Origin of the sequence: Mycolicibacterium vinylchloridicum (assembly GCF_013404075.1) — a bacterium.
GTDB classification, from domain to species: Bacteria; Actinomycetota; Actinomycetes; order Mycobacteriales; family Mycobacteriaceae; genus Mycobacterium; species Mycobacterium vinylchloridicum.
This window is the reverse complement of sequence record NZ_JACBJQ010000025.1, coordinates 1-91,404: the sequence shown is the minus strand read 5'-3', so window position 1 is coordinate 91,404 and position 91,404 is coordinate 1. Positions and strand designations below refer to the sequence as shown.

Below are 91,404 nucleotides of genomic sequence, written 5' to 3'. Positions count from 1 at the left end.
GGGGCCTCCCACCACTGTCGGATAGACCGGGCAGGCGACTCCCTACTCGGTAACCCACGAACATGGGTGAGTGGGGCCCCGGCCCGCAACCCCCAACTCAAAACCGAGGGTCACCCATACCGTCTAGCCGATGTCACCCAGCTTTGCGAGCAGCAACGCCTCGGTGGTGGCAGCGCGCTCCAGCACGCCGAGGTGCAGGCTCTCGTTGACGCTGTGCGCCTGAGTGCTCGGATCCTCCACCCCGGTGACCAGGATGGTGGCCTCGGGGAACGCGGCGGCGAACTCGGCGATGAATGGGATCGAGCCGCCCATCCCCATGTCCACGACGTCGGTTCCCCAGGCCTGCCGGAACGCCGCCCGGGCCGCCTCGTAAACCGGCCCGCTGGCGTCGATCGCATAGGGCTGACCGATATCGCCCGGGATGATCTTGACGTGCGCACCCCAGGGGGCGTGCTGTTCGAGGTGACGACGCAGCGCGTGCAGATGCGCTGCGGCGTCGCCGCCCGGGGCCACCCGCATGCTGACCTTGGCGCTGGCGCGCGGGATGAGCGTGTTCGAGGCTTTGGCGATCGGTGTGGTGTCGATGCCGATGACAGTGATCGCGGGCTTGGCCCACATCCGTTGGGCCACAGGGCCAGAACCGATTTCGTGCACCCCGTCGAGCAATCCCGACTCGGCCCGTACCCACTGTGGCCCGCGGTCCACGTCGGCCGCCGTCGTCTCGTACAGTCCCTGCACCGCAACGTTGCCGTCGTCGTCGTGCAGGCTGGCCAGCAATCGCACCAGGACGCTGAGAGCGTCGGGCACCACACCACCCCACAGCCCCGAGTGCAGACCGTGATCCAGGGTCGCGACCTCGACCACACAGTCGGCCAGCCCGCGCAGCGACACTGTCAGCGCGGGGATCTCAGTGGTCCAGTTGTCCGAGTCGGCGATCACGATGACGTCGGCGGCCAGCTTGTCCTTGTGGGCGGCCAGCAGCCGGCCCAGCGACGGCGAACCGGACTCCTCCTCCCCCTCCACGAACACCGTCACCCCGACCGGCGGCTTACCGCCGTGCGCCCGAAACGCCGCCACATGCGTGGCGATACCGGCCTTGTCGTCCGCGCTGCCGCGGCCGTACAGCCGACCGTCTCGCTCAGTGGGCTCGAAGGGGTCCGAATTCCATTGCGACGGTTCACCTTCGGGCTGGACATCGTGGTGGGCGTACAGCAGCACCGTCGGCGCACCGGGCGGGGCGGGGTGATGCGCGATCACCGCAGGCGCACCGCCCTCCGCCACGATCTCGACCTGTTCGAAACCGGCCCTGCTCAGCAGATCCGCGACGGCACGGGCGCTGCGGTGCACCTCGTCGCGACGGGCCGGGTCGGCCCACACCGATGGGATCCGCACCAGGTCTTCGAGATCGGCGCGCACCGAGGGAAGCACTGCCTGTACGCGCGCAATGAGATCGCTCATGCCGACGACCCTACCGAGCAGGGCGCCAACCTTGACATGCAAGCATTTGCTTGCCTATTGTGCAGAAGTGGGTGACGTCTTCAAGGCCTTGGCAGACCCCACTCGCCGGACGATCCTCGATGAGCTGACCGACCGAGATGGTCAGACCCTCTTCGAAATCTGTGCCCGACTGGCGACGAAACACGGACTTGGCTCATCGCGACAAGCGATCTCGCAACACCTCGACCTCCTCGTGGCCGCCGGCTTGGTCGAAACCCGGCGCGAGGGCCGATACAAATTCCACTACATCAACACCGCACCGCTCGAGCCGATCGTCGAGCGGTGGCTGAAGAAAGCTGAGGGCTGACCGTGCGCATCAACCTGACTAGCGTGCTCGTCAACGATCAGGACGCCGCGCTCCAGTTCTACACCGACGTCCTGGGTTTCACGACCAAGCACGACATCCCGATGGGCGAGCATCGCTGGATCACCGTGGTCTCCCCGGAGAATCCGGACGGCACCGAACTCGTCCTCGAACCGGACGGCCACCCCGCGGCCAAACCGTTCAAGGAGGCACTCGTCGCCGACGGAATCCCCTTCACCTCGTTCGCCGTCGACGACGTTCACGCCGAGTTCGACCGGCTGCGCGGGCTCGGGGTGCGCTTCACTCAGGAGCCCGTCGACATGGGGCCGGTGACCACTGCCGTCTTCGACGACACGTGCGGCAACCTGATCCAGATCGCCCACCAGGCCGGCTGAAGCTCGCGGTTAGAGAGTCTCGAGGATGGCGACCGCGGCGGCGGTGTCGCCCTCATGCGTCAGCGACACGTGAATGGTCACCTCGGCCAGATGCTTGGCGATGTCACCGGTGAGGCGGACCTTCGGCCGGCCCCACATGTCGGTGATCACCTCGATGTCACGGTGGATGCCCTCCGGCAGAACCGGACGCTGCGCGAAGCGCGAGCCCGACCAGGCCTTGATGACGGCTTCCTTGGCGGCCCACCGTGCGGCCAAGTGCCGCGCCGCCACCGAGCTCTTGTCGGCGGCGTCGCGGCGCTCACCCGGGGTGAACGTCTCGGCGAATACCGTGCCCGGCTGGTCCACCTGCTCGGCGAAGTCGGGAATGGAGACCACATCGATCCCCACACCCACTATCGCCACGCCGGAGACCCTATCACCGGGTCCGTTGACTGTTTCTCGCCGCTCATCACGCGTAGATGTCGTCCTCACCCAGCCGTGAGGCAGGGTTGAGCAGCATCGCCGCTTCCTGACGCTTCTCGGGCACATCGTGGTCGAACCGGCGATCGGCCGGCTTTTCGTACAGCGGCCGTCCACCGGCGATGGCCGAAGCCAATCGCCGCTGCCCCGCCAGCACCCGGTCGTTGGCCCGCTTGGTGTAGTCCGCCCGCTCCTGCGCACTCAGCGAGGCGAGGAAGGCCTGCGGGTGCACCAGCGCGATCAGACCCGACACGTGACCGAAGCCGAGGCTGGTGACCAGACCCGCCTTGAGCGGGAACTTGTCACCAAGGCGCAGCGTCTCCCGCGGCCACACGAAGTGCCCGGAGGTGGCCAGCTCGTCGTCGACGCAATCCAGGCTGCGGTTCGGCGGGATGACGCCGTCGCGCAGGATCTGGCAGAGCCCCATCATCTGGAAGACCGCCGCGCCGCCCTTGGCGTGGCCCGTCAGGCTCTTCTGGCTGACGACGAACAGCGGTGCGCCGGGGGCGCGACCCATCGAATCGGCCAGCCGCTCGTGCAGCTCGGTCTCGTTGGGATCGTTGGCCAGCGTAGAGGTGTCGTGCTTGGAGATCACCGCGATGTCGTCGGCGCCGACCCCCAGCTTGGCCAGCGAGCGGGCCAGCTGCGAATCCTTGCCGCCGCGACCGGCGCCCAGCGCGCCGAGTCCCGGAGCGGGGATCGAGGTGTGCACGCCGTCGCCGAAGCTCTGCGCGTAGCCCACCACCGCCAGCACCGGCAGACCCATCTTCAGCGCCAGGTCACCACGAGCCAGCAGGATGGTGCCGCCACCCTGTGCCTCCAGGAAGCCCAGCCGGCGACGGTCGTTGGCGCGGGAGAACTTCGAGTCGCTGATGCCCTTGGCCCGCATCGTCGCGGTCTCGGCGGTCGCCGCCATGTCACCGAAGCCGATGACGGCCTCCAGTGTCATGTCGTCGAAGCCGCCGGTGACCACCAGTTCGGCCTTGCCGAGGCGGATCTTGTCCATGCCCTCCTCGACCGACACCGCCGCAGTGGCGCACGCGCCCACCGGATGGATCATCGAGCCGTAGCTGCCGACGTAGGACTGGATGACATGCGCGGCAACGACGTTCGGCAGAACCTCCTGCAGGATGTCGTTCGGCTTGGCCTTGCCCATCAGGTTGCCGTGGTACATCGTCTGCATCGACGTCATACCGCCCATGCCGGTGCCCTGCGTGGAGGCCACCAGGCTCGGGTGCACCCAGCGCATCAGTTCGGTCGGGGTGAACCCCGAGGACAGGAACGCGTCGACGGTCGCGACGATGTTCCACAGCGCCACCCGGTCGATCGAGCTGGCCATATCGGGACTGATGCCCCAGACCGTCGGGTCGAAGCCGGTCGGGATCTGCGCCCCGACCTTCCGCGACAGCTTGGTCTTACGCGGCACGCGAACCTCGGTGCCCGCCTTGCGGATCACCTCCCAGTCCGACGAGTCCAGCACCGGCCGAATCACGGTGTGCTCGGGGTCGTACTCCGCGAACGCGCGGGCGTCGGCCTCCGAGGACACGACGAACCGGAAGTCCTTGTCCAGGAAGACACTGACCATCAGTGGTGACGCGTGGTCGGGATCGATGGCCCCGTCGTCGACGAATTCACGGATGCCGCAACGCTCCACGACCGCGTCGTGGTAGCGCTCGACCAGATCGGCTTCGTCGACCAGCTCACCGCTTGCGGTGTCGTACCAGCCCGGCTTGGGGTCGTCCTCCCACTTGATCAGGCCTGTGGTCCAGGCCAATTCGAGGACACCGGCGGCCGACAGTTCGTTGTCGACCTCCATCTCGAAGCGGGTGCGCGACGACCCGTACGGGCCCAGTTCGGCGCCGCCGACGATGACCACCAGGTCGGCCGGGTCGACGTCGAGATCGGCCCACGCCGGCGGCGTGTTCGCGACGTAGCCGCGCGGCGGCGACGGCAGGGCGGCAATGGTGCCCGCCGCCTCACCGGACGCAGCCGCATCCGGTTCAGCGGTCATCTCCTCGCGTGCCTTGGCGGCCAGCTCGGCCATGTCGAGTTGCACGTCGCCGAGCCCACCGGTCAGGTCGACCTTCAGCGGGGAGTGCGCGGACGCGACCTTGGCCTCCACGGTGCACAGGTCCAGCAGCATGGCTGCCATCTCTTCGGTGCTGTAGGTGGTGACGCCGGCCTCCTCGACCGCACCGACGATGGCGTCGTTGTGACCCATCAGCCCGGTGCCCTTGGTCCAGCCGATCAGCGCGTGCGCGAAGCTGACCCGCTGCGCCCACGAGGTTTCCGCGTTCCAGCGGTTGACCACCGCGTCCAGCGCAGACTTCGACTCGCCGTATGCGCCGTCACCGCCGAACATGCCGCGGTTGGGTGAGCCCGGCAGGACCACGTGCAGACGCGAGGCGATGTCGCGCTCGGCGCCGATGGAAGAAAGCCCGGCAACCAGCCGCTCGACGGCCCACAGCAGGACCTTCATCTCCATCTCCGAGCGCGAGCCGGCCTCCGACAGGTCACCGGCCACCCGCGGTGCGGCGAACGGGAACAGCAGCGTCGGGGTCAGCGCATCCTTGAGGTGAATCGATTGCGGCCCGAGGCTTTCGGTCTGTTCGCTACCGACCCACGACACCAGCGCGTCGATGTCGGCGTAGGACGCCATGTTGGCCGGAACCACCCACAACGACGCACCGTACCGGGCGTTGTCGCGGTAGAGCGCCTTGTAGAAGGCCAACCGATCGTCGTCCAGCTTGGAGGTCGTCGCCACCACCGTGGCGCCACCGTCGAGCAGGGCGGCCACCACCGAAGCGGCAATCGAGCCCTTGGACGCACCGGTGACCACCGCGACCTCGTCGCTGTAGTGACCCTTGTTCGGATTCTCGGCACCAGCGGCGATCCGGCCGAACAGCGAGGCGTGGATGTTGCGGCCGGCCGCCAGGGCCTTGCCCTGCCACCAACTGGCCTGAGTGGCAACAACATTGCCGGCACCTTCGAAACGTTCACCGAGGCGCATCCAGTCGGCGTCGATATCGCCTTCGTCGGCCAGCCAGAGCTTGACCAGGTCCTCACGGGCGCTGGCCCAGCGGTCGTCGAGCACGACCGCCTTCTTGGCGTCGAACGCGGGCGCGACCAGCCGTGGCCAATCCGAACCCAGCTCGGCCGTCACCAGGTCGATGAGCTCCGCGTCGGTGGCCGACGGCGCGGCCGACACCGGGTTGTCCAGACCCAGCTGCCCGAGCACCATGCGTGCGGCCGAGGCCAGCACACCGTCGCGGCCGGTGACCTTCTCGGCGAACTCGGTCAGCGCGGCCGAGTCGACCACGCCGCCACCGCCACCGCCGGCCGACGGCAGCGACACCGCAATCCCCTTGCGGGCAGCAACCGCAGCGACCGCGGCATCGATGGCCTTGTCCACAGATGCGGCGTCGGTCAGTGCACCGTCATGCAGGCCGCCGAGCGCACCACCGCGCACGCTGCTTCCCTCGCGGGTGCCCAGCGCCAGTTCGGCGGTGACGTGCTTGGCCCAACCGTCGCCCAGCTCCCAGGTCTTCTTGACCCGCTCGGCGATCGCGGCCGGACGCTTGCCCGACGGGCCGAGCACCGTGCGCAGCTGATCGTTGATCGAGTCGGAGAGCACCGGTCCGAACGGCTTGTAGGTCCGGGCCAGTTTCGAGACCTGGCCCTTCAGCGATGCCAGGTCCGCCTCGGCGGCACCGTCGATGGCGCCCAGGTTCAGCTCGGAGCCGAGATCGACCAGCAGCTGGTTACGCCGCGAGGACGCACCGTCGGTGATCGACTCGATCGAATCCAGCGGCTCGATCTGATCGATACGCATCTTGGCGCTCAACGCGATCAGCGCCAAAGTGGCGTCGCCCGCATCGAATCCGATGTCGTCGGGACGCGGAGCGCCGGCAGGCGCGGCCGCCGGAGCCGGCGCGGCCGACGCGGCCTCCGCCGCTGCGGCTTCGGCAGGCGCCTCGGCGGCAGGGGCTTCGTCGACATCGTCGTCGGTGGCCGGATCCTCGTCGCTGGCGAACAGCACCGCGGCATCGCGCTCGGAGTTGAGCACTTCGACTGTGCTGTGGGCATACTCGGGCAACTTCAGGGTGTTGCTCGCCAGCCCGGCCACCGTCGGCGCCGACTTCACGCCGATCTCGACGAAGCGCTCGACACCCAGTCCGCCCGCGGCCTCCTCGATGAACAGCAGGTCCTGCGTCTCGATCCAGCGCACCGGGCTGGCGAACTGCCAGGCCAGCAGCTCGATAACCACCTTGCGGCACAACGCATGCGGCTTCTCGTTACGCCAGGTGTCGTAGTCGGCCAGCACCTCGTCGAGGGGCTCGGCGGGCACCAGATCGCGGATCTCCTGGATGAAATCGCGGTCCAGGGTGAACGGCCGCGGGACCAGGTTCGGGATGTAGCGTCCGACGATCAGGGCCGGATCGGCATCCTCGGGCATGACGCGCTCCAGTGCCCGGCGGAAGTCGTCGACGCCGACACGCAGGACGTCGGAGTGGAACGGCACGTCGATGCCCGGGACCAGGATGAACGACCGCTTGCCCCCACTGATCTCGCGGCGCCGCTCGACCTCTTCCTCCAGCGCCTCCAGACCGCGCACCGTGCCGGCGATCGCGTACTGCGAGCCGCGCAGGTTGAAGTTCACGATCTGCAGGAATTCGTTTGTGCGCTCCGCGATTTCGGCGACGAAGCCCTTGACGTCGGCGTCGGGTAGGTCGATCTGCGACGGCCGGATCGCGGCCAGCCGGTAGTTGGACCGGCCCATCTCGTCACGCGGGACGATGTCGTGCATCTTGCTGCCGCGGTGGAACACCACCTCCAGCAGCGCCTCCAGCTTGTACACGCCCGAGACACACGCCAGCGCGGTGTACTCGCCGACGGAGTGACCGCAGGCGATCGCGCCCTCGACGAACGCGCCCTGCTCCCGCATCTCGGCGACCTGAGCCGCCGCGACGGTTGCCATGGCGACCTGAGTGAACTGCGTCAGGTAGAGCACGCCTTCGGGGTGCTGGTAGTGCACGCCGGAGGCGATCAGGCTGGTCGGGTTGTCGCGCACCACATGCAACACCGAGAAGCCAAGGGTGTCGCGGGTGAACTTGTCGGCGGTGTCCCACACCTTGCGGGCGGCCTTGGAGCGAGCCCGCACCTCCATGCCCATGCCCTTGTGCTGGATGCCCTGACCGGGAAAGGCGTACACCGTCTTCGGTGCCGCCAGCCGCGCGGTGGCGCTCATCACCAGATCGGTGCCGACCTTGGCGGTGACCTCCAAAACCTCTGCACCCAAGTCGATTCCGACCCGGTCGACGCGGAAGTCGATCTCGTCGCCCGGCTTGACCATGCCCAGGAAGCGGGCGGTCCAGCCGATCAGCTTGGCCGGCGGGACCGGCTTGCCGTCGGTCGCGGTGACCACGTGCTGGGCGGCGGCCGACAGCCACATGCCATGCACGATCGGCGAATCCAGACCCGCCAGCAGTGCGGCGGCACGATCGGTGTGAATCGGGTTGTGGTCACCGGACACCACGGCGAACGGTCGCATGTCGACCGGTGCGCCGATGGTGACGTCGCGGCGACGGCGGCGCGGGGTGTCGGTGGCGTTCAACGACACCGCTCCCCCGGCGCGCACCGGGTCGGCGAGTTCCTCGGCACCGTTGCGGCCCAGGATCGCAAAGCGCTCCTCGAGGACCGCCAGGATCATTCCCCTGGCGTCGGTCACGTTGACCGTGACCGGCACGACACGGCCGACCTCGGTGTCGGTTGCCACCGAAGCCGTTGCGGTGACGGTCAATTGGGTCGGTTCCTTGGGCAGCGGCTTGAGCAGCTGGGCCGCGTGGTCCAGGTGTACCAGGCTCAGCAGGCCCTCCACCACCGGGAAACCGGAATCGGTGACAGCGCCGCCGATCGCGGCGAACACCGCAGGCCAGCAACGGCCGACCAACGCGTCGGGAACCGTTGTCAGCGTCGGCGCCAGGGGCGAACCGAACGTCGCCGTCACACCGGTATGGTCGGCCACCCGCTCGGGATCCCACCCGACAGTGACAGTGGTGGAACCGCCCGCCACCGGCGGCAGCGCGTCGGGGCCGTCGACCCCGGCGGCGATGGCCAGCACGGCACGCATCGCGGCGGCGGCATCTTCGGTCCGCACCACGGGGGTGCCACCGTCGATCACCGCGGCCGGCAGCGTATAGGCGATATCGATCCAGGTACCCGACAGCGGCACGCTCAGCACCACCCGGTCCGGCGCGGTGACCTCCAGCCGCGCCCCGGTGGAATGGTTTGTCGCGGAACGGTTGTCGTGCACCAGCCACTCCGCGGGAGCGGCGATGCGATGCACCGGGTTGGTCGCGGTGCGGCCGGCCCACAGCACGTCGGGCGAATCCAGCACGATGGCCAGCGGTCCGGTCACATCAGTGCGCACCCGCAATCGCGCGGCAACCGGCTCAGGCTGTGCGCCCGAGGCCAGCAGCTCGTCGACGGCGGCCTTCTCGAAGCGGTCGAGCAATTCGCCCACCGGCTCGTCGACCCGGGTGATGCCCTCCACGGCCTGCGTGCCGGGGATGACGCAGACCTGGTCGGCGCTGTAGCGGGCATCGTGGGCCTGCCACAGGGAGTCGCTGCGCCACCAACGGCGCACGTCCTTGTCGATGACCGGGACGAAGTTGACCGGCTTGCCCAGCGTCTTGCACAGCTGGATGAAGAACGGGACGTCAGCCGGATGCAGCAGCACCGATTCGGCATCGGGGTAGCGGGACAGCAGGGCCGCGACGGCCTGGTCCGGGTTCTCCAGCAGCCACTCACCATCGGCCGACGACGCGTCGAACAGTGTCTCGATCGGGCCGGCATCTTTCGCGTTGAGGCGGGCCTCGGCGCGCTGCAGCATCTCGGCGAAGCGGTCGCGCCAGGTGATGTCGAGCCACGGCGAGTCAGCGGACTTGGTGTCGGCGGTGGAGTCGTCGTCGCCGATCGCGAGCTCGATGTAGCGCTGCAACCACTGCAGGTAGCTCATCTCGGCGACGTCGCCGAAGTACGGCTTGGCGGTGACCGCCATCGCGGCGATGATCTCCTCGCGGCGCGCCGCGACGGCCTCGGCGTCACCGGCGACCTCGTCGAGCAACCGGCCGCAGCGGGAGGCCGCGTTGTCGATCTCGTGGATGTCGGCGCCGAGCTGGCTACGCCCGGAAGCCATGCCATTGACGGCTTTTCCGGCACCGACCCAGGTGTCGGTGCCCACCGTGTCGACCAGCAGCTGCTTGACCGCGGGCGATGTGGTCGCCTCCAGACAGGCCATCGCGGCGGTGCCGACGAGGATGCCGTCCACCGGCATCAGTGGGTAGCCGTAGACCGCCGACCACCGGCCGGACAGGTACTCGGCGGCGCGTTCGGGCGTGCCGATGCCACCGCCGACGCAGACCGTGATGTTGGCCCGGCCGCGCAGTTCCGAGTAGGTGGTCAGCAGCAGATCGTCGAGGTCTTCCCAGGAGTGGTGGCCACCGGCGCGACCGCCTTCGATGTGGACGATGACCGGCTTGGTGGGCACCTCGGCGGCGATCCGGATGACCGAGCGGATCTGCTCGACGGTGCCCGGCTTGAACACGACGTGGGCGATGCCGACGTCGTTCAGCTCGTCGATCAGGTCGACGGCCTCTTCCAGCTCGGGGATGCCGGCACTGACCACGACGCCGTCGATCGGTGCACCGGACTGGCGCGCCTTCTGCACCAGACGCTTGCCGCCCAGCTGCAGCTTCCACAGGTAGGGATCAAGGAACAGCGAGTTGAACTGGATCGTGCGGCCCGGTTGCAGGAGCTCGACTAATTCTTCTACGCGCTTGTCGAAGATGGCCTCGGTGACCTGGCCGCCACCGGCCAGCTCGGCCCAGTGGCCGGCGTTGGCCGCCGCCGCCACGATCTTGGCGTCGACGGTTGTCGGCGTCATGCCGGCCAGCAGGATCGGCGACCGGCCGGTGAGCCGGGTGAACTTCGTCGACAGCTTCACCGAGCCGTCGGGCAGGCGGATCGCGGACGGCGCGTAGCTCGACCACGGCTTGGCCACCTCGGGCACGGCGCCGACGGTGAACAGATTGCGCTGTCCGCCGCGGGTGGCGGCCGGCACGATGCCGATGCCCAGCCCGCGGATCACCGGCGCGGTGAGTCGGGTCAGGATGTCGCCGGGGCCGAGGTCGAGAATCCAGCGAGCGCCGGCCTCGTTCAACGCGGTGACCTCTTCGACCCAGTCCACCTGCTGGACGAGGATCGAGTCGGTCAGGGCGCGCGCGAGCTCGACGTCAAGGCCGACGGCGGCCGCCCACCGGCCCACGATGTCGATGCCGTCGGAGAGGCGCGGCGTGTGGAAGCCGACCTCGACCTGGACCGGGTCGAAGATCGGATTGAACACGGCGCCGCCGCGCAGTTTGTTCTTCCGGTCGGCCGCTTCGGCCTCGGCGATCTGCTCGCAATACAGCTCGAAACGGGACAGCTGCTCGGGGGTCCCGGTGATGACAACCGAGCGCCGGCCGTTGCGGATCGACAGCACCGGAGGCAGCACCGTACGGACATCCTGAGCAAACTCTTGAAGCAGCTCGTAGATGCGCTCGGGCTCGGCGTTGGTCACCGAGACCATCGGCGGACGGTCACCGAGGACCGAAATGCCGCGGCGACGGGCCACCAAGGTGCCCGCGGCGCCGATCAGCTGGGCCAGGGCCAGCAGCTGGACGTCCTTGGCGCCGGCGGCGCGCAGCGCCTCGACGGCCAGCACGCCCTGGGAGTGGCCTGTGACCGCCACCGGCGGCGCCGCGGCCAGATCCATGCCCTGGCGGGCCAGCGCCCGGGTAGCGGCGATCTGGGTCAGCAGCACGCCGGGAACCGACACCGCTGCCGAGGTCAGCTGCTTGGCCGACGGCACGGTCTCGTCGGCGGCCAGCGCGCGCACCCAGCGCAGCGGCTCGAAGCCGATCGGACGGACCACCACCAGTTCATCGGCGACCGGCTCCAGCAGCAGCTCAGCCTCACCGGCGAGGGTTGCGAGCTCGGATTCGATGCCGGCCGAGGTGACCAGCTCCTCGAGGGTCTCCAGCCAGGCACTGCCCTGGCCGCCGAAGGCGACGGCGTAGGGCTCGCCGGCGTTGAGCCGGTCGACGAGGGCATGAGTAGAAGCCTGCTTGGCGCCGCCGCGCCATGATCCGTCGCCCGTGGACAGCCTGTCGTGCTCGTGGATCGTCACCTTGTGTATCTCCCTGTCGTGCTCATCGTCGCGTCGTCGCGTATCGGCTTCGTATGTGTCGGCGTGTCAGACCTGCGCTGCCTTGCGGAGGTGTCGTCGGCGATTCCCCGTCGAATCACGGCATCCGCGCGATCCCCTCGTCTCGGGGCGGGCGAACATCCCGGCTGTACTAAGAGTGGCATAAGAACCAGCACCATTTTCCGTCCGATATTGGTTACTGGCGAGTTCTACGCACGGGTAACAGCACAACCGGTAACACAGCGCCAAACGGCCGCCCAGACCATCCGGGACAAACGTCCTGCATGGAGGTGGTTACGGTCGAGTAGGTGCAATAGCGCAGATCAAAGCACGATTGTTATCGAATCGTTACTTACGAATCTTTCGTCAGCGGCGGTGCGTGACGACGTCCGGCCAAGCACTTGCTCGGTTTTTCAGTCCACATTTGTTCACCAGAATGGCGTTGGGAAGTTTGCTGGCAATTCCTTACCAGCCAGTAAGTTTTGCCCTTTGAGTCAGTCCCACTGGCCGAATTGCGGCTTCAGGATGTGGTTCAGGTCCACCCCGACGCCGCCGACCTTGCGCTTGTCGATCTCGACCTGGTGCAGGTGCGCGGCGGGGTGCGTGTAGCCCTTCGGCGAACCCCAGTTGTGCTGCCAGAACCACGACCCGATGCCGTCCTGCAGCGCCCAGTCGATGGTCTTCGAGTTTCCGTACACGCCCACCCGCTGGTGCCCGATCACCGCTTCCCACGCCCTCAGATAGGGCGCGACCTGCGTCTTGTACTGATCGAGGGTCGGGTCGTCGTCGATCGACACATAGATCGGGGCAGCGACCGGGCCGCCGGCGGCGGTGTGCAGCGCCCAGCCGCGCTTGGCGTGCGTCAGCCCGGCCTGATGCCCGCCGAGCCAGTCGGCGGTGTCCTGCTTGCCGAACTGGTAGTTGGACACGATCTTCAAGCCGGCCTGATAGAGATCCCGGGCCTCGGTCAGTTGAATCGGCTTGCCCAGCATCCACTCTCCGCCGGGCCGTCGATCCGAGACGTAGCGGATTGCGCCGAGAGCGCCGCAGGCCTTGATGTCAGCGGCGCTGATGACGCCTGCGGCGTAGTCCAACAGCACGCCGAGCGGGGTGGTCGTCGCGGTGGCCGGGGCTGCGGTCGCGGCGGGCGCCGTCCCCAGGCCCAGCGCGGCGGGGGTGACGGCGGCCAATTTCAGCACGTCGCGGCGCGACACCAACACGCGCCTCAGAATACGACAATTGCCTCAACATCCTCATCAACGTCACCGGTCACATCTGCATCACCTTTTCGTCAATGACAGCTGATCGCGAATCGAGTGGCGAGGACGTGCCACAACCCGCGAAGTCCGCTATGGCGCTGCGGTTTGACAACGTGATCCGTAGGATCCACCCATGCCGCCCGGTACTTCTCGGTCACCACAGATCGAGTTGCGCGGGGTCCGAAAGGTGTTCGGCGACGTGACCGCCGTCGAAGGCGCGGACCTGACCGTCGCCGACGGCGAACTGTTCGCGATCCTGGGCCCGTCGGGTTCGGGCAAGACCACCGTGCTGCGCATGATCGCGGGCTTCGAGCAGCCGACGGCGGGCACGGTTCACCTCGGCGGCGCCGACGTCACCGCTTTGCCCCCGGCCAAGCGGGACACCAACACCGTCTTCCAGGACTACGCACTGTTCCCGCACATGACAGTCGCCCAGAACGTCGAATACGGGCTGAAGGTCAAAGGCGTTGGCAAGGCCGAACGCAGGCAACGCACCGGGGCCGCCCTCGACATGGTGCGGCTGGCCGGGCACGCCGCCCGCAAACCCGCCCAGTTGTCAGGCGGTCAGCAGCAGCGCGTCGCGCTGGCCCGTGCACTGGTGGGCCGGCCCAAGGTGCTGCTGCTCGACGAGCCGCTGGGCGCTTTGGATCTCAAGCTGCGCGAGCAGATGCAGGTGGAGCTCAAGGCAATTCAGCGCGAAGTCGGCATCACTTTCGTGATCGTGACCCACGACCAGGACGAGGCGCTCACGCTGTGCGACCGGCTCGCAGTGTTCAACAACGGCCGCATCGAGCAGGTCGGCGCGGCGCGTGAGGTCTACGAGAACCCGGCCAACCGGTTCGTCGCGGATTTCGTCGGAACCTCCAACGTCGTCGACGGCGCCAGAGCCGAAGCCCTTGTCGGGCGAGACGGAACGTTCGCGATCCGACCCGAGCGGATCCTGCTGCTGGCGCCGGGCGAGGCCGTCCCCGACGGAATGCGCAGTGTCACAGCAGAAGTCGCCGAGGTGGTGTACGCGGGTCCGATCACCCGGGTGGCCGCCGACGCCTCTGGGGTCCCGCTGACCGCGACGCTGCTGTCCGCGGAGACCTCCACCGACATCGCCCACGGCGCCACTGTCGTCCTGGCTTGGCCACCGACTGCCGTCCGATCCCTGTCCGCATAGAAAAGGAGCTCACCATGAGAACCACCACCCGTCGCCTCGGCGTTGCGCTGGTCGCGTGCGCTGCACTGGTCGCCGCCTGTTCGAGCTCCGACAACTCCGGCGGTGGCGGAAGTTCCACGGCGCCACCGAAAATGGAGCCGATGTCGGCCCTCGGCAAGGGCGAGGGCCAGCTGAACCTGATCGCCTGGCCCGGCTACGCCGAGGACGGCTCCAATGATCCCAAGGTCGACTGGGTGCATCCGTTCGAGCAGAAGACCGGCTGCAAGGTCAACGTCAAGATCGGCAACACCTCCGACGAAATGGTGCAACTGATGCGCACCGGCCAGTACGACGGTGTGTCAGCCTCCGGCGACGCGACCCTGCGGCTGATCTACGCCGGCGACGTCGCCCCGGTCAACACCAAACTCGTGCCCAACTACGAGACCATCTCGGCGTTCCTCAAAGACAAGCAGTGGAACTCGGTGAACGGCCAGATGTACGGCATCCCGCACGGCTGGGGCGCGAACCTGCTGATGTACAACACCGACGTCGTCAAGGGTGCCCCCGACACCTGGGGCGCGGTGTTCCCCGGCGCACCGGAGTACAAGGGCAAGGTCACCGCGTACGACTCCCCCATCTACATCGCCGACGCCGCGCTGTACCTGTCGAAGACGAAACCCGAACTGGGAATCAAGAATCCGTACTCGCTGACCGAGGACCAGCTCAATGCCTCGGTCGATCTGCTCAAGGCCCAGCACGGCAACATCGGCGAATACTGGTCGGACTACACCAAAGCGGTGCAGGCCTTCGAGTCCGGGACCTCGGTGATCGGCACCACCTGGCAGGTGATCGCCAACATGATCACGTCCGACAACAAGGTGAAGATCGCGACCGTGCTGCCCAAGGAGGGTTCGACGGGTTGGTCGGACACCTGGATGGTGTCGTCGAAGGCCAAGAATCCCAACTGCATGTACCAGTGGATGGACTGGATCACCTCGCCGGAGATCAACGCCCAGGTTGCCGAATACTTCGGTGAGGCACCGGCGCAGACCAAGGCCTGTGAGTTCACCGCGGACAAGACGTTCTGCGACACCTACCACGCCACCGATTCGGCCTACGCCGAGAAGATCAGTTACTGGACGACTCCGCAGAAGCAGTGCGTGGACGGCAGCGGCGACAATTGCACGGCCTACAGCGAGTGGGTCGACAAGTGGCAGCAGATCAAGGGCTGAGCCAAGGGGTGAGCCGGCGGATCCGGCTGGCCTTCCTGCTCGTTCCGCCACTGGCCTGGCTGGTAGTCGCCTACCTGGGTTCGCTTGGTGTACTGCTACTTTCGGCCTTCTGGAGCACCGACACCTTCACCGGTGCGGTGGTGCGGTCCTACACCAGTGACAACTTCGTGCGGGTGCTCACCGAAGCGGTGTTCCGCACGGCGACGCTGCGCACGGTAGGAATTGCGTTGAGCGTCACGGTGATCTGCATCGTGCTCGCGGTCCCGCTGGGGCTGTACATGGCCAAGGTCGCCTCACCGCGGGTACGGCTGGCCCTCGTGGTGGCGGTGACGACGCCGCTGTGGGCAAGCTATCTGGTGAAGGCTTACGCCTGGCGGATGCTGCTCTCCCCGGAGGGGCCGCTGAACTGGGTGGCGGGCTACACCCCGGGCTACGGCCTGGTCGCCACGGTGCTCACGCTGTCCTACCTGTGGCTGCCCTACATGGTGATCCCGGTGTTCGCCGCCTTCGAACGGGTGCCCGACCCGTTGATCGATGCCAGCGCCGACCTGTGCGCCTCGGATCTCACCACACTGCGAACCATTGTGGCGCCGTTGGTGTTTCCCGGGATCGCCGCCGGTTCGATCTTCACCTTCTCACTGTCGATGGGTGACTACATCGCGGTCACGATCGTCGGCGGTAAGACCCAGATGCTGGGCAACATCATCTATGGGCAGCTGGTGACCGCCAACAATCAGCCGCTGGCGGCGGCGCTGTCACTGATTCCGTTGGCCGCGATCGTGCTCTATCTGTTGGCGATGCGGCGCACCGGGGCGTTGGAGAACGTCTGATGCTGTCGAACGGAATGCGTCGGGTGGTCCGGGGCTGGACGGTCCTGGTGCTGGTGTTCCTGTATGCACCGCTGCTGCTCGTCGTCGTCAACGCTTTCAACTCCTCGAAGACCTTCGCGTTCCCGCCCAGCGGATTCACGTTGCGGTGGTGGTCGGACGCCTGGGCCAGCGAGGGCATGTGGCACTCGCTGGGCAACTCGGTGGTGGTGGGTCTGTGCGCGACGGCGCTCGCACTGGTGCTGGGCACCATGGCCGCGTTCGCAGTGCAGCGCTACCGCTTCTTCGGGCGGCAGACCATCAGCTTTCTGGTGGTGTTGCCGATCACGCTGCCGGGCATCGTGACCGGTATCGCGCTGAATGCGACGTTCACCTCGGCACTGGGCATGACGTTGGGGCTGGCGACGGTCATCGTCGGGCACGCGACGTTCTGCATCGTGATCGTGTTCAACAACACCCAGGCGCGACTGCGCCGGCTGGGCACCGGGCTGGAGGACGCGTCGGCCGACTTGGGCGCGTCGGGCTGGCAGACGTTCCGGTACGTGACGTTCCCGATGATGCGCGGCGCACTGCTGGCCGGTGCGATCCTGGCGTTCGCGCTGAGCTTCGACGAGATCGTCGTCACCACGTTCACCGCGGGACCGACGGTGCAGACGCTGCCGATCTGGATCTTCGGCAACCTGTTCCGGCCGAATCAAGCGCCGGTCATCAACGTCGTGGCCGCGGCACTGACCCTGCTCGCGGTCATCCCGGTGTGGCTGGCACAGCGCTTTGGTGGTGATCCGGCGTCGACCAGGGTCTGACCCGGCTCGGGAATCAATTTGCGTCGCCGGGAGATGATTGGTGAGGCGAATCGGTGAAAGGGTGATCGACAGTGCGGGCCTGGGTGGTGTGGTCGACCGGATTGTTGGCCTACATCGTCGCCGTCCTGGACCGGACCACCCTGGGCGTCTCCGGCCTGGACGCCGCCCACCGCTTCTCGGCCAGTCCGGGTGTGCTGTCGACGTTCGTCGTGCTGCAGGTCATCGTCTACGCCGCCGCCCAGATACCCGCAGGCATGCTGCTGGACCGCTACGGCTCCAAGGTGATGATCCTGGCCGGCGGCACCCTGATGGTCGCCGGGCAACTGACCCTCGCCTTCACCGTCTCGCTGCCCACCGCGATCGCCGCCCGTGCGGTGGTCGGCCTCGGTGACGCGTTCACGTTCATCTCGGTGCTGAGGCTGGTTCCGCACTGGTTCAAGCCCCGCCAGATCCCGCTGGTGACCCAGCTGACCGGCATCTGCGGGCAACTCGGTCAGGTGCTGTCCGCGGTCCCGTTCCTGTCGTTGCTGGTCGGGTTGGGATGGACGCCCGCCTACACGGCCGTCTCGGCGCTGGGCGTGCTGTCGCTGGTGCTGACGCTGCTGCTGGTGAAGAACACCCCGAGCGGGGTCACCGTCCACGACCCGCCGACCGGTGTGCGCGAGACGCTGGCCAGCGTGAAGACCGTGTGGATGCGGCCGGGCACCCGGCTGGGTTTCTTCACCCACATGGGCACACAGTTCTCCGTGACCGTTTTCGCACTGATGTGGGGTGTCCCTTATTTGACGGTGGCGCAACATCTTTCGCGTGGCGCCGCGGGCACCCTCCTGACCATCTCGGTGGTCGCGGCGATCGTGTCGGGAGTGGTGATCGGGATCGTCACCGGGCGTCACCCGCACCGGCGCTCACGTTTGGTGCTGGGCATCATCGGCAGCAATGCGCTGGTGTGGACCGTTGTACTCGCACTGCCCTCGCCCGCGCCGCATTGGCTGCTGGTGGTTCTGATCGCGGTGATCTCCGTCGGCGGGCCGGGATCCATGGTCGGCTTCGACTTCGCCCGCACGTTCAACCCGCGGTCCACGCTGGGTACCGCCCAGGGCGCGGTGAACATGGGCGGCTTCCTGGCCTCGCTGCTGGTGATGCAGGCGATGGGCATGATCATCGGCGCGACCGGCGGCTACTCGTTCGACTCGTTCCGACTGGCGTGGTGTGTGCAGTACCTGGTGTGGGCACTGGCCGCGCTCGGCATCCTGATCACCCGGAAGAAGGCCCGGCGCACGATCGGCGATATCGAGGAGAGCCGCTACCTACTCGAGTTCTTCAGCGACGGCGAACTGCACCCGGCGACCAGGCGGTAACGCGCGCCGAACGAGCATCGATATCCCAGTCAGCCCCGAGCTGCCGTGCAACCCGACTCCGCGGCAGCCCGGGCTCCAACTTTCTCAGCCCGTTCGCACGACGTTTGATCACGGCATACCGGAGGTATCACCCAGGCGTCGAAGGGACGCACGATGGGTCTGGACCTCACGCCGACGACCGCACAGCACGACCTGGCTCGCCGCACACACGAATTCGCCGAACACTGCATCCGCCCGGTGGCCGGCGAGTACGACCGACGCCAGGACTTCCCGTGGCCCGTTCTCGAAGAGGCGGCGGTCCGTGGCTTCTACAGTCCACTGTTCTACCGGGATCTGATCGGCGACCCGACCGGCCTGTCGCTGCCGATGTTCATGGAGGAACTGTTCTGGGGTTGCGCCGGAATCGGTCTGGCGGTGGTGATGCCGGCGTTGGCGCTCTCGGCGATCGGTCAGGCCGCCACCCCGGAGCAGATGCTGACATGGGCACCCGAATGTTTCGGCACGCCCGGCGATCTGAAGCTGGCCGCGTTGGCGATCTCCGAACCTGAGGGCGGCAGCGACGTCCGCAATCTGCGCACCCGCGCCCGCCGCGACGGCGACGACTGGGTCATCGACGGGCACAAGATGTGGATCGGCAACGGCGGTATCGCCAACGTCCACGTCGTCAACGCCGTCGTCGACGAGGAGCTGGGTCACCGGGGCCAGGCGCTGTTCGTGGTGCCCGGCGGCACACCGGGTTTGGAGCTGGTCCGCAAGCTCGACAAGCTCGGCTGCCGTGCCTCCCACACGGCTGAGCTGAAGTTCGCGGGCGTGCGCATTCCCGGCGAGAATCTGCTCGGCGGGCCCGACAAGCTCGAGCACAAGCTCGCCAAGACTCGTGAAGCAATGGCCACGGGCGGTCGGCGTTCGGGTTCGGCGACGCTGGGCACGTTCGAACAGACCCGTCCGATGGTGGCGGCCCAGGCTCTCGGAATCGCCCGTGCTGCTTTGGAATACATGACGACCTACGCGAATCGGCGGGAAGCGTTCGGCGCCCCGATCATCGACAATCAGGGTATCGCCTTCCCCCTGGCCGACCTGGCGACCGGTATCGACGCCGCCCGGTTGCTCACGTGGCGCGCATCGTGGATGGCCGCCAACAGCGTGCCGTTCGAGCGGGGCGAAGGTTCGATGGCCAAGCTGGCCGCCAGCGAGATCGCGGTGAAGACCACCGAGCGCGCCATCCAGACCATGGGCGGCTGGGGGTACATCACTGATCATCCCGTGGAGAAGTGGTACCGCGACGCCAAGCTTTACACGATTTTCGAGGGCACCAGTGAGATCCAGCGCGTCGTGATCTCCTCGGCTCTCGGCGCCGCCGACGGCGGGCCGCCCATGCACGTCGAGCTCGAACCGTCTGGCGGGCCGCTCAACCGTTGGTTCGGCCGCGGCACCCCTGCCCGCGGCCGGGTTGCCAGCGCGGCGTTGGCCATGCGCGACCGCGTTCCCGAACCGGCGATGCGCATGGCGATGAAGATCCTTGCCCCACCGCGCCGCTGAGGCCCGATATCCGGTGACTTCCGGCCCTGCTGCGGCCGTCGCCGAGCTGGGCACACTGAACTGCAAGGTTACGGAAGGGTCGGCGATGGCTGGGCAGCTCACAACATTGGACGCCGGATTCCTGCAGCTCGAGGACACCAACCCCCATGTCAGTCTCGCCATCGGTGGCGTAGCGGTGTTGGCCGGGCCCCCACCGGAATTCAGTGCGCTGCTGGACACCATCGGCACCCGCCTGCTGGCCAATCCGCGCGCCACTCAGGTGTTGCGCACCCACCCGCTTGATCTGACGGCACCGGAATGGGCCGACGATCCGGCGTTCGACCTGACGCATCACGTGCGCCGCAGCGCACTTCCGAACCCCGGTGACGACGCGGCACTGTACGCCGAGGTCGCCACGATCATGGAGCGCAGACTGGATCGGGGGCGCCCGCTGTGGGAATGCTGGGTCATCGAGGGGTTGACCGAGGATCGCTGGGCACTGCTGATCAAGGTGCACCACGCACTGGCCGACGGGATCTCGGCAAGCAACCTGCTCAGTGGGCTCTGCGACGATACCGACGTCGCCAGTTTCGCGACTGCCATCGGGGCCGCGAAGCACCCGCGTGCCCGTGCCGGGTTCCGACTACCCAGCCTGAATCCCCTTGATTGGATCGGTGATTCGCTGCGATTCTCGGCCGGGGCCGGCAAGGTGGCGCTGCGCGTGGCGGGTGGAGCCGCCGAGCTCACCGCCGGCCTACTGCACCCCGCCGCCCCATCCGCACTCAATGGCCCCGTGGGCGACCTGCGCCGCTACGGCTCGGCGGTGGTGAAGCTGCGCGATGTCGAAGAGACCGCCCACACCTTGGGGACGACGGTCAACGATGTCGCGCTGGCCGCGGTCACCGACAGCTACCGGGCCGCACTGTTGCGCCGCGGCCTGAAACCGCGCCCGGACTCGCTGCGCACGCTGGTCCCGGTGTCGGTGCGCGCCCCGGACGCCATGGATGTTCCCGACAACCGGGTGTCACTGATGCTGCCGCTGCTGCCCGTCGACGTCGCCGACCCGTTGCAGCGGTTGCGGGCGGTACACGAGCGGCTGACGGCGGCCAAGTCCAGCGGGCAGCGACAGGCCGGCAGCATGATGCTGTGGGCATCGAACCTCATTCCGTTCCCCGTGACCGCGTGGACCGTCCGGCTGTTGTCGAGGCTCCCACAGCGATCGGTGGTCACCGTCGTGACCAATGTGCCCGGACCCCGCCAGCCGGTGACGATGATGGGACACAAGGTCCTTCGATTGCTGCCCATCCCGCCGATCGCCGCCGGCTTTCGCACCGGCATCGCCGTCTTCAGCTATGCCGACGAGCTGACGTTCGGGCTGCTGGTCGACTTCGACGCCGCTCCGGACGTGCACGAGCTCACCACCGGTATCGAGCGGGGGGTGCAGCGCCTGCACCGGCTGGCCAAGGCCGGCGGCCGCTCCCGGCGCAAGGGCGATCTGCTGTTGCTGTCCAGCGGCTGACCACCTCAGCGCTGCCGTAGCCGGCCGCTGTGACTGAAACGTGCTGCGCGCCGTCCAATTCGGTGTTCGATACCCCGGGTCCGCAGCGGCCCGGTCAGATGCATCGGTTCGGCGTAGAACACCATTTTGGTGATCTCCACCAGCACCAGGTATGCCACGGTCAGCAGGACCAACGCGCCGTAGAACTGCCACGGCAGCGGGGTGAACCCCAGCGGGCGGGCGAGCGGAGAAATGGTCAACGCGAATCCGATGGCGATGACCGCGAAGGTCGCCACCGTCAGCACACCGCCGGGCCGGCTGCGCAGGAACGGTACCCTGCGGGTGCGGATCGCGAAGATGATGAGGGTTTGAGTGGCCAGCGACTCGACGAACCAGCCGGTACGGAATTCGGTTGGCCCGGCATGCAATACACCGAGCATCAACCCGAACGTCACAAAGTCGAACAGCGAGCTGATCGGCCCGAACGTCAGCATGAATCGCCGGATGAATGCGATGTTCCAGTGCGATGGCGCATGCAATTGCTCCTCGTCGACCCGGTCGGTCGGGATCGCCAGCTGTGAAGAGTCGTACAGCAGGTTGTTGAGCAGGATCTGGCCGGGCAGCATCGGCAGGAACGTCAGCACCGCCGATGCCGCCGCCGCCGAGAACATGTTGCCGAAGTTGCTCGACGTGCCCATCAGCACATACTTGACGGTGTTGGCGAAGATCCGCCGGCCTTCGGCCACACCGGTGGCCAGCACACCGAGGTCCTTCTCCAGCAGCACCACATCTGCGGCGTCCTTGGCGACATCGGTGGCCGTGTCGACGGAGATTCCCACATCAGCGGAGTGCAGGGCCAGCGCATCGTTGACACCGTCGCCGAGGAAGCCCACCGACCGCCCGGTGCGGCGCAGTACGGTGATCAGCCGCGCCTTCTGTTCAGGTGAGATGCGGGCGAACACGCTCGCGTTCTGGGCGGCAGCCTCGAATCCGGCATCGTCCAGCTCGGCCAGTTCACTCCCGGTGATCACGCCTTTGGACGGTAAACCCAGTTCGGCGCAGACCTTTTCGGCCACCTGCGCGTTGTCCCCGGTCGCGACTTTCACCTCGATGCCCAGTTCGGCCAGCCGGGCCAGCGAGTCACGCGCCGCCGGTTTGGGCGGGTCGGCGAACACCAGAAAGCCGTCCAGCATCAGTCCGGTCTCGTCGGCGGCGGTGATGGCCGACAATCCGGGGGCCGGTCGGCTGGCCACCGCGACCACCCGCCGCCCCTGACCGAACAGCCTGTCCAGCAAAGGCTCGACGCCGCCGGGCACCACCGCGCAACAGGTGAGCACCTGTTCGGGCGCGCCCTTGACGATCAGCACCCGGCCACCGGCGTCGTCGACGAGCGCAGAGGTGGCCCGGCGGGTGTGATCGAACGGCAGCTCGCCGATGCGGTGGGCGCCCTTGGTGACCACCTGGCGGCCCGCGTCACAGTCCCACAAGGCGGCATCGAGCTCATTGGCACTGGTCCCACCGCACTCCGGATCGACATCGGTGGCCAGCAATCCCTTGCGCAACACGGCCTCCGAGGTCACCCCGGACGGGTCGACTGCTTCGACGAGGGTGATGCGCCCTTCGGTCAGGGTGCCGGTCTTGTCGGTGATCAGGATGTCGATGTCCCCGAGGTCTTCGATGCACACCAGTCGCTTGACCAGAACCTTGAGCCGGGCCAGCCGCCGCGACCCGGTGGCCAGGCTGGTGCTGACAACGGCGGGCAGCAGCTGCGGGGTGATGCCGACCGCGATGGCGAGCGCGAACAACACCGAATCGATCACCGGACGACGCAGCAGCAAGTTGGTGACCAGAATCATCACGGTCAACGTGATCGCCACCTGAAGAAGCAGATACGAGAACCGTCGCAGCCCGGCCTGGAAGTCGGTTTCGGGCTGCCGCTCCCCCAGTCCGGCCGCAATCTTGCCGAACTGCGCGTCCAAGCCGGTGGCGTACACCACGGCCGTCGCATCGCCGGCGCTGACGACGGTTCCCATGAAGGCCAGGTCCACGCATTCCGCCAGCGACGCATCAGGATCTGTTGGCGCCGTGGATTTCTCGGTGGCGGTGGACTCGCCGGTCAGGATGCTTTCGTTGCACTCGAGCCCGTTGACGGTGACCAGCCGCACGTCGGCGGGAACCAACTCACCAAGAGTCAGTCGGATGATGTCACCTGGCACCAGTTCGTTGACGTCGAGCTTGACAAAGTGCCCGTCGCGGCGCACGACCGCGTTGTGCCGCACACTCGAGTGCAGCGCGGCGGTGGCACGTTCGGCACGGTATTCGTTGAGGAAGCCCAGCCCGATGCTGACGACCAGGATCACCCCGATGATCACCGCCTGGGTGGAATCGCCGAGGAAGAACGACAGCACCGCCGTCGCCGCCAGCAGGGCGAGCACGGCGTTGTTCAGTTGCCTGCGGAGTACCGCCCACGCGCTGACCCGGTGGGTTCGAAGTGAATTGGGACCCCAGCGCGCCTGGCGGACCGCCGCCTCGGAACCGGACAACCCCTGCGCCGAGGTCTGCAGCCGGTCGAGCACCTCGGCCAGCGGTGCGGCCGCAGCCTCTGCGGCGGTCAGCGCCGCGGTACCGGGCGCCTGTGCGCGATCATCGGGAACGGTTGCCGTCACCGGCCAGCGCCGATTCCAGGAGCAGACGGCGCTCGGCGGCCGCGACCGTGCGCCGCGCACGATCGGCCGCGTCGGGGTTCACCGAGATCGAGGTGATGCCCATCCGCACAAGATGTTCGGCGAAGGCAGGTTTGGTTGATGGCGCCTGACCACACAGCGACGACGTTATCCCCAACCGGCGCGCCGTGGAAATGATGCGGCCGATCGCGTCCAGCACCGCGGCGTCGGACTCGTCGAACAACTCGGCGCACAGATCCGAGTCACGGTCCACGCCGAGCATCAGCTGGGTCAGATCGTTACTGCCGATCGACACCCCGTCGATGCCCATGCCCACGTACTCGGGCAGCCAGTGCACCACCGAGGGCACCTCGGCCATCACCCAGCGATGCAGACCACGCTGGCGGCCCAGTGGGCTGGCATCCACCAGCGACAGGCACTCCTCGAGTTCCCATTTCGTCCGCACGAACGGAATCATCAAGTGCAGGTTGGGGTTTTCATCACGCACCCGGGCCAGCGCGCGCAACTCCAGCGCGAAGACGTCGGGCTCCTTGACGTAGCGGTAGCAACCCCGATAGCCGATCATCGGGTTGTGCTCGACGGGCTCGAAGGCCTCGCCGCCCTGCAGGCCGCGGAACTCGTTGGTGCGGAAGTCGGTTGCCCGGTAGACGACCGGCCGGGGCGCGAAGGCCGCCGCGATCCGCCCGACCGCGGCGGCCAGCGCATCGACCAGGCTTTCCTGCTCGCCCCTGGCGATCAGGTCGCGCGGATGCCGGTTGCGCAGGGCGTCGGTGAGGATGAACTCCGCCCGCAGCAACCCGACGCCGTCGACGTCTTGGGCCGCAACACGTTCGGCGCTGTCCGGCATCGCGAGGTTGACGTAGATCTTGGTGGCGGTCACTTCCGAAGACTGGGCGACGGCAACCATCGGCGCGGCGACCGGCGCGCTCTGGGCTCCACCGGTTGTGCGGCCGGTGAGCACCCGGCCGTGGGTGCCGTCGACGGTGACTACCATGCCGTCTTTCAGATCGGCCGTAGCGGTGCGGGCGCCCACGATGCAGGGCACGCCCAGCTCGCGGGCGACGATGGCGGCGTGACATGTCATCCCGCCGGTGTCGGTCACCAGCGCGCAGGCCCGGCGCATGGTCGGCAGCCAGTCCGGATTGGTCATCTGAGCCACCAGCACCTCGCCGTCCTGCAGGCGTGCACCGTCGGCGACATCGGTCAGCACACGTACGACGCCGGATGCCTCGCCGGGCACCGCGGGCAGGCCTTGGGCGACGACGTCATGAGTCTCCGGCGCGGGTTTGCCCGCCCGGTGCAGCGTGGTGATCGGACGGGTCTGCACGATCCAGGTCTTGCCACCGGCGATCGCCCACTCGGTGTCCTGCGGGCAGCCGCTGTGCCGCTCACTTCTGACAGCGATGTCGGCGATCGCGCGCACCTCGTCATCGGAGAGCACCTGCGCCTGCCGGTCCGTCTCGGACAAGTCGACGGTTTGGTCGCTGCCGTCGGCACCGCGGATGATCTTGAACGACTTGTATCCGATTCGCCGCGAGAGAATTTCACCGCTCTCCTTCGACACCACGTAGGTGTCGGGTTCCACCGAGCCGGACACCACGACTTCACCCTGGCCGAAGGCTCCCTCGATGACCACCCGGTCCTCGGCGTCGGTGGTCGGGTCGGCGGTGAACGCCACTCCGGCCCGCTCCGAGGCGATCATGGTCTGCACGACGACCGCCATCGCCGGGTCCGTAGTGAATCCGCGGCTGGCGCGATAGGCGACAACCCGGGGAGCGAACAGCGAGGCCCAGCAGTTCTGGACAGCGTCGAGCAGTTCGTCCTCACCGCTGATGTTGGTGAAGGTGGCGTTCATACCCGCGAACGATGCGTCGGCGCCGTCTTCCCCGGTGGCCGAGGAGCGCACCGCCACAATGGTGTCCGAGCCCAGCCGGCGATAGGCGGCCAGCACGCTCTCGCGGACATCGTCGGCCATCCCCGCCTTCTGCACCAGAGTCTGCATCTGCCGGCACACCTCGGTCAGCCGGTCGGTGTCACCGACGAACGTCATGGCCTCGCGGTGTGCGGCGTTGAGCTCGTCGGCCACACCGGCGGCCTGTATCGATGCCAGATAGCAGTCGCGGAGCAACACGAAGCCCGGGGGTACCGGCAGTCCCGCGGACACCATCTCACCCATGTTGGCGCCCTTGCCGCCGGCCTCCTCTGCGTCGCTCATTCTCAGCGCGGCGATGTCCTCGACGTAATGGCTCGGCATGTCAGGTCTCCTCGAACAGTGGTGGGTCAGATACCCAGGATGCAGACATCCCGGGCTTCGGCCACAGAAACGGCGTGCGGCCGGGTGGTGTCGAGGCGATGCGCGCCTGCCCACACGCCCTCGTCTCGGTCGGCCAGGGCAGTGGTGATCTCCGGGGTCACCTGGGATGCGGTTTCGGTGCGTCCGCGTACCCGGGCGACGGCAGCATCCAGCGGTGCGGCGCAGGCGAACTCGAGCGGCACCGCCACGTTGTCGGCGGCCAATTGCCGAGCTTGTTCGCGATGGCGCGGATCCTGCCACGTGCCGTCGAGGACGACGCTGCGACCTTCGCACAGCGCCAGGTGAGCCCGGCGCAGCACACCGCTGTACACCGCGTCGATGTTCTCCGGCGTGTACAGACCTCCGTCGAGCGTCCCCGGCTCGCCGGTGATTTCACCGAGCCGGACCATCTCGGCACGGACGTCGTCGGTGGAGATCACCTGTGCGCCAATCTCTTCGGCAAGCGAACGGGCCAGCGTCGTCTTACCCGTTCCCGGCCCGCCGCCGACCAGGATCAGGCGGACTGCACCAGCGCGCAGGTGATCGCGGGCGATCTCGAGATGACGCCGGGCATCCGCGGCGGCGCCGTCACGCCCCTGGCTGTGACGCACGCAGTCGACCTTCGCGCGCACGACCGCACGGTAGGCGATGTAGAAGTCCCGCAACGAGACCGGCGCGTCGTCATCGGCCAACTCGGCATATCTGCTCAGGAACAACGCGGCAAGGTCGGGACGGCCGAGGAATTCCAGGTCCATGGCCAAGAACGCGGCATCGTCGATGATATCGACGTAGCGGAGATGGTCATCGAATTCCAAGCAGTCCAGCAGCGCCGGACCCTCCTCGAGACAGAAGATGTCGTCGGCCAGCAGATCGGCATGACCGTCGACCATCTTGCGCGCACCGATTCGCCTGGCGAACAGCACCGCGCGTCCGGCGATGAAATCGTTTGCCAACCGGTCGATTTCCCCCACAAGGCCCGGGTCCAGACCCGGGACCCCGCCGCCGGCATAGCGCTGCAGCTCGGCGAGATTCTCCTGCCAGCGCGCGGTGATCGCGTCCACCCGGCCCTGCGCATCAACCTCACGGCCGCGGGAGGCCGACGCGTGGAAGCGGCAGAGCACCAGCGCCACCGCGGACAGGTGATCGGCCACCGGCTCGCCGCCACGCACCATCGTCGACAACCGCAGCTCGTCGGGATGGCGGACCATGACGATGACCGGCTCGGAATCACCGCCAGGTGCGCTGAAGTGGCCGACGCCCAGATAACTGTCGGGTGCCAGCCGGCTGTTGAGGGCGAGCTCGTGGGCGCAGGCCTGCTCACGGCGTTCGCGGGTGGAGAAGTCGAGGAAATCGGTGACGACGGGCTTCTTGATCTTGTATGCCCGATCGCCCACCAAGAACACCATTCCGGTGTGGGTTTCAGCGATCTGTGGCTGGGATCCCATGAGTCCGATCCTCGCCCCGCAGCCACCGTGGCCACAGCGGTCCTCCGGCCACAACTGAAGTGACTTCCGGCCCCTGTCGCCGCGACCTCTCACTCCTAGGCTTTATCCCAGGACAGAAAGCGGGTGATAGCCCATGGCCAAATCGGCACCCGACCCCCAGGTGATGGCGAACGCGGTGGAACTGGCCTGCCGTGCGCCGTCGGTGCACAACAGCCAGCCGTGGCACTGGGTGGCCGAAGGGTCCTCGCTGAAACTGTTTCTCGAAGCCCACCGGGTACCGCATGCCACCGACCTGTCGGGCCGGGAGGCGATCATCAGCTGCGGCGCAGTGCTCGACCATCTGAAGGTCGCCGTCGCGGCCGCCGGGTGGCAGGCGAACATCGCCCGGTTTCCCAACCCCAATGCGCCCGAACATCTGGCCACCGTCGACTTCAGCCCGCTGGAGTTCGTCACCGATGCGGAGCGTGCCCGCGCCGACGCCATCCTGACCCGGCATACCGACCGGCTGCCGTTCGCTCCCCCACCCAACTGGACCGCGTTCGAACAGGTGCTGGCCGACGTGATCGACGGTGAACAGGCCGCACTGCACGTGCTGCCCGACACGGTGCGGCCACAGCTGGCCGAGGCGTCCCGGCTGACCGAGTCGTTGCGCCGCTACGACTCCTCCTACCATGCCGAATTGCACTGGTGGACAGCACCCTACGAGGTATCCGATGGGGTGCCGTACAGCAATTTGGTGTCGGTGGCCGAGCGCGACCGTGTCGACGTTGCCCGCGCTTTTCCGGCGGGTGAGCTTCCCGACCGGCGGCCCGAGGTCGACCATGACCAGTCCAAGATCGTCGTGCTGTCGACCTACGGAGACTCCCGCCGCGACGCGCTGGGCTGCGGCCAGGCGCTCTCGACGGTGCTGCTGGAAGCAACCCTGGCCGGCCTGGCCACCTGCACGCTGACGCACATGACCGAACTGGAAGCCAGTCGCGATGTCGTGCGCGCCCTGACCGGAGCCGACGACGATCCGCAACTGCTGATCCGCATCGGACTGGCCCCGTCGATCGCCCAGTTGCCGCCGGCCACACCGCGGCGTCCACTGTCGGACGTGCTGGAATTCCGCGACTGACCTAGCGTGCGGCCTCCGCACGACGCTTGATGCCGAGCATCATCCCGCGGGTCATCAGCGACACGACCGGCCCGGACAGTTCGGAGCCGAGCACCTCACCGGGCCTGCGCAGGCCCGAACGGCTGCGCACCAGAAGCCGGCAGCGGTCCTCCCAACGTGGCATGACGTGAAACGACCACACGCCGTCCCACGGCATGCTGGCCGGATCGATCCGCAGCACGATCGACTGACCCTCGATGATCTGCGCCACCGGCAGCGCCAGCCCGTCGCGCAAACCCATCCAGCCGCGGGGCACCAGTCGGACGACGTCGCCGACGGCAAGCCGCTGCCATTCGTCATGAATGCGATCGGCGTTGCGGATCTTGAGCCCGACGAGGTTCTCCAGGGCCTCATAGCTGTACAGACCGCCGCGATCCTGGCCCATCTGGACCAACCACGGCCACACCGCATCAGGGGGCGCGTCGATCCACACGCCCTCGGTGGTCTGGACCGCCGGGCGCGCGACCAGTTCGTCGCCGGGAAGCGGTGTTTCACACTCCGCCTTGGTGGTGCCCCAATTGCGGTAGAAACGCCGGGCCCCATACAGTCCGGCCCCGGCGAGCGCCGTTGTGACCACGCTCTTCCACATGCCTCCAGTCTTGCCGACAACCGCGGCGAACCGTAGGGCCTTCTGCCCACCGCCACAGGACTTCGGTCCCTACCGACGCGCCGAGCCGGGTGGTCGGATCGAAGTGAACGAGGGGGACTGAAATGGAACACGACGAGACCAAGCATTCGACCGTGATGATCGCCGTCGATGAGGACGCCGACCGCACCCGCGCCACCGCCCATTTGCCCTGGCGGAGCACAACACTGGTAGGGATGGGCATCGCCCGCATGGACGCCGGCGACGCGCATGCAGTCGAACTCCGCGACGAAGTGGCCGTCGCGCGGGCGCTGTCGAATCTGGCCAACCAGCTCTTCGCCACGTCGATGTCGGAGATCGACGGTGCGGCCGTCTGGCGGCCGCCGTTGGCGGCATTTCAACGGAGGTAGACGATGACCAGGTCCACCGGGGTTCGCCGGCAACAACCGCGCCGGGTGTTCAAGGACAGGCGGGAGGCGGGTCAGGTACTCGCCGGCCTGCTGCAGGCGTACCGGGGGCGGCCCGACGTCGTGGTGCTGGGCCTGGCCCGCGGTGGAATTCCGGTCGCCTATGAAGTGGCCAGTTCGTTGGGTGCTCCGCTGGACGCCTTCATCGTCCGTAAGCTCGGCGCGCCGGGCCACGAGGAGTTCGCCGTCGGCGCGCTGGCCAGCGGCGGACGGGTAGTCGTCAACGACGACGTGCTGCGCGGTTTGCGCGTCACCCCGCAACAGCTGCGGGAGATCGCTGAACGCGAGGCACGCGAACTGGTCCGGCGCGAGGCGGCCTATCGGGAGGGTCGGCCGCCGGTACAGGTCACCGGCAAGACGGTGATCATCGTCGACGACGGTCTGGCGACCGGGTCCAGCATGCACGCGGCCGTCCAGGCGCTGCGCGAATCAGAACCCGCCGAGATCGTGATCGCGGTGCCCGCCGCACCGGAATCCACCTGCCGGGAGTTCGCCGGGCTGGTCGACGACGTCGTGTGTGCCTCGATGCCGACGCCGTTCCTGGCGGTGGGTGAATCTTTCTGGGATTTCACCCAGGTCACCGACGACGAGGTGCGCGAACTGCTGGCACGACCCACCGCGGGCCGCCCCGTGCCGCCGGCCGTGGAGCGCGCCGCCGACGCCGTCGCCGCCGCGGCGATCGACTCCCCCGGCGGGATGCCGCCGGGCGAGGTGCTGGACGAGCTGATCGGTGATGCGCGCGTGGTGCTGATCGGCGAGAGCTCGCACGGCACCCACGAGTTCTACGAGGCCCGCGCCGAGATCACCAAGTGGCTGATCGAGCACAAGGGCTTCAATGCCGTTGCTGCAGAGGCTGATTGGCCCGACGCCTACCGAGTCAATCGCTATGTGCGGTGGTTGAGCGACGACTCGACGCCAGAAGAGGCGCTGCGCGGTTTCGAGCGGTTCCCGGCCTGGATGTGGCGCAACACCGTGGTTCGCGATTTCGTCGGGTGGCTGCGTTGGCACAACGGGCGGTGTGCGGCCGACGGCCGCAGGCAGACCGGGTTCTACGGGCTGGACCTCTACAGTCTGCATCGCTCGATGCAGGAGGTCGTCGCCTACCTCGACACCGTCGACCCGAAGGCCGCGGCGCGCGCCAGGCACCGCTACGCGTGTTTCGACCACTCCACCGGTGAGGATGGCCAGGCCTACGGTTATGCCGCGGCCTTCGGCGCCGGCGCGTCGTGTGAACGCCAGGCCGTCGAACAACTGGTCGAGATGCAGCGCGATGCACTGGCATACCTGGCCAGCGACGGCCGGCTCGCCGAGGACGAGCTGTTCTACGCCCAGCAGAACGCGACGACGGTGCGCGATGCCGAGGCGTATTACCGCGGCATGTTCGGCGGCCGGGTCACCTCGTGGAACATGCGCGACGAACACATGGCGCAGACCCTGGGCGCGCTGCTCGCCCATCTTGACAGGCACGCCGGTGCAGAACCTGCGCGAATCGTGGTGTGGGCGCACAACTCTCACGTCGGCGATGCTCGCGCTACCGAAGTCTCCGCCGACGGGCAGCTGACCATCGGCCAACTGGCCCGCGAGCAGTACGGCGAGCAGTGCCGGCTGATCGGCTTCTCGACATTCGAGGGAACCGTGACCGCGGCCAGCGACTGGGGCGGCATCGCTGAGCGCAAGGTCGTGCGCCCGGCGCTGCCGGGAAGCATCGAGGAACTGCTGCACGAGACGGGCAAGGCGGCGTTCCTGGTGCCCATGCACGACAGCTCACCCGCCGCGAGGGCGCTGGAGGTGGTCCGGCTCGGGCGGGCGATCGGCGTGATCTACCTCCCCAGAACCGAACGGCAGAGCCACTATTTCCACGTGCGCCCATCCGATCAGTTCGACGCGATGATCCACATCGACAAGACCCGCGCCCTGGAGCCCCTGGAGCCGAACAGCGTGTGGATTGCCGGGGAGAACCCCGAAACCTACCCGAGCGGTTTGTAACCGATGAACGAACTCGCCGTCGCGGGGCATCGGATCGTCACTCTCACGATGAATCCCGCCCTGGACATCACCACGAGCACCGAGGTGGTGCATTCGACCGACAAGTTGCGTTGCGCCGCAGCGCGTTACGACCCGGGTGGCGGCGGAATCAACGTCGCGCACGTGGCCGAGGTGCTCGGAGCGGCTACCACCGCGGTGTTCCCCGCCGGCGGGCCGGCCGGTGAAATGGTGCACAACCTGCTCGTCGCCGAGGGACTCACCGTGCACCGGATCAAGATCGGCGGCTCGACGCGGGAGAGTTTCACCGTCGACGAGCGCTCCACCGGTAAGCAGTACCGGTTCGTGCTGCCCGGGCCGGAACTCACCCTCGCCGAGCAGACCGAGTGCCTGCTTCAGTTGCGCATCGCGGCTGCCTCGGCAGCCATCGTGGTGGCCAGCGGCAGCCTGCCCCCCGGCGTCCCGCCGGACTTCTACCAGCAGGTGGCCAATCTGTGCGCCGATCTCGGCGCGATCTTCCTGCTGGACACGTCCGGTGGCGGCCTGCGGCACGTCAACTCGGGGGTGTGCCTGCTCAAGCCCAGCCTGCGTGAGCTACGCGAATGCGTAGGGCGTGAGCTGGCCACCGAAAGCGAGCAGTTGGCCGCGGCCCACGAACTGATCGACCGCGGCTGCGCCGACAACGTGCTGGTCTCGCTCGGGTCGCAGGGCGCGCTGCTGGCCACCGCGCAGGGCGGGAACCGGTTCCCGCCGGTGCAAGTGCCCTCGGGCAGCGGCGTCGGAGCCGGCGACGCGATGGTGGCCGGCGTCGCGGTCGGCCTGACCCGCGGCTGGCCGCTGACCAAGGCGGTGCGGCTGGGAATCGCCACCGGTGCCGCGATGCTGCTGACCCCGGGTACCGCGCCGTGCACCCGCGAGGACGCTGAACGCTTATTCGACCTGACCGACAATCCAGGCGACCTGAGTCGCCCCAGTTAGGGACTTTCTTCCCTGATAGACGCAGTGCGGCAGCGATAACGTCGTCACAATAGAAAGCTGCCGTCCCCGGGGAGCTACCCATGCCCGAATCGTTCACACCGCCGTCGATCGTCGTCGGCATCGACGGGTCGAGGGGCGCCGTGCGAGCCGCAGTGTGGGCCATCGACGAGGCCGTCAGCCGCGATATCCCGCTGCGACTGCTGTACTCGATCGACCCGCTCGGGCCCGATCCGGTCGCCTCGCAGGAGGCCGCGAGCCAGCAGGCCAGTGCCGAACTGGCGGTGCGGTATGCGGCCGACGCGGTCGAAGCCACCCAACGGCCGGTCAAGGTCGAGATCGACATCCTGCCCGGCCGCCCGGTCGCCACACTGGTGGAAGCATCCCGCACGGCGGCGATGATCTGCGTCGGAGCGGTGGGGCTCAAGCACTTCGACCACGACCGCATCGGGTCGACGGCCACGGCGCTGGTCACCGCCGCACACTGCCCGATCGCGATCGTGCGCGGCTCGGAGCGAACCGCCGACCCGGGCCCCGGATGGGTCGTCGTCGAACTCGACGAATCACCCGACAGCGCGGCAGTACTCCAATTCGGGGTGCAGGAGGCCCGATTGCGCAACGCCCCGCTGCGGGTGCTCAGTTCGTGGCAGTCGCGCTTCACCGATGTGCACGACTCGCATGCGGTGTCCGACGGTAACCGGATGGTGCGCGCCCAGCTCGATCGCCGGCTGTCGCACTGGAAGCATCAATACCCCGATCTCGATGCGCGGCCGGTCGCGATCCACGGCAGCGTGCTGAACTATCTGGCCAAGCACGGCGAGGAGATCCAGCTGGTCGTGGTGGGTGCGCGCAACGCGGGCGGCATCGAGGAACTGTTCGGCCCGACCGGGTCAGCGGCGATGCACAACACCGACTGCTCGGTTTTGGTGGTCGACCGTCAGCGCTTGTTGTGACCCTTTGCCGCTGATGCCCGTTACTGTTGGCAGATGGTCAAGGTCTTTCTCGTCGACGACCACGAAGTCGTTCGCCGTGGACTGATCGATTTGTTGTCCACCGATCCCGAGCTCGAGGTGATCGGTGAGGCGGGGTCTGTCACCCAGGCGCTGTCGCAGATCCCCGCGCTGGCGCCCGACGTCGCGGTGCTCGACGTCCGCCTGCCCGACGGCAACGGCATCGAATTGTGCCGCGACCTGCTCTCCAAGATGCCTGACCTGCGGTGCCTGATGCTGACGTCGTTCACCTCGGACGAGGCGATGCTGGATGCCATCCTCGCCGGCGCAAGCGGTTACGTCGTCAAGGACATCAAGGGTATGGAGTTGGCCCAGGCGATCAAGGATGTCGGTGCGGGCCGTTCCCTGCTCGACAATCGGGCGGCCGCGGCACTGATGGCCAAGCTGCGCGGTGCCGCCGAGCGGGCCGACCCGCTTTCGGGTCTCACCGAACAGGAGCGGGTACTGCTGGGTCTGCTCGGCGAAGGGCTGACCAACAAGCAAATCGCCGCGCGGATGTTTCTGGCCGAGAAGACGGTGAAAAACTACGTTTCACGATTGCTGGCAAAACTCGGCATGGAGCGCCGCACGCAGGCCGCGGTCTTCATCTCCAAGCTGGACCACAACCAGCACACCGAAGACTAAGCACCGCCACCGATCTGGTGGCAGCATGGTGCTTTGTGACCGATGACAACGTCGGGTCGGGGGGGAATCGCACACCGGCGCCGCCGCTGCGCGACACACTCGGGCAGCTGCGGCTGCGTGAGCTGCTGGTGGAAGTCCAGGACCGGGTCGAACAGATCGTCAAGGGCCGGGATCGGCTCGACGGGCTGGTCGAGGCCATGTTGGTCGTGACGTCGGGCCTCGAGCTGGATGTCACGCTGAAGACCATCGTCGACACCGCCATCGACCTCGTGGACGCCCGCTACGGCGCCCTGGGCGTGCGCGGCGACGACGACGAGCTGGTCGAGTTCATCTACGAAGGCATCGACGAGGAGACCCGGGAACGCATCGGGCCGTTGCCGTCGGGCCGCGGCGTGCTCGGCCATCTGATCGACGAGCCCAAGCCGATCCGGCTGGACAACATTCTTCAGCACCCCGCCTCGGTCGGGTTCCCGCCGAATCATCCGCCGATGCGTACGTTCCTGGGTGTCCCGGTGCGCATCCGCGACGAGGTGTACGGCAACCTGTACCTCACCGAAAAGGTCAATGGGCAACCATTCAGCGAGGACGACGAGGTTCTGGTCGAAGCGCTGGCCGCCGCGGCGGGCATCGCCATCGACAACGCCCGGCTCTATGAGCAGTCCCGGACCCGGCAGTCATGGATCGAGGCCACCCGCGATATCGGCACCGAGCTACTGCGAGGCGCGGACCCGGCACAGGTGTTCCGGCTCATCGCCGATCAGGCACTCAAGCTCACAGCCGCCGACGCGGTCCTCGTCGCGGTGCCGACCGACACCGAACTGCCCACCGATCGCGTCAGCGAGCTGCTCGTCGTGGAGACCGCCGGGGTGATCGGCCACGCGCAGTCGATGGAACCGATCACAGTGGCCGGCAGTGTCATCGGCGAGGCTTTCGCGACTCGCACGCCGAGGCGCTTCGACAACATCGGCGACGACCTGGCGGCCATGCCCGGGGCGGGGCCCGCGATGGTCCTGCCGCTGCGCACCACCGAGACCGTCGTGGGCGTGGTGGTGATCCTCCGCCGCCGCGGCAGGCAGAGCTACAGCGACCAGAAGCTGGACATGATGGCGGGTTTCGCCGATCAGGCCACGCTGGCCTGGCAGCTGGCCAGCACGCAGCGTCATCTGCGGGAGCTCGACGTGCTCTCCGATCGTGACCGGATCGCCCGCGATCTGCACGACCACGTGATCCAGCGGTTGTTCGCTGTCGGGTTGACGCTGCAGGGCACGATTCCACGGGCCAAGGTGCCCGAGGTGCAGCAACGACTGGTCACCACGGTCGACGAATTGCAGGGCGTCATCCAGGAAATCCGGACGGCGATCTTCGACCTGCACGGCGGGTCGGCGGGATCCACCCGGCTGCGCCAGCGCCTCGACGACGCGGTCGGCGCGTTCGCCGATTCGGACGTGCGCATCACGGTCCAGTACGTCGGGCCGCTGTCGGTGATCGAGGCACCGCTGTCCGACCATGCCGAAGCGGTGGTCCGCGAGGGGATCAGCAATGCGGTGCGCCACGCGAACGCCGACACCGTGACCGTCACCGTCCGGGTCGAGGATGAGCTGGCGATCGACGTGGTCGACGACGGGTGCGGGATGCCCGACGATGTGACTCCCAGCGGGTTGATCAACCTGCGCCGCCGCGCCTACGAGGTCGGCGGGGATTTCACCGTGGGCAACGCGCCCGATGGTGGGACCGCTTTGCGGTGGACGGCACCGCTGCCCTGATCGCGCCTCAGCGCGCCACAATCACCGGCATCCGCGCACCGTGCACGACCGCGGTGCTGACCGAGCCGAGCATCATCCCGGCGAATCCGCCGCGGCCATGGCTTCCGACGACCACGAGCTGGCCCGACTCCGACTGCTCGACGAGCTGATGAGCCGGCCGATCGGCGACGACCACGCGGCGCACGGGCACGTCGGGGTAGCGCTCCTGCCATCCCGCCAGCCGTTCGGCGAGCGTCTCCTCGCCGATGGATTGCATGCTCGACCAATCGATGCCCGGAAATTCGAAGACGCCGGTATCGCTCCAGGCATGCACCGCGACGAGATCGACCCCTCGGTACGAGGCCTGCTCGAACGCGATCCCCAGCGCCCGCTCCGATGCCGGTGATCCGTCGACTCCCACGATCACCGGCGCTTCCGAGGGTTGCGACGTGAGCGGATCCTCGTCGTGGATGATCGCCACCGGGCAATGCGCATGATGAACCAGCCCGGTGCTGACCGAACCGAGCAGACTCCGCGCGAGCGCACCGCGCCCACGGCAGCCGACCACGATCAGCTGTGCGTCCTTGGACAGATTCACCAGCGTCGACACCGCGGGACCGGAGACCATCTCGGTCGTGACCTCGACCGGGTGGTCCCCGGTGGCGTCCTCGACGAGCTTCGATGCGCTGTCGAGGATTTCGCGACCCGAATCCTCCTGCCATTGCAGGTAACCCGACGGTATCGGCACTTCGGGGAAGGTCATCACCGCGGGGGGAATGAGGACATGTACCAGCGTGACCGACAATCCGCGCCGCGCGGCGTCGCGCGCGGCCCAGTCGACGGCCACCTTCGAGGCCGCGGATCCATCGACCGCTACCAGGATTTCGTATTTCGTTGCAGAAGTTGACATCTGATGCTCCTTCCGACTCGTCGCGCGACCCATCGCCGGTGCCGGTGCCGCAGCAGTGTCGCCACCCACCACGCTAGGCCCATCAATCCTGGTGATCATGGGGCGTTGGTCCCCTCCGTGATGGCCACAAGACCCTGATCGTGGGCAAGCGGATGTGGCAGCGTCGGTGCCATGGCGAGCGAACGCCCGTTCGGTGGACCGGCCGGCAACATCGACAGGGGCGGAACGGCCATCAGCTTGCCCGTCGCGATCGACCCGCGCTACCACGACGCCGTGCTCTTCGACCTTGACGGTGTTGTCGCCGACACCGCGTCGCTGCACGAGGCGGCGTGGGCGGAGTTGTTCGCCGACTACGGCTTCACCGGTGCCGACTATCGGCACTTCGTCGACGGCAAGCCCCGCTACGACGGTGTGCGCGACTTCCTGGCAGCCCGGGGGGTGTCGTTGCCGTGGGGCTCACCGTCCGACGTGGGCGACGACACCGTCTGCGGGCTGGGAAACCGCAAGCAGGAGTTGTACCTGACCAGGATCGCCCACGGAGTGCACGCCTTCGAGTCCACCGTGGCGCTGGTTCGTCGGCTCGATGAGCTCGGGGTGGGCACAGCGGTGTATTCGGCCAGCCGCAACTGCGGCACCGTCCTGGAATCGGCCGGCATCGGCGACTATTTCGCCGTGCGGGTCGACGGGGTGCTGGCCGAGGAACTGGGCCTGCCCGGCAAGCCCGACCCCGCGACGCTGCTGGAGACCGCGAACCGTCTCGGTGCACGGCCCGGCCGGTGCGTCGTCGTCGACGACGCCGAAACCGGGGCGGCGGCCGGACGCGCCGGCGGATTCGGACTGGTGATCGGCGTGGATCGGTCCGGAAACGCCGCCAAGGACTTGTTGCGGTGCGGCGCCGACGTCGTGATCGGTGACCTCGCCGATGTCACCGTACGCGCCATCGACCGGCGGATGTCCGCGCTGCCCGATGCGCTACGGTCCTTCAGCCAGGTGGCCGGGGTGGTCTCGGCGCGCCGGCCGGCGCTGTTCTTCGACTTCGACGGCACGGTCTCCGAGATCGTCGGCGATCCGGCGGCCGCGATCCTGGTGCCCGGGGTGGACAAGGCGCTGCAGACGCTGGCCACTCTGTGCCCGGTTGCGGTGCTATCCGGCCGAGACCTTGCCGATGTCCGGTCGCGCATCAACATCCCCGGCCTGTGGTACGCGGGCAGCCACGGGTTCGAGGTGATCGCTCCCGACGGTGCACACCACCAGAACGAGATCGCCGCGTCGGCTGTGCCCGCCCTGGCCGATGCCGCGGGAGAACTGGCCGCCGAGCTCGCCGATCTCACCGGAGTTGTTGTGGAGCACAAGCGATTCGCCGTCGCCGTGCACTATCGCAACGCGGCACCGGATGCCGGCGCTACCGTCGCGGCCGCTGTTCATCGGGCCGGCAGCCGGCACGGCCTCAAAGTCACCGGCGGTCGCATGCTCGTCGAACTTCGCCCGAACCTGGACTGGGACAAGGGGAAAACCCTGGAGTGGATCGCCGATCGTATCGTCGGTCCGGAGCCGTTGCTTCCGATCTACATCGGCGACGATCTCACCGATGAAGACGCGTTCGACGCCGTCCTCCACGACGGCATCGGCATCGTGGTATGCCACGAAGAGGATGGCGACCGCTCGACTGCCGCGCGGTACTCCCTACCCGATCCGACCCACGTCGGTGAGTTCATCGAGCGGCTGGTCGACCAGTGTGACGTGGACCGTCAGACTCATTCCAGCCCTTGGTCGTTCACCTTCGGCGGTTACCTGCCCGAACAGGAACAGCTGCGGGAGGCGCTGTGCACGGTCGGAAACGGTTATCGCGCCACCCGTGGTTGCGCCCCGGAGGCCGATGCCGCGCGGTGCCACTATCCGGGAACCTATGCGGCAGGGCTCTACAACCGTCTCACCGACGAGATCAAGGGCGTCACGATCGAGAACGAGAGCCTGGTGAACCTGCCGAACTGGCTGTCGCTGAAGTTCCGGATCGACGGCGGCGACTGGTTCGACATCGACCGCGCCGACGTCCTGACCTACCGGCAGTGCCTGGATCTGCGTCAGGCCGAACTCACTCGAGAGTTCCGCTTCCGGGATCCCGCGGGGCGTACCAGCAGGGTCGTCCAGCGTCGCATCGCCGCGATGCACCTCCCGCATGCGTGCGCGCTGGAGACCACCGTCTGGGCCGAGGACTGGTCGGGGACAATCGAATTCCTCTCAACGATCGATGGCGATGTTCGCAACAGCGGCGTCGAGCGCTACCGCGACCTGGCCAGCGACCATCTTGTCGGCACCACCACCCGGGAGTTGTCGCCGAACGCGGCACTGCTGGTCTGCCAGACCAGCCAGTCCCGCATCCCGATCGCCGTCGCCGCCCGCACCTCGCTCTGGCGCGGGCAGGACCGGTTGGCGGGCGACGGCACGTTCGTCGATCAAAACCGCCGCACCGGACATAGATACGTGGTGGCCGTCGCCGCAGGCGACTCGGTCACCGTCGAGAAGATGGCGACCATCTTCACCGGGCGAGACCACGCGATCTCCGATCCCGGTGACGCCGCCGCACGGCTGCTGAGCCGGCTCGGCCGCTACGCCGACCTGCACACCGGGCATGCCCGCGAATGGGCGCACCTGTGGGAGCGATTCGACATCGCCTTCGACGACAACCCCGACGCGATGCGGGTGGTGCGCCTGCATCTACTCCAGCTGCTGCAGACGGTGCCGAACCGTGCGGTCGACCTCGACGCCGGGGTGCCCGCGCGCGGATTGCACGGTGAGGCCTACCGCGGCCACATCTTCTGGGACGAGCTGTTCGTTTTTCCGGTGCTCAACCTGCGGGCACCCGAAACCACCCGATCGTTACTGCGCTACCGCTACCGGCGGCTGCCCGAAGCGCGCCGCGCGGCTCGCGAGGCCGGTTTCGCGGGCGCGATGTTTCCGTGGCAGTCGGGCAGCGACGGGCGCGAGGAGAGCCAGAAGCTGCACCTCAATCCGAATTCGGGGCGGTGGAATCCCGATGCGAGCGCGCGCGCCCATCACATCGGAAGTGCCGTCGCCTACAACGTCTGGCAGTACTACCAGGTGACCGGGGACCTCGAGTATCTGATCGAGAACGGCGCGGAGATGCTCGCCGAGATCGCGCGATTCTGGGTCAGCCGCTCCGAGTTCGACGAGACGCTGGGCCGCTATGTGATCCGCGGCGTGATCGGGCCGGACGAATTCCATTCCGGGTATCCCGATGCACCCACCGACGGAGTGGACAACAACGCCTACACCAACGTGATGGCCGTCTGGGTGATTGTGCGGGCCCTCGACGCCCTCGACGCCCTGCCGCTGCGCGACCGGCTGGACCTGATGGAGCGGTTGGGAATTCGCGGCCGCGAACTCGACACCTGGGACGAAGTCAGCCACCGCATGTACGTGCCGTTTCACTCCGCGTCGGGTTCCGGGCCTACGCCCGGCGGGGACGTCATCAGCCAGTTCGACGGATATGCCGAGCTGGCCGAACTCGACTGGCACGGCTACCGGGAGCGCTACGGCAACATCCAGCGACTCGACCGCATCCTGGAAGCCGAGAACGACAACGTCAACCGGTACCGGGTATCCAAACAGGCGGATGTGCTGATGCTCTTCTACCTGCTGTCCTCTGACGAACTACGGGAGCTGTTCGCCCGGCTGGGCTATCGCTTTACCCCGCAACAGATTCCGATGACGGTCGACTACTACCTGCACCGGACATCGCACGGTTCGACACTCAGCAGTGTGGTGCACGCCTGGGTGCTGGCGCGCGGTGATCGCGAGCGGGCGATGCGCTACTTCCAGCAGGTGCTGATGTCGGATGTCGCCGACATCCAGGGCGGTACGACGGCCGAGGGCATCCACATCGCGGCGATGGCCGGCAGCATCGACCTGCTGCAGCGCTGCTTCACCGGCCTGGAGACCCGCGCCGACCGGTTGATCCTGTCCCCGATGTGGCCGGAAAGCCTTGGCGCCCTGCGGCTGCCGATCTATTACCGCGGCTACCGGCTACACCTGACGATCCGTGGACGCAGTGCCGAGATCAGTGTCGACCCCACCGACAACCCAGCCATCGAGATCGAATGCCGCGGCCAGGTCCAGCAACTCACGCCCGGATCGTTGCTGCGGTTCTCCTGAGCAGTTACCCGGCCTGGGTCGCCGGAGCCGCCAGCGCGTCGTCGCCGCGCCACTCGACCACTTCGGACAGCGGTCGGCGGGGCGTCGCGGGCAGCGGGTCGGCGTTCACCGCGGCCCAGCCCACCCGGAGCATCATCTGGGGATAGCCACTGCTGCCGAAGACGTCGGCGCGCACGGCTTCTCGGGTTTCGGCGATCTCGAGCGGTTCGGTCACCGGGCATGTCGCCAGTCCCATCGCGGTGGCCGACAGCAGCACCAAACTCGTCGCCTCCCCGGCACGCAGCCGGGCCAGGTCGTCATCGGTCTCGGTGCCGAGCGCGATCAGGACGGCGTTGTCCTCAGCCGGCGAGGTCTGCACCGGCTGGGCCAGCGCCGGGCCGGCGAACACGCGCGCCGGAACCACCGCGTGCGGATCGAAGACCGGCGTGTTGCGTGCCGGCACCCCGGCCACCGAGCCGTACCGGCCGCTCCACGCGTTGAGCTCGCTGAGGTAGTCGGCGTCGCTGGCGTGCTTCCACACCGATTGGGCGATGACCGCGGACAGGTGCGGCAACAGGTCGATCTGGCGCAGCATCACCCCAGCGCGGGCCGCGCGAGCGCCCATCAGTGCGATGTCACCGCCGGGCACCGGCCACGAGCTGTAGTTACGGCGATCCGTGCGGCGCCGGGCGATCGCGGCCGCCAGCATGATGTCCAGCTCGTCGGCACGCTGCCGGCACACCTCGATCGAGGCCAGATGATCGTGGTCGGCGGGGTTGGGGAACCGGCGGACCTTGGCCTGCCAGCCCAACGCCGCCAGTGCGACCACGCAGTGGTGCAGGACGGCGCCGCAACTCACCAACAGGTCGCGTCGGTCGGGGTCGGTGTTGGGCAGATGCCGGCTCGGGTCGGCGTAAAGGTGCAGGCTGTCCGGCCCGACCCGCCAGTGCCACGGTTGCGAGTTGTGCACCGACGGTGCCTGCGTCGCCAGCGTCAGGACGGCCTGAACCGTGTCATGGTCAGGGAACTGCAAACTCATGGCTCCACTGTCGTCCCGCGCCGAGCGATCTGACAGAGACGTAAGTCCCGAGCTCTGGGGACTTGTGCAGCCCTGACCGGGAGCTGGTCAGCCACCGCCGGATGCCGCCAGCTGTGGCGCAATGCTGGCGACCCAGCGCCGCACCTGCTCGGGATCGCGCCAGTCCCCGGCTCTGGTCTTCGCCATTGCGCTGGCGGGAAAGCCCTTGGCGTCAGCGGCCAACGACCCGCCGAACGTCACATGACCGCGCGCGCGGACTCGCTCGATGAGCTTGGCCACCTGCTTGGTGGGCGCGATGTCCCGGGTGGTCGCCGAGTCGTCCAACGGTCCGCTGCTGACCAACCACACCGGCAGGCCGCGCAGCGCGGTCGTGTGCCGTCGGACGAAGCGCCGGGCATGGCGGTGCCACCGGTTCGCGTAGAGCGCCCCGCCCACGATCACCGCGTCGAACCCGGCGAGATCGCCGACATCGCGCGCCGGCATCACCACCGCGTCGTAACCCGTCGCGACGAGCGCGTCACCGATCATCGCGGCCAGTCCCGCAGTGCCCTGGCGGGTGGAGCCGTAGGCGACCAGTACCCGTGTCATCGCGCCGCCTCCGCATTCACCTTGATCTGGCGCAGCGTGGCGCGCAGGATGTGTGCCACGAACGGCCGGACCAGCCACCAATACCGCGCAAACCGGCGACGAGACTGTGGATCTGTTGTCGCAGTGCGGCATTCGTAGCTCAGCAGGGTCTTGCCCGAACCGTAGGGCAGGACGGTGAAGTTGGCGGCGATCTTGCCCCACCCCGGCTCGGCGAAACCCGGGAATTCGGCGGCGCCGACGTCACGCCACTCGATGACCGGCTGCCAGAACCGTCCGACCGCGCCGAAGGCGATCTCCGTGCCGTCCTGTTCGCCGAGTACCAGCCACCCGGGGATACCCACGCCCTCGCCGATCACCAGCCGCGGCGGGCGGGGTGCCGGGCGGACGGTCAGCCGCGACGGCAACTGCCGCACCCACATGGCCGCGTCGAGCAGCGGGCTGTGCACCGTCAGCAGGTCCAACCCGCGGGCCGCACAGTAGGTGGTTTGCGGGTCGGTGCCCACCAGGACGTGCTCGGTGATCGCCACGTCGTAGGACGGCATCACTGAGTCGAGCACCAGGCCACGGGTACCGGTCGTCATCGGTCAATACTGGGCAGCGCCGGCTACCTGCGGGTAGGGGCCGACGGCCTGCGTGGCAGGGACCGTCGACCCGATGATCAGGGGTGCCTGCTGGTCACTCCCCCGTCGACGACCAGGTGCGAACCGGTGACGAACGACGCCTTGGCTGACATCAGGAATGCCACCGCCGCGGCAACCTCGGCGGGGTCACCGAGGCGGCCCAGCGGCGCGGCGGCTTCGAAACCCTGGCGCACCTCGTCGATGTCGATGGCAATCTGCAGCATCGGCGTGCGGATGAACCCCGGGCACACCGCATTGACCCGGATGCCCTCGGGACCCAGCTGCGCCGCCATCGAACGGGTCAAGCCCAGCAGACCGGCCTTGGAGGCGCAATACGCCGGGATGAACGGGTTGGCGGTCAGTCCCTCGATGCTGGAGATCCCGACGATCGCCGGTCCGGCGCCGGCGCGGGCGGCCTCCTGCAGGTGCGGCAGGATCAGCTGCGCCAAGATCGCCTGGGCCTTCAGGTTGACGTCGAGCACGGCGTCCCAGGACTCCGCGGTGTAGGCCCCCACCGGTTCCGGAATGACCCGTCCCGCGGCGTGCACCAGCCCGTCGATCCCGTCCAGCGCCGCAGCAGCCGCATCGACGGCCGCGCTCAGTGCGGCGCCGTCGCAGACGTCGACCACCGCGTGCGGCATACCGAGCCCGTCCGCGACCTGGGCTACCGCGGGCGCGATGTCCCACAGTGCGACGCGCCGCCCGTCGGCGATCAGCGCCTCGGCGGATGCCCGGCCGATTCCCGACGCTGCTCCGGTGACGATGACACCACTCATGTCCGCTCGGCCTCCTCGGTCAACTCCGCGCGCCTGCGCGGACTCGGCGGATTGGTGAACCAGAGGTTCTCCTCGCGCAGCTGCCTGCTGCGCCATCCGTTTTCGGTGCGGACCATAACGTGGTGGTAGTAGCCACCGCATGCGCTTGTCTCAGTCGCGCCGGGCAGCAGCATCGGGTTGTAGAACATCGCCCGGACGGTTGCCGTGTCACCGTCGATATCGGCTTCGATGTTGGTGACGAAGTGCTGAGTCATCGGCATCAGCGTCAGCGACCGCGCGAGCCAGGAGCAGACCTCGTCGCGGCCGGCCGACGGTCCGCCGACGGAGCTGTAATCGAGGTGAGCATCGTCGGTGAACAGTGACCGCAGCAGGTCCCAGTCCTTGTCGTCGACGGCGCGGGCGTAGCGGTTGAGCACCGAGGCGATTTCCAGTTCGTCACCGATCCGCTGAATGTCCATTGTTCACCTCTTGTGTAGGAACCCCTTGTGGCGCTTGGGTTCTGCCGTTCCGGCCGCTTCGATGATCGCCCGTACGGTGCGTCGGCAGCGGCCACATTCCGCTCCTGCGCCGCAGACACTGGCCACCTGCTTGGTGGTCGTCGCCCCGGCCTCGACGGCCTCGGCCACGACCTGGCTCGTCACACCGTTGCACAGACAGACGAACATCGATGCGGCCTCAGGCGTCCTCGTCCAAGCGCATGATGTACTGCATCCGCCCGACGAAGACCGGTGGATAGGCGCCGATTCCGGTGCCGCCCATCCATTCCGCGGCGATGTCGGGGTGGTTCACCCAGGCGAGCGCGTCTTCCTCGTCGTCGAGTTCCTGCAGGATCATCAGCTCATGATCGTCGTCGAAGGCCTGGAAGATGCGGACGGCCCGAACACCGGCGGCGGCGAACCGAGGCAGCCCGTTGTGGACGCCGTCGATCAGCGACGGCACATCGTCGACGGCGGCGATCGCGGCGACGATCACTCCCGGCGGGGCGCCCTCGGGCGGCTCGACCAGGGTGACCTTGTCGATCGTCTCGCCCGCGAAGATGGCGGGGATGTCGTCGAGGCCGACGGAGTCGAACCAGTTGAGAAAGACCCGCGATCGCAGCACCTCGAGGATGGGTTCCTTGCTGCGCAGCGAGATCGTCACCATGACGCGGCCCGGATCCCGCGTCGAGGCGTAGACCAGGACGTAGTGGGCGCCGAGGTCGACCAGGGCGGGCTTGCTGCGCTGCAGCACCGGCCACACCCGGCCCGGGTCGGGAACCCGGTAGTCCATGGCGAGGACGAGCGTGTGGATCTGGCGCTGGGTCATACCGTCCACGCCGATACCGTCTTAGTCGCTGGCCGGCAACGGTTTGGCGGTCTTCTGCTCCAGCGGGGTGGTACCGACGCTCAGGCTGCCCGCCCCGGCCTTGGTGACCAGGAGCTCGGCGCCGCTGGCGTCGACGTAGCGCTTGCCCATCACGGTGCCGCCGGAGAAATCGGGATCCAGTTGGGCCCCTTCGGTTTTCTCCGCGTCCAGCGGGATCATCGCGACGCCACCGGCGCGCAGGTCGTCGAGGCTGTCCGACGAGCGCACGACGATCACCTGGGTGTCGCAGACCTGGCTCTGCAGCCGGGTTCCGGTCTTGATCATGGTTGTCCTCCTGGATCTAGGTTGCAGTCGGCGACTTGAGCTCGTCGGCCAGTTGGCGGCGAAGCACCTTGCCGGTCGGCGTGGTGGGCAGTTCGTGGCGGAACACCACCCGGTCGGGAGTGCGTGAGCCGCGTAGCTGGGTGCGCACGTGGGCCCGCAGATCTTCCGGGTCCGGGGTGATGTGCGCGACGGGGACGACGACGGCGACCATGATCTGCCCCCATTCGTCGTCCTCGACACCGACGACGGCGACATCGCGCACGTGCGGGTGTTCGACGAGCACATCCTCGACCTCGGCCGGCGCGATGTTCTCGCCACCGCGGATGATCGTGTCGTCGGAACGACCGCCGATGAACAGGTAGCCCTCGGCATCCAGGTAGGCGACGTCCTTGGTCGGGAACCAGCCTTCGGCGTCGAGCACCGACCCGATCTCGGCGTAGCGGCCCGACACCTGATCGCCGCGGACGAACAGCTCGCCGACCTCTTCGGGCCCCAGGACCGTTCCGTCGTCACCGCGGATCTGGACCTCGATACCGGGCACGGGCTGCCCGACCGAGCCGAGCCGCTTACGGGCGGACTCGTCGTCGGCCTCATGCGCCGCCCGGTGATCGTCGGGGGTGAGAACCGCAATGGTGGAACTGGTTTCGGTCAGGCCGTAGGCGTTGACGAAGCCCACGTCGGGCAACAGCGCGAGCGCCTTACGCACCAGGGGCAGCGCGACTTTGGAGCCGCCGTAGGCCAGGGTGCGCAGCGCGGGCAGCGGGGTGGGGTTGGCCTCCAGCTCGGTGATGATGCGATCGAGCATGGTGGGTACCACCGTGGCGCTGGTCACCGCCTCCGCCGACGCCAGCCGAATCCACTGCAGCGGATCGAACTTGCGCAGGTACACCATCTTGCGGCCGGCGTACAGATTCGACAGCGCCGCACCGACACCGGCGATGTGGTAGGGCGGCACGCAGATCAGTGCGGCATCTCCCGGCTCCGCAGAGGCGAACTCCACCGTGCCGGTCACATAACTGGTGAGGTTGTTGTGGGTCAGCTCAACGGCTTTGGGTCGCGACGTGGTGCCCGAGGTGAACAGCACCACCGCCACATCGTCGGGATCGGGGAATTCCGCGGCCGGCTCGGCGGCCGCGGCGGCAGCCAGAAATTCCTGCGATTCCAGTCGCGCCGTTCCCAAACCCGCTACCACGTCGGCATATTCGGCGTCGAAGACGATGAGCGGATCAGGCAGGCGCTCGATCAGCTCGGCCAGCGCCTCACCGGAGAGCCGGTAGTTCAACGGTGTGAACGCCCGCGCGGCACGGGCGGAGGCGAAGATCAACAGCGGCAGCATGGCCCCGCCGAGGCCCACGTAGACGACGCTGCCCGCCCCTGAGGCGGCGATCACTCCCGCGCCGCCGTCGGCCAGGGTGTTCAGCTCGCCCACCGTGAGCCGCTGGTCGTCGGTGACCACCCCGACCCGTTCGGAGTCGGAAGCCGCCATCTCCAACAACAGTGCCACGCTCATCGATTGACCTCTCCTACCGTCGCTCGCCTAGACCGGGTTGAATTCCGAGATCAGCCAACGACCGTCGGTCTTGGTCAGCTTCACCACCACGCTGCTGGTCGCCAGCGCCGGATCGGGCCGGTCCTTGCTCGTCGTCACCTGGTTGACGAACACCAGCACCACCGCATTGTCGGGATGCAGCTCCGAGACCGCCGCGCGGGCGACGGTCGCCTCGGTCTTGACGCCCTTCTGCTTGGCCGCCGGGGCCACGATCTGGTCGGTGAATTGGCTGTAGTACTTGAGGAACTCACCGGTGAGGTGAGCTTTGGCATTGGCCAGGTCCTTGTCGAGGGTCTCCGGCGCGTAGGACAGCAGCGCCACCGTTCCGCCGCTTGCCGCGTCTCTGACCTCTTTCTGCCGATCGTCGATCCGGCTGTCGACAGAGCCCACGCTGAAGGGGTTCAGGCCGAACGCCCGCTGGTCGTCGCGGTAGAGCCAGAAGTAGACCGAGGCCGCCGCGCCGATCGATCCCAGCAGCAACACCCCGATGAGCAGCGCTGCCACCAGGAGCCCGGAGCCCTTTCGCCCGCCCTTCTGCTCCTGGAACTCGCCACCCGGCAGTTCGGTCTCCGTGGACTCGTCACCGTCGGTGGACTCGTCACCGTCGGCCTTCGTCAGGCTGACCTTGTCGGGTTCTGAAGCGTCGATCTCGGTCGCGGAGCTCTCGGTGACTTCGCCGCCGGCTGCTTCTGCGTCTTTGTTTTCACTGCTCATGGCACGAACTCCACATTCGACATCTTGTATTTGTCTCCATCGCGCGCCACAGTGACGCTCATCCGCCAGGCGCGCGGATCCTGATGTGCTCCATTGGCATTCGTCACTGTCGAGGACGCTGCCAGCAACACCACTCCGCCGTCGGGCGTTTCCTTGTCCAGTGCGGCCGACTTGATCGAACCGACCGTCACCGCCTTGGACTGCTGTGCGGTCTTCACGAACTCGTCGGCACCCCGAGAGAAGTCATCCCGGAAAGTTCCGGTCGACAGGTCGATCACATGCTGGACGTCCTGCTGAGCACGGTTGTAGTCGATCGACAGCAGGGCCGTCACGCCGGTGCGCGCGGCGTCGACGAGCTCGGCCTGATGCTCCTGTTGGGCGGTGACCTGCTGGTGCTGGACGAGCATCATGCCCGTCACCACCAGCGATCCGATCGCCACCAGCACGACCACCACCACCGCGACCAGCACCAGACCAATTCGCCGCCACCAGCCGCGCTGGTCGAGCTCGGCATCCTCGGCGGGCTCGAGGTCCTCGGTGGGCTCGACGTCCTGCGGGTCGGGTTCCGAACCGCGCAGCCGAGCCGCGGTGGCCTTGGCGCGCGCGGCCTCCGCGCGGGCTTGCGCCTCGGCCGCCTCAGCCTCGGCGAGTTCGGCCAGCACCGCCGCCTCTTCGTTGACGTCAGCCACCATGGCACTCACACATATCGCACGTGCCCGGCACGCGGCGCGCTACAACGTCTATGCGCCGCATGTCGAACTCCTCTCCAGAGCAAAACATCCCGCCAGCGTACGGGCGAGCGCTGAGACGGCGGCCACACATGCGGCCGAAGCGGGATATCCGGTGAGAATGAGATTATCACCAGGCGGAAAGTCACTTGGCCCCGCTGGCTGAATGGGGGCTTGAATTTCGCCTCCATAGTGCGGAAATGGTATTTCCGGGGAGTTCAGCGCAGCTGATCCTTCATCACCTTGCCTGTCGCATTGAGCGGCAGCGCGTCGACGAACACCACGACCCGGGGCACCTTGAACCCGGCCATCCGATCCTTGCTCCAGCCGATCAGATCCTCCGCGGAAACGGCGGAATCCCCCTTGCGCACCACGAACGCCTTGCCCACCTGGCCCAGCCGGTCGTCGGGCACTCCGATGACCGCCGCCTGCGCGACGGCGGGATGCTCCATCAGGAAGCCCTCGATCTCGGCCGGGTAGGCGTTGAACCCGCCGACAATGAACATGTCCTTCTTGCGCCCGACGATCTTCAGCCGCCCGGACTCGGTAAAACTGCCCAGGTCACCGGTGTGCAGCCAGCCGTCGGCGTCGATCGCTTCGGCGGTCCCCGCGGGGTCGTCGAAGTACCCCTGCATCACGCTGTAACCGCGCACCAGCACCTCGTCGTCATCGGCGATGCGCACCTCGACCCCGTCGCACGGCAGGCCCGCGGTCGTGGCGATGTCTTCGAACGAGTCGCCGGGCCGCGACAGCGTGGCCGTGCCGGCCTCGGTGAGGCCGTAGCCGGTGGCCAGCGTCTGGAACGGCAGCTCTTCGTGCACCCGCTTGATGAGTTCGACGGGAATGTCGGCGGCGCCGGTCACCCCGGCGCGCAGCGTGGCGAGCTTGCTCTTGTCCTCGACGGCGAGCAGCGAGTGATACAGCGTCGGCGGGCCTGGCAGCATCGTGATTCGCTCGGTGGCGATCAGCTCGACGACACGGTCGACGTCGAACACCGGCACCGGCAGCATGGTGGCGCCGCGGATGAACGTCGCGATGCAACCGGCCTTGTAGCCGAAGGTGTGGAAGAACGGATTGACGATCAGGTAGCGGTCACCGCGGCGCAGGTCGGCCAGATCGCACCATTCGGCGTACATCCGCAGGTTCTGCAGATGGTTCATCATCACGCCTTTGGGCCGGCCGGTGGTGCCCGAGGTGTAGATGATGTCGGCGATATCGGTCCCGCTGACGGGCCGTTCGAACAGGCTGCCCGCTTCCAGGAACCCGGACTTCAGATCGATTGCGGGCGCGCCGGGCGGAGTCACGAAATCCTGTCCCAAGAAACCCTTCTCGATCAGCACGGCTTTCGCACCGCTGCGCGTGATGATGTCGGCGGCCTCGGCCTGCTTGTAGCGCGTACTGACCGGGACGACGATGCCGCCGGCGGTGAGCACCCCGAAGGCCGCGATCATCCACTGCGCGGAATTGGGCGCCCAGATCGCGACCCGGTCACCTTTTTCGACGCCCAGCTCGGCGAATGCGCCTGCCGCACATCGCACTCGATGGGCGACCTCGGTGAAAGTAAGACGCAGCGGACCGTCGACGACTGCTTCAGAGTCGCCGAACCGGTCCGCCGCGCTCAAGACCATCTCGGGGATGGTCTGCCATTGATCTAGTTGTGTCACACCGTGACGAGGCGAGACAGGTTGCCGCCCATGATCTTTGCCTGATCATCGACAGACAGGTGCTCCAGTGCCGTCACGTAGTGGGTCGGCTCGGCCAGGCCCTCCGGGTGCGGCCAGTCCGAGCCGTACAGCACGTTGTCCACGCCGATCAGGTTGACAAGCTGGTCGATACCCTCTTCGTAGAACGGGCTGACGTAGATGCGGTTCTTGATCTCTTCGATCGGATTGCCGAGAAAGGCTTCCGGAGCCTTCTTCCACACCTCGGCCATGGAGTCCAGCAGCGGGAACATCCACTTCGAGCCGGCCTCGACGATGCCCACCTTCAGCTTGGGGTGCCGGAACAGCGCACCGTGGATCACCCACGACGCCACCGCATCCTGGATCGGGCGCCACTCGTTGAGGATGCCCATCGCGTTGGTCTGGAACGGCAGCATCTCCTGCACCGTGCCGTCCCATTCCGAGGTGTAGCGCGAGTAGCCGCTGTCGGAGGAGTGCATGCCGACGAACACGTCGTGGTAGACGACCCGCTCCCAGAACGGATCGAACTCCGGCAGCGCGAACGACCGGGGGCCGCGGAAGCCCGGCACCGGTGCGGGACGGACCAGGATCGCGCGGGCACCGCGCTTGACGCACCACTCGAGCTCCTCGATCGCCTTCTCGACGATCGGCAGTGTGATCACCGGGGTGGTGAAGATGCGGTTCTTGTAGTTGAAGCCCCACACCTCGTCGAGCCACTGGTTCAGCGAGTGGATCAGGACGTGGATGGCGACCGGGTCGTCGGCCAGGCGCTCCTCGATGAGGCTGGCCAGCGTCGGGAACATCAGCGAGCGGTCGATGCCGAGCTCGTTCATCACCTCGAGGCGCGGGGCCGGCTCGAAGAAGGCCGGGATGGCGCGCATCGGCTCACCGAACAGCTCACGCTTGCTCTTGCCGTCGGGGTTGCCGAACTTGAAGTACTCCTCCCACGCGCCCGGCTTGGCGACCACCGAGAACGTCGGGTTCGGGATGTAGTTGCTGATCTGGCCCCGCAGCGCGATCTTGGTACGCCCGTTGACCTCGACGTACTGGACCAGGTCCTGGTACTCCTTGGGGAGGTACTTGGTCAGCGCCTCCGGCGGCTCGTAGAGATGGTTGTCCGCGTCGAACAGCGGAAACGGAATGTCCACCCGGTGCGACAGTTGACCCATGAAATCCTCCTTATGCAGTTAGCGAGAATCATATTCTCACGGGAGGGCCAAGGCAATACGTCCCGGCCCACATGCGGGCATTGCCGGATTTCTTACAAACCAGTAAGTTGGCCGCATGACCGTTATCAGCCCTGCCGCGATTTCCGATCCGAAAGCAGTCGAGGACTTCTGCCTGCGATGGGCGACCGCGTGGAACGATCACGACGGTGACGCGGTCGCCGCGCTGTGCGCCGAAGACCTCGTTTACGACGAGCCCGCCCTTGGCGAGACGGTGCACGGGCGTGACGCCATCAAGGGCTTCGTGACCGAAATGGCACGGGCCTTCCCCGACAACACGTTTGCCCTTGAGGGGTTGTTCGCCGACGTGCACCGGCGCGCCGTGCTGGTGGCGTGGAAGTTCACCGGCACCTTCGCCCGTTCCGGCCGGGTGGTCGAGTTCCACGGTGATGATCGCCTGGAGTTCGGCGAAGACGGACTGATCACCACCTACCGGTGCCTCTACGACAACGACCTCGTCAAGCGCCAAATCCGCGACTCGGACCGGTGACGGCGCAGGCACCTCGGGTACACAAGCCCGCAGCGGTCCGCCGTCAGGAGATCATCGGCGCCGCCGCCGCGGAATTCGCCGAAAACGGCCTGGCGGGAACGCGTCTGGAAGCCATCGCGGCCCGCGCAGGGGTCTCCCATCCCCGCGTCGTGCAAATGTTCGGCTCCAAACGCGCACTGTTCCTGGACGTCGCCGCGTGGGTCTTCGATCGCGTGACCGAAGCGTTCGTCTCCACGGCGGCCGCACACCAGGAGCAATCCGGACCGGTGCTCGTGGCGCTCGGTGACGCCTACCGTCGGCTGCTGCAATGCGACCGCACCGTCGCACTCGTGATGCTGCACGCCTATGCCGCGACCGGCGACACGGTCGTGCGCGAGGACGTCGCCGCGCGCTATCTGGCGTTGCAACACAAGGTCACTGAGCTCACCGGGGCGGACGCAATGGGTGTTCGCACGTTCTTCGCCACCGGCCTGTTGGTGACCGTCTCGACGGCGCTGGCGCTGCCGGGCACACGCGCCGACGCCGAATGGGGCGGCTGGCTGCTGGAACTGGTCACCCCCGCTGTCACCAGGCGCCCATAGTTTTCCTTACGCGGGCGAGGTACCAATCACTCCGCCCGCCTGCAGCGCGGCGATCTCGTCGGCCGACAGACCGAGTTCGGTCAGTATTTCGTGGTTGTGCTGGCCGAGCAGGGGTGCCGACGATCTGTGTACGGGCCGCGATCCGCTTGAAAGCTTGAACGGCATCGTGGTGAACCGGGCCGCCGCATTGACCGGATGCTCCAGCACTTCGAAGAACCCACGCGCGGTGAGCTGTTCGAGTTCGGGCTGCCGGTGGGGTTGCATCACCTTGGCGACCGGCACCCCAGCAGGCCACAGGGCGGCGACGATCTCGTCGCCGCTGCGCTCCCGGCACCAGGCGCTGATGAAATCGTCGATGAAGTCCTCGCGGGCACGGCGGCCACCGGCGGTGGCCAGGTCGGGATCGTCGGCCCAGTCCGGATCGCCCAGTGCGTGACGTAGTGATCGCCACTGCTCGTCGGTGGCGACGGCGATGGCGACCCAGGAGTCGTCGCGGCCGAACTCGTCGATCTCGTTGGTGAGGTAGAGGTTCTGCGGCGATGCGGTCGGCCCCCTGTTGCCCGCACGCTCCAGAACCGCACCGTAGGCGGTGTATTCGATGATCTGTTCGGCGGCGATGTTGAGCGCCGCGTCCACCATCGCCGCCTCGATCAGCACGCCCTCGCCGGTGCGCCTGCGGTGCTCGAGCGACAGCAGCACGGCATTGAGCGCGTGCAGTCCGGCGTTGGGATCACCAAGGGAGTACGGCTCGTACGGATTCCGGTCCGGGTAACCGGTCAGCCAGCTGATACCGGCCGCCGCCTCGATGACGTAGGCGAAGGCCGGGTTGTCCCGCCACGGACCGTCGAGCCCGAAGCCGGGCATGCGGACCATGACAATGTCGGGCCGGATCTGTCGTACCGCGGCGTAATCGAGGCCGAGAGAATCGAGGACCCGCGGGGTGTAGTTCTCGGCGACCACATCGGCGGTGGCGATCAACTGGCGCAACAGCTCCCGGCCCCGCTGAGTGCCCAGGTCGAGCGTGACGTCCTTCTTGGTGGTGTTCAGCGCCGCGAAAATCGGCTGCTTCTCCCACCACTGGCCTTCGGTCATCGGGACGCCGGCGATCATCCTGGTGCCGTCGGGACGGCGGGCGGACTCGACGTGGATCACCTCGGCGCCCAGCAGGGCCATCAGATGAGTGCACGACGGTCCGGCCCAGAATGTGGTGAGGTCGACCACGCGAATCCCGCTCAGCGGCAGCCTATCTGCTTCCACCCCGGCTTGCCGCGGGTTCCGTGGCGCGTTCCGGTAGTGATCGGTGTGTTCCCCCAGTCGCGGTGCGAGTGCCGGCGGACGTAGCTCGACGCCGGCGATCCGATAGGGATGGGCCGGCTGCCGGAAGCCGGCCGGGTGACTGACGAACGATCCACGGGCAACGAAGTGTTCGAGCGATTCGACGTTGTCCGGGGTGGCCACCGGGGCGTTGGGGATGCGAAAGGCCGTCGCCAGGTCGCGCACCTCGTCACCGGTGCGTTCTTCCATCCAGGTGTAGAGCTCAGCGGCCTTCTCGTTGGCCTGTTCGGTGATCGTGAGTGGCGCGTCCTCGTCGATCCAATCCTCGTGGCCGGTCATGGCACACAGGTCGAACCATTGCTGGGCGGTGCCGCAGCCGACGTCGACCAGCCCGTCCTTGACGCGGGCGATTCCCGGCACGGTCAGCTTCCGGGCATCGCGCCACGGCCGGCCCAGCATCTCGAAGTAGGTCACCGGGTAGTAGGTCAGGCCCATGACATGGCTTTCCAGCATCGACAGGTCGATGAGCTCACCGCGCCCGCCGCCGAGCACCCGCATCCATGAGGCCAGGATCGCGGCGCTGGCGTACGACCCCGACAGATAGTCTCCGACTTGTCCGCCGACGTAGACGGGCGCGCGATCGGGTGCCCCGCGGCCCAGCCCGACGATGCCGCCAGACCAGGCCTGCAACGTGAATTCCGTTGCGGGACGCTCACTCCAGGGGCCGTGCAACCCGAACGGCGTGATCGCGGCGACGATCAGGTGTGGATGCGCGGCGTGCAGTGCGGCCGGAGCCAGCTGGTCGGCCAGTGCTGAGCCCGGTGACCACACCACGGCGTCCGCCGAGGCCAGCAGGTCGGTCACCAACGCCAGGTCGCCGGCCACGGTCGGGTCGGCCACCACGCTGCGTTTGCCGCCGGCCAGGAAGCTGAACAGCGCGCCGTCCTCGCCCTGGCCGATCGACGCACCCGAGGCAGACCATCGCCGAAGCGGGTCCCCTTCGGGGCCTTCGACTTTGACCACTTCCGCACCCCCGTCGGACAGCAGTTTGGTGCAGTAGCCGCCGGGGATACCCGTCGACAGGTCCACCACGACGAAACCGGTCAGGGGTGAGTCGGCCATCGCGCTACTTCTTCTTCTTGGTCTTGGTCTTGGTCTTGGTCTCGGTCTTCTCGCGGCCGGATTTCGACAACCGCCACTGCGGCGGGAACTTGCTGTCGTTGTCCTTCACCGCACCGGCAAGGCCGGTGTCGAGACCCTCGTGCATGTCGAACTCGTCCTCGTCGCGGGCGGCGACGCCACCCAGCGACTCGAAGGTGCTGCCGAGCAGGCTGCCCAGGTACTCACCCTGGAACTGCTTGAACACCTCGAAGAACATCTTCTGCTGAAACACGGTGTCGGTTGGCCTGTTTCGCGCGCACGCCAGCGCATACTTCTCGACCTCAGCTTCGAGTTCCTCGCGCGGCACGACGCTGTTGAGGAAGTTGCACCCGTACATCTCGTCGGCGGTGAACGGTCGGCCGGTGTAGACCATCTCCTGGAACTTGCGGATGCCCATCATCTGGGTCCACCACCACATCCGGGGACCCCAGCCGTAGTAGCGGAACGACGGATGGCCGAACAGCGCATCGTCCGACGAGATCACCAGATCGGCGTCGGCCGCCTGGTAGAAGTGCCAGCCGTAGCAGTAGCCCTTGACTTCCAGGATCGAGATCTTCTTGAAGTCCTGCAGAGTCCGGATGCCGGATTGCGGGCTGGCATACCAGGCACCCACCGATGCGCCGCGCCGATAGGTCCCCCTGGGCGGGTATTTCACCTCATCAGGCGCCATCCGGAACTCCGAGAGCCGCGGCCCGTCGTCGGGCGCGTTCTGCAGCTCCATGAATTCCGGCAGATCGGCACCGCTACCCAAGTCCTCACCGGCACCGCGGATCACCAGGACCTTCACCTGGTCGTCGACGCCTGCCTGATAGAGCAGGTCCGAATACCGCAGGCGCGCAGCGGCGGTCGGCGCGTTGAGGTAATCGGGCCGGTTGAAGGTGATCGTGGCGATCTTGGTCTTCGGGTTCTTCTCGTAGAGGATGATCTCCTCCGCCGACGGGCGCTTGGCCTCAGCCATTGCTCGTAGCGACGCTCGCCGCGGCGCTCCACGCCGGACTAGACGTCAGGACCTCGCATCCGTCGGCGGTGATCAATACTGCGTCGCGGGTGATCACCGATCCGACCGACTCCGCCCAGACATGGGCGGTGACGGCGAGCACCATCCCTTCCTCCAGCAGTTCGGCGTCGGCAGTGGCCCGCAGTTGCGGCGAGACGACCGGCGGGTCGAATCCCAGACCGAGGCCGTGCGCCACCGGCATGACCGGTAGCTGCTCACCGGCGCGGGCGTAGGCATCCAACAACGCGCTCGTCGCCATGCCGGGCCGGCACGCCTCGACCAGACTGTCCCACAGGGCATCTCGGCGCCGGTAGAGCCCGCGCACGGCATCGGTCGGCTCGCCGACGTAGAGCGTGCGGGCCACCTCGGCGACATATCCGTCGGCCAGCACCCCGGCCGACAACACCACCAGGTCACCCTCGCGTATCACATCACCGCCCTCGGCGCGGCGCCACGGATGCTCCTTCGACGTCACCCAGGCGGCCTCCTGGGTTGCCGGGGTGCTCACCCCACCGGCGGCCTCCGCCTCCAGCACCGCAGCGGTGATGGCCTTCGTGGTGGTCCCCGGACTCAAAGCAGCCACACCCGTGGCCAGGCCCTCCTCGGCGATCGCCAGTGCGTGCCGCAACGCCTGCACCTCCTCGGGAGTCTTGACCCGGCGGGCAGCCTGCATGGCCTGCTCGGCGTCCACCAACTCCGCGTTCGGGAACGCCATCGGCAACAGTTTGGCGAAAGTCGGTGTCAGGGCGTCGGTCCCGACTCGACGCGCGGTATCGGCGCCCTTGATGCCCTTCAGTATCTCGACCAATGTCATTGGGTTCCACGCGAACCCGTACAGATTCTCGTGCGGGATCTCCTCGGGAATGCCCTCATCCCACGTGCTGTTGAGATGGATCTCGCCGGTGGCGCGCACAAATTCGCAGATCGGCCCGAAGGGGCGAGTGCCCACGACCCACAGCTGCGGGGCTCCGGAAATGTAGCGGACGTTGGCCTGACGACCGAGCACCAGCACGTCGAGGTCGAAGACCTCCATCTGGGCCAAGGCGCGCTCGCGACGGCTGAGCCGCAGCGCCCGGCCATCGGCCTCGATCTCAATTCCCATTGGGCACCTCGTACGGATCGTATGGATAGGCGGTGAGCGGCATCCAGCCGCCATCGGTGACGACGACGATTTCCTCGCCTCGATAGCCGCCGGTGCCGTCCTCCCACACCACCGGCTCGAACACCAGCAACATGCCGGGCGGGAAGACGAAGTTGTCGTCCCATTCCTGGCCGAGATCCGTTCCGATCATCGGCATTTCGGCCGCACTCGTGCCGATCCCATGACCGAGGTAGAAATGCGGCAGCCACGGCTTCACCCCGCCGGCGGCGGCGATCGCCGCGCGGCCGAGGTCGCCACAGGTGGCGCCGGCCTTGGTCACCGCCAGCACCCCGTCGACAACCCGGCTCCATTTCTCGAACTGGCGCTGCTGTGCCTGGGTCGGTTCCTGACCGACGATCCAGGTGCGCCCGTGGTCGGAGCAGTAGCCGTGGTAGGAGATGGACACGTCGGTCCACAACACGTCGCCTTGTGCCAGCTCACGCTCGGTCGTCAACAGCGGTAGGGCGAGATCGCCGGTAGTGGTCCAGGTTCCCTGCGCCTTCGAGGTGGGCATGACCTGCCAGATCGAGTCGAACATGTTCGTGGTCGCGCCGAGTTCGAATGTGCGACGGACGAATTCGGCAGACAGGTCGATCTGACGAGCACCGGGTGCCAGGGACTTCGCAATCTCGGCGACGGCCAGTTCGGTGATCTGGCAGGCGCGCCGGATGCAGGCTATCTGGTCGATGGTCTTGACCAGCTTCGCCGCACCGATCACCGGGGCCGCGTCCACCGGCGCGCTGGGGAACAGCGCACTGCCGGCTCGTCGCATCGCCCCGGTCAACTCATCGGTCGCAATCGTCGCACCCGCCGGGACCAGTCCGGCCAGGATCTTCGCGAATTCCGCTACACCTTCGGAGAATTCGAGATAGACGGGCCCATGCAGATGATCATCGGGCAGGCCGGACTCCATCACCGCGCCCTCGCGGAACGGCAGGAACAGGTGCGGGTGCTCGTCGTCAGCCAGGACCACCGCCACCGGTCGCTCGACATGCGACAACCCGGCGTCCGCCAGCGGCCAGCTGATACCGGTGGCGTAGATGACGTTGCCGTTGCCCAGTAACACCAGTGCGTCCACGCCCTGATCGGCCATCGCGGCATGCAGCCGCGCGCCGACTTCGCTGCGCATCCGGGCGAAGTCGGGCTCGGCCGGGATGTCCAGCCAGGTGTACCCGGTCCGGGCGATCTGAGTGACGCCGGAATGGGTCGACGTCGTCAGATCCATGATTCGCTCGCAAGCTCGCTCATGCGATCCCCAGGAACTTCTGCACGTTGGTGCTGACGATCTTCACGGCGGCCTCCGGACCCACCGCCTCCACCACGGATGCCAACGACTTCTCCGAGTATCCGAAGGTGCTCTCGTTGTGTGGATAGTCCGACGACCACATCACGTTGTCGACGCCGATCTGGTCGATCAGTTTCAGTCCCAGCGGGTCGACCATGAACGACGCGCTCATGTGCTTGGACCAGTAGTCGCGCACCGGTTGCTTCAGCTCGTGGTTGAACATGTGCCGATAGGAGGCCAGCATGTGCTCGGCGTCCTGCAACGCGGTGGGCACCCAGGCGATGCCCCCTTCGAACCAGCCGACCTTCAGGGTGGGATGCCGGTCGAGGATTCCGGAGAACACGTACTTGGCGAACTGCTCGCGGAACGAGTCGACGTTGACCATCATGCCGACCACCACGCTGTTGTTCTGGCACGGAGTCTTCGGTGGCGTCTCGCCGATGTGGTGGCTGACCGGTACGCCCGATGCTTCGATCTCGTCCCACACGGCGTCCATGTCGGTGCTGCCGTAGTCGTAGATGTTGCCGTCGTCGTCTTTACCGGGGTTCAGCGGCAACAGGAATGTCTTGAGTCCGAGCGATTTGAGTTCGGCGAGGGTGGCCCGGGTTCCAGCGGGGTCCCACCAGTTGATCAGCCCGACGCCGTAGAAGTGACCGTTGGAGCGCTCCTGCAGCTCGGCGATGTGCTCGTTGTAGATCCGGAACACCCGCTCCCGCAGCGCTTTGTCCGGGTAATGAAACAAGGCGAGCACAGCGTTCGGAAAGGCGAGTTCCTTGTCTATGCCATCCTCTTTGAGCTCGCGGATGCGGGCCTCGATGTTGTTCGACGCCGCGCCGGCGAGGTCGTCGTACTGCATGAGCACCCGGCCGAAGTCACCGCCGGTCCAGGCCTTGCCCTTCATGCCGACCATGTAGGCGCCGTCCTCATACCAGATGCGCGGGGCAGCACCCTTGAGTTCCTCGGGGAACCGGTCGTAGAAGATGTCGTCGGCCACCGAGATGTGGTTGTCGGCCGAGAAGATCTCGGTCCCGGCCGGAAGGCCCACGACCCCGCCGGTGGAATGGCCGTGGCGGTTCTTGGGCGCACCGAAACCTTCGGGCGGATAGAGCGTGGCTGTTGGGCTGGTCATTCTGGTCTCCAATCGGGCTGTGGAAAGTGCGTTCGGGTGGCTACCAGGTAACGGGGACTTCGTAGACGCCGTAGGCGAGGTGGTCTTCCGCGAACGGCACCTCCTCGAACGGGATCGCCAATTTCATGGTGGGCATGCGGCGCAGAACGGTGGGAAACACGATCTGCATTTCGGCACGGGCCAGCTGCTGGCCGACACATTGGTGCCTGCCGTAGCCGAATCCCAATTGCTGGCTGGCATCACGGGTCAGGTCCAGCGTGCCGGGGTCGGGGTACATGGCGGGATCCCAGTTGGCCGGGGCCAGATCCAGGATCACGCCCTCGCCGGCCTTGATGGTCTCTCCGCCGATCTCGATGTCTTCGAGGGCCACCCGGCGCTGGCCGGTCTGGATGATCGACAGGTACCGCATCAATTCCTCGACGGCGTTCGCGATGAACTTCGGATCGTCCGAATCACGAAGCAGCGCCGCCTGTTCGGGGTTCTCCAGCAGCGCCAGCAGACCGAGCCCGATCATGTTGGCGGTGGTCTCGTGCCCGGCGATGAGCAAGCCGGTGCCCAGCTGCGCGGCTTCCTTGACGTCGATCTCGCCGGCGGTGACACGTTCGGCGAGATCGGAGATGGCGTCCTCGGCGGGCTCTTCCTGCTTCTTACGGACCAGGTTGATCAGGTACTGGTGCAGAGTCATCGCGCCTTTTTGCATGGCGTCGGCCGCGGCGTAGCGGGCCAGGCCGGCGTTGGCGTGCTCCTGGAAGAACTCGTGGTCCTCATAGGGCACGCCGAGCATGTCGCTGATGACTCGGGTCGGCACCGGCAGGGCGAGCTTCGCGACCAGGTCGGCGGGCTGGGGTCCGGCCAGGATCCCGTCGATACATTCGTCGGTGACCTGCTGGATGACGTCGCGCAGCGTCTCCACCCGGCGGAAGGTGAACGGCTTGGACAGCATCCGCCGGAACCGGGTGTGCTCCTCGGCGTCGGACGTGAACACCGAGCGCGGCCTCTTGTCGACCGTGGCAAGCATGTGTCCGTTCCAATGCGGGAAGCCCGGCTTGCGGTCGTCGACGCTGATCCGTGAATCGGCGAACAACGACCGGGCCGCTTCGTAGCCGGTCACCAGCCACGGGGTGCTGCCGTCCCAGATCCGCACCCGCGACAGCGGCTTGGTCTCGTTCATCGTGAGCAGCTCAGGCGGCGGGGCGAACGGGCAGCTCGCCGCACGCGCCATCGGATAGTCCGGCACGGCCGCGGCCGCCTCGGTCGGGTCAGACGTCAGTGTGTCCGACATACTTCACTCCTCGACGTAGATGGCTTGCGCGGGACAGGCTGCCGCGGCTCGGCGCGCGTTGTCTTCCTGATCGGCCGGTGGCTCGGTGGTGAGTAGGACGACGACCCCGTCTTCGTCGCGCTGGTCGAAAACCTCGGATGCGTTGAGCACGCACTGACCCGAGGAAACGCACTTGTCCTGGTCGACGGTGACCTTCATCGTGTTAACCCTGTCGTGTCACGGGGGCCAGCCACAGCCCGACGATCGCGTCGACAAGCCCGGAAGCGGCTGTCCGCCAATTGGTTAGGGGCAAAGAGGAGCCCTGCGCGAGGGCCCGCTCGTATTCCGCGCAGGTGTGGATCAGCAAGTTGCGGCCCATGATCTTGCGTTCCGCGCGGACGTGGGCCGGCAGGTCGGGCAGGCATCGGTTGATGCCCTCGAGCACGGTGACCAGGGTCGGCAAGGTGAGCGCGTCTCGGCTGACGGTCTGCTGGTAGGCCGGGTCGGCCATCACCTGCGCAGCGAACCGCGCGTACCAGGTCGGGTTACCCATCGCAGTCAGATGATCGGTCAGCGGAAGCACCAGACACTCCACCCACTCGCGCAGCTCGGAGTCGTCTGCCATCGCCGCCACGCGGTGCTCGCGCAGCCTCTCCACCGGAATGGCGTGCTTGTGCTCGATCGCGCGGACCAGATCCATCTTGGTGCCGAAGTGGTAGCCGACGGCGGCGTTGTTTCCCTGCCCCGCGGCCTCGCTGACCTGGCGATTCGACACCGCGAAGACGCCGTGTTCGGCGAACAGCCGCTCGGCGGCGGTGAGGATCGCCTCACGGGTCAGACTGGCCCGATCAGTGCGGGCACCCCGAGAAGGAGAAGTTGCGGTCGTCATCGGTGGCCAGTCAACTCGGTGATCATGATTAAGTCAAGCGATTGATTTAAGAATCCTGAAGCTTCTTTTTCTTCGGGACCGGCTTGCCCGCCGCGGTGCCGCCGTCGACCGGCAGAACCGTGCCCGTCACATAGGGCGAACGGTCGCCGGCGAAGAAGAGAATGGCCTCAGCCACGTCTGCCGCGGTCCCCTCCCGCTCCAGCGGCCGGTCGGCCCGCATGGTCGCCCGGATGCCCGCCTCGAACTTGGCGACCTGCTCGGCGTCCATGCCGTGGGCGGACTTTGACACGATCGCCGTCCGGATATGGCCCGGCGCAAGGCAGTTCACCCGGACCTCGTAGTTCGCCAGTTCGATCGCCGCGCATTTGGTGAAGTGGATGACCGCTGCCTTGGACGCCCGGTAGGTCATCACCCCGCCGCCGGCCTGGATTCCGCCTATCGACGTCAGGTTGATGATCGATCCGCCGCCGGAGGTCTTCATATGCCGGGCGGCGTCGCGCGTGCCGGCCATGACGGCCTTCAGGTTGATGTTCATGATCGTGTCGAAGTCGGCGAGATCGTCGTCGAGGAAAGTCCGGTGCATCCGGCCCGAGACACCGGCATTGTTGACCATCACGTCGAGTCCGCCGAACTTCTCGACCGCGGTGTCGATCAGCGCGGTGATCTGTTCGGTGACCGCCACATCAGTCGGCAGGAACAGCGCGTCCGGATGGGTACCGGCCAGCGCCTGACCGTTCTCGGTGTCGATGTCGCCGAAGACGACGGTCGCGCCTTCGGCGAGAAACCGTTCGACGATGCCGGCCCCGAGGCCCGATGCGCCGCCGGTGACGACCGCGACCTTGCCTGCCAATTCGTTGCCCATGACGGCCCAATCCCTCTCGTCTGCACGCCGATCCGGTGCGCGTACGCAGTCAACTCGCTGTATCCGACCGAAGTCAAGCGATTGATTTAAATGCGGTATGGACGCACCCCCGAAGAAGCCACGGCACTATCGATCACGCGAACGCCAGAACCGATTAGCGCGCCTAAACGAGCGAGTTGAGAACCAGGTTCTCTCACTTGGCCAGCAAACCTCACACATTCCGCACACGGCATTGACACCTTTTGAACGGAACTGCAATTGTTGCTCACACCCAATGGCCCATGGGAGGAACATCCTGGTGACCGTCAGTGCCGACACAGACCTGCATTACGACCCCTACGACGTCGAACAGAACATCAATCCGTATCCGATGTTCGCGCGCCTGCGCGAGGAAGCGCCGCTGTATTACAACCCCGAGCTCGACTTCTATGCACTGAGCCGGTTCGACGACGTCAACAAGGCTGTCATCGACCACGAAACGTTCATCTCGGGCCGCGGGGCCCTGCTGGAAATCATCAAATCCGGGATGGAAATTCCCACGGGCACTTTGATTTTCGAAGACCCGCCGATCCACAACATCCACCGCAACCTGTTGTCGCGAGTGTTCACTCCTCGCAAAGTTGCCGCGCTGGAGCCGCAGATCCGCGAATTCACCACGCGGTGCCTGGATCCGTTGGTCGGCACCGGCCGGTTCGACTTCGTCAACGACCTCGGCGAGCAGATGCCGATGCGAGTGATCGGGATGCTGCTCGGCATCCCGGAGGACCGGCAGCGCGCGATCACCGACCACGGTGAGGCAACGCTGCAGAAAAAGGAAGTCGATCTCCTGGCCACCGGTGAGGTGTTCGCCGAATTCATCGACTACCGCCGCGAGCACCCGTCGGACGACATCATGACCGACCTGCTCAATGCCGAGTTCGCCGACGAGACGGGCACCGTGCGGCGGCTGCACCGCGAAGAACTGTTGCTCTATTTGACGGTGATCGCAACCGCGGGCTCCGAGACCACGACACGCCTGATCGGCTGGGCCGGAAAGACATTGGCCGAATACCCGGACCAGCGCCGGGAGCTCGTCGAGAATCCAGCTTTGATCCCACAGGCGGTCGAAGAGATCCTGCGCTGGGAGCCGCCTGCTTTGCAGATCGCCCGCTACGTGGCTCGCGACACCGAGTACTACGGACAGACCGTCCCGGAGGGCTCGGCAATGCTGATGCTCGTCGGAGCGGCCAACCGCGACCATCGCCGGTTCGCTCCCAACGGCGACGTATTCGACATTCACCGTGAACTGAAGTCGCACATGACCTTTGGGGCGGGCACTCACTTCTGCATGGGTAACGCGCTGGCGCGGATGGAGGGGCGCATCGCGCTCGAAGAAATCCTCAAGCGCTTCCCGACGTGGGAGGTCGACTGGGCAGGCGCGGTCAAATCCCAGACCACTGCGGTCCGCGGCTGGGACGCCATGCCGACGATCATTCCCTGACATCCACCAACTACGACAAGAGGACTGAACAACCATGGCAGGACGGGTAGAAGGCAAAGTCGCATTCGTCACCGGTGCGGCGCGCGGACAGGGCCGCGCCCACGCGGTCCGGCTGGCGTCGGAGGGTGCCGACATCATCGCAGTCGACATCTGCAAGAAGATCGACACCGTCGACTTGATTGCCGCGTCCACCCCCGAGGATCTGGCCGAAACCGCCGACCTCGTCAAAGGCCACAACCGGCAGATCTATACCGCCGAGGTCGACGTCCGCGACTACGACGCGCTGAAGGCGGCCGTCGACGCCGGCGTCGATCAACTCGGCCGGCTCGACATCATCGTCGCCAACGCCGGCATCGGCAACGGCGGCCAGACGCTGGACAAGACCAGCGAAACCGACTGGACCGCGATGATCGACATCAACCTCGGCGGCGTGTGGAAGACGGTGAAAGCCGGTGTGCCGCACATCCTCGAAGGTGGTCGCGGTGGATCGATCATCTTGACCAGCTCCGTCGGCGGGCTCAAGGCCTACCCGCACACCGGGCACTACGTCGCCGCCAAGCACGGCGTCGTCGGCCTCATGCGCACCTTCGCCGTCGAACTCGGCGCACAGAACATCCGGGTCAACTCCGTACACCCGACCAACGTGAACACCCCGCTGTTCATGAACGAGGGCACGATGAAGCTGTTCCGCCCCGACCTGGAGAACCCGGGGCCCGAGGACATGAAGGTGGTCGGGCAGCTCATGCACACGCTTCCGATCGGCTGGGTCGAGCCGGAAGACATCGCCAACGCGGTACTGTTCCTGGCTTCCGACGAGGCCCGCTACATCACCGGTGTCACCCTGCCCGTCGACGGCGGAAGTTGCTTGAAGTAACCCCCACGCCGCAGCAGACCGTCCACACGTTCTGCCGGTACTGCCTTGCCTCGTGCGGGGTCGACGTCACCGTCGAGGCCGGGCGCGTGGTGAAAATCTCTGCGGATAAACAGAATCCGCACAGCTGGGCCGACTTCTGCGCCAAGGGCCGTACCGCTGCGCAGCTGGTCGACCATCCGCGCCGCATCACCACGCCGATGCGGCGGGTGGGCGAGCGCTACGTCGAGGCGACATGGGACGAGGCGATCGCCGACATCGCCAAGCGCATGTCGGCCGCCATCGAGGCCGGCGGACCGGATGCGGTCGCCACCTACACCGGTAACCCGGCCGGGTTCTCGTCGTCGAATCTGTTGTTCATGACGGGATGGCTGGATGCGATCGGCAGCCAGAACCGCTATTACGTGGGGTCGGTGGACCAGAACAACCTGCACGTGGTCGCGCAGGCGATGTACGGATCCCAGCTGTTCGTCCCGGTCTCCGATGTCGACAACTGTGATTTCTTCCTGCTGGTCGGCGCCAATCCCGCTGTGAGCGCGTGGAATTGGGTGGAGTCGGTGCCTGGCGGCTGGCAACGGGCGCTTACGCGGCAGCGTCAGGGCGCGAAGATCGTGGTGGTCGACCCGGTCCGCACCGAATCCGCGGCGAAGGCCGACATCCATGTGGCGATCCGGCCCGGGCAGGATTGGGCGCTGCTGCTCGGCATGATCAAGGTGATCTTCGACGAAGGCCGCGAGCATCCCGCGGACTGCCGCGATCTGGCCCTCGGCACATCGGAGTTGCGCAGCCTGGCCGCGGCGGCCGACCTCGACGACCTCGCCGCACGCTGTGATGTCCCCAGGGCCGACATCGAGTCGTTGGCGCGGGATTTCGCTGCCGCACCCGGCGCCATGGTGGTCACCCGTACCGGGGTGTCGCTGCACCTGGCCGGGACCATCGGCGAGTGGCTGGGTCACGTGCTCAACGTGATCACCGGGCGGATGGACCGACCCGGTGGCCGTCGCTTCGAGCGCGGGTACGTCGACTCGCTGAAGCTGGCAGCCTTCGCCAAGCCGGTCGACCACCGCAGCCGGCTGCAGGGCCGACCGATGGTGGCCGGCCATCACGGCCTCGACGAATTGCCCGACGAGATCACCACTGAAGGGCCAGGCCAGATCCGGGCCATGGTGATCAACGCGGGCAACCCGGTCGTCTCCGGACCCGATGGCGCACGGCTGGATGCCGCGCTGGCGCAACTCGACCTGTTGGTGGTGATCGACTTCCTACAGCGCGAAAGCCACCGACACGCGCACTGGCTGCTGCCGGCCGCGCACTGGCTGGAGCGCGACGATCTGCTGGCGCTCACCAGCGGACTGCACGACGAGCCCTATGTCCAGTACGGGCGACGCGCGGTCGACCCGCCAGGTCAGGCCCGTCCGGAATGGCAGTTCTTTCTCGATCTCACGCTGGCGATGAAACGGCCTTTCCTCGGCATGAAGGGTCTCAACGGATTCGTGAAGGCAACTCGCCGGGTCGCAAAGCTCACTCGCAGGCCGTCGCTGGCGTTCGGGCCGCACTGGATCGACCGGATCATCGTGGCATCCAGCCGCGGGATCACCTGGCGCGCGGTGATGGAGCATCCGCACGGCTGGGTGTTCGGCAGGCGCGAATTCGGGTATCTACGAACGGCATTGCGCACCGATGACAAGAAGATTCATGTCGCGCCGGCAGAGTTCGTCGCACGCACCCACGAGCTGTTGGCCGAACCGCATCCGAATGCACCGGAGGGCCTACCGTTCCAGCTGGCGAACAGCAGGCGCAGGCATTCGATGAACTCCTGGCTCAACGACATTCCGGGTCTGCACCCGTCGGGTAAGGACAACCGTGCGGTGATCAATCCGAAAGACGCTGTTGCGCTCGGTATCACCGACGGTGACCGGGTCCGGGTGTTCTCCCCGATCGGTGAAGTGGTACTGACCGCCGAGGTCAGCGACCGGCCCCGGCCCGGTGTCGTCATCGTCGACCACGGCTGGGGCTCGCGGGTGTTCGACCCGAGCGGCGGTGGTGAGCCAATCTCGTTCGGCGTCAACCGCAATCTGCTGGTCGGCGGCTCCCCGGTGGACCCGCTGTCGCAGACGCCGGCGTTGAGTTCGGCGTACGTGGGTGTCGAGCGCGTCACCTCTCAACCGCGAGCAGACGCCAAAACCCCCTAATTCAGCCCAAAATGGGGGGTTTCACGTCTGCTCGGCGAAGAACTCCAGCAACAGATCGGCCAGCGCCTCGGGCTGTTCGATCTGGGGACAGTGCCCGGCGCCGTCGATGACCGCGGACCGTCCACCGGTGATCTGTCCGGCGATCTCGGCCGCCCAACCCGAAGGCAGCAGCTTGTCCCCCGCACCCTCGACGACCAGGACCGGGACATCGATACGTTCGTAGGCCCGCTTGCTCGACGGGGTTGACGGGGCCTCCAACCCTGGACGGCGAAAACGTGCCGCCGCCAACGACTCCCAGGCGCCCGGGGCGATGCTCGAATCGTAGCGCCGCTGCACATAGGCCTCGTCGGCGGGATACGACGGGTCGAAGAACAGCGCTTCCACAATGGCCCGCATCGCCTCGTAGGAGGCGTCGTACTCGTAGAGCGCGGTGGTGTGCCGGTTCTTCTGGATCTCGCCGCCACCGCAGATCGTGACCGCGCTGCGCACCGGCAGGACCGGATCTCCCGACGTCAGGTCCACCAGTAGGTTGATGGCACCCATCGAGTTGCCGACGAAGTGCGCGGAGTCGATACCCAGCAGCGCGCAGAACCGGGCGATGTGCCGGATCCGCATGCCCCGCCCGTCGGTGAAGTCGATGACTTTCGCTGAGTCCCCGAAGCCCAGCATGTCCGGGGCCAGCACCCGGTAGTGCTGTGCCAGCGCGGGAATCAGTTTTTCCCAGGCGATCTCGGCAGACACACCGAACTCGCCGCCGTGCAGTAGCACGACGGGATCGCCCTCCCCTGCCTCGAGAAAGTGCGTCGTCAAACCGTCGACGACGACGGTGCGATGTTGATAGCTCACTTGATCGCGATCGGGTTGACCGGCGAACCGACGGCTCCCGTGACGGACAGCGGCGGTGCCACGAGTTGGAAGTCGTAGCGTCCGTCGGCCGCGCAATCGAGCGCCAATTCGGTGAGATTCCAGTACTCGCCGAGCATCAGCCCCATATCGCGCAGGCACAGCATGTGCATCGGCAAGATGGCGCCGTCCACACCCGAAGCCGGGTTCTCCACCATCAGGTTGTCGGCCGCCACCGCAGCCACCTGATGGTCAGCCAGCCACGACGCGCACGTCCAATCCAGGCCAGCGCCGGGCTCGGTGCCGTCGCCGGTCTCCAAAAATCGTGCCCACCAACCGGTTCGGATCAGCACGATATCGCCGGTTTCGATGCTCACCCCCTGGGTTCTGGCCGCCTCGTCCAGTTCGGCCGGGGTGATCGGCTCGCCGAGCTCGCAGAACGTCGGCGCGCCGCGCAGCTTCACGATGTCGAGCAGCACCCCGCGCGACGTGATGCCCTTGCCGTCGACCTTGTCGATGCCCAGGTAGTAGGCACCGAGGCTGGTCACCGAGTCGGCGGGAAATCCGTTGTACAGCTTGTCCTCGTAGTAGACGTGCGACAGCGCATCCCATTGGGTGGCGGCTTGTAGCGGCATGATGATCATGTCGTCGTTGAAGCGCATGGGCCCAGCCGTGCTATACCCGCTCAGCTGAACGGCCGACGGGTTCTGCAGCCATTTGGGACCGTATTCCATCAGTGTTTTGGCGTCACCGCCGTCGATCGTCATCACGTGGGTGGGATTCTGCCGGTATTGGAACGCTCCCTGCGGACCCGACGAACCGAAGTCGACACCCAGCGGAAACACCTTGCCGTGCTTCACTGTTGACGCGGCCTGCGCAACCTTCTCGGATGTGATGAAGTTCAGCGTGCCGAGTTCGTCGGCGTCGCCCCACCGGCCCCAGTTCCGGACGTCGTCGGCGACCCGACGGAAATCGCTCATATCGGCCACGCTGGTCATCCCTTCTCGTAGTCGGCAGCCTGGCGCGCGGCGATGTTGCCGCCGTCGGCCCAGATGACCTGCCCGGTGATGTAACCGGCTGCCCCGCTGCCCAGGAAGACCAGCACCGCGGCCTGCTCGGCCGAGTTCGACACCCGACCCAGCGGTTTGGGGATGTCGTCGAGGAAATCGTTCCCGTAGGCCGAGCGTAGCTGGTCCAGGATCGGCGTCTCGGTAACCCCCGGTCCGGTGCAATTGATCCGAATACCCTTGGCGCCCAGTGGAACAGCGCTAGTCACCGTGTATCCGATGATCGCCTCCTTGGACAGCCGGTAGCCGCCGTTGGCCAGAGCGCCGGGGTTGTCGTGGCACCAGGCAATGCCCTCGGCCATCGATCCCGTCGCCAGCAGACCGGCCGCCTGCGGCAGGTTCTCACGGTAGTGCTGTGCGGCCAGCGACGAGACGAGATTGACCGAGGAGCCCGGCCCCAGCTTGGGCAGCAGCGCTTCGGTGAGCTGCCGGGTGCCCAGGAAGTTGATCGTGACGACCAGCAGTGGATTCCCGATCCCCGAGGACACCCCGGCGACGCTGAACAACGCGTCGACGGGGCCGGACACCGCGGCAGCGGCGCGGTCGATCGATCCGGGGTCGGCCAGATCGATCTCGACGAACTCACTTGGCCCCGCGACTGGCTCGCGCAGATCGAGACCGATCACCTGAGCACCCAGGTCGGCGAGTTGCTCGCACAGCTGCGCACCGATGCCGGACGCGCAGCCGGTGACCACGACTCGGCGGCCGTCATAGCGCAGCAGATCGTCGATGTGGGCCATGTTCTTCGGGCTACTTGGCCTGCTCCCGCTTCTCCTTCTCCAACTGCGCGGCCTTGACCCGACCTTCGTTGATCTCGGCCATCGCCTCGGGAATCTCACCGGCGGTGAACTTGTTTCGGCCGGTCGGCAATCCGCCGAACGCGTAGGTCTCGTCGAACATCGGTGCGTCCGATGGCCGCCGGCGCGCCTCGACCTTCTCGATCACCGGTTCGAGGCGCTTGGCCTTGTCCGCGACGGCCTTGGCATCCCGCTCGATGAACTCGGGCAGAATCTCCTTGCCCATGATCTCGATGGACTCCATCGTGCCTTCGTGGCTGCGCGGGTTGAGCAGCAGGATGATCTCGTCGACGCCACTGGCCTCGTATCCCCGCAGGAACTCCCGCACCGTCTCCGGCCCGCCGATCGCACCACGGCCCGGGCCGTAAGCCAGGGTCGGATCCTCCTTGACGGCCTTCTCGTACAGTTCCCACACTCCCGTGCGGCCGGGGGTGTGCATACCGGTCAGGTAGTAGTGCATGATGCCGAACGAGAAGAACCCGCCGCCGATACCGAGCCGCGCCAGCGCCTCCTCGTCGGTCTTGGCGACCATCATCGACAAGTCACCGCCGATGGCGAGGATGTTGGGGTTGATCGCCGGGGTGATCGGCGTGCCCTGCTCTTCGAAGTCGCGGTAGTAGCCATCGACCCGCTCCTTGAGCGCCTCCGGGCCGGTGTAGGCGAAGCTCAGTGCGCCAATGGCCTTCTGCGCGGCCATCTCGACCGATGACGGGCGAGTGCAGGCCACCCACACCGGCGGATGCGGCTTCTGCAGCGGCTTGGGAACCACGTTGCGGGCCGGCATCTCGATGTGCTCGCCCTTGAACCCGGTGAACGGCGCCTCCGTCATACAGCGGATGGACACCTCGAGCGCTTCTTCCCACTGGGCGCGCTTGTCGGCGGGGTCGACGTTGAAGCCGCCGAGCTCGGCCACCGAAGAACCCTCACCGGTGCCGTATTCCACCCTGCCGTTGGACAGGTGGTCGAGGGTCGCGACGCGCTCGGCGATGCGGGCCGCCGGGTTGATGTTCGGCAGCAGGTGCATCACGCCGAAACCGAGCCGGATGTCCTTGGTGCGCTGGCTTGCCGCCGCAAGAAACATCTCCGGTGCGGTGGAGTGGCAATACTCCTCCAAGAAGTGGTGCTCAGTGAGCCACACGGTGGAGAAACCGGCCTTGTCGGCGGCCTCCACCTCGTCGAGTCCGTGCTGGAAGAGCTGGTGCTCGTCGTCCTCCGACCACGGCCGCGGCAGCGGGAATTCGTAGAACAGCGAGATTTTCATGCGGTTACCTCTCGATTGGAATTGTGGGCAATGTGTTCTGCTGCGACGTAGCCGAACGTCATAGCGGGTCCGATGGTGGCGCCGGCTCCGGCGTAGCTGCGGCCCATCACGGCGGCCGAGGCGTTCCCGGTGGCGTAGAGCCCGCCGATCACGGTGCCGTCCTCGCGCAGCACCCGGGCGTGCTCATCGGTGCGCAATCCACCGGAGGTGCCGAGGTCGCCGAGAATGATCTGGAACGCCAGATAAGGTGCCTTGCCCAGCGGAGCCAGGTTGGGGTTGGGCAGCGTCGGATCACCGTAGTAGTTGTCGTAGGCACTGTCGCCCCGGTTGAAGTCGTCGTCGTGGCCCCTGCGGGCGAGTTCGTTGAATCGGGTTGCAGTGCGCTGCAATTCGTCCGCCGGGACACCGATCTTGGTGGCCAGCTCGCCGAAGGTGTCGGCGGCCACCACGATCCCGGAGTCCAGCCAGGCCTGCGGGATCTTGCGGCCGGTGGGAACCGGGGCGAACGGCACCTTCGGGATGGGCAGGTGCCCGCCGACCACGTAGCGGTGGAACGACGTGATGTCGGTGACCAGCCAGCACGGAATGTGCTCAATGCCTTTTTGCTGGCCCTCGATCATCGCGTGCGCGAAATCCATATACGGTGCGGCTTCGTTGATGAAGCGCTTGCCGGCGCCGTTGACCACGAACTGGGCGGGCATCATGCGTTCGTTGAGCATGAACTGCAAACGTCCGTCCGGCCAGCACATGGCGGGAAACCACCATGCCTCGTCCAGCAGATCGGTGGCGGCGCCCACCTTCTCCCCCGCCCGGATGCCATCGCCCGTCGCGGCGGGATTGCCGAAGCTCCAGTCTTTCTCGAGCACCGGCAGATGCTCTCGACGCCAGGCCATATCGTGGTCGAACCCACCGGAGGCCACGATCACACCGCGCCGGGCCCCGATCCGCATCGGCGCACCGTCGCGGTCGACGACCGCACCGACGACATTGCCGTCCACGTCGGTGATCAGTTCGGTCATCGGTGCCGACAACCACAGTGGGATGTCTTTCTCCTTGAGCGCAAGGCGCATCCGCGCCATCAGCGATTGCCCGATCGCGGCCATCCGGTCGCCGAACACCCGGGCCCGGAACATCCGCCAGATCAGCTTGAGCAGCACAGCCTTGCCGCGCCAGTTCTGCCGGACCTGGTAGAAGAGGCGGAGATCTTTGGGAGCGAACCAGATTCCCTTCGGCGCCAACGCCAGTGGCGCGAGCAGGTTCTGCTCCTCATCGCCCAGTTTGCGCAAATCGATTTCGGGCACGTTGATGGTGCTGCCGCGTTCGGACCCGCCCGGCAGTTCAGGGTAGTAGTCGGCGTATCCCGGTTTCCAGACGAACTCGAACCACCGGCTGGACTTCTCCAAGAATTCCATCATCTCGGGGGCGGTGTCGACGTAGGCGCGCAGCCGCTCGTCGCTGACCAGACCTCCGGTGATGGTCTTGAGGTACTCGAACACCCCGTCCGGATCCGGCGAATAGCCCGCTTTGCGTTGCGACGGTGCGCCGGGAACCCAGATACCACCGCCGGAAAGTGCCGACGAGCCACCGAATTTGGGCGACTTTTCCACGATCAGAGTGTCCAGCCCCACCGCGTCGGCGCGCAGCGCGGCGGTCATCCCGCCGGCGCCGGAGCCGATCACGAGAACGTCCACGGAGTGATCGAAGGACTCTGTCATACGGGTACCGCCGTCCGGATCGCGAAGCCCGCGATCAGTTCTGGAGCAGCGCGGTAGTAGCGCTGCTGCGTCTGGTAGTCGCCCTGAGCCGCCAATGCGGCGAAAGCCGCCACCCAGGTTCTGATCTCATGTGCCGAATTGCCGGCCTCGCGCGCGATCCAGTCATTGCTCCAGCCGTCCACCTCGGCGAGCCGGTTGGTGTCGATCAGGTCCAGCAGGGCGTGATCCCAATCCGGGTTCAGTGGCTGCAGCGGGCTGTTCCCATGCGCGAAATCGTGTGCGGCGGCGATCACGGCCTCCTGCCGAGCCGCACGTCCTTCCGCGGACATCGGCGCCCCACCGACGATGCGCTCCAGCGCCGCCGGTGGCGCGGTCGCCAACGTCGGCACCGGCGGATCATGGGACAGCCCACCGGATCCGACGATCAGCACCCGTTTGTCCACAGTGCGCAGGTATTGCCCGATGGCGGTGCCCAACGCCCTGGTGCGCTTGACCGGCCCCAGTGGGGTGGCGACCGAGTTGATGAACACCGGGATGACCGGCCGGGATGCAGCATCCCCGAAGAGAACCTCGAGCGGCTGCACGGTGCCGTGATCGACGTCCATGGCCGATGACAGGGCGACGTCGACGCCGGCGTCCCACACCGCCGCCGCCATCTCGTTGGCCAGGTCGGCGGAGACATCCAGCGGTCCGGCGTGCGTTCCGTAATCCCCCACCCCGGACGCGGCGGTGCCGATACAGAATGGCGGCATCAGCCGATAGAAGAACCCGTTGTAGTGGTCCGGGGAGAAGATGACGACGAGCTCGGGGTCGAAATCCGCGACAAAAGCCCGGGTTTCGGCCAGCCGGGCATTGACGTCGTCAAGCAGTTCCGCTGACGGGCCGGGAAGGTTCAGCAGCGGGCTGTGCGACATGCAACAGAGGGCCAGTGGCATCGGTGCCTCCTCCCGGTGTGAGGGTGAGTTTCTCGAGCAGGTCCGCGCTCAACTCCGGCGTGCGCTGGGCGATGCACGCACCGGCGATGCAGCGGTCGGGGCGCAGGAACATCACGGATTCCTCGTGGGCGTCGAACCAGGCCTTCAGCGCTCCGGTGCGGTCGCCGACCACGACGACGTCGGGGTCGTCGTGTCCGGTCCAGTGCAACTGGGTGGTCGGGCGCAGCGCCACGAAAACGGCGCCGAGCGCCTTCCAGTCGGCAAAGGCCTTCTCACCCAGGAGCTGTCGGGGGTTGTTGCTCCAGCACACGAAGGCGAACCAAGGTCCGATGACGTCGTCGAGGAGGACGTTCTGCTTGTCCCGGGTGTCGACGCGCGGCTGGATGAACAGTGTGCCCACCGCCGACGACGGTGATCGCGGCTCGCTGTGCACCACCGCACCCTGCTCGTAGCGCGGCATCGGCTTGAAGCGCATCTCCAGGACGTAGCGCTTCAGCGTGGGCACCAGAGAAGCCGCGCGAATCAACACATCCCGCGCGCCCGCTACTCGCGGATTTGTCGGAGAGATCACCTTGCCGACCGTGGTCGACAGGTCGATCATCGCCCGGGCGTGCTTGCGACGCTCGATGTCATAGGTGTCCAGCAGCGCATCGCGCGCCTGACCCTTGACCACCGCGGCCAGCTTCCAGCCGAGGTTGGCGGAGTCACGGATGCCGCTGTTGTAGCCCTGGCCCTGCCAGACCGGCATCAGATGGGCGGCGTCTCCCGCAATCATGATGCGGCCCTTGCGGAACGAGCTCGCGATGCGGGAGTGGTGGGTGTAGAGCCTTCGGCGGATGATGTCGCACTTGTCGGGATGAGGCACCAACCGGGAGAGCATCTCCGCGACGAACGCGGGATCCTCGGCCTGCTCGTCGGTTTCGTGGCCGTGGATCAGAAACTCGAAACGCCGGATCCCGTGGGCGATGGAGATCGAGACGTAGGGCCGGACCGGGTCGGCGCCGACTTCGCTGTTGGGATGCCCCAGTGGGTCGTTGGCGATGTCGACGACCAGCCACCGGGTCGACGACGTCGTGCCGTCGAAGGACACCCCCATCAGCCGGCGGGTTGCGCTGCGGCCGCCGTCGCAGCCGACGACATAGCGGGCGTTGACCTTTCGGGCGTCGGAATCGGCAGGCGACAACTCGACGGTGACCCCGTCCGCGGTCTCCGTGATCGAGGTCATCGGGTGACCCCACGCCACCTCGACGTGATCGAAGCGGGCGAGACCCTTGTACAGTTCGGCATCGACCAGGGGCTGTACGAATCCGTTGCGCTTGGGCCAGCCGAATCGTGCATCCGGCGGAGCCATCTCGGCCAGCAACCGGCGCTTGCCGTCGTAGAACCGCAGGATCTGGTTGGGCACGGTGTGCGGCAGGACGGCGTCCACCAGGCCGATGGACTGGAAGGTGCGCAGGGCTTCGTCGTCGAGACCGACGCCGCGCGGGTAGTCGATCAGCGCGTCGCGCTCATCGACCACCAGCGTTCGCACGCCCTGCAGGCCAAGGACATTGGCCAGAGTCAGGCCGACCGGCCCGGCTCCCACCACGACAACGTCAAAACTCATGCTCATCGGCCCAGGAGGAAGTCGATGTGCAGGCGATTGAACGTCTTGGGGTCCTCATACTGCGGCCAGTGCCCGCAACCCTCCATGACCTCGAACCGCGCGCCCGGGATCATCTCCGAGATCCGTCTGCCCTCCGTCGTGTCGGCAGTCGGGTCGTCGCTGGTCCAGAGCACCAGCGTCGGGACGTTGATGGCACCATAGTCACTGGGGCTCATCAGGTTTCGCTGCCGGATCTCGGGATCCTGCAAAGCCATGATGTCACGCATCGCGGAGACGAACCCCGGCTGCCGGTAGACCCGCTGGCGACTGGCGACGATGTCGTCGTAGTCCTTGGACTTGTCGGCCATCAGCCATTTGATCCTGGCCTGCACGGTCTCCCAGCTCGGGTTCTCGGCGGCGGCCATCGACAGCGTGATGATCCTCTTCATCACCTCCGGGTCGGCCTGCGAACCACCGGCGGTGTTGAGCACCAGACGTTCGACCCGGTCGGCGTGATCGACCGCGAAGCGCGAGGCCACCCAGCCGCCGAGCGACTCACCGGAGATATGCGCCCGCTGCGCGCCGATGGTGTCGAGGAACGCCGCGAGGTGCTCGACGTAGTGCGGGATCTCCAGCAGATGCCCGGGCTTGTCGGTGTAGCCGTGGCCCAGCATGTCGATCGACCAGGTCGAGAAGTGCTCGGCATGCGACTCGAGGTTGCGCACGTATGCCTCGGCGTGGCCGCCGGACCCGTGCAGCAGCACCAATGTGGGTTTGGCCGGATCGCCGGCGTGGAGGTAGCGCGTGCGCACCCCACCGACGTCCAGATAGCCCTGCGAGAACGCAACGCCCTGCAGATCGCTCCAGACGCTCTCGAACTCCGGCACCCGGCTGCCCCTATCCTCGGTGATAATGGGATTCTCGCTTTTTGTAAGCGGTATGTGTAATTATTGAACTATGGTGTGCGATAGTTTAAGAGCATCACTCTCGGAGTGCCGTCTGTCAAGGCACTTCGGGGTGGCTCGATCCCGATTTCGCACCTCAGCCACGGGGACGACATGACTCAGACACCCACCGAAAGCCCGGTCAGCGCTGCCCCGGGGTCACAGACCCTGGCCCGCGGCCTGCACGCATTGCAGCTGGTCGCGGCCGCGCAGGGCGGACTGACCATCCAGCAGGTCGCCGACCACATCGGGGTGCACCGGACCATTGCCTACCGGCTGCTGAGCACCCTGGCCTCCTACCGGCTGGTGGCCAAGGCCGAGGATGGCCGGTTCCGGGCGGCCGCCGGCCTGGCGGCGCTGGGTGCGTCGTTCGACAACAACGTGCGCGAGCTGTCGTTGCCGACGCTGCGGGGGCTCGCCGACGAACTCGGGACGACGGTGTCGCTGCTGGTCGCCGAGGGTGATCAACAGGTCGCGATCGCCGTGATCGTGCCGACCCGGGTGTCGTATCAGCTGTCGTTCCACGAGGGCAGCCGCTATCCGCTCGACCGTGGCGCGGCCGGTATCGCACTGCTGGCCAGCATGCCGCCGCGGCCCGGCGAGCGCCCGCTGGTGACCCGCGCCCGCGAGCAGGGCTGGATCATCACCTACGGCGAGGTCGAGCCCAACACCTACGGTCTTGCGGTCCCGGTTCACCGGCCCCCCAACTCGCCACACACCTGCATCAACGTGATCTCGCACCGCGAAGACGTCGTGCTGCACGGCCGGGAAGCGGCCATCACGGCGGCCCAACGGCTTTCGGCAGTGCTCAGTTAAGCGAGGCGCTGAACTGGGCAAATGCCGGTTCGGGCGCTTGACACCGCATGAGCGACGTCATTAGCGTGACAACAACGAACACCCGCGTTCGATAAGTGCACACGCCAATACCCGTGTGCGGCAATAGGAGTGAAGGCGATGGCGCACACGTGGGACTCAGGCCCATTCGGCCCACCTACGTGGGACCAGGAAGCCGACGTCGTGGTGCTCGGCACCGGCGCGGCCGGCCTGACGGCGGCACTGGTCGCCAGTGCCGAGGGCGCGTCGGTGGCGGTGTTCGAGAAAGCCTCGACGGTCGGCGGCACCACCGCGGTATCGGGCGGCATCGCATGGATTCCCGCACACAACCGGGCCGCGGCCGGCGAGCTGACCGTCGACGATGCACTGAAATACCTTGAGGCCCAATCGCTGGGTGTCATGGACCGTGAATTGGTCGAGACGTTCGTGCGCACCGGCCCGGAAATGCTGGACTACATCGAGGCACACAGTGCACTGCAGTTCGAGGTCGCCGAGGGCTTCCCCGACTACAAGCCGGAGCTTCCGGGTGGACAGCCCGGCGGCGGGCGGTCGTTGAACGCCAAGCCGTTCGACCTAGCCACGATCGGCGAATGGGCTTCGCGCATAACGTCATTCCCCATCGATTTCAGCAATGTCGGCATCGACGCCGAGACCCGGGCCCGCATCCACGCCGCCGTCGACGATATGGACGGCGACTACTGCGTCGCCGGTACCGCACTGATCGCCGGCCTGCTCAAGGGGCTGCTGGACCTCGGCGTCACCCCGGTGACCGACGCCCGTGCCGTCGAGCTGGTCGGTTCGGCATCGGGTATCGCCGGAGTACGAATTGCGCTGGGCGACAAGGAGATACTGGTCAAAGCCAACAAGGCGGTGATCCTCGGCACCGGCGGGTTCGAGTGGGATGAGCGCCTGGTCGAGGCCTATCTGCGCGGGCCGTTACGCGGCCCGGTGTCGCCGCCGAACAACACCGGTGACGGCCTGCGGATGGCGATGGCACACGGCGCCGACCTGGCCAACATGGGTGAGGCGTGGTGGGTGCCCGTCATCCAGATCCCCGGTGACACCTTGGGCGGCAAACCACGCAGCCGCAGTGTGCGTCTGGAGCGCACCCGGCCGCGCAGCATCATCGTCAACCGGGCCGGAAAGCGCTTCCTCAACGAGGCCGGCGAGTACAACTCGATGTCCGGTCCGTTCCACCAGCTCGACCCCCGGTTCGGATACGTCAACGATCCGGCCTGGATCGTGTTCGACGACCAGCACCTCAAGCGGTACGGCTTCCTCGGCGTCGAACCCGGCGGCGAGGCACCCGACTGGTTCAACAAGTCGACGACGCTGGCCGAGCTGGAGGAGAAGACCGGCATCGACGCCGACGGCCTGGCCGCCACCTTGGCCGCATGGAACGACAACGTCGCAAATGAGGTCGACCCTGAATTCGGCCGTGGTGCAAGCGCATACGACGGCTACTGGGGTGACAACTCGGCGGCCACACCCGCACTGCAGACCCTCGGCCCGCTGGACACCGCACCGTACTACGCCGTGCCGGTCGGCATCGGCGCCATGGGCACCAAGGGCGGCCCGCGGACCGACCGTGACGGCCGGGTGCTGCACGTCAGCGGTAAGCCGATCCCCGGATTGTTCGCCGCCGGCAACGCGATGGCGGGCGTGACCGGACGGGCCTACGGCGGGGCCGGCGGAACGTTGGGCCCTGCCATGGTGTTCGGCTACCGGGCGGGCCTGGCCGCCGCTCGTTGATCCAGAACTGAGGGCGAGCTTTCGGCCGAAAGTTCGCTCTGAGTTCTGAATCAACGCAAGTTGTTGCGCACCAAGTACTTCTGCACCTTGCCGCTGGCGGTGCGCGGATAGTCGGCCACCTCGTGCAACTCCTCGGGCCACTTCTGCCGTGCCGCCCCGCAACTCTCGAAGTGGGCACGCACCTCCGCAAGGCTCGGCATGCTGTGCCCCTCCTTGATGCGCAGCACCGCGGCAGTGTGCTCGCCGAGGCGAGCGTCGGGGGCAGCCACCACCACCGCTTCGGCCACCGCGGGCATGCTCAGCAACAGCTCCTCGACTTCGAGTGCGCTGATGTTCTCCCCACCGCGGATGATGACGTCGGCCTTGCGGTCGGTGATGGTCAGGTACCCGTCTTCGTCGAGGACACCGATGTCACCGGTGTGGTACCAGCCCTCGTCGTCGAAGGACTTCGCCGTCAGCGCGTCGTCGGTGTAGCCCAGGCACAGATCCGGTCCACGGGAGAGGATCTCGCCGTCTTCCGTGAGCCGCACCTCGACGCCGGGCCGGGCGTCCCCGTCGGTCAGCAGCCGCTTGTCCTCGGGAGCATCAGGCCGGGATCCGGTGATCGAGGGGTGTTCGGTGCTGCCATACGACCGGAAGACGTGCACCCCCCGATCGGCCAGTCGCCGGGTCACCGCGGCCGGCACCGTCGACCCACCCAGCCCGACATGCTTGATCCGGCTCATGTGCGACTCGGTGAACTGGGGATGGTCGAGCAGGCTGGTGACGAAGTACGGTGGGCCGCCGCCGATCGACATCCCCTCGGACTCCATCAATTCCAGCACTCGGCTGGGATCCCAGACGTCGGTCAGGTCAATGGGCGCACCCTCGAGAACGGGAATCAGGAAGGCCCCGACCATGCCGATGAAGTGGCCGACAGGAGTGGCAGTGATCTGCCTGCCGCGGTCGGGCGCGTAGTTCTCCAGCAGCTGGCGGGTTTCGAAGCCGAGCGTCTGGTGACTGTGGATCACGCCCTTGGGATCGCGGGTTGTCCCGGAGGTGAACGCGATGAGCGCCGGACCGGCCGGGTCGGTATGCAACTCACCGACCATCGGCTCGTCGGCCAGGAGCTCATCGAAATCCTTGCCGACCAGCCCCACGATCGGGACATCGGCGCACAGATCCGGCTGAAACATCATGTGGCCGAAGCTCTCGGTGCTGATGAAGACCTTGGGCCGCGCCGTGCCGATGATGTGGGTGAGCTCCTTGCGCCCGTAGAAGTGCACGATCGGCACGACGACGGCGCCCAGGAACGACGATGCCCAGAACGTCACCGCCGCCTCGACCCAGTTCGGTAGTTGGAAGGCGATCACGTCGCCGGGCCCTACCCCGCGCGCCCACAGCCCAGCTGCCAGCCGGCGCGCTTGGATCTCCACGTCGCGGAACGTTCCGCTGAACGGCCGCACCGCGGAGTGCACCCAGAAACCCGTATCGGGGCTGGCCGCGAGCCCGCGGGCGAGAAGCTCACCGAGGGTGTCCGGCGTCCACCAGCCCTCCTCGATGTAGCGTTTGCTCAGCTCAACCGGGATATTCCTCAACTGCAGCACCTCCGACTGGCGATGCTATTCTCCGTCATCGAGAATGCCAATACCGAAATTGGAGAACGAATTATGGTCGACCTGGAGTGGAGCGACGGGCTCGTGGTCCTCACGATCGATCGGCCGCATGCCCGCAACGCGATCGCGCTGTCGACCATGGGCGAGCTCGAAGAAGCCCTCGACGCCGCGGCCGGGGCGCAGGCCATGGTCATCCGCGGCGGCGGGGATCGGGCCTTCGTCTCCGGTGGCGACCTCAAGGAACTCAGCGCACTGCGCACCATCGAGGAGGCCGCCGCGATGGCGTCCCGGATGCGTGCCATCTGTGACCGCATCGCCGGCTTCCCCGCCCCCGTGATCGCCGCACTCAACGGTCATGCCCTCGGTGGCGGCGCCGAAGTCGCCGTGGCCGCCGACATCCGGGTGGCCGCCGACGACATCAAGATCGGTTTCAACCAGGTGTCCCTGGAGATCATGCCGGCCTGGGGTGGCGCCGAGCGGCTGGCCGCACTGGTCGGCAAGAGCAAGGCCTTGCTGCTCGCGGGATCCGGCACGGTTCTCACCGCGGGAGAGGCCGAACACTGGGGTCTGATCGACCGGGTCGTCTCCCGTGCCTCGTTCGACGACGAATGGCGCACGCTGGCAAGGTCGTTGGCGAACCGATCGGCCGGGCCGATCAAGAAGGTGATCGCCGGCGTGACGCCCACCGAGGCCATCAACGCGTTCGCCGAACTCTGGGTGTCCGATGAACACTGGGCCGCGGCCGATCGAGTGATGAACCGCTCCAAGTAAAGCCCGCATCACAGCGGGAACCTGCCGCGCACCCCGTTGAAACGGGCCCACAGCTGCTCGGCGCGCTCAGAGCTGGTGACCCGCTTGGTATCCGGCGGTAACGCACCGTCGAGCTCGCCCCGCTTCACCAGCCGGGTGCTCAACACGGCGGGCTGCCCGTCGAGCATGTGCCGGTAGGTGAGGTTGCCGCGTTCGAAGCCCTGGGTGTCCAGCCAATTGTGCACGCCCGGGTCGTCGTGGGCCAGAACCAAACGAATCTTGCCGTCGTTGTCGGTCGACGTCCGGCTCGGTGTGTAGCTCACCGGGCGGTACAGGAAGTCCATACTGGTGAAGAACGCCCCCATGTTGGTGACCATCCACAGCCCCTCGTGCGCCTCGAATTCGACGATGAGCGCGTCGTCAGGCCCGAGTTTCCAATACATGTTCGCCGCCGTCCGGCCGCGCTTGCTGTCCGCGTCAGTGGCGCCCGTCGCCGGAAAGCGATTCGGCTGCTCGCTGTCGACACCACCGTAGGTGAACGGGAATTCGGGCCAGCTGGTCATCAATCCGGTGACGAAGTCCCCCGCCCAACCCATGGCGTCGATCATGTCCGCAGCCCTCGGGACCGGCTTGGGTGTGTCCATGTCGACGCGCTCGATGCGCAACTGCCAGGGCCGCTCGTCCCAGTGATCGAAGCCCTGGCGGATGAACAGCTTGCGCGACTCGGCAGTCGTCGGCAGCCAGTTCGGGCCCCGCTCGGCTCCGCCGATGTAGAGCTCGAACGTGCCGTCGGGTTCGACGTGGAGTTGATGGCCGAAGACGTTGGCCTCCGGAACGTCACCGAACGGCTCGTGCAGGACCTGTGGACCGCTCGGCCGGGCACCTTGCACAGTCACATTGAAAAATGATGCGGTTCCCTGTGTTCCGGCCATGCGGTACGTCGACTCGCCGTCGATCCAGGCTTGCTGGTAGGTGAAATCCGCGCAATCGCCACCCAGCTTGCGGGCCGGATTGCAGAAGGCGTGGATGGTGGGATAACGCGGATCGCGGGTCTCGAGCGCCAGATCGAAGGCCTGGCCCAGGTTTTGGGTGAGAAAGCGGAAGGCGTCGGTGCGCTGCAGATCCGATGTCGCGTTCAGGTCCTTGAACGCGTGCCGGCCCGCAGCCTTGAGCCGATCGCAGAACTCGCTCCACGCGGCATCCAACGCCGCGTCGTCCGCACCGTCGCCGAACGCCACAGGTCTCCTCCTGCTCTCAGCCGCCGAGCCGATCGAGCATTGCACCCACCACCTCGCAACCCCGCCGGGCCGCCGCCAATCTCCCTTCCGCGTCGATGCGTGGCCCCAGTAGCTCCAGGTCGAAACCGAACTGATAGCCGTCAGCCAATGCCTGGGCCACAAAGGTTTCGACCGGAATCGCACCGTCGCCGGGCACCGCCCGCGCCGGCAATGCGCGATCGCCCAGGACATAGTCACTCAACTGGATGAGTCGTGTCCGCGGAAGCGCGGATCTGAGCAGGTCCGTGAGATCGGCCTCGGCCCAGCAGTGAAACAGGTCGACACAGATGTCCAGTCCGGCCGCGTCGGCAAGGGTGATCGTATCGCGCAGGCTGTGCGCGATATGAAGGTCGGCGTACAGGCTGGACGCGTTCTCGATGGCCAGGCTGACTCCGGCCTGGGACGCCTCGCGCACACAGGGCTCGATTGCCCTGCTGAACCGTTCGGCCGCCTGCTGCCAGCTGAATTCGCCGCGGCCCCCGGTGAGCATGTAGATACACGTTGCCCCGCTGTCGGCGGCGGCCTCGATCAAGCGCGACAGCGCGGTGCGGGCAGCATTGACCGACGCCTCGTCGACCGGCACCCGACCGGAGGAGAACACGTGGCAGATCGCGTGGATCAGATACTCGCCGCCGTCGAGCATGCGCCGGAATTCGGGTTCGAGGAACTGGGTATCGATCGCGCTGAGGCGCCGCACACCCAACGCCGCCCAATTGCGCTGTAATTCGGCCGGACTCGCACCAAAGAACGTGACGTCGTGCACCGATACGCGCTCGTGCATCAGTCCCGCTTTTCGATCCGCACCCCGAAGCGCTCCCGGAACGGAGCGAATTCGGCGTGCAGATCATCGAGGTTCTCGCCGATACCGGTCAGCAGCGAGGTCGAGTAGTGAAATTTCCCGTACCGATCCCCGCGGTTGTTGGCCAGGTAGTCCCGCATCGCCGCGCCGGCCTCCCCGGTCAGCGTGCGCCCGCAGAAGGCGTAGTAGGCCCGCACGGTTCCGATCGGGTCGGCGATGAAATCGGTGTACGGGATGTGCATGATGCGGGGATCGTCCACCATCGGTGACGTCATCGTGTTGGTAATGCTGGCTCTGGTCATCTCGAGATGCTTCTTCGCCTCGACGTGCAGATCGACCGGTCCGACGATGCCGTCGAGGATGTCGGCCATCATCATCGTCCGCGACGCCGCGACCTGTACCGGGTCACGATGCAGCCACAGCAGGTTCGCGTCGGGATAGGTGCCGAAGAACGCCTCCAGGCGAAATCCGTGGAACCCCTTCAACACCCAGTACTTGGCCTCCCGTTTGTACTGGAACTGTTGCAGCATCGCCTTGTGGATGCGGTATTGCGCAGCGGGATCCGTCGGCAGCCCACCCACCAGCGTTTGCATCGGCACCCGCCACCACGCAGTGGGGGTCATCACCCGAAAGTCGAAGGCCCACGTGCGTTCGTCTTCGGGCAGTCCGTCACCGAGCATGTCGTTGTACGGATGGCTGTGCAGCCACTTGGGCATCTTGGCGTTGATCTCGCGCCAGTCGGCGTCGGCCGCGGCGCGGCGCGGATCGTCCGGCCCGGCCAGGCCGGGCGGCGGCGAGGGGTACATCACCTCCCAGAACCGCAACGCCCGCGCGTGTGGATCGACCGACATCAGCGCGTGCATGAGCGTGGTACCCGAGCGTGGTTCGCCGGTCACGAACATCGGCCGCTCGATCACCTCATCGGCGATCGGGAAGCGGGTCCGGTCGGCGAAGAGTTCCAAGCGCGAGGTGAGCAGCCAATGGCACACCCGGTCGGCTTGGGTAATTCCGTTGGCGTCCAGCCCGATACCGTTGAGGTGGTCGACCGCCTGCGCGAACCGCTCAGGCAGAGTCGGGTCACCGAAGTCGTCGCAGCCGGTCGAGGCCTTCGCGCGGGCCAGCAGGTCGGCGGCATCCAGTCCGGCCGTCACGACGATTCTCCACACAGTCTCAGCAATTCGTCTTCCGTCCTTCGCACGTTGGCCACCGACACCGCACCGAATTCCAGTCCGGCCATCGGGCTGTAGTCGAGGATCTTGGGAACCCGCAGTCCGGCATCGACGTACGCCTTGATGGCCCGCGCCACCTCGGTCGGCGTGCCGTGCGGCACGAGAGCCAAGATCGCCTCGGGGTCGACTCGACCGAGGAAGTCGAGGATGCGCTCCCGGGTGATGGTCGCGGGGTTGATGTCGTGGAACCCACCCCAGTCGTCACCCATCGGGTGGTCAAAACCGAAGCGGCGCAGGACCTCAGCCGACACTTGGAGCAGAAAACTCGCCACCAGTGGCGCATGGACGATCCGCTCGATCGCGGCGTCGTCCGCACCGATCAGGCACACCTGAACGAAACATGGGGTGATCGCCATCGGATCACGGCCGGCCCGTTCGGCCGACGTACGCACCGCGCCGAGCATCTCCGCGTAGTGGTCGGGAGACCACGCGCCGGCCGGCCACCAGCCGTCGGCATAGCGCCCGACGATCTCCAGCATCCGGGGTCCGCTGGCGCCGATCCAGATCGGCGGGAATCGCCCCTCGTAGGGTTCGGTGTCCAGCCGCGCGTGCTCCAGCCGGTAGAACTCGCCTGCGAAATCGACCGGGTCTTCGTTATCCCACAGCAGGCGAATGACTTTGAGCGCCTCCTCGAAACGGCTCACCGGCCTGGCAAACTCGAACCCGTACGGGACGATGTTCTCGGCCTCGCCGCTGCCGAGGCCGAGAATGAACCGGCCGCGGGACAGGTGGTCGACCGTCAGCGCGCTCTGTGCGAGCAGGGCCGGATGGCGACGAACGGTGTCGACCACGCTGGTCGCCAATGGCACCTTCGATGTGAGCGCAGCCGCGGCCGCAGCGACCGCCATACCGTCGAGATGGCGATGCGGCGACCGCGATACCGTTGCCAGGTCGGTGAATTCCGGCGTCCACAGGGCATCCGGCCAAAAGCTCACCATATGATCGGGCAGCCAGACCGAGTGGTACCGGCCGCTGTCCAGATCCGGCAGACACGACAGGTCCAGCGGAAGGGTCGTGCGCAGGAACGCGGCGGGCTTGACGTCCATCAGGCGAACGGCTCCTCGCCTTCCAGCTTGGTGCGGTGCAGCAGCCTGCCGGACGCCGGATCGTAGGGCGTGGCGCGGTGCATGGTTCCGGTGTTGTCCCAGATCACCAAGTCGCCGACCGACCAGTGGTGCCGGTACACGAACTCGGGCCGGGTGGCCCAATCCCGCAAGCGGACAAGGAGTTCGGCACTCTTTCGGAAATCCATGTCGACTACGTGGCGAGCCGTGCATCCCAGCACCAGTGACTTGCGCCCGGAGCGATGGGTCCACACCAGCGGCAGTTCGCGGTCGCCGATCGCCATCATCGTCCGCAGTGTCTCGAGGCGCGGTTCGGGTTCGTAGTAGAAGAGCGTGTTCCACGCGGAGTGGATCACCCGCAGCGACTCGAGCGCCTGTTTGTCCGCATCCTCGAGCGCATCGTAGGCCGCATAGGTATTGGCGAACTCGGTGTCACCGCTGCCGTCCGGGCAGACGACCTTGCTGGTCAGCAGCGAAGCCCGGATCGGCACGTCGTTCATGGTTCCGTCGATATGCCAATAGAGCGACCCTTTGAGGTAGTCGGCCAGCTGGTTGATCTTCGTGTCCAGCGTGACGGAGTAAACCTGTTCACCGGTGCGTTCGGCGGCGAATGTGCCCAGGGTCTTGGTGAATTCGACCTGCTCGGAATCACTGAAGCCGATCCGCGGGAACACCAGCACCCCACGCCGTTCCAGCAGGTCGCGCAACGCTTCGGCATGGACGCCGGACAGCAGTTCGTTCTTGGTCGCGAAGACCTCGGAGGCGATGTCGGGTTTGACGTCGGCCACCGACAGGGTCATTGCCACGCGGTAACTATACCCCGACGTAAAGTTTTCCGGAACTAGCGGCTGAGCACTCCCCGCAGGAAGAGATCGACCGCGTGCAGGAGCCGACGGCGCTCCTCCTTGCGACTGCGGTAGAGGCCGAAATCGGCCAGGCGGGCAGGCAAGATCTCGACCATGGCCAGAAAGTGCTCGGCCGTCAGTTCGACGTCGTCGACCTCGATGGTGCCTGCCTCGACATGGCGTGCAAGCAGGTTCATCACCTGCTGCTGGCGGCTCGCCCAGCCGAGCGACTCGGCGCTGAGTTTGAACTCGGGAAATCGGTGCGCTTCGTTGCGGGCGATCTTGTGCAATTGGACAATGTCGGGGTTCAGCGCATGCCGAAGTGCGCCCTCGCCGACGGCCACCAGAGCGGTCCGCAGATCTTCGTCCTGCGCGGTGTCGGGCGTATCGACCTGCACAGCCCGGCTGAATGCCCACGGAATGACGTCGAGGAAGACTGCCCGCTTGTCGGGGTAACGGGCGTAGAGCGTGGGTTTGGTGATCCCGGCGGCTTCGGCGATCGCGACCATCGTCGTCGCGTCGTAGCCGTTCTCCAGGAAAGTCTTGACCGCCGCCTCCCTCAGGCGTTGGTGCAGCGCCGCCGCCTCGGCCTGCGTGGGCCGACCACCGCGGCGCTCCGGAGACGATGCCTTCACCATCCGGACGAGTTTAATCGGGTTGCTCAGTGTCCCAAAGGGAGACCGTTCGCTAGCCTGTTGCGATGACCGATGCGGGTGACTGGCCGGATATCGAAGCGATCAAACAACTGAAGGCCCGGTACTGCCGCCTGCTCGACACCAAGGACTGGGCCGGCTGGCGCCAGATCTTCACCGACGACTTCGTCAGTGACACCACTCCGTCCGGCGGTGTGCGCATCACCGGCGCCGACAACATGATCGAGTTCATCAAGAAGACCCTCGGCAAACCGTCGCAGCCAACGGTTCACCAGGTGCACGCGCCAGAGATCGCATTGACGTCGCCGACCACCGCGACGGGCATCTGGGCACTCAACGACGTTGTGCGGCTGGCTCCCGGGGTCAACCTGCAAGGCTACGGCCACTACCACGAGACCTACGAGAAGACCGACGGGCAGTGGCGGATCAAGACATCCACGCTGACCCGTCTTCGCGAAGACGTCTTCAATCCCTTTTTCTCCCTCCGTATTTCACCACGCCTACGGGACGCGGCGGCGGGCCTGGCGCGAAAGCGAGGCATGATCTGATGTCGCAGCACACAGTCCTGGTCACCGGAGCATTCGGTCAAGTCGGCTCACGCTGCGCCGAGATCCTGTTACAACGCGGGCATACCGTCATCGCAACCGATCTGGAGACGCCGGCATCCACGGCCGTCGCGGCGCGGCTCGCGGACGCCGGCCACCCCGGAACCCTGCTGACCGTCTATGCCGACCTGCTCGATGGCGATGCGGTGGCCCGGCTGCTCACCGAGCACCCGCCGACCGCCATCGTGCATCTGGCTGCCATGCTCGCTCCGGCGTCATACCGCAATCCGAAGCTCGCCCGCAGGATCAACGTCGGCGGCACCACGGCCCTGGTCAAGGCCGCCGCCGCATTGCCGGCGCCGCCGACCATGTTGATGGCATCGAGCGCGTCCGTGTACGGCTCACGCAATCCCTATCGTCATCCCGAGCTGATCACCCCGCAGACACCGGTGAACCCGATCGACCAGTACGGCGAGGACAAGGTGCTCGCCGAGAAGGTGATCACCGATAGCGGATTGCCCTACGCGATGCTGCGTCTGGCCGGCGTGATCTCCCCGGACGCCGCCGGCTCGATGAACACTGACTACCTGGTGTTGATGCGGGCGACCCCGGGCGACAACCGGCTGCACACCGTCGATGCCCGCGATGTCGCACTGGCCTTCGCCAACGGGGTCGAGCGCGCCAAGGCCGTCGCCGGCAAGGTATTGCTCATCGGCGGTGACGATAGCCATGTGCACACCCATCGCGACGTGGAGGACGACATGATGTCGGCGATGGGGCTGGGCCGGCTCGGACCGACGGCGAGCCTGCCGGGCGACCCCGACGACGATCGGGGCTGGAGTTTCACCGGCTGGTATGACACCACGGAATCGCAAGCGCTGCTTGACTTTCAAGTGCACAGCTGGCCCGAGACCGTGGCCTGGGTGGCCGGGGCGCAGAACGGTGCGTTGAAGACCGTGCTCGGGCTGGCAGGCCCGTTGATCAGGCCGGTGATGCGGCTGGCGCTGGCCGGGCAGCGGCGCCACGAAGGCCGCGGACGCTACGCCGATCCGTGGACCTTCATCGCAGGCAAGTACGGCCAGGAGGTGCTGGCCGGCACTGCCGACCGTCAGCAGTAGCGCTCGCGGCACCAAATCCCCGATGCCCATTCGGCTTTGCAGTGCCGAACGGCAGGGTAACGTGATTCTCGCTTTCGGGGAACCGGTTCTCGCATGTGGTGGAAGGAGCCGACTGACGTGCCCGGACGGTGTGCGGACAAGGTGGCATTGGTGACCGGCAGCAGCCGGGGCCTCGGCAAGGCGATCGCCCAGCGGCTCGCGCGCGAGGGAGCCACGGTGGTACTGACCGCCCGCACCGCGGAACCCGATCCGAAGTACGACGGCTCTCTGATGCAGACCAAGGCAGAGATCGAAAGTGCCGGAGGCACCGCGATCGCCATCGCGGCCGACCTGTCCAGCGTCGACGACCGCGAGCGGCTGTTCGCCGAAGCGTCGGCACAGGTGGGGTCCCCTGACATCGTGGTCAACAACGCCGCCGTGACGTTTCTGCGCCCGCTGGAGGACTTTCCGGACCGTCGGGTGCGTCTGATGTTGGAGATGCACGTGGTTGCGCCACTACATCTGACCCAGCTCGCCATTCCGGCGATGCGCGAGCGCGGGCGCGGGTGGGTGCTCAACCTGACGTCGGTGGGTGGGGATCTACCCGCCGGTCCGCCCTTCTCCGAGTTCGACCGCACCGCCGGGTTCGGGATCTACGGCACGGTGAAGGCGGCGATGAACCGGATGACGAAAAGCCTTGCCGCCGAACTGTACGACGACGGCATCGCGGTCAATGCCGCGGCTCCGACCAACCCCGTCGCGACGCCGGGCGCCGGCACGCTGGATCTGGCCAAGACTGACACCGAGGACATCGAGCTGATCACCCGGACCGCGCTGGAGCTGTGCACGGGCGACCCGGCGACACTGACCGGCCGCATCGCGCATACCCAGACATTCCTGCGCGAGATCGGCGCGCTGCCCTGACCACCGAGTTACTCGAAGAACTCGCGCTCCGCCTCGCGTCCAACGGCATCTCGGGGCTGCGACCGCTGGCCGGCGGCGCCTCCAGCCTGACGTTCGCCGCAGACCTTGCCGGGCGCCGCATCGTGATCAAAGTCGCCCCGCCCGGCCTGGCGCCGATCGCGCATCGCGATGTGCTGCGGCAGGCCAGGATTGTCCGCGCGCTATCGGCCACCGCGGTCCCGGTACCGGAGATCCTCTTCGAAGACGCCGGCGAACCACCCGACGTGCCACCGCTGTTCGTGATGTCGTTCTCCGCCGGGAGCTCCGTCGAGCCGCTGTTCGACGACGACGACACGGGACCGCCGGCCGTGGTGGCGCAACGATTCCGGGACGCCGCCCGAACGATGGCCGCACTGCACAAGCTCTCCCCCGCCGACCTCGGGCTCAGCGGCGAACCCGTCGTCGCACCGGCCGCTGAGATCGACAAGTGGTGTCGCACCCTGGGCACGGTGGACCCGGAGCTGGCGCCGGGCTGGCGAGACGTCGCCGACACTCTGCGCGAATCCGTCCCGGCGGCAATGGCTCCGGCGATCGTGCACGGCGACTTCCGGCTCGGCAATCTGCTGGCCGGCGAGCGGGGTATCACCGCGGTGATCGACTGGGAGATCTGGTCGCTCGGCGACCCGCGCGTCGACGCGGGCTGGTTCCTGATCAACTCCGATCCTGACACCTACGATCGGATCACGCCCTACCGCGGGACGACACCGCCGGTGACCGAACTCGTCGACGAGTACCGGAACGCGTTGGCACGTCCGATATCTCACCTGGAGTGGTTCCAGGCCCTGGCCTGTTTCAAGTCCACGGCGACCTGGTCGCTGATCGTCAAACACAATCGGCGGCGGACCACACCCGACCCGGCGCTGGAGGCGATGGCGGCTCGGCTGCCGGTCCTGCTCACCAAGGCGCGCGAGTACCTGAACTAGCCGCGCGGGATGCCCGAACCACGAAGTAGTGCAGGGTTTTCCACAGTCTCGGATTCATCCCCAGATTCGCTCCTGTTGCCTCATGTCAAGATGCGCGCGTAGGAGGTTTGACTGCCTCGCGTATGAGTGCGCGTGTGTTGACGCTGTCTCCCGGTTTGCTGGTGGTCAAGATGAGGAGCTGGTTGGTCAATGCGTGAA

Annotated in this window: 75 protein-coding genes; 29 read left to right on the top strand and 46 right to left on the bottom strand. The window is 66.9% G+C overall.

Going from position 1 to position 91,404, the window contains the following annotated elements:
* Positions 1-123: 123 nt before the first annotated feature.
* On the bottom strand, positions 124-1,458 hold the full coding sequence (locus tag HPC46_RS20750; RefSeq protein WP_179473364.1) for a dipeptidase: 1,335 nt from the start codon (positions 1,456-1,458) through the stop codon (positions 124-126).
* A 67-nt stretch (positions 1,459-1,525) separates the two neighbouring features.
* Here HPC46_RS20750 and HPC46_RS20745 point away from each other — a divergent pair, with 67 nt between their 5' ends.
* Both HPC46_RS20745 and HPC46_RS20740 read left to right on the top strand, forming a co-directional pair.
* Entirely contained in the window at positions 1,526-1,804 is a 279-nt protein-coding gene (locus HPC46_RS20745; RefSeq protein WP_179473362.1) for an ArsR/SmtB family transcription factor, read from the top strand.
* A gap of 2 nt (positions 1,805-1,806) precedes the next feature.
* Complete coding sequence (locus tag HPC46_RS20740; protein ID WP_179473360.1) at positions 1,807-2,196, top strand: VOC family protein; 390 nt, start codon at positions 1,807-1,809, stop codon at positions 2,194-2,196.
* A 9-nt stretch (positions 2,197-2,205) separates the two neighbouring features.
* Here HPC46_RS20740 and acpS read toward each other — a convergent pair whose 3' ends face one another.
* The 3 genes from acpS to HPC46_RS20725 form a co-directional block, all read right to left on the bottom strand.
* The gene (gene acpS, locus HPC46_RS20735; RefSeq protein ID WP_083119904.1) at positions 2,206-2,598 is read right to left on the bottom strand and encodes a holo-ACP synthase AcpS; all 393 of its coding nucleotides are present in this window, start codon (positions 2,596-2,598) and stop codon (positions 2,206-2,208) included.
* A gap of 46 nt (positions 2,599-2,644) precedes the next feature.
* On the bottom strand, positions 2,645-11,884 hold the full coding sequence (locus HPC46_RS20730; RefSeq protein ID WP_179473358.1) for a type I polyketide synthase: 9,240 nt from the start codon (positions 11,882-11,884) through the stop codon (positions 2,645-2,647).
* 512 nt (positions 11,885-12,396) lie between these two features.
* On the bottom strand, positions 12,397-13,122 hold the full coding sequence (locus HPC46_RS20725) for a DUF1906 domain-containing protein (protein WP_179473356.1): 726 nt from the start codon (positions 13,120-13,122) through the stop codon (positions 12,397-12,399).
* Positions 13,123-13,294: 172 nt separating this feature from the next.
* Between HPC46_RS20725 and HPC46_RS20720 the strand changes: the two genes are divergently transcribed.
* From HPC46_RS20720 to HPC46_RS20690, 7 genes are all read left to right on the top strand, one after another.
* On the top strand, positions 13,295-14,326 hold the full coding sequence (locus HPC46_RS20720) for an ABC transporter ATP-binding protein (protein WP_179473354.1): 1,032 nt from the start codon (positions 13,295-13,297) through the stop codon (positions 14,324-14,326).
* A gap of 14 nt (positions 14,327-14,340) precedes the next feature.
* A complete protein-coding gene (locus tag HPC46_RS20715) occupies positions 14,341-15,537 on the top strand; it encodes an ABC transporter substrate-binding protein (RefSeq protein ID WP_179473352.1) in 1,197 nt (398 codons plus the stop codon).
* Positions 15,516-16,367: an ABC transporter permease gene (locus tag HPC46_RS20710; RefSeq protein WP_325096718.1), complete on the top strand. Its 852-nt coding sequence runs from the start codon at positions 15,516-15,518 to the stop codon at positions 16,365-16,367. Before HPC46_RS20715 ends, HPC46_RS20710 begins: the two co-directional genes overlap by 22 nt.
* On the top strand, positions 16,367-17,167 hold the full coding sequence (locus HPC46_RS20705; RefSeq protein WP_179473348.1) for an ABC transporter permease: 801 nt from the start codon (positions 16,367-16,369) through the stop codon (positions 17,165-17,167). Before HPC46_RS20710 ends, HPC46_RS20705 begins: the two co-directional genes overlap by 1 nt.
* A gap of 71 nt (positions 17,168-17,238) precedes the next feature.
* Entirely contained in the window at positions 17,239-18,525 is a 1,287-nt protein-coding gene (locus HPC46_RS20700) for an MFS transporter (protein WP_179473346.1), read from the top strand.
* A 153-nt stretch (positions 18,526-18,678) separates the two neighbouring features.
* Complete coding sequence (locus tag HPC46_RS20695) at positions 18,679-20,064, top strand: acyl-CoA dehydrogenase family protein (protein WP_179473344.1); 1,386 nt, start codon at positions 18,679-18,681, stop codon at positions 20,062-20,064.
* An 85-nt stretch (positions 20,065-20,149) separates the two neighbouring features.
* Positions 20,150-21,562, top strand: coding sequence for a WS/DGAT/MGAT family O-acyltransferase (locus tag HPC46_RS20690; RefSeq protein WP_179473342.1), 1,413 nt, complete (start codon positions 20,150-20,152; stop codon positions 21,560-21,562).
* 5 nt (positions 21,563-21,567) lie between these two features.
* Here the strand turns inward: HPC46_RS20690 and mgtA are convergent, their stop codons facing one another.
* From mgtA to HPC46_RS20675, 3 genes are read right to left on the bottom strand one after another with little or no spacing between them, the layout of a single operon-like run.
* The gene (mgtA, locus tag HPC46_RS20685) at positions 21,568-24,207 is read right to left on the bottom strand and encodes a magnesium-translocating P-type ATPase (protein WP_179473340.1); all 2,640 of its coding nucleotides are present in this window, start codon (positions 24,205-24,207) and stop codon (positions 21,568-21,570) included.
* Positions 24,185-26,479 (bottom strand): phosphoenolpyruvate synthase, encoded by a 2,295-nt coding sequence (gene ppsA, locus HPC46_RS20680; protein WP_179473338.1) that lies wholly within the window; start codon positions 26,477-26,479, stop codon positions 24,185-24,187. Before ppsA ends, mgtA begins: the two co-directional genes overlap by 23 nt.
* A gap of 26 nt (positions 26,480-26,505) precedes the next feature.
* A complete protein-coding gene (locus tag HPC46_RS20675; RefSeq protein ID WP_179473336.1) occupies positions 26,506-27,963 on the bottom strand; it encodes a bifunctional aminoglycoside phosphotransferase/ATP-binding protein in 1,458 nt (485 codons plus the stop codon).
* A 133-nt stretch (positions 27,964-28,096) separates the two neighbouring features.
* Between HPC46_RS20675 and HPC46_RS20670 the strand changes: the two genes are divergently transcribed.
* On the top strand, positions 28,097-29,080 hold the full coding sequence (locus HPC46_RS20670; RefSeq protein WP_179473334.1) for an Acg family FMN-binding oxidoreductase: 984 nt from the start codon (positions 28,097-28,099) through the stop codon (positions 29,078-29,080).
* Between the two features lies 1 nt (position 29,081).
* Here HPC46_RS20670 and HPC46_RS20665 read toward each other — a convergent pair whose 3' ends face one another.
* Positions 29,082-29,708 carry an SRPBCC family protein gene (locus HPC46_RS20665; RefSeq protein ID WP_179473332.1) on the bottom strand — a complete coding sequence of 209 codons (627 nt, stop codon included), beginning with the start codon at positions 29,706-29,708 and terminating at the stop codon, positions 29,082-29,084.
* A gap of 122 nt (positions 29,709-29,830) precedes the next feature.
* Here HPC46_RS20665 and HPC46_RS20660 point away from each other — a divergent pair, with 122 nt between their 5' ends.
* From HPC46_RS20660 to HPC46_RS20635, 6 genes are all read left to right on the top strand, one after another.
* Entirely contained in the window at positions 29,831-30,115 is a 285-nt protein-coding gene (locus HPC46_RS20660; RefSeq protein ID WP_179473330.1) for a dsRBD fold-containing protein, read from the top strand.
* 3 nt (positions 30,116-30,118) lie between these two features.
* A complete protein-coding gene (locus HPC46_RS20655) occupies positions 30,119-32,158 on the top strand; it encodes an erythromycin esterase family protein (protein WP_179473328.1) in 2,040 nt (679 codons plus the stop codon).
* Between the two features lie 3 nt (positions 32,159-32,161).
* A complete protein-coding gene (locus HPC46_RS20650; RefSeq protein WP_179473326.1) occupies positions 32,162-33,133 on the top strand; it encodes a 1-phosphofructokinase family hexose kinase in 972 nt (323 codons plus the stop codon).
* A gap of 80 nt (positions 33,134-33,213) precedes the next feature.
* Positions 33,214-34,083: a universal stress protein gene (locus tag HPC46_RS20645; RefSeq protein WP_179473324.1), complete on the top strand. Its 870-nt coding sequence runs from the start codon at positions 33,214-33,216 to the stop codon at positions 34,081-34,083.
* Between the two features lie 33 nt (positions 34,084-34,116).
* Complete coding sequence (dosR, locus tag HPC46_RS20640; protein ID WP_179473322.1) at positions 34,117-34,764, top strand: hypoxia response regulator transcription factor DosR/DevR; 648 nt, start codon at positions 34,117-34,119, stop codon at positions 34,762-34,764.
* Between the two features lie 35 nt (positions 34,765-34,799).
* Positions 34,800-36,527, top strand: coding sequence for a GAF domain-containing sensor histidine kinase (locus HPC46_RS20635; RefSeq protein ID WP_179473320.1), 1,728 nt, complete (start codon positions 34,800-34,802; stop codon positions 36,525-36,527).
* Positions 36,528-36,534: 7 nt separating this feature from the next.
* Here HPC46_RS20635 and HPC46_RS20630 read toward each other — a convergent pair whose 3' ends face one another.
* On the bottom strand, positions 36,535-37,416 hold the full coding sequence (locus HPC46_RS20630) for a universal stress protein (RefSeq protein WP_179473318.1): 882 nt from the start codon (positions 37,414-37,416) through the stop codon (positions 36,535-36,537).
* A 171-nt stretch (positions 37,417-37,587) separates the two neighbouring features.
* Between HPC46_RS20630 and otsB the strand changes: the two genes are divergently transcribed.
* Complete coding sequence (otsB, locus tag HPC46_RS20625) at positions 37,588-41,589, top strand: trehalose-phosphatase (RefSeq protein ID WP_233716535.1); 4,002 nt, start codon at positions 37,588-37,590, stop codon at positions 41,587-41,589.
* A 4-nt stretch (positions 41,590-41,593) separates the two neighbouring features.
* Here the strand turns inward: otsB and HPC46_RS20620 are convergent, their stop codons facing one another.
* The 13 genes from HPC46_RS20620 to HPC46_RS20560 form a co-directional block, all read right to left on the bottom strand.
* Positions 41,594-42,607: an Acg family FMN-binding oxidoreductase gene (locus HPC46_RS20620; RefSeq protein ID WP_179473316.1), complete on the bottom strand. Its 1,014-nt coding sequence runs from the start codon at positions 42,605-42,607 to the stop codon at positions 41,594-41,596.
* An 87-nt stretch (positions 42,608-42,694) separates the two neighbouring features.
* Entirely contained in the window at positions 42,695-43,195 is a 501-nt protein-coding gene (locus tag HPC46_RS20615; protein WP_179473314.1) for a flavodoxin domain-containing protein, read from the bottom strand.
* A complete protein-coding gene (locus tag HPC46_RS20610) occupies positions 43,192-43,776 on the bottom strand; it encodes a hypothetical protein (protein ID WP_179473312.1) in 585 nt (194 codons plus the stop codon). The genes HPC46_RS20615 and HPC46_RS20610 overlap by 4 nt, the downstream gene beginning before the upstream one ends.
* Positions 43,777-43,853: 77 nt before the next feature.
* Entirely contained in the window at positions 43,854-44,591 is a 738-nt protein-coding gene (locus HPC46_RS20605) for an SDR family NAD(P)-dependent oxidoreductase (RefSeq protein WP_179473310.1), read from the bottom strand.
* Positions 44,588-45,049 (bottom strand): nuclear transport factor 2 family protein, encoded by a 462-nt coding sequence (locus tag HPC46_RS20600; RefSeq protein WP_179473308.1) that lies wholly within the window; start codon positions 45,047-45,049, stop codon positions 44,588-44,590. The genes HPC46_RS20605 and HPC46_RS20600 overlap by 4 nt, the downstream gene beginning before the upstream one ends.
* A gap of 3 nt (positions 45,050-45,052) precedes the next feature.
* Complete coding sequence (locus HPC46_RS20595; protein WP_179473306.1) at positions 45,053-45,256, bottom strand: (2Fe-2S)-binding protein; 204 nt, start codon at positions 45,254-45,256, stop codon at positions 45,053-45,055.
* Between the two features lie 10 nt (positions 45,257-45,266).
* Positions 45,267-45,896, bottom strand: a complete 630-nt coding sequence (locus tag HPC46_RS20590; RefSeq protein WP_179473377.1) for a fatty-acid--CoA ligase — start codon at positions 45,894-45,896, stop codon at positions 45,267-45,269.
* Between the two features lie 21 nt (positions 45,897-45,917).
* Positions 45,918-46,220: a hypothetical protein gene (locus HPC46_RS20585; RefSeq protein ID WP_179473304.1), complete on the bottom strand. Its 303-nt coding sequence runs from the start codon at positions 46,218-46,220 to the stop codon at positions 45,918-45,920.
* A gap of 16 nt (positions 46,221-46,236) precedes the next feature.
* Positions 46,237-47,730 (bottom strand): class I adenylate-forming enzyme family protein, encoded by a 1,494-nt coding sequence (locus HPC46_RS20580; RefSeq protein ID WP_179473302.1) that lies wholly within the window; start codon positions 47,728-47,730, stop codon positions 46,237-46,239.
* Positions 47,731-47,757: 27 nt separating this feature from the next.
* Positions 47,758-48,483 carry a hypothetical protein gene (locus HPC46_RS20575; RefSeq protein ID WP_179473300.1) on the bottom strand — a complete coding sequence of 242 codons (726 nt, stop codon included), beginning with the start codon at positions 48,481-48,483 and terminating at the stop codon, positions 47,758-47,760.
* Positions 48,480-49,184 carry an Rv1363c family protein gene (locus tag HPC46_RS20570; RefSeq protein WP_407665536.1) on the bottom strand — a complete coding sequence of 235 codons (705 nt, stop codon included), beginning with the start codon at positions 49,182-49,184 and terminating at the stop codon, positions 48,480-48,482. The genes HPC46_RS20575 and HPC46_RS20570 overlap by 4 nt, the downstream gene beginning before the upstream one ends.
* Before the next feature lie 245 nt (positions 49,185-49,429).
* Positions 49,430-50,875: a FadD3 family acyl-CoA ligase gene (locus HPC46_RS20565; RefSeq protein ID WP_179473298.1), complete on the bottom strand. Its 1,446-nt coding sequence runs from the start codon at positions 50,873-50,875 to the stop codon at positions 49,430-49,432.
* A complete protein-coding gene (locus HPC46_RS20560) occupies positions 50,872-52,062 on the bottom strand; it encodes an amidohydrolase family protein (protein WP_179473296.1) in 1,191 nt (396 codons plus the stop codon). The genes HPC46_RS20565 and HPC46_RS20560 overlap by 4 nt, the downstream gene beginning before the upstream one ends.
* A 115-nt stretch (positions 52,063-52,177) precedes the next feature.
* Here HPC46_RS20560 and HPC46_RS20555 point away from each other — a divergent pair, with 115 nt between their 5' ends.
* Complete coding sequence (locus tag HPC46_RS20555; protein WP_179473294.1) at positions 52,178-52,609, top strand: nuclear transport factor 2 family protein; 432 nt, start codon at positions 52,178-52,180, stop codon at positions 52,607-52,609.
* Positions 52,606-53,190, top strand: a complete 585-nt coding sequence (locus HPC46_RS20550; RefSeq protein ID WP_325096717.1) for a TetR/AcrR family transcriptional regulator — start codon at positions 52,606-52,608, stop codon at positions 53,188-53,190. Before HPC46_RS20555 ends, HPC46_RS20550 begins: the two co-directional genes overlap by 4 nt.
* A 6-nt stretch (positions 53,191-53,196) precedes the next feature.
* On the opposite strand, the gene HPC46_RS20545 is transcribed toward HPC46_RS20550, so the two are convergent.
* From HPC46_RS20545 to HPC46_RS20505, 9 genes are read right to left on the bottom strand one after another with little or no spacing between them, the layout of a single operon-like run.
* On the bottom strand, positions 53,197-55,587 hold the full coding sequence (locus HPC46_RS20545) for a CaiB/BaiF CoA transferase family protein (protein ID WP_179473292.1): 2,391 nt from the start codon (positions 55,585-55,587) through the stop codon (positions 53,197-53,199).
* A gap of 4 nt (positions 55,588-55,591) precedes the next feature.
* Positions 55,592-56,584, bottom strand: coding sequence for an enoyl-CoA hydratase/isomerase family protein (locus HPC46_RS20540; protein WP_179473290.1), 993 nt, complete (start codon positions 56,582-56,584; stop codon positions 55,592-55,594).
* Positions 56,577-57,725, bottom strand: a complete 1,149-nt coding sequence (locus HPC46_RS20535; protein WP_179473288.1) for a M24 family metallopeptidase — start codon at positions 57,723-57,725, stop codon at positions 56,577-56,579. The genes HPC46_RS20540 and HPC46_RS20535 overlap by 8 nt, the downstream gene beginning before the upstream one ends.
* Positions 57,715-58,983, bottom strand: coding sequence for a M24 family metallopeptidase (locus HPC46_RS20530; protein WP_179473371.1), 1,269 nt, complete (start codon positions 58,981-58,983; stop codon positions 57,715-57,717). Before HPC46_RS20530 ends, HPC46_RS20535 begins: the two co-directional genes overlap by 11 nt.
* A gap of 25 nt (positions 58,984-59,008) precedes the next feature.
* Positions 59,009-60,178 carry an amidohydrolase family protein gene (locus HPC46_RS20525; RefSeq protein ID WP_179473286.1) on the bottom strand — a complete coding sequence of 390 codons (1,170 nt, stop codon included), beginning with the start codon at positions 60,176-60,178 and terminating at the stop codon, positions 59,009-59,011.
* Positions 60,179-60,218: 40 nt separating this feature from the next.
* A complete protein-coding gene (locus HPC46_RS20520; RefSeq protein ID WP_179473284.1) occupies positions 60,219-61,460 on the bottom strand; it encodes a cytochrome P450 in 1,242 nt (413 codons plus the stop codon).
* Between the two features lie 3 nt (positions 61,461-61,463).
* A complete protein-coding gene (locus tag HPC46_RS20515; protein WP_179473282.1) occupies positions 61,464-61,658 on the bottom strand; it encodes a ferredoxin in 195 nt (64 codons plus the stop codon).
* Between the two features lie 4 nt (positions 61,659-61,662).
* On the bottom strand, positions 61,663-62,328 hold the full coding sequence (locus tag HPC46_RS20510; protein ID WP_179473280.1) for a TetR/AcrR family transcriptional regulator: 666 nt from the start codon (positions 62,326-62,328) through the stop codon (positions 61,663-61,665).
* Positions 62,329-62,374: 46 nt separating this feature from the next.
* Complete coding sequence (locus HPC46_RS20505; protein WP_179473277.1) at positions 62,375-63,190, bottom strand: SDR family NAD(P)-dependent oxidoreductase; 816 nt, start codon at positions 63,188-63,190, stop codon at positions 62,375-62,377.
* Positions 63,191-63,488: 298 nt separating this feature from the next.
* Here HPC46_RS20505 and HPC46_RS20500 point away from each other — a divergent pair, with 298 nt between their 5' ends.
* From HPC46_RS20500 to HPC46_RS20490, 3 genes are read left to right on the top strand one after another with little or no spacing between them, the layout of a single operon-like run.
* Entirely contained in the window at positions 63,489-64,670 is a 1,182-nt protein-coding gene (locus HPC46_RS20500; protein ID WP_325096716.1) for a cytochrome P450, read from the top strand.
* A gap of 34 nt (positions 64,671-64,704) precedes the next feature.
* On the top strand, positions 64,705-65,544 hold the full coding sequence (locus HPC46_RS20495; RefSeq protein ID WP_179473273.1) for a mycofactocin-coupled SDR family oxidoreductase: 840 nt from the start codon (positions 64,705-64,707) through the stop codon (positions 65,542-65,544).
* Positions 65,532-67,733, top strand: coding sequence for a molybdopterin-containing oxidoreductase family protein (locus HPC46_RS20490; protein WP_179473271.1), 2,202 nt, complete (start codon positions 65,532-65,534; stop codon positions 67,731-67,733). The genes HPC46_RS20495 and HPC46_RS20490 overlap by 13 nt, the downstream gene beginning before the upstream one ends.
* A 21-nt stretch (positions 67,734-67,754) precedes the next feature.
* Here HPC46_RS20490 and HPC46_RS20485 read toward each other — a convergent pair whose 3' ends face one another.
* The 8 genes from HPC46_RS20485 to HPC46_RS20450 are packed head-to-tail and all read right to left on the bottom strand — an operon-like array spanning position 67,755 to position 76,823.
* On the bottom strand, positions 67,755-68,579 hold the full coding sequence (locus HPC46_RS20485; protein ID WP_179473269.1) for an alpha/beta fold hydrolase: 825 nt from the start codon (positions 68,577-68,579) through the stop codon (positions 67,755-67,757).
* Positions 68,576-69,556, bottom strand: coding sequence for a cyclase family protein (locus tag HPC46_RS20480; protein ID WP_218894444.1), 981 nt, complete (start codon positions 69,554-69,556; stop codon positions 68,576-68,578). The genes HPC46_RS20485 and HPC46_RS20480 overlap by 4 nt, the downstream gene beginning before the upstream one ends.
* 14 nt (positions 69,557-69,570) lie before the next feature.
* Positions 69,571-70,383, bottom strand: a complete 813-nt coding sequence (locus tag HPC46_RS20475; protein ID WP_179473267.1) for a coniferyl-alcohol dehydrogenase — start codon at positions 70,381-70,383, stop codon at positions 69,571-69,573.
* Between the two features lie 10 nt (positions 70,384-70,393).
* On the bottom strand, positions 70,394-71,701 hold the full coding sequence (locus tag HPC46_RS20470) for an LLM class flavin-dependent oxidoreductase (protein WP_179473265.1): 1,308 nt from the start codon (positions 71,699-71,701) through the stop codon (positions 70,394-70,396).
* Complete coding sequence (locus HPC46_RS20465; RefSeq protein ID WP_179473263.1) at positions 71,698-73,416, bottom strand: FAD-binding protein; 1,719 nt, start codon at positions 73,414-73,416, stop codon at positions 71,698-71,700. Before HPC46_RS20465 ends, HPC46_RS20470 begins: the two co-directional genes overlap by 4 nt.
* Positions 73,413-74,330: a 3-carboxyethylcatechol 2,3-dioxygenase gene (locus HPC46_RS20460; protein ID WP_233716536.1), complete on the bottom strand. Its 918-nt coding sequence runs from the start codon at positions 74,328-74,330 to the stop codon at positions 73,413-73,415. The genes HPC46_RS20465 and HPC46_RS20460 overlap by 4 nt, the downstream gene beginning before the upstream one ends.
* The gene (locus HPC46_RS20455) at positions 74,278-75,963 is read right to left on the bottom strand and encodes a bifunctional 3-(3-hydroxy-phenyl)propionate/3-hydroxycinnamic acid hydroxylase (protein ID WP_179473259.1); all 1,686 of its coding nucleotides are present in this window, start codon (positions 75,961-75,963) and stop codon (positions 74,278-74,280) included. The genes HPC46_RS20460 and HPC46_RS20455 overlap by 53 nt, the downstream gene beginning before the upstream one ends.
* On the bottom strand, positions 75,960-76,823 hold the full coding sequence (locus tag HPC46_RS20450; RefSeq protein ID WP_179473257.1) for an alpha/beta fold hydrolase: 864 nt from the start codon (positions 76,821-76,823) through the stop codon (positions 75,960-75,962). Before HPC46_RS20450 ends, HPC46_RS20455 begins: the two co-directional genes overlap by 4 nt.
* A gap of 171 nt (positions 76,824-76,994) precedes the next feature.
* Between HPC46_RS20450 and HPC46_RS20445 the strand changes: the two genes are divergently transcribed.
* Entirely contained in the window at positions 76,995-77,696 is a 702-nt protein-coding gene (locus tag HPC46_RS20445) for an IclR family transcriptional regulator (protein WP_179473255.1), read from the top strand.
* A gap of 138 nt (positions 77,697-77,834) precedes the next feature.
* Positions 77,835-79,466: an FAD-dependent oxidoreductase gene (locus HPC46_RS20440; protein ID WP_179473253.1), complete on the top strand. Its 1,632-nt coding sequence runs from the start codon at positions 77,835-77,837 to the stop codon at positions 79,464-79,466.
* A gap of 50 nt (positions 79,467-79,516) precedes the next feature.
* Here HPC46_RS20440 and HPC46_RS20435 read toward each other — a convergent pair whose 3' ends face one another.
* Complete coding sequence (locus tag HPC46_RS20435) at positions 79,517-81,043, bottom strand: AMP-binding protein (RefSeq protein ID WP_179473251.1); 1,527 nt, start codon at positions 81,041-81,043, stop codon at positions 79,517-79,519.
* Between the two features lie 72 nt (positions 81,044-81,115).
* Between HPC46_RS20435 and HPC46_RS20430 the strand changes: the two genes are divergently transcribed.
* Positions 81,116-81,832, top strand: coding sequence for an enoyl-CoA hydratase/isomerase family protein (locus HPC46_RS20430; RefSeq protein WP_179473249.1), 717 nt, complete (start codon positions 81,116-81,118; stop codon positions 81,830-81,832).
* 8 nt (positions 81,833-81,840) lie between these two features.
* On the opposite strand, the gene HPC46_RS20425 is transcribed toward HPC46_RS20430, so the two are convergent.
* From HPC46_RS20425 to HPC46_RS20400, 6 genes are read right to left on the bottom strand one after another with little or no spacing between them, the layout of a single operon-like run.
* Entirely contained in the window at positions 81,841-83,049 is a 1,209-nt protein-coding gene (locus tag HPC46_RS20425) for a DUF1214 domain-containing protein (protein WP_179473247.1), read from the bottom strand.
* Positions 83,050-83,065: 16 nt separating this feature from the next.
* The gene (locus HPC46_RS20420) at positions 83,066-83,869 is read right to left on the bottom strand and encodes a sugar phosphate isomerase/epimerase family protein (RefSeq protein ID WP_179473244.1); all 804 of its coding nucleotides are present in this window, start codon (positions 83,867-83,869) and stop codon (positions 83,066-83,068) included.
* Positions 83,869-85,038, bottom strand: coding sequence for a sulfotransferase family protein (locus HPC46_RS20415; RefSeq protein ID WP_179473242.1), 1,170 nt, complete (start codon positions 85,036-85,038; stop codon positions 83,869-83,871). The genes HPC46_RS20420 and HPC46_RS20415 overlap by 1 nt, the downstream gene beginning before the upstream one ends.
* The gene (locus HPC46_RS20410) at positions 85,035-86,162 is read right to left on the bottom strand and encodes an LLM class flavin-dependent oxidoreductase (protein WP_179473240.1); all 1,128 of its coding nucleotides are present in this window, start codon (positions 86,160-86,162) and stop codon (positions 85,035-85,037) included. The genes HPC46_RS20415 and HPC46_RS20410 overlap by 4 nt, the downstream gene beginning before the upstream one ends.
* Positions 86,162-86,980, bottom strand: coding sequence for a TauD/TfdA dioxygenase family protein (locus tag HPC46_RS20405; RefSeq protein ID WP_179473368.1), 819 nt, complete (start codon positions 86,978-86,980; stop codon positions 86,162-86,164). The genes HPC46_RS20410 and HPC46_RS20405 overlap by 1 nt, the downstream gene beginning before the upstream one ends.
* Before the next feature lie 41 nt (positions 86,981-87,021).
* Positions 87,022-87,663: a TetR/AcrR family transcriptional regulator gene (locus HPC46_RS20400; RefSeq protein WP_179473238.1), complete on the bottom strand. Its 642-nt coding sequence runs from the start codon at positions 87,661-87,663 to the stop codon at positions 87,022-87,024.
* Positions 87,664-87,725: 62 nt separating this feature from the next.
* Here HPC46_RS20400 and HPC46_RS20395 point away from each other — a divergent pair, with 62 nt between their 5' ends.
* The 4 genes from HPC46_RS20395 (at position 87,726) to HPC46_RS20380 (ending at position 91,206) form a co-directional block, all read left to right on the top strand.
* Complete coding sequence (locus tag HPC46_RS20395; protein ID WP_179473236.1) at positions 87,726-88,226, top strand: nuclear transport factor 2 family protein; 501 nt, start codon at positions 87,726-87,728, stop codon at positions 88,224-88,226.
* Entirely contained in the window at positions 88,226-89,341 is a 1,116-nt protein-coding gene (locus HPC46_RS20390; protein ID WP_179473234.1) for an NAD-dependent epimerase/dehydratase family protein, read from the top strand. Before HPC46_RS20395 ends, HPC46_RS20390 begins: the two co-directional genes overlap by 1 nt.
* 93 nt (positions 89,342-89,434) lie before the next feature.
* Positions 89,435-90,244, top strand: a complete 810-nt coding sequence (locus HPC46_RS20385) for an SDR family NAD(P)-dependent oxidoreductase (protein ID WP_179473232.1) — start codon at positions 89,435-89,437, stop codon at positions 90,242-90,244.
* The gene (locus HPC46_RS20380; RefSeq protein WP_179473366.1) at positions 90,241-91,206 is read left to right on the top strand and encodes a phosphotransferase family protein; all 966 of its coding nucleotides are present in this window, start codon (positions 90,241-90,243) and stop codon (positions 91,204-91,206) included. The genes HPC46_RS20385 and HPC46_RS20380 overlap by 4 nt, the downstream gene beginning before the upstream one ends.
* Positions 91,207-91,404 lie beyond the last annotated feature (198 nt).

Coding starts and splice junctions, on each gene's coding strand:
- HPC46_RS20750 (WP_179473364.1), bottom strand. CDS start 1,458: ATGAGCGATCTCATTGCGCGCGTACAGGCAGTGCTTCCCTCGGTGCGC.
- HPC46_RS20720 (WP_179473354.1), top strand. CDS start 13,295: ATGCCGCCCGGTACTTCTCGGTCACCACAGATCGAGTTGCGCGGGGTC.
- HPC46_RS20715 (WP_179473352.1), top strand. CDS start 14,341: ATGAGAACCACCACCCGTCGCCTCGGCGTTGCGCTGGTCGCGTGCGCT.
- HPC46_RS20705 (WP_179473348.1), top strand. CDS start 16,367: ATGCTGTCGAACGGAATGCGTCGGGTGGTCCGGGGCTGGACGGTCCTG.
- HPC46_RS20695 (WP_179473344.1), top strand. CDS start 18,679: ATGGGTCTGGACCTCACGCCGACGACCGCACAGCACGACCTGGCTCGC.
- HPC46_RS20690 (WP_179473342.1), top strand. CDS start 20,150: ATGGCTGGGCAGCTCACAACATTGGACGCCGGATTCCTGCAGCTCGAG.
- ppsA (WP_179473338.1), bottom strand. CDS start 26,479: ATGCCGAGCCATTACGTCGAGGACATCGCCGCGCTGAGAATGAGCGAC.
- HPC46_RS20675 (WP_179473336.1), bottom strand. CDS start 27,963: ATGGGATCCCAGCCACAGATCGCTGAAACCCACACCGGAATGGTGTTC.
- HPC46_RS20670 (WP_179473334.1), top strand. CDS start 28,097: ATGGCCAAATCGGCACCCGACCCCCAGGTGATGGCGAACGCGGTGGAA.
- HPC46_RS20665 (WP_179473332.1), bottom strand. CDS start 29,708: ATGTGGAAGAGCGTGGTCACAACGGCGCTCGCCGGGGCCGGACTGTAT.
- HPC46_RS20660 (WP_179473330.1), top strand. CDS start 29,831: ATGGAACACGACGAGACCAAGCATTCGACCGTGATGATCGCCGTCGAT.
- HPC46_RS20655 (WP_179473328.1), top strand. CDS start 30,119: ATGACCAGGTCCACCGGGGTTCGCCGGCAACAACCGCGCCGGGTGTTC.
- HPC46_RS20650 (WP_179473326.1), top strand. CDS start 32,162: ATGAACGAACTCGCCGTCGCGGGGCATCGGATCGTCACTCTCACGATG.
- HPC46_RS20645 (WP_179473324.1), top strand. CDS start 33,214: ATGCCCGAATCGTTCACACCGCCGTCGATCGTCGTCGGCATCGACGGG.
- dosR (WP_179473322.1), top strand. CDS start 34,117: ATGGTCAAGGTCTTTCTCGTCGACGACCACGAAGTCGTTCGCCGTGGA.
- HPC46_RS20630 (WP_179473318.1), bottom strand. CDS start 37,416: ATGTCAACTTCTGCAACGAAATACGAAATCCTGGTAGCGGTCGATGGA.
- otsB (WP_233716535.1), top strand. CDS start 37,588: ATGGCGAGCGAACGCCCGTTCGGTGGACCGGCCGGCAACATCGACAGG.
- HPC46_RS20620 (WP_179473316.1), bottom strand. CDS start 42,607: ATGAGTTTGCAGTTCCCTGACCATGACACGGTTCAGGCCGTCCTGACG.
- HPC46_RS20615 (WP_179473314.1), bottom strand. CDS start 43,195: ATGACACGGGTACTGGTCGCCTACGGCTCCACCCGCCAGGGCACTGCG.
- HPC46_RS20610 (WP_179473312.1), bottom strand. CDS start 43,776: ATGACGACCGGTACCCGTGGCCTGGTGCTCGACTCAGTGATGCCGTCC.
- HPC46_RS20605 (WP_179473310.1), bottom strand. CDS start 44,591: ATGAGTGGTGTCATCGTCACCGGAGCAGCGTCGGGAATCGGCCGGGCA.
- HPC46_RS20600 (WP_179473308.1), bottom strand. CDS start 45,049: ATGGACATTCAGCGGATCGGTGACGAACTGGAAATCGCCTCGGTGCTC.
- HPC46_RS20595 (WP_179473306.1), bottom strand. CDS start 45,256: ATGTTCGTCTGTCTGTGCAACGGTGTGACGAGCCAGGTCGTGGCCGAG.
- HPC46_RS20590 (WP_179473377.1), bottom strand. CDS start 45,896: ATGACCCAGCGCCAGATCCACACGCTCGTCCTCGCCATGGACTACCGG.
- HPC46_RS20585 (WP_179473304.1), bottom strand. CDS start 46,220: ATGATCAAGACCGGAACCCGGCTGCAGAGCCAGGTCTGCGACACCCAG.
- HPC46_RS20580 (WP_179473302.1), bottom strand. CDS start 47,730: ATGAGCGTGGCACTGTTGTTGGAGATGGCGGCTTCCGACTCCGAACGG.
- HPC46_RS20575 (WP_179473300.1), bottom strand. CDS start 48,483: ATGAGCAGTGAAAACAAAGACGCAGAAGCAGCCGGCGGCGAAGTCACC.
- HPC46_RS20560 (WP_179473296.1), bottom strand. CDS start 52,062: ATGGGTCAACTGTCGCACCGGGTGGACATTCCGTTTCCGCTGTTCGAC.
- HPC46_RS20555 (WP_179473294.1), top strand. CDS start 52,178: ATGACCGTTATCAGCCCTGCCGCGATTTCCGATCCGAAAGCAGTCGAG.
- HPC46_RS20545 (WP_179473292.1), bottom strand. CDS start 55,587: ATGGCCGACTCACCCCTGACCGGTTTCGTCGTGGTGGACCTGTCGACG.
- HPC46_RS20540 (WP_179473290.1), bottom strand. CDS start 56,584: ATGGCTGAGGCCAAGCGCCCGTCGGCGGAGGAGATCATCCTCTACGAG.
- HPC46_RS20535 (WP_179473288.1), bottom strand. CDS start 57,725: ATGGGAATTGAGATCGAGGCCGATGGCCGGGCGCTGCGGCTCAGCCGT.
- HPC46_RS20525 (WP_179473286.1), bottom strand. CDS start 60,178: ATGACCAGCCCAACAGCCACGCTCTATCCGCCCGAAGGTTTCGGTGCG.
- HPC46_RS20520 (WP_179473284.1), bottom strand. CDS start 61,460: ATGTCGGACACACTGACGTCTGACCCGACCGAGGCGGCCGCGGCCGTG.
- HPC46_RS20515 (WP_179473282.1), bottom strand. CDS start 61,658: ATGAAGGTCACCGTCGACCAGGACAAGTGCGTTTCCTCGGGTCAGTGC.
- HPC46_RS20510 (WP_179473280.1), bottom strand. CDS start 62,328: ATGACGACCGCAACTTCTCCTTCTCGGGGTGCCCGCACTGATCGGGCC.
- HPC46_RS20505 (WP_179473277.1), bottom strand. CDS start 63,190: ATGGGCAACGAATTGGCAGGCAAGGTCGCGGTCGTCACCGGCGGCGCA.
- HPC46_RS20495 (WP_179473273.1), top strand. CDS start 64,705: ATGGCAGGACGGGTAGAAGGCAAAGTCGCATTCGTCACCGGTGCGGCG.
- HPC46_RS20480 (WP_218894444.1), bottom strand. CDS start 69,556: ATGAGCGATTTCCGTCGGGTCGCCGACGACGTCCGGAACTGGGGCCGG.
- HPC46_RS20475 (WP_179473267.1), bottom strand. CDS start 70,383: ATGGCCCACATCGACGATCTGCTGCGCTATGACGGCCGCCGAGTCGTG.
- HPC46_RS20470 (WP_179473265.1), bottom strand. CDS start 71,701: ATGAAAATCTCGCTGTTCTACGAATTCCCGCTGCCGCGGCCGTGGTCG.
- HPC46_RS20465 (WP_179473263.1), bottom strand. CDS start 73,416: ATGACAGAGTCCTTCGATCACTCCGTGGACGTTCTCGTGATCGGCTCC.
- HPC46_RS20460 (WP_233716536.1), bottom strand. CDS start 74,330: ATGTCGCACAGCCCGCTGCTGAACCTTCCCGGCCCGTCAGCGGAACTG.
- HPC46_RS20455 (WP_179473259.1), bottom strand. CDS start 75,963: ATGAGCATGAGTTTTGACGTTGTCGTGGTGGGAGCCGGGCCGGTCGGC.
- HPC46_RS20445 (WP_179473255.1), top strand. CDS start 76,995: ATGACTCAGACACCCACCGAAAGCCCGGTCAGCGCTGCCCCGGGGTCA.
- HPC46_RS20440 (WP_179473253.1), top strand. CDS start 77,835: ATGGCGCACACGTGGGACTCAGGCCCATTCGGCCCACCTACGTGGGAC.
- HPC46_RS20430 (WP_179473249.1), top strand. CDS start 81,116: ATGGTCGACCTGGAGTGGAGCGACGGGCTCGTGGTCCTCACGATCGAT.
- HPC46_RS20420 (WP_179473244.1), bottom strand. CDS start 83,869: ATGCACGAGCGCGTATCGGTGCACGACGTCACGTTCTTTGGTGCGAGT.
- HPC46_RS20410 (WP_179473240.1), bottom strand. CDS start 86,162: ATGGACGTCAAGCCCGCCGCGTTCCTGCGCACGACCCTTCCGCTGGAC.
- HPC46_RS20405 (WP_179473368.1), bottom strand. CDS start 86,980: ATGACCCTGTCGGTGGCCGACGTCAAACCCGACATCGCCTCCGAGGTC.
- HPC46_RS20400 (WP_179473238.1), bottom strand. CDS start 87,663: ATGGTGAAGGCATCGTCTCCGGAGCGCCGCGGTGGTCGGCCCACGCAG.
- HPC46_RS20395 (WP_179473236.1), top strand. CDS start 87,726: ATGACCGATGCGGGTGACTGGCCGGATATCGAAGCGATCAAACAACTG.
- HPC46_RS20390 (WP_179473234.1), top strand. CDS start 88,226: ATGTCGCAGCACACAGTCCTGGTCACCGGAGCATTCGGTCAAGTCGGC.
- HPC46_RS20385 (WP_179473232.1), top strand. CDS start 89,435: ATGTGGTGGAAGGAGCCGACTGACGTGCCCGGACGGTGTGCGGACAAG.